Genomic DNA, 113,604 nt, shown 5'->3' with positions numbered 1-113,604 from the left:
TACGACCAGAAGAAGTTCGACACGCCCTACCTGCGCGACTTCTTCATGGACCACGGAGGCGCGGCCGACGTCTCCGAGACCGCCGCGCCCTGGTCGAAGCTGCGCGCCGTGTCGTCGCGCGTCTACGCCGCCGCCAACCAGGCCTTCGACCAGATCGGCGTGCAGGGCTGGATCATGGGGCACCTGTCGCACTCGTACCACTCGGGCGCCTGCCTCTACTTCACGTTCGCCTTCGAGCACGGCGAGCAGGCCGAGGCGGAGTACGACGTCGTGAAGCACGCCATCCAGCAGGCGTTCATCGACACCGGCGCGACCGTGTCGCACCACCACGGCGTCGGCCTGGAGCACCAGCCTTGGCTGGCCCAGGACGTCTCGCCCGAGGGCGTCGCCGTCATGCAGGGGCTGTTCGACTCGGCCGACCCGGGGCGCGTGTTCAACCCGGGCAAGGTCACCGGCGCATAGGCCCGCCGCTCGACCTCGGCGCCCCGTCGCACCTCGTGTGCGGCGGGGCGCCGCGCTGTCGCGCCGCGCCGCGTCGCGCGGCTGCGCCGTGCGTCGCGCACTCGCGTGGCGCGGCTGCGCCGTGCCTCGCGCACTCGTGTCGAGGACTCAGGCGCGGGCGTCGTCAGGGACGCCGCGTCCTCGGCGGGCCGGGCCGCGCCTCTTCCGTCTCCTGATCCGTCGACGCGTCGACTGCCCGCTGAGCTGCCGCGTGGACGGACTGCCCGGTCCCACGTGTCGTGGGTCCGCCGCTGGGCGTCATCTGGGGCGACGGCGCAGGTCCGCTGCCTACACTGAGGTCTGTTCGTACGTACCGACCCACCTCACGGAAGAGACGCGCATGACCGGCATCCACGACGACATCACCTCCGCCTTCGGCGACACGCCCCTCGTGCGCCTCAACCGCCTGGCGGTGCCCGGAGGTGCCGAGGTCGTCGTGAAGCTCGAGTTCTACAACCCGGGCGCCAGCGTCAAGGACCGTCTCGGCGTCGCCATCGTCGACGCGGCGGAGGCGTCGGGCCAGCTGGAGCCCGGCGGCACGATCGTCGAGGGGTCGAGCGGCAACACCGGGATCGCCCTCGCCCTCGTGGGCGCCGCCCGTGGCTACCGCGTCGTGATCACGATGCCCGAGACGATGAGCGTCGAGCGCCGCACCCTGATCAAGGCCTACGGCGCCGAGGTCGTCCTGACCCCGGGCAGCGAGGGCATGCGCGGCGCCGTCGAGCGCGCGAGGCAGATCGTCGACGAGACCGAGGGCGCCGTCTGGGCCCAGCAGTTCGAGACGCTGGCGAACGCCGAGATCCACCGCCGCACGACGGCGCGCGAGATCATCCGGGACACCGACGGCGCCGTCGACTTCTTCGTCGCGGGCGTCGGCACCGGCGGCACGATCACGGGCGTCGGCCAAGTGCTGCACGAGGAGGTGCCGGGCGTGAAGGTCGTCGCCGTGGAGCCCGCCGACTCGCCCCTGCTCAGCGAGGGCAAGGCCGGACCGCACAAGATCCAGGGCATCGGCGCGAACTTCGTGCCGGAGGTGCTCGACCGGTCACAGATCGACGAGGTCTTCCCCGTGCAGCTGGACGACGCCCTGCGCGTCGCGCGGGACCTCGGCACGAAGGAGGGCATCCTCTCCGGGATCTCGTCGGGAGCCATCGTGCACGCCGCCCTCGAGATCGCCGCCCGTCCCGAGAACGCCGGCAAGCGCATCGTCGCGATCGTCTGCGACACGGGCGAGCGCTACCTCTCGACGGTGCTGTTCCAGGACCTCGCGGACGCCTAGCGTGCGGCTGGTCGCGCGGCTCCGCGAGGACCTCGCCACCGTCCGGCGACGCGATCCCGCGGCCCGCGGACGGCTCGAGACGGCACTCGTCTACTCGGGGCTGCACGCGGTCTGGGTGCACCGCCTGACCAGCAGGCTGTGGCGTGCGGGAGGCGCGCCGCGCCTCCTCGGCTCGCGGTTCGTCGCCCGGGTGCTGTCGCAGGTCGCGCGGACGGCGACCGGCGTCGAGATCCACCCCGGCGCCGTGCTCGGGCGCAGGCTCTTCATCGACCACGGGATGGGGACCGTCGTCGGCGAGACGGCGGTCGTCGGCGACGACTGCACGTTGTTCCACGGGGTGACCCTCGGGGGCAAGGGCGGCCGTGGCGTCACCGGGCGTCGGCACCCGACGCTCGAGCGCGGCGTCACGATCGGCGCGGGCGCGGCCGTGCTCGGCGGGGTCGTCGTCGGGGCCGACAGCGTCGTCGGCGCGGGCGCGGTCGTCACGCACGACGTGCCGCCTGGGTCGGTCGCGGTCGGCGTGCCCGCCGTCGCGCGGCCGCGACGCGGCTAGCGCGCCCCCGCCCCCGCTGCATCCGTAGCCCGCCGCTGCCATCGCTCGTGCGCCTCCCTGTTCGCGCGTCGACGAATCAGGTGTCGGCGTCGACGCTGGACTCGGCGCCGGGCTGGGCGGCGCAGGTCGTCGTCGTCGCCTGAGTCCTCGACGCCGTCGACGCCGTCGACACCACGAACGACGGCCCCGCCTCGCCGCGCGGGCGGCCGACTACGCCAGCGGGCGACGCGACTTCGGCATGCCCGCGACCACGCGGTCGTACGAGTTGCCCACGAGGTCCTCGACCATGGTCGCGGGCAGGTCGCCCGACAGGTCGAGCGTGATCCAGTGCCGCTTGTTCAGGTGCCACCCCGGAGTGATCTCGGGGTGCTCGGCGCGTAGCTGCTCGGCGTGCTCCGGCACCGCCTTGAGCGAGACGGACGGCGTCTCGGCGTCGACGGGCACCAGGGCGAAGATCTTGCCGCGCACCTTGTACACGGCGATCTCGAGCCCGAACGGGAACGTCAGCTCGGCAGAGGGCTGCTCGGCGCAGATCGCCTGCACCTGCTCGGTCGTCGTCGCCATCGGCCCAGGATGCCACGCTCCGCAGGTCGTGACGAGGAGGCGTCGGCCAGGTCTCGACACCCTCGCCGCCGACCGCACGGCCGGGTGGTCGCGACGCCGCGCGACCGCCTACCGTCGTCGACATGATCAGGGAACTCCTCCTCGTCCGCCACGGCGAGAGCACCGCGAACGTCGCCGCCACGGCCGCCGAGGCAGCCGGCTCCGAGACGATCGACGTCGACGAGCGCGACGCCGACGTCCCCCTCAGCGAGAAGGGGATCGAACAGGCGCGCGCGCTCGCCTCATGGCTCGACGGCCTCGACCTGGGTGCGGTCGCAGGGGGCGACGGAGGCAGCGGCACCGCCTTCTGGTGCTCGCCCTACCTGCGTGCCCGACAGACCATCGGGACGGCGGTGGAGGAGGCCGGTCTCGAGCCCACGATCCGCGTGGACGAGCGACTCCGCGACCGCGAGCTCGGGGTGCTCGACCTGCTGACCCGTCGCGGGGTCGAGGCACGGCACCCCGAGGAGGCGGCACGCCGTCACCGACTCGGCAAGTTCTACCACCGTCCGCCCGGCGGCGAGTCCTGGTCCGACGTGGCCCTCCGAGTCCGCTCGGTGCTCCGCGACCTCGACGACCTGGCCGGCGAGACCGGCACCCAGCGCGTCGTGCTCACCGCGCACGATGCCGTCATCATGCTCGTCGTCTACGTCTGCACCGGGCTGAGCGAGGACGACCTGCTCGAGTTCGCCCGCGGCAACACCGTCACGAACGCCTCCGTGACCACCCTGCGCCGCGAGGCGGGTGCCTCCTGGTGGACCCTCGACCGCTTCGCGGACGTCGACCACCTGGCCGAGGAGGACGCACCCGTCACCGTCCACGAAGGAGACCGCGATGTCCGACCGCACTGAGCACGTCATCACGCCCGAGCTGCTGCGCGCCTGGCCCCTCCCGACCGCCGGCGACGGCAAGTACTCGCGCGGGCAGGTCGTCGTCGTGGGCGGAGCCGCGCGCACGCCCGGTGCAGCGATGCTAGGCGCGCTCGCAGCGCTGCGCGTCGGCGCGGGTCGTCTCACGCTCGCCGTCGCCGGCTCGGTCGCCCCGCACGTCGCGGTGGCCCTGCCGGAGGCGGGCGTCGTTCCCCTGGGCGAGACCCCGGAGGGGCATGTGGTCGGCTCGTCGCTGGGGGCGGCGGCCGACGACCTCCAGGGCGCCGACGCCGTGCTCGCCGGGTCGGGGCTCGACGACGCCGACGAGGCCGAGGCCTTGGTGCGCCTCCTGCCTGACCTCGTGGGGGACGAGACGGTGGTCGTCCTCGACGCGTTCGCCCTCGGGGTGCTGCCGCGCTGCGGCGGTGCGGTCGACCGGCTGCGCGGCCGACTCGTCATGACCCCGAACACGAGCGAGGCTGGCCGGTTGCTCGACCGAGACGTGGACGACCTGCCGAGCGACCTGCTCGAGATCGCAGCCCGGTGGGAGGCGGTGGTCGCCTGCCAGAGCCTGGTCGCGTCGCCGGACGGGCGACTCCGGCGCTCGGGTGCGGGCCACGTCGGCCTCGGCACCTCGGGCAGCGGAGACGTCCTCGCAGGGGCCGTGGCCGGGCTCGCCGCCCGCGGGGCCACGCCGGCACAGGCCGCGACGTGGGCGACCCACGCCCACTCGTCGGCGGGCGACCGGCTGGCCGTCGGAGTGGGTCCCCTCGGGTTCCTCGCGAGCGAGCTGCTCACGGAGCTGCCGCGCGTGCTCGTCGAGGTCGGCTCCTAGGCCGAGGAACGCACGTCAGGCCACGCCAGGTCGCGTGACGTCGTACCCGGCGCCGCGTCGTGTGGCGGCTGGATGAGGAGCGGACACGACGGCCGCGGCCGCCGTCGTGTTCGCGACCGTCAGGCGTTCGTCAGCTCGCGCTCTGCCGGTGTCGTGCTCCGCGCCTCCTTGGCGGACGTGCCGAGGCGGTCCTTGAGACGAAGGGCCGGCCCCTCGACGAAGCGGTGCGAGAGGTACGCCGTGACGACGGACGCGGCGATCACAGCCACGACGCCGAGCGCACCGGGGACGACGGGGGTGATGAGGGCGATGAAGACGACGTGCCAGAGGTAGATCGGGTACGAGAGCGCCCGGCCGAACCAGGCGACGGGGCTGAGCGAGAGCACCCGGGCGGGGAGCGACGGCCGGGAGACCAGGCCGCCGATCAGCAGTGCCGACGCGATCGCGACGCCGGGCAGCATCACCGTGAAGGTGGTGACGTTCTGCTGCCAGCCGCTGCCGATCGCCGCCAGCGATCCGACGACGCCGGCGAGACCGACCCAGGTGGCGACGCTGCCGAGGCGGCCGCGGAACAGCGCCTGCCCCTTCTCGGAGCCCATCACGAGCGCCAGTCCGCAGCCGAGCAACAGCGGGGCCACGTTCAGCACCGGGCTGAAGTAGATGTCGGGCGTCGACCCGCCCCCGGGCGCCTCGAAGAGGAAGCCCGACGCCACCACGGAGGCCACGACGAGCGCGCCGAGCACGGCCACCATGACCCGGCGGGTGGCGACGACAGCGATGAGGAGCATGAGGAGGGGCGGCCAGACGATGTAGAACTGCTCCTCCATCGAGAGGCTCCACATGGGCGAGAACACGCCCTGCGACTCGCCGAGGAACGAGCGGGCGACGTTGCCCGTGTAGGTGAGCGCGACCGCCGCAGCGCCGAGGGCGCTCATGGTCGAGCCCTGGTAGTCGCCGATCAGCCACCACAGGGCGACGCCGACGACCACGACGGCGAGCAGGGTCGGGTACAGGCGCAGGATCCGCCTCACCCAGAAGCGGCCCAGGCGGATGCGGCCCGTGCGGGCGTGCTCGCCGAGCAGCAGCGTCGTGATGAGGTAGCCGGAGAGCACGAAGAAGACGTTGACGCCCACGAATCCGCTGCCGAAGCCGGGCACGTGCAGGTGGTAGAGCACCACGAAGGCGATGGCGACCGTGCGCAGGCCGTCGAGCGGCAGGACGCGGTCGCGGCGCGTCGATGTCGTCGGAGAGGCGAGGGGCATCGGGCCAGTCTGCCTGGCGGACCTCCGATCTGCCCGGGTGCGGTCACCCCGAGGCGGCGGGGTGGGCTGGGCGGACAGGTGCGTCAGGCGCGTGGAGGGGGCAGGCACGTCGAGCGCGGCGAGCGTGTCGAGCGTGTCGAGCGCGTCGAGCGTGTCGACGAGTCAGGAGGCGGTGGCGAGAGCGACCGCGGAGCCTGCGGGGACGACGACAGGGCGTCGACGACTCCTGAGTCGTCGACGCCCTGCGTGGCCCGCGTGCCGAGGCGAGGCGAGGGGAGGTGCGGTGCGCGCGCGGCGCGTCAGGCCGTGGGGGCCCCGGCGTGCTTGCCCGAGCCGCCGTGGCTGCCCGCTCTCGGACCTGCGTCTGCTCCGGAGGCGGCGTCTCCTCCGGCTCCGGATCCGGCGCCCGAGGGGCGGCCGTGGCCGACCCGGCGCGGCAGGGCGAACACCAGCGCGAAGGCGACGAGCGCGAACGCCGCGCTGACGCCCATGGCCGCGGCGGAGGCGTCGGTGAAGCCCGCGGCACGGCCTGCCGCCGTCGCCAGCTCGCGGCCGCCGGGCAGCGACCCGAAGAGCACGCTGCCGATGATGGCGATGCCCACCGCCGAGCCGATGCGCTGGATGGCGGAGATCACGGCGCTGGCCGAGCCGGCGTCCTGCGGGTCGACCGTGGCCACGATGAACTGCACATTCGGGGCGATGAAGAAGCCGTTCCCGAGGCCGGCCACCAGCAGCGGGACCAGCAGGATCCAGTTGGTGAGATCGGCCGGCTCGACGACGAGGAGGATGATCCACATCGCCCCGAGCCCGATCGTGACGAGGGCCGTCCCGAGCACCAGCACGTTGCGGCCGAGCTTCTGGGCGAGCTGGTTGCTCTGCGACGACGAGATGATGCTGCCGACCGCGAACGGGATGGCGACGGCGCCGGAGGCGAGGGCGCTGTTCCCGAGGCCCGACTGCCAGAGCAGCGAGATCGTGAAGAAGATGCTGGTGAAGGCCGCGAAGTACACGAGGGCCAGGACGACGCCGCCCGTGAACTGCGGGTGGGAGAACAGCTTGGGGGGCACCAGAGGCGTGCGTCCTCGGCGGGTGTAGGCCACCTCCCACAGCCCGAACAGCGCGAGCAGCACGAGGCCGCCGGCGATGCTCAGGTAGGTCCAGAGGGGCCAGCCCTCGTCCTGCCCCTGGATCAGCGGGACGAGCAGCGCGACGAACGCCGCCGACACGAGCAGCAGGCCGAACCAGTCGAGCCCGCGGTCGGGGCGAGGCACGGACTCGTCGCGACGGGGGAGCAGCACGGCGGCCGCGATCAGCGTGATGATGCCGAAGGGCAGGTTCACGAAGAACACGAGACGCCAGCCGTGCTCGTCGCCGAACGCCTGGATGAGCAGTCCGCCGATGATCGGCCCGAGGGCCGACGAGACGCCGATGACCGCTCCCATGATGGCGAAGGCCTTGCCGCGCGACCGCCCCGGGAACAGCAGCTGGATGAACGCCGTCACGGCCGGCACGAAGATGCCGCCCGCGAGCCCCTGCACGACGCGGAACACGACGAGCTGGTGGTCGCTCGTGGCCACGCCGCAGGCGAGGCTGGCCAGCGTGAACAGCAGCACGCCCGAGAAGTAGACCCACTTGTGCCCGATGCGGTCGCCGATGCGGCCGGCCGGGATGAGCGTCAGGCCGAACGCCAGCGCGTAGCCCGAGATGATCCACGACAGCGTCGACTCGGAGGCGTCGAGGTTCGTCCTGATCGTCGGCAGAGCGACGTTGACGATCGTCGTGTCCAGCAGGGCGATGAACATGCCGAGCAGCAGCGCCGACAGGGCGAGCCACGACTGGCGGGGGATGGCGGGCGCCGGGGCGGCTGCCCGGGCGGTGGCGTCGGTCATGGAGGTGCCTTTCAGGGGGCAGGGTCGGGTGCCCGGCGGGTGGCCGGAAGAGGGAGACGGGAGTCGAGGAGGCGGTCGCTACCGACCGGGGGAGCCGGGAGTCAGTGCGTGCCTGGCACCCGCCTCCTCGTCGGCGACGATCTCGGGGAGCGCGTCGACGAGCGTGTCGTGCCAGTCGAGCTCGGCGCGGAGCCGGTGTTCTCGGTGCGCCATCGCGTGCTTCTCGGCGACGGAGAGCCAGGGGCTGGCGCGACGGTGGTGCTCGATCTCGTCGTCGAGGAGACGACGGACCGCCCGACGACGTTCGTGGACCGTGCCGACCAGGTCGTCGATGGCGTCGGGGTCGACGCGGGTCAGCGCGAGGTCGAAGGGGTCGGGCCGCAGCACGACGGTCTCGAGCGCGTGCCGGCGGGAGTCGGCGAGGGCCGCGCGGCCGGCGTCGGTGATCGCCCAGACCTGGCGCTCGGGGAAGTTGCCCTCGCGCTCGGTGCGGACGGGGGTGAGCAGGCCCTCGGCGGCGAGGCGCTTGAGGGCGCCGTACAGCCCGCCGACCGAGATGTCGGTCCACTGGTGGACGTGTTCCTGCTCGGCCTGGAGCTTGAGCTGGTGCCCGTGCATCTCGCCGTGGCGCGCGAACGAGTCGAGCACGAAGAGGCGGATGGAGGACACCGAGGTACTCTCGCACGAGTAGTTGTTCGCGTCAAATATCGTGCAGTGCGCGCAGCCTCGGTTTCACCGCGGGCACACCCGGCGTCGAGCAGGCCGGACGCGTCGCAGGGCGAACTTCGGGCGCTTGACCCCGGGCCGCCGCCACCGCCGCCGCAGCCGCAGCCGGGGCCGCGGCGAGCGGAGCCGCTGACGCTGACGCCGCCGCGCTGTCGACGACTCAGGCGCGGGACGCGGCGAGCTCGGCGACGTCGCGCATCACGGGCGCGAGCGACGGCGACTCCTGATCGCTCAACAGCAGTGCGGCCCGCTCAGGAGCGAGCCCCGCGAAGCACTCGCCGATGGTGACGCCGTGCTCGGGGCGCGAGACGACCCGGAGGTCGTCGCCCGCGGAGATCTCGCCGCTGACGACCACCTTGAGGTACGCGCCGGGCCTGCCCTCCTCCTGGAACCGCCGCACCCAGCCCCGTTCGCCGAGTCGACGCGCGAACGTGGCGCACGGAGTCCGCGGCATGGTCACCTCGAGGACGAGACGCTCGCCGACGGCCCACCGCTCGCCGATGACGGCGCCGGTGACGTCGAGGCCCGACGTGCGGAGGTTCTCGCCGAACGAACCGGGGAGCACCTCACGGCCGAGGAGGTCGGCGAAGTGGTCGGCGTCCTCGTCCGCGAAGGCGTACACGGCCTTGTCCTCGCCGCCGTGGTGGGCACGACTGGCCTGGACGTCACCCCTCAGGCCGAGCTTGCGGACGGGCACCGACCCCTCGACCGGTCGCTTGTCGATCGCGGTCACGCCGACGCTGCCGGAGTCGTCGAGCAGGGCGTGGACGCGGCAGATCGCGGTGACGTGGGGCATGGGGCCATCGTGCCCGAGACCACGACCCTCGACAAGGCGGACAGCGAACGGCGGGCGCTCGAGACACGGTGCGGCGGTGACGGCGCGCGTCGAGGCTGCGAGCGTGTCAGCGCTCGTCAGCGTCGTCAGCGCGTGACTGCCTCGCGGGCGTGAAGCAGCCCCAGCTCGGGCCGTCGGGGCAGGCCCTCCCAGTCCCCGGCCGCCAGGCAGACGAACGCCCCGACCGTCGCGGCGGTCTGCAGGCGGGTCGGTGCGTCGCTCCCGGCCGCGAGCTCGGCGAGGTAGCCCGCGACGAACGCGTCCCCGGCCCCGACCGTGTCGTGGGCGACGATCGGCACGGCCACCTGCGTGACGAGCTGGCCGTCGACCATCGCCACGGCACCGGCCGCACCGCACTTGACGACGGCCTGCCGCGGACCGAGCTCGGCGAGGCCGCATGCCAGTGCTGCGGCTGCGGCAGCGGCATCGGAGGGGGAACCGGCGGCGGCGGCGTCGGTGGCGAACGACGCCGAGGCGGCCGGCCCGAGCAGCATCGCGGCTTCGTCCTCTCCGGCGAACAGCACGTCGCAGCCGGCTGCGAACTCCCGGCAGAACGTCGCGGCGTCACCCGTCGACCACAGGGCACGCCGGTAGTTGACGTCGAACGACACCAGGACACCCGCCTCGCGGGCGACGTCGGCGGCTCGGCGGACCGCCTGCGCAGCCGAGTCGGAGAGAGCCGGCGTGATGCCGGTCACGTGCAGCACGTCCGCCGAGGCGATGGCCGACTCGTCGAGATCGTCGGCCGACAGACGCGATCCGGCACTCCCGGCCCGGTAGTAGGTGACGTTCTGCGAGGTCGAGGTCCGACGCTCCTTGATCATCAGGCCGGTCGCCGCACCGTCGTCGATCGTGACCCGGGCGTCGACGCCCTCGGCGCGGATCTCGCGAGCGACGAGACGGCCGACGGAGTCGTCGCCCACTCGGCCGAACCAGGTCACGTCCACACCGAGCCTGCTCAGGCCGATGGCGACGTTGGACTCCGAGCCGCCGATGCCGAGCTGCATCGTGCTCGCGTGCGCGAGCGGCCCCGGCTGCGCGTTGGAGAGCAGCCCCATGGTCTCGCCGAGCGTGACGACCCGTGGTCGCCTGGTCGAGCTGGAGGAGGCGGCGGTCGCGTCCGTCACCGTGCCTCCCCGGCTTCACGGGCCAGCCCGACGACGCGGCGTGCGCGCTCCTCGAGGGCGCTCGCAGCGCCTCCGGCGAAGGCGTCACGCAGGAGCGGACCGCCGAGGCTCACCGCGAGCGAGCCCGCGCGGATCCACGCCGGGACGTCGTCGAGCTCGATGCCGCCTGACGGCACGACCTCCAGGTCGGGGAAGGGGCCGCGCAGCTGCCCCAGGTAGCCGGGCCCCACCGTCGAGGCGGGGAAGAGCTTGACCGCTGTGGCGCCCGATGACCAGCTCGACCAGAGCTCGGTCGGGGTCAGGCCGCCGGGGTAGAAGGGCACACCACGACTCGTGACCGCGGCAGCGATGGCCGACGACGTGATGGGCGTGACGACGTAGGCGGCGCCGTGGTCGACGGCGGACAGGCCCTGCTCGACCGTGGTGACCGTCCCCAGGCCGATCTCGGCGGCGTCGGCGAAGCGACGGGCGAGATCGGGCAGCACGGCCAGGACACCGGGCGTCGTGAGCGTCAGCTCGATGCTCTGGATGCCTCCGCGGACGAGGGCCTCGACCACGGGCTCGAGCTCCCCGACCGTGGGCGCTCGGAGCACGGCGATGACGCGCGATCCTCGCAGAGCAGCCGAGGCAGGCGTCCGGCCGCCTGGTCCGGTCGGGGCCTGAGCGGCCGTGGACGTGCTGCTGACGGTCATCGTGAGTCCTTCGCGCCGGTGCGGTGGTCATGACCAGTATGACCCGAGGCGGAGGAGAGGGCTGACCCGCGTGCGGCCCGGGCCTGTGCTCGGTGCCGCTGGGCGAGCTCACGGCGGCGGGACCAGCTGTGATGCGCCTCGTCGGGCCGACGACGTGGCAGACGCCACCGTCGGCCAGGTCGCGAGCGTCCGTGCGTCGACCGTCGTCCGGTCGCCTCGTCCCGCCCTCGGCCCGGACCTGGGGTCCGTCCGGTCGGCAGGTCGTCGCGGACGCGCGTGCGGCTCCGCGGCACGGGCCCGGCAGCCGTCCCGTCACGGTGCATCAGGACCGCCGCCTCGATCGCGGCCAGGACGACGTCCCAGTGCTCCGTGATCAGGTCGTAGCTGAGGTGCACGGGGATACGCCGACGGATCAAGGTCGCCATGTCCTTGCTGACGTCGGCGTCGAACCGGTCTGCGTGCCACTTGCGCCCGTCCGTCTCGACTCCGAGCACGCCGTTCACGACCAGGTCGGTGTGGCGGCCGAAGCCGACGGGCACCTGCGAGGTGACGTGGAAGCCCGCCCTCCGGAGCCGCGTGCGCACGACGCTCTCGAGGATGCTCTCGCTGTCGGCGTCGACCCAGTCGGCGATGCCGCGGGCGTCGGCGGGCAGACGGGCGAGGACCCCGCAGAACTCGGCGTCCGACAGGCGTTCCTGGTGGAGGGCCCAGTCGCAGAGCGCGACCGCGATCTCGAAGTCCTCCTCGAGGACTGCTCGGACGAGGGCGTCCGCGATCGAGACGACGGCCACACCGCCCCGCTCCCGGACGCCGACCGGATCCCACACGACCCGTGACCGTCGACACCGGCGGAGCCGCGCTGCGTGGGGCGGGACGGAGACGCAGACCGAGTCGGGACGATCCCACATCCAGCCGCCGAGGTGGAACAGGGCGGAGGCGCCCGTCAGCCGCCCGCCGACCCGGACCGCCGTGACGCGGTCGTCGTCGAGGGGCAGGTTGCTGTACCAGCCGAGGCGTGGCCGGTGGAGGTCGCCCGACCGCACGGCCCTGGTGAGGTCGCGATCCGTCGCGCCGGCCCGACGGAGCTGCTGACGGGTGGCGAAGCCCCCGGCGTCGCCGACGATGTCGGTGAGGGTGCTGGTGTGCATGCCGACACTGTCGCGCGGCGTCCGGTCTCGCCGACGAGGGGCGGAGGGTCGCTGGGGACGGCCGTGGCGCGTCGCCGGGCTGAGGAGGGATCGCCGGCCCGACATCGCGGCGCGGCCGTGCAGTCGATCATTCAGGTCCTGGCGCCCGTCTGACCCGGCTCGGCGCGTCGCGACGCGGTGACCGACGGCGTGTCCTGATCCGTCGACCGCGCCCCCGCGGCGATGGCGTACGAGGGGCGCTCACGCGCTCGGGGCCCCTCGGCGCCCTTGACTCCCCGTCGAGCCGGTTCTTAGGGTGGAAGAGCGCGGTCACGGGAGACCAGCGGCCGTCGCGCACGATCGACACGTCGAGGAGGACGCATGCAGATCGACCGCAGGGGGCTGCTCGCCGGGGCGGCGGGACTGGCAGGAGTCGCGGCGCTCGCGGGCTGCGCACCCCGCGCCGAGCGGACCGAGATCGGCGACTGGCCGACGGAGGTCGGCGACGAGCCCGTCACGATCGACTGGTGGAGCGCCAACATCGCCACCAACGAGGGCGGCGACCTCCGCCCCCGCCTGATCGAGGAGTTCAACAAGCAGTACCCGAACGTGCGGATCAACCTCGTCGCGGCGCCTGCCGACACCGACACGAACCGCACGACCCTGACCACCCAGATCGCGGCCGGCTCGCAGAGCCCCGACGTCATCCACGGCGACATCGCCTGGCCCGGCCAGTTCGCCGAGAACTCCCTCGCCACGCCCCTCAGCACCCTCGTCCCGGACGACTTCTGGGACCAGTACCCCGAGGGCCTCCGCTCCGCCGCGAGCGTCGACGGCGAGTACTACATGTTCCCCGTCTACATCGACAACTCGTTCCTGGTCTACCGGCAGGACCTCCTCGACAAGCACGGCTTCCAGGTGCCGGGGTCGTGGGAGGAGGTGGTCGAGACGAGCAAGGCGCTGATCGACACGGGGGACGTCGACTACGGCTTCGTCTTCCAGGGCAACGTCTACGAGGGCATGACGTGCAACGCGGTCGAGTTCGTGGCCGACGCCGGCGGCCGCTTCACCGACGAGGACGTGACCGAGTCCACGGCGACGAGTTCGGAGGCGCGACGCGGGCTGGAGTTCATGGCCTCGCTGGTCTCCGAGGGCGTGACGCCCCGCGCCTCCTTGACGTACATCGAGCAGGCGAGCCTGGACGCCTTCACGACGGGGCGGGCGGCGTTCCTCCGCAACTGGTCGTACGCGTACGACACCGCGAACAGCCCCGACGCCTCGAGCGTCGCAGGCAAGATCGGCATCCGGTCCCGCCCCGGGTTCGACGGCACGGACGAGACGCACACGACGATCGGCGGCTGGGGCAGCTACATCAACCCGCACACCGCGAAGCCGGCCGTGGCCCTGGCGTGGGCGCGGTGGCTGGCCGACGAGGACGCGCAGCAGCTCATCGTGCGCGAGGGCGGCGTGATCCCGGCGCGGACGGCGTCGCTGACGAGCCCCGACGCGAAGGCCGCCGCCAAGCCGCAGTACGAGATCGCGGCCGACTACACGCTCGTGCCGAGGCCGACCGCGACCGCCTTCTACCCGAAGGTCTCGCAGGGCATCTACGTCAACGCGAACTCGATCGCCGCGGGGCAGTCGGCCGTCGAGACGGGAACCAGCCGCATGCAGCGGCAGATGGACGTGGCACTCGCCGGGCAGGCCCTGTGATGAGCGTTCAGGAAGAGACGACGACGCCCCGCCAGGACACCGCGCTCTCGACGACCACGGGGCCGCCGACGCCTGAACGCTCAGCGCGCACCTCGCTCGCGCGCACCCGCAACCGCGCCGCGTGGCTCTTCGCCAGCCCGGCCCTGCTCGTCATCCTGCTGGTGACCGTGTTCCCGGTGATCTACTCGGTCTTGCTCAGCTTCGCGCGGGTCACCATCGACTACGACGGGTTCCAGGTCGAGGAGTACACGCTCGCCAACTACGGCGCGCTGCTGCAGAGCCAGGACTGGTACCGGGCCCTCGGCTTCACGATCCTCTACACCGTCGTCACGGTGACGACCGAGCTCGTGCTCGGCATGCTCTCGGCGCTCGTGCTCGAGCGGCTCGGCGTGACCCGGGGCTGGATGCTCGCGCTGCTGCTGATCCCGTGGTCGCTCGTCACCATCGTCTCCGCGCAGCTCTGGAAGTACATCTACGACTCGACCTACGGCATCGCCACGTGGGGGATCGCCCTGTTCACGGACAGCCCGCCCGTGATCCTCGGCGAACCGGTCAGCGCCGCGGCCGCCCTCATGGTCGCCGACATCTGGAAGACCACGCCGTTCGTCGCGATCATCCTGCTCGCGGGCCTCGTGATGATCCCCGACGAACAGTACGAGGCCGCCGAGCTCGACGGCTCGAGCGCGTGGTCGACCTTCTGGCGCGTCGTGATGCCGCAGCTGCTGCCGACGTTCACGATCGCGGTCCTGTTCCGGGTGCTGCAGGCGTTCGGCGTCTTCGACCTGCCGTTCGTCCTCACCCAGGGAGGCCCCGGCACCTCGACCCAGACCCTCGCGATCATGGGCTACAAGGTGCTCTTCCAGGACATCAACATCGGCCCGGGAGCCGCGATCGCCACGTCGACCGCCCTGATCGTCGGCCTCGGCTGCCTGCTGTTCCTCCGAGCGTTCCGCAACCAGGCGAAGGGAGGCGACTGATGGCCCGCACCAAGATCCGCCGCGGCTGGCGCCGCTGGGTCAACGTGGTCAACATCGGCGGCGTGCTCATCGCCCTCGTGACGGCGATCCCGCTCTACTGGCTCGTGGTGTCGTCGTTCAAGACGGCTCCCGAGGTCGCGGCGTCGCCTCCCACGGTCGTTCCCCAGACCTGGACGCTCGAGAACTACGTCACCGCGTTCGTCTCGAACGACCTCGCGGTCTACATGCTCAACAGCGTGATCGTGGCCGTCAGCACCACGGTGCTCGTCCTGGGGCTCGCGCTCTTCGCGGGCTACGCGCTCACCGGCCGCAAGCTCAAGGGCGGCACCACCATCATGACGACGCTCCTGATGCTGTCCGTGTTCCCCGCGATCGCCGTCCTGACGCCGATCTACCTGATCGAGCGGCAGCTCGGCCTGCTCAACAGCTATCCCGGCCTGATCATCCCGTACGTCGCGTTCAACCTGCCGTTCGCGATATGGATCATGCGCAACTACCTCGCCGGCATCCCCACCACCATCGAGGAGGCGAGCGAGATCGACGGCGCCTCGCCCCTCCGCACCGTGTTCTCCGTCATCCTGCCCATGTCGAAGCCGGGCCTCTTCACGGTCGGCGTCTTCACCTTCACCGCCTCGTGGAGCGAGTTCCTCATGGCGCTCACCTTCAACAGCGAGACGTCGTTCCGCACGATCCCGGTCGGCATCGCGCTCTTCGGCACGCAGTTCACCGTGCCGTACGGGGCGATCTTCGCGGCGTCGGTCTCGGCGACCGTGCCCATCGTGATCCTGGTGCTGATCTTCCGCCGCTCGATCGTCTCCGGGCTGACCTCGGGGGCGGTCAAGGGCTGAGACGAGGAGGTGCGGGCCCGGTCGCGTCGAGGACTCAGGCACCCGAGGCGGTCGCCGCCGTGGCGCGGGCCCGGCGGCCGGCACCGGACAGGTCTCGCCTGAGTCCTCGACGGGGGCGGGCTCACGCCAGCGGCCTCACGCCAGCGCGGGCACGTCGCCGCGGCGTCGATAGGTTGGGCCGATGACAGACATCGCCGTGACCGTCCTCCCCGTCCCCGACTCGTCCGGAGTGGGCGGCGACGTCTGGGGCGTCGGCCCCGCGACGCGCGCCGTCGAGGCCACCGGCGCCAGGGCGGTCGAGCTCGGCGACGAGACGCAGATGATCGTGGTCGGCGGCCGCGTCGACCAGGCCGAGCTGCGCCGGGCGATCGACGAGCACCCCGCCGTCTCGGTCGTGCAGCTGCCGAGCGCCGGTGTGGACTCGTACGTCGAGACGATGAGGGCCACCCGCCGTGACGGGCTCGTCTTCACCAGCGCGAAGGGGGCCTACAGCGCGCCGGTGGCCGAGCACGCGCTCGCCCTGACCCTGGCGACGCTGCGTTCGCTGCCCCTCCGAGCCCGTGCGGACTCCTGGGAGCAGGAGCAGCGCGGCATCTCGCTGAACGGGTCGCGTGTGCTGATCATCGGCGCGGGCGGCATCGGCACCGAGCTGCTGCGGCTCCTGGGGGTGTTCGACGTCGAGGTGACGATGGTCGTGCGGACGCCCCGCGAGGTCCCGGGTGCCGTGCGCACGATCACCGCCGAGGGTCTCGCGGAGGTGCTGCCCGACATGGACGTCGTCGTGGTCGCGGCCGCCCTCACCGACGGCACGGCCAAGATCGTGGGCCGGGCCGAGCTCGAGGCGATGAAGCCGACAGCCGTGCTCGTGAACATCGCCCGAGGGCCCCTCGTCGACACCGACGCGCTCGTGGCGGCGCTCGCCGCGGGGTCGATCGGCGGAGCCGGCCTCGACGTGGTCGACCCCGAGCCGCTGCCCGACGGGCACCCTCTCTGGGACGAGCCGCTGGCGCTGATCACCCCGCACCAGGCGAACACGAACGCGATGACCGAGCCGCTGTTCCAGGCCCGGGTCGAGGAGAACATCCGGGCGCTCGCCGACGGCGGACAGCCCGTCGGCGTCGTGGACGTCGACGCCGGGTACTGACGCCTTCTCGCAGGGCCGTGGGCCCGCAGGCCTGCCGCCCCGCCGGGAGCGACCCTGTCGAGGGCTCAGGAGGCGGGCACGTCCACGGCGTCGGCGTGCAGGTGAGCACGGCCGTCCGGCCCCCGCCGCCTGAATCCTCGACGCCTAGGTCCGCGTACCGTCGCCCCCATGCGCCGTCCCCGTCCCGTTCTGCCCGCTCTCGGCCGGCACCGCCCTCCGCGCGCCCCTGACGACCGTTTCCGCGGCCGCATCGCGGGCTTCGGCACGGCCTCCGGGACCCGTGTCGTCATCGGCATGTGGGACGAGTCGCCGCTCGGCCGCTTCGCCGACGTGATGATCGAGGACGCGGCGGGCCACCGCCTCCTGCTCGCACCCTCGCCCGAGGTCGCGGACTACGTCTCGTCGACCTACTCGTTCGACGAGGTGCGGGTCGTCCCGGTCGCCCGCCGCAGGGTCGACGGCGGCATCGCCGTGACGGCGGGCGACCTCGAGGTGACGCTCGCCGTCGGGCCGATCTCGTGGCTCGGCGTGTTGCTGCGGCTGGTCCCGCGCGGCCTCGCAACCCGGCCGGCGTGGCTCACCCTCGTCGATCCTGTCGCCCGCGTGCTCGTCCACGGCGCCCGCACGGCCGGCACCGCGGGCGGAGGCCGCCGCGAGTACTACGGCGTCACCCTCGTGCGCGACCTCGCCGCCGTCACGGCCGTCCGCGACGGCGTCGACCTCGGCTCGATCGCGCCGCTGTCGCCGCCCGTGCGATTCGGGTTCGGCTCGGCGCCCGCACGGCCCAGCCTGGTCGACGTCGTCAGCACGATCCGCCGCCCCGCCTGAGCCGAGGAGGCGCGCGGCAGCCCCGCGACGACGCGCGTTGCCTGGATGGAGGAGGCGCGCGGCACCCCCAACGACGACGCGCGGGGTGAGGGTCGGCGCGCGTCTCGCAGCGGTCCTCGGGAATATCCCGCGCCTCCGGCAGGTCTCCCTTCGTGCACGTGCATGACGCGTCACCTACCCGCGTCGGAGCCCGCTGCACCCACCGCACCACTTCAGCAAGGAGACCCCATGACCACCGTCCTCGTCCTCGTCGGCAGCCTGCGCGCCGGATCCACCAACAAGCAGATCGCCGAGACCGCGGTGCTGAACGCCCCCGAGGGCGTCACCCTGAGCGTCTACGACGGCATCGCGCACCTGCCGTTCTACAACGAGGACATCGACGTGGACGGCGCCCGTCCGGAGGCGGCCGTCGCGTTCCGCAGCGCGCTCAGCGGCGCCGACGCCGTGCTCGTCGTCACGCCCGAGCACAACGGCACCATCCCGGCCGTCCTCAAGAACGCGATCGACTGGGCGTCGCGCCCCTACGGCGAGAGCCAGATCTCGGGCAAGCCGGTCGCCGTCATCGGCAGCGCGTTCGGCCAGTTCGGCGGCGTGTGGGCGCAGGACGAGACCCGCAAGTCGTTCGGCATCGCCGGCGCGAAGGTCCTCGAGGACGTGACCCTGGCCATCCCCGGCTCGGTCGTCCGCTTCGCCGAGGTGCACCCCAAGGACGACGCCGAGGTCGTCGCGAAGCTCGCCGAGGTCGTGTCCGCGGTCGTGGCGTCGACGCGCAGCGACGCCGCGTAGGCGACTCCTCGGGAGCGTCGTCGCAGGCGCGACGAGCCAGCAGGAGGCGGGCGAGACCGTGTCGGTCTCGCCCGCTTTCCCACGCGGTCGCCCGACACCGCGGATTCGGCGTCCCGAAGTTGTCTGATCAGGGCTTTTCTGGCGTCACGGCCGCCTCCGGCATGCCAAGATCGACAGGTTCCGGGGCGACGACGCCCGCCGTCGCCGCCACCGAAAGGACCCGTCGTGAGCTTCTGGGCCCTCCTCTTCATCGCCCTCGGCGTCTCTGCCGACGCCTTCGCCGTCGCGCTGGGCAAGGGCTTGCACATGCGCCAGTTCTCGGTGCGCGGGGCCACGGTCATCGCCGTGACGTTCGGTCTCTTCCAGGCGGCGATGCCCCTCGCGGGCTGGCTGCTCGGCACCGCCTTCGCCAGCTACATCGCCGACTTCGACCACTGGATCGCCTTCGGGCTCCTCGCCCTCATCGGCGCGAAGATGCTCTGGGAGGCCTTCACGAAGGGCGCGGACGACGACGAGGACGTCGACCGGATCTCCACCCGCGAGCTGCTGCTGCTCGCGGTGGCGACCAGCATCGACGCCCTCGCCGTCGGCGTGACGCTCGCGTTCCTGCCGGTGTCCATCGGCGGGGCCGTGCTCTTGATCGGCGTGACGACGACCGTCCTGACCTTCGTCGGCGTGCTCGTCGGCCACCGGGTCGGGGCGCGCTTCGGCAAGCCGGCCGAGATCGCGGGCGGCGTCGTCCTGATCCTCATCGGCACGAGCATCCTGCTCGAGCACCTCGGAGTGCTTGCCTAGCCAGGCACCGGAGCGCAGGCCAGCGGGCCGTTGCCCGGAACGCGGCTCACGGGCCGAGGTCCCGGAGCAGCAGGCTGCAGATCGCGACGTCGGGGACGACGAAAGGAGGCGCGGTGCTCGTCGCACCGCGCCTCCTCGTGTCCTGCAGCCTGAGTCAGCGGCGGCCGAGCCGACGCTCTCCGCCGGCGCCCAGCGCGTAGGGGAGGCCGTAGTGGGCGAAGACGTCCGCCTCCTGCGAGGCCTCGAGCTCGCCGTCGGTGTCGATGGACGGGGCGTCCTTGACGAGCTTCTTGTCGAACTGGACCTTGAGGTGCTTCGGGGCGACGACCGCGCCGTCGAGGGGCACGAAGATGAGCTTCTTGCCCACGAGGCCGGTCTGGACCGTCGCGAAGGACGGGGTGTCCGACGACGTGTCGAAGTAGACGCTCTCGAGCTGTCCGATCTTGTCGCCGCTCGGGTCGACGACCGGCAGGCCGATCCAGTCGCGCAGGTTCTCCGCTTCGAACATGACATCCCTCTCTGCTGCACGGATCAGGGCCGGCACGCGTGTGGTCGACGGTAGTAGCCCGGCGTGCGCGCGGGCCGGGCAGTGCGCGCGGGCCGGGCAGCGCGCGCGGGCCGGGCAGTGCGCTCGGCCCGGGCAGTCCGCGCGGGCTGGGCCGCGCGCAGGCGCGCCGTGCCGATCCGGGCGGTTCCGGTCCGCCCCGTGCCGTCGAGGACTCAGGCGTGCGCGTCGCGACCGGCCCCGCCGGCAGGCGCCTGGCACGATGGCGGCATGTCCGACCTGAGTCCTCGACGCGACCCTGCGTCGACGCCCGTCCTGCTCGTCGTCGACGTCGCCGACGGCGGTCGCGACGACCCCGCCTTCGAGGCCGAGCTGCAGCGCCTCACGGCCAGCGTCGTCGCGGCGGCGACCGACGTGGGCTTCACCGTCGACCGCGTGCCGGCGGCGCAGACGCCCCCGGCCGAGCTCGACGAGCGCCTGTCGGCGGCGGACGCGGTCATCGTGACCGGGGGAGAGGACGTCGACCCGTCCCTCTACGGCGGCGACCCGGGCGAGCCGCACCTCGGCCAGACGTTCCCGGCGGCGGACCGGGCCCAGGTCGCGATCGTCCGTCGCGCCGTCGAGGAACGCACCCCGCTCGTCGGCATCTGCCGGGGCATGCAGCTCGTGAACGTCGCCCTCGGCGGCGACCTGGTGCAGCACCTCCACGACGGCGGACACGTCGGAGGCGACACCGCCGACAGCATGGTCGACCACCGCGTGCTCGTCGAGCCCGGCAGCGAGCTGGCGAAGGCGCTCGGCGCGACGGAGCTCGACGTGCGGAGCTCCCACCACCAGGCCGTCGGACGTGTCGCCGCGGGGCTCAGGGTCGTCGCCCGCGCCGACGACGGCACGATCGAGGCGGTCGAGCACGAGGAGGCGCCCGTCTGGTGCGTCCAGTGGCACCCGGAGGACGCGGGGTCGCGCGGCACCGTGCTCACCGACCTGCTGGAGGCGGCGCTGGCCGCTCGCCGCGCCTCCTGAGGCCGTCACAGCGGGGCGGCGACCTGTCGACCAGGGCGGCGACGGCACTGCGCAGGCCGCAAAACCGAATGTCGTTCTGGATCTTGCGGAGGGCCCGGGGGGCCGTGCAACACTGGATGGACGCCCTCGTCGTGGAGTGGCCCATCCCCGAACGCCCGCCCCTCCGCCGCGACGTGCGCGCTCCGCCTCCCGACACCGCCCGCGTCGTCACGCCGGGTCTTGTCGGCTGAGTGGTCCCTCGACGAGCCGATCGTCGTGCGCGCCCGGCCGGCCCGTCCAGGAAGGCCTGACCGTGCCCCAGAACTCCCCGCGTCCCGACGACACCCGCACCGGCTCCGTGGCCCTCGCCCCCGAGCCCGACACGCAGGGCCCGACCTCGACCCCGTCCTCGACCTACACGGGGTCCATGCGGGTCAGCGGCATCGACACCCCGGCCCCCCGTCCGACCCACGGCCACGACGGCACGCCGCACGTCCTCACCCCGTCGGCGATCGTCGGCATCGCCGTGCTCGGGCTGGCCACGTTCTTCGCGATCACCACCGAGCTGATGCCCGTCGGGCTCCTCTCGACGATGAGCGAGGACCTCGGGGTCACCGAGTCCCGCATGGGCGTCGTCATCACGGTCTACGCCCTCGCGGTCGCCCTGCTCGCGCTGCCGCTGACGTGGGCGACGGCGCGCGTGCCGCGGAAGGCCGTCCTCGTCGCGACCCTCGGCGGCTACACCGCGTCGAACCTGATCGTGGCGCTCGCCCCGAACTTCGAGACGGTCTGCGTGGGACGCGTCGTGGGCGGCATCGCCCACGCCCTCTTCTTCTCGGTGGCCTCGGCGTACGCCACGCGCATCGTCCCGCCCCGGCTCGCGGGCCGCGCCATCGCGTTCGTCTACTCAGGCAGCTCGCTCGGCTTCGTGCTCGGCGTGCCCCTGGCCACGGCGGTCGGCGACCACCTCGGCTGGCGCTCCGCGGTCTTCGCCGTGGCGGTCGCCTCCGCCGTCCTCGCCGTCGTGGCGCTGGCGTTCCTGCCCGCGGTCCGGGGCGAGTCGTCGCCGCACCTCGGCTCGGTCGCGGCCTGGGCTCGTTCGGGCCTGCTCGCCGTCGTCGTCGCCGACCTCCTCCTGTTCGCCGGGCACTACGTCGTCTACACCTACGTCGGCCCGTACCTGATGACGGCCGGACTGGGCGACGACGCGGTCGCACCGGCCCTCCTCGTGCTCGGCGTCACGGGCATCGTGGGACTGCTCACCGCCGGGGCCTTCGTCGACCGGGCGCCGCGACAGACGCTCATCGCCGCCGTGGCCGTCATGGCGCTGGCACTCGCCGCCCTGCCCCTCGTGCACGGCTCGCTCGTCGGCACCTTCGTGGTAGCAGGGCTCTGGGTCGCGGCGAACGGCACCACCGGGACCTTGTTCATGGCGGCGGCCATCCGCACCGGAGGCGTCAGCCCCGACATCGCCGGAGCTCTCGTCAACGCAGGCTCCAACGTCGGCATCGCGGCTGGGGCCGCGCTCGGCGCACAGGTGTTCGGCACGGCCGGGCTCGGCCTCGGCGCGCTGCCGTTCGTCGCGGCGGTCGTGGTCGGGGCGAGCCTCGTGGTCGTCGTCCTCGGCCGCCGGGGCTTCCCGGTCTCGGGACACACGCAGTCGACCCTGTCGACGTCGAGCCTCCGCACCATCACCTCGTCCGTGTCGGTCGTGACGGCGTCGATCGCGACCGTGCAGGCGGCCCGCACGGGCTCGGTGCCGACCGGACCCGCAGTGCGCGGCGGGCGTCGGAGCAGCTAGCCCCGGTCGGGGTCCGTCGGAACGGGTGCCCGCGCCTCCCGTGCCCGGCACCACCGCGGCACGGTGCCGTGTCGAGGACTCAGGCAGCGGCGCCGTCGAGGGCGCCCGATCGGCGGCGTGCACGGCGCGCACGGCGCCGTCTCCTGAAGGGTCGACGCGGTCGACGCGGTCGAGCGGGGCGGCCCCCGTGTTGAGCGAGCGACCCTCGTGTCGAGGACTCAGGCGTCGGCGTCCTCGACGGGCTCCGACCGGCGGCACGAGCGTCATCGGCGTCGTCGCCTCCTGATCGCTCGACACGGTCGAGCGCGAAGGCCGCCCGCGGCGCGGGATCAGCCCCCGGCGAGCCCGTTCTCGTAGGCGAAGATCACCGCGTGCACCCGGTCGCGCGCGTCGAGCTTGGCCAGCACGCGTCCGACGTGCGTCTTGACGGTCGACTCCGAGAGAAAGAGCTCCCGGGCGATCTCCGAGTTGCTGAGCCCACGCCCGATCGCGACGAGCACCTCTCGCTCGCGCTCGGAGAGCAGGTCGATCGAGGAGGCGCGACGCACGCCCGCAGGATCGGGCAGGCGCCCCCGGTACAGGTCGATCATCGCGCGGGTCACGCGCGGCGACACGATGGCGTCGCCCGCCGCCACGGTGCGGATAGCGGCGACCAGCTCGGCCGGGGGAGCGTCCTTGAGGAGGAAGCCGCTCGCGCCCGCGTTCAGGCCCCCGAAGGCGTACTCGTCGAGGTCGAACGTCGTCAGCACGAGCACGCGCGCCTCCGGGCGCGCGGCGACGATGCGGCGGGTGGCCTCGATCCCGTCGAGGGCGGGCATGCGGACGTCCATCAGGACGACGTCCGGCCGCAGTTCCGCGTCGCGCTCGACCGCGGAGAGGCCGTCCGCGGCCTCGCCCACGATCCGGAGGCCCGGCTGGGCCCCGAGCACCATCGCCATGCCGGCGCGCAGCAGGTCCTGGTCGTCGACGAGCATGACGGTGATGTCGGTCACGGTGCCTCCTCGGGCAGCTGGTCGGCGTCGGTCGGCGTCGGGGCAGAGGTCGCGCTCGCGGCGGGCTGGGCGTCCCGCCCGGGGAGGGGCTGAGCGCTCGCCCCGGTCACCGGCTGAGCGCCGGCGCCGTCGCCGTGACCCGGCAGGGCGAGCCGCAGCCGCCACCCGCGCCCGCCCAGGTCCGTGCGCGGGCCGGCCTCGAGGGTGCCCCCGTACAGTGCTGCGCGCTCGCGGAGCCCGACGAGCCCGCGCTCCGTCCCGACCGAGGCGGCGGGGACGGTGCCCGCGCCGTCGTCGACGACCTCGACGGTGACCCCGCCGAGCGCGGGCCCGAGCCCGAGCGCGTCGACATCGCCGCTGCCGCTGCCGCTGCCGCTGCCGCTGCCGACGCCCCGACCCTCGGCACCGCGCAGGACCACTGCGACCCGCGTCGGCCGCTCGGCGTACCTCAGGGAGTTCGTCAGCCCCTCCTGCACTGTCCGGTAGAGGACCACCTGCAGAGCAGGAGCCGTCGGCAGCTCGCCCACGCGGGTGAGCGCGACGGGCAGGCCGGCCGAGCGGTAGGTCTCGACGAGGTCGTCGAGCTCGTCGAGCCCCGGCTGGGGAGCGAGCGCCGCGTCGTCGTCGTCGTCGTGCAGCACGCCGAGCAGGCGGCGCATGTCGGCCAGCGCCTCCCGTCCGACGACGCCGATCTGCCGCACGGCGTCGCGGCTGCGCGCCGGGTCGACCTCGGCGACCGCGTCGGCCCCGTCGGAGAGGCTGATCATCACGGACATGCCGTGGGCGACGACGTCGTGGAGCTCGCGGGCGATCCGCGCGCGCTCCGCGCCCGCGGCGAGACGCGCCTCCTGGTCCCGGTCGCGCTCGAGCTGTGCGGCCCGGTCGATGAGGGCGGCGAGGTACTGGCGCCGGCTGCGCACGTTGAGCCCGACGAGCACGACCACGACGATGCCGAAGGCCGCCACCAGCGGCGACTCCAGCTGCGGGACCAGCGTCGCCGACAGGGCCCAGAGCAGGCCCACGACCGCCGCGGAGCAGGCCCAGGCCCAGCGGGCGCCGCGGTGGGCCGCGACCGAGTAGAGGGCGATGAGCAAGGCCCAGGGCAGGTCGGTCGCGTCGAGCGCGGCCTGGCCGACGAGGGCGGCGAAGGCGACCGCCGCCACGACGACGGGTAGCCTGCGGCGCAGCAGAAGTGCGCCGGAGGCGAGGGCCCAGAGCACGTACCAGGGCCAGGGAGCGGGGAAGACGACGACCCACGGGGCGATCTTCGAGACGCCTCCCAGGATCCCGAACGCCCCGGCCGCGAGGGCGACGACGACGTCCGTCGCGACGGGGTGCGCCGCGATGCGTCGGCGGATCGCCCCGGGCGGCCGGGGCACGGCGCCCACACCGGCGCCCACGCCGGGGACCGGCACCGGTACCGGCGCGGCGCCGGGCCCCGGCGCGGGGCCGGGCCTCGGCGCGGTGTCGGGACCCGACGACGAGGAGGCGCGGCGGACGCGCATCTCAGACGTCGCGTCGCGCGGTGGCCCACGCCGCGGCGGCGGTCGGCACGACGAGCCAGGCGGCGAGCACGCCCAGGTCGCGGCCCAGGTCGGCGACGGGCTCGGTGCCGGAGGAGAGCTGGCTCATGGTCGTCTCAGCGTACGTGAGGAGCAGGACGGACCAGTCGGATCCCTGGCTGGCGGTCAGCAGGATCACGGCGACGGGCAGCACGAGCAGCACCCCGAGGACGATGGCGATCGCCCCGGCCGAGCTCCGGACGAGGGTGGCGACCATCACGGTGAACACGGTGAGCACGGCCAGCCACGCCGCCGCGGCGCCGACGGCCTGGAGCACGGCGGCGTCGACGAGCGAGGTCCGCAGGCCCGTGCTCCACAGCACCGCGCTCGACGCCGCCCACGCCGCGACCGACGAGGCCGCCGAGAGCACGACGGCGGCGCCCGCCGCGACGAGGGCCTTCGCCGCGAGCACGGGCAGCCGCCGGGGCACGGCGGAGTAGGTGGTCCGCTTCTGGCCGGTCGCGAACTCCTGCGTGACGAAGAGCACGACGAGCACAGCGACGAAGAGCTCACCGACCGTCGTCGCCGGCGCCATCGTGCGGAGGGTGGTCGCCACCCCGCCCGCCAGTGCGCCGGCAGGGTCGGAGGCGTCGGTGAGGGCGACGGCGGCGCTCGCCGCGGCGGACAGGACGACGGTCAGCGCCGCGATCAGCCAGGTCGAGCGGACGCTCGTCAGCTTGGTCCGCTCCGACCAGGCGACGCGGGCGAAGGTCAGGCGCGGTGCGCGCTCGAGCGGGCTGAGCAGGGGTGCGGTGGTCACGAGGTGTCTCCGATCGGGAGGAAGTGCGGGGAGGGAAGAAGAGAAGGAGGGGAGGAGGAGAGAGCGCGGAGGAGCAGGCGCGGAGCAGTGGTCGGAGGTCGGAGCAGCGCGGCTGCGGTGCTCAGTCCGGTCGAGGACTCAGGAGGCGCCGGTCACGGGGGCCCGGCGGCGCCCGTCCTCGAGGCGCCCCCGTCGATCACGCCTGAGTCCTCGACCCGGACCGGTACTCGACCGAGTCGTCGGTCAGGCCGAAGAAGGCGTCCTCGAGCGACGTCTGCGTGGGCGTCAGTTCGAACAGCAGCACGCCGGCGGGAGCGGCCGCGCGGGCGATCTCCTCCCCCGAGAGGCCCGCGACCTCGAGGCGATCCGCGGCGAGGTGCGTGACCGTGCCGCCGAGCGGGCGCAGCAGCGCCTCGAGGCGCTCGGTCGAGTCGGTCCTGACGGCGACCGTGCCTCCTCCCTGGCCGGCGAGCACGTCGGCGACGGAGGCGTCGGCGATGACCCGGCCCCGGCCGAGGACGACGAGGCGGTCGGCCGTCTGGGCCATCTCGCTCATCAGGTGGCTGGAGAGCAGCACGGCCCGCCCCTCGGCGGCGAGGGAGCGGCAGAGCTGCCGCACCCAGATGACGCCCTCCGGGTCGAGCCCGTTGACGGGCTCGTCGAGCACGAGCGTGTCGGGGTCGCCGAGCAGGGCCGTGGCGATGCCGAGGCGCTGTCCCATGCCGAGGGAGAAGGTGCCGGCACGGCGACGTGCGACCGACTCGAGGCCGGTGAGCCCGATGACCTCGTCGACGCGGCGGTCGGGGATGCCGTGCGTCCGGGCGACGGTGCGGAGGTGGTCGCGGGCCGTGCGCCCGGGGTGGACGGCACCCGCGTCGAGCAGGACCCCCACCTCCTGCAGGGGAGCCGGGCTGTCGGCGTAGCGGTTCCCGTTCACGGTGACCGTGCCCGACGTCGGCCGGTCGAGCCCGACGATCATGCGCATGGTGGTCGACTTGCCGGCGCCGTTCGGCCCGAGGAACCCGGTGACGGACCCCGGAGCGACGGTGAACGAGACGTCGTCGACGGCGAGGGAGGCGCCGTGGCGCTTGGTGAGGTGGCTGGCTTCGATCATGGTCACGACGCTACGGAGAGCGGTGACCGCCCTCGTCGGAGCAGGGTGCCGGCGTGGTGGTACCGCGGTACCACGCGTCGCGGGGCGTCACGGGCCCGGCCCGCGCCTCCGGCCTGTGGCAGTGTCGACCGGGTGACCGACGAGACCGCCCCGACGCCCGAGACCGCCCCGACGACCGCACCCGCGCCCGACGCCTCAGCTGCGCGCACCGCGCCCGACGCGAAGAAGAAGCTGATCCTCAACCTCTTCGAGATGAACTGCGTCGGCCACATCACGCACGGCCTCTGGCGGCTCCCCGGCAACCACCGTCGCGAGTACACCGACATCCGCTACTGGACCGAGCTCGCGCGGCTGGCCGAGCAGGGCGGCTTCGACGCCGTGTTCCTCGCCGACGTGCTCGGCACCTACGACGTCTACCGCGACAGCCCGGCGCCGGCCCTGCTCGAGGGGATACAGGCGCCCGCGAACGACCCGATGCTCGTCGTGCCGGCGATGGCCGCGGTGACCGAGCACCTCGGCTTCGGCGTCACCGCGTCGACGAGCTACGAGCCTCCCTTCGCGTTCGCGCGACGCATGTCGACGCTCGACCACCTGACGGGGGGCCGCGTCGGCTGGAACGTCGTCACCTCGTACCTGCCCTCGGCCGCGCGCAACTTCGGGCTCGACGACCAGATCCCGAAGGAGGAGCGCTACGCCCGGGCGGCCGAGTACCTGGACGTGCTCTACAAGCTCTGGGAGGGCTCGTGGGAGGACGACGCCGTCGTCGCCGACCCGATCGCCGACGGACTCGCGCCCGGCTCAGGCGTGTACACCGACCCGTCGAAGGTGCACACGATCGACCACGACGGCCGCTTCTACAAGGTCGTCGGGCCGCACCTCAGCGAGCCGTCGCCGCAGCGCACCCCGGTGCTCTTCCTCGCGACTGCGTCGCCGACCGGCGTGGAGCAGGCCGCCCGCAACGCCGAGGTCGTCTTCACCGGCGGACGTGCGGTGGCCCGCGTGGCGGAGGCCACCAGGGCCGCAGCCGTCGAGGCGGGCCGGGCTGCCGACGACGTCCGCTTCATCGTGCAGGCCGGCGTGATCACGGCCGAGACCGAGGAGGCGGTGGCCGAGAAGCTGGCCCTCTACGAGTCGTTCGCCAGCGAGCAAGGCGCGCTCGTGCACCGCAGCGTCCCCTTCGACGCGCCGTCGCACGACCCCGCGACGACCGTCCGCGAGGCCCTCGTGGCCGAGGGGCGCCTCGAGCACCCGGGGGCCGCCTCCCTGCCTCTCGACATCACGGTCGGCGAGCTGATCGCGAGCGTGGACGAGGCCTGGGGCGGCGCGTTCTTCGTCGCCGGGACGCCGACGGTCGTCGCCGACGAGATCGAGCGGTGGCTCGACGAGGAGGGGATCGACGGCATCAACCTGCGGCAGTACCACTCGTACGACACGCTGCGCGACTTCGTCGAGCTGGTCGTGCCCGAGCTGCGCCGTCGCGGCCGTGTGCGCGAGGCGTACGTGCCGGGCGAGACGCTGCGCGAGCGGTACACGGGGGGCGGGCCGCGCCTCCCGGCGTCGCACCCGGCGGCGGCGTACCGGCGCTGAGGCGCTGACGCGCTGACGCGCGCCGGGGCGACACGACGCGGCTAGGCGGCGCGACGGACGCGGTAGCGCGCGGGCACCGACGGCACGCGCAGCCAGGTGGTGCGGCGGACGCCGTCCGACGAGGTCCACTCGACGAAGACGGTGCCGAGCTCGGCGAGGGCGCCGATCTCGGTCGGCGTCGCGACGCCCATCGCCGAGCGGCGACGGAGGGCGTCGGAGCGGCGGGCGACGCCGCCGGGCAGCTCGACGACGACGTCGCGGGGGGTCTGGCCGCCGACGCGGCGGAGCACGAGGCAGGCACCGAGCGGCAGGGCCGGGTCGCTGCCGTCGTTCGGGACGTCGAGCCAGGTGAGGAAGAACGACGGCGCACGGCGCAGTCGGACGACGCGCTCGGGGCGGACCCGGCGGTCGTGGCGGGGCTGCTGCGGAGCGGAGGCGCGGACGGCGTCGGTGCCGTGTGCGGTCGAGTCCATCGTGGTGTTCCCCTGGGTCGTGGTCGGTCGGCGGCGGTCTCCCGGGGCCTGTACCCAGCGAACCGCGTCCTGGCCCGGGGGACAACGGGGGACGCGGCCCCGGTCCGGGGGGTCGGCGGTCCCCAGTGAGGGGGACACGAGCACCGGCACGGGCTCGGCCCGCGCCGAGTGAGCGCTCACTAGACTGGACGCCGCCACCGAGTCGAAGGAGTCTCATGCACAACTGGGCCGAGAACGTCGAGTACACGACGACCGACCTCCGCACCCCCACCTCGGTCGACGAGCTGCGCGACGTGGTCGCGTCCAGCCGTCGCGTGAAGGCGATCGGCTCGCGGCACTCGTTCAACCGGGTGGCGGACACCGACGGGGTGCTGGTCTCGACCGAGGCGCTCGGGCTGCCGATCGAGCTCGACCAGGCCGCGGGCACCGTCCGCGTCGGGGCCGGCACCACGCACGCCGTCCTCGCCCGCGAGCTGCAGGCCCGCGGCCGTGCCCTGCCGAACCTCGCCTCGCTGCCGCACATCAGCGTGGCTGGCGCCGTGCAGACGGGCACCCACGGCTCCGGGGTGCGCAACCCCGCGCTCTCGGCGAGCGTCGCCGCGGTCGAGATCGTGCGGGCCGACGGCTCGCTCGACGTCGTCCGCCGGGGCGACGAGGCGTTCGGCGCCTCCGTCGTCGGCCTCGGCGCCCTCGGGATCGTCACGGCGCTCGTGCTCGACACCGTGCCGACCTTCGACGTCGTGCAGACCGTGCACCACGACCTCCCGTGGGAGGCGGCCCTCGAGGACTTCGGCGCCCTGATGGCGCACGCCTACAGCGTCAGCCTCTTCACGAGGTACACGGGCGACGTCGTCGGCCAGGTCTGGGCGAAGGCGCGGGTGGGCGACGCCCCGCTCGCGACGCCGCTCGACCTCGTCGCGCTCGGTGCCCGCCCCGCCTCCGAGGCCGTGCACATGCTGCCCGACACGGCGGCCGACGCCGTCACCCCGCAGCTCGGCGTCCCCGGCCCGTGGCTCGACCGGCTGCCGCACTTCCGCGCCGAGTTCACGCCGAGCGCGGGGGAGGAGATCCAGAGCGAGTACCTCGTCCCCGCCGAGCACGCCCCGGCCGCCGTCGAGGCTCTCCGAGCGATCGGCGAGAGCCTGGCCGACGTGATCTTCGTCAGCGAGATCCGCAGCGTCGCCGCCGACGACGCCTGGCTCAGCCCGAGCGGCGGCCGCGACAGCATCGCGTTCCACTTCACCTGGCGTCGCGACACGGAGGCGGTGCTCGCGGTGCTCCCGAGCGTCGAGGAGGCGCTGGCCCCGTTCGACGCCCGCCCCCACTGGGGCAAGGTGGCCGGCCTCGACCACGGGGTGCTGCGTCGTCGCTACCCTCGACTCGACGACTTCGCGGCCCACGCCGCCGCCGTCGACCCCGAGGGCCGGTTCCGAAACGCGCACCTCGACCACACCGTCTTCGGAGGAGCCGCCCGTGCCTGAGACCACCACCGCCGTCACCGACCCGGCGACGCCTGCCGCCGTCCCCGTCAGCGGCGTGCCCACCGTGCTCGAGCACGGCCCGTACCGGGCCGAGATCGCCGGGGTCGGTGCCACGCTGCGTACACTGACGCACGACGGTCGCGACCTCGTCGTCCCGTTCGGCCTCGACGAGGTGCGTCCGCTGTACCGCGGCGCGCTGCTCGCCCCGTGGCCCAACCGGGTCGTCGACGGCTCGTGGGACGACGACGGGGCCGAGCGCCAGCTGCCCCTCAACGAGGTCGAGCGGGGTCACGCGCTGCACGGTCTGGTGCAGTGGGCGGACTGGGCGTCCGACCCGGCCGACGAGGCCGACGCGCACCGCGCCTCCCTCGTGACCCGGCTCGCACCGAGCGACGGCTACCCCTACCGCCTCGAGCTCCGGGCCGTGTACGAACTCGGCGACGCCGGCCTCGTCACCACGGTCACGGCGACGAACGTCGGGCAGGGCACGGCTCCGTACGGCGTCGCGCCACACCCGTACCTCGTCGCCGGCGAGGGCCGGGTCGACGACTGGTCGCTGCTGCTCCCGGCGGCGAGCTACCTCGAGGTCACCGAGGAGCGCCTCGTCCCCACCGGCGTGCACGGCGTCACCGAGCGCGACGGCTTCGACTTCCGCGAGGCCCGCCCCGTCGGCGACCTGTTCGTCGACCACGCCTTCACCGAGATCGACGCGGACGCCGAGGGCCGCGCCACGGTCGAGGTCGTCGCCCGCGACGGCCGCGGCGTCGCGATGTCGTGGGCCGTCTCCGAGCTGCCCTGGGTCCAGGTGCACACGGGCGACCGCCCCGAGCCCGAGCTCGACCGCCTCGGCCTCGCCGTGGAGCCGATGACCTGCCCGCCGGACGCCTTCACGAGCGGCGTCGACCTCGTCCGGCTCGCGTCGGGGGAGTCGCACACCGTGTCGTGGACGATCGCCGCGATCGCCTGACCCGGCCAGGCCGGGGCGCCTACGCGCCGATCGGCTCCGCGTCGAGTCGCTCCGCCTGCCAGGTGACCGCCGAGACGGCGCCGAGCGACCAGCGGTCCAGCACTCCGTCGAGGGCGCGCCGGGTGCGGCGGGCGGCGAGCTCGTCCCGCACCACGACGTCGAAGCGCAGCATCTCGGGCAGCTCGGTGAGCAGCACGGTCCCGGCGTCGGCGAGCTGCACGAGGTACTGCCCTTCGTCGACGCGTGCCGTCGTGTGCTCAGCCAGGAGCCGCCGCGACAGCCAGAACAACCCGGCGCTGTCGTGCGCGGTGTGGACGGTGGCCGTGACGGTGATCATGCGCACATCGTGCCCCGCGTTCCGCTCAGGCCCGTGAACGGCGTGTATCCGGCGTGTGAACCCTGGCCCCCGAGCGCGCGACTTGACATCGGTCGCGGCCTGCCTCATAGTTGCCCCGGACCACAGATGTGAGCGCTCACATGAAACGGTCACATCCGCTATGCCGGGTCGGCACAGCAGCCGCACCGGTGACGCACGGCCCCGACATCGGAGCCGCCCAGCACCACCTGTCACACCCCCCCCCGCACCGTCCCGCGCACCAGCGACACACCACCTGACGAAGAGGTCACCTGTGAACCGCACCGCTCGCACCACCCCCGCCGCCTCGGCCCCGCCCCAGGCCGCAGCTGGCTCCTCGGCCGCTCGCGCCGCTTCGTCGGCAGCGCCGACCGCTCGCGTCGCCGCCGCCTCCTCGGCCCTCCGCGCCTCCGCCCCCGCCTAGGCCCCTCTGCTCCGGCGCGCCTCCCCGTGCGCCGGCCGGCTCGCCGTGACCCCGGTCGCGACCCGCCGCCCCCCGGCCCGGTCCCGCGACGTCCCGCCGCTCGCCCCCGCCGATCCCTGCACCACCCACGCAGCACACCATCCGTCATCGACGACGCCGTCGAGATGACACGGACACGAAGGAATCCCCGTGAACAACAAGAAGCTCATGGTCGGCATCGTCGCCGCCGGACTCGCCATCTCGCTCGCCGGCTGCGCCGGCGGCGGTCGTGGCGGCGACAGCGGCAGCGGCGACAGCGGCGGAGACAACTCGGGCGCCCTCATCGGCGTCGCGATGCCCACGAAGGTCTCCGAGCGCTGGATCAAGGACGGCGACGCCGTCAAGAGCGCCCTCGAGAAGAAGGGCTACAAGGTCGACCTCGAGTACGCCGACAACAAGATCCCGCAGCAGGTCCAGCAGGTCAGCAACATGATCACCAAGGGCGCGAAGGTCCTCATCGTCGCCTCGATCGACGGCGGCTCGCTCAGCGACCAGCTCGACTCGGCCGCCAAGGCCGGCATCGACGTCATCTCGTACGACCGCCTCCTGACGGGCAACGAGAACGTCGACTACTACGTCTCGTTCGACAACTACAAGGTCGGCGTCGACCAGGGCACCAGCCTCCTCACCGGTCTCGGCCTCGCCGACGCCGACGGCAAGAAGATCGACGGCGCCGAGCCGAAGAACATCGAGGTCTTCGCCGGCAGCCCCGACGACAACAACGCGACCTTCTTCTTCAACGGCGCGATGGACACCCTCAAGCCCTACATCGAGGACGGCTCGCTCACCATCGGCTCCGGCCAGGCCGAGTTCACGCAGGCCGCCACGCTGCAGTGGGACCCTGCCACCGCCAAGGCGCGCATGCAGAACCTGATCGCGTCGACCTACTCGGGCGGCACCAAGCTCGACGGCGTGCTCTCGCCCTACGACGGCATCTCGATCGGCATCATCTCCGCCCTCGAGGGCGCCGGCTACAGCTCGGACGCGCTGCCGATCGTGACCGGCCAGGACGCCGAGGCCGCCTCGGTCAAGTCGATCATCGCCGGTCAGCAGTACTCGACCATCTACAAGGACACCCGTCAGCTCGCTGACCAGTCCGTCGTGATGGCCGACGACATCCTCAACGGCAAGACGCCCGAGACGAACGACGACAAGACGTACGACAACGGCGAGAAGGTCGTCCCGACGTACCTCTTCCAGCCGACCATCGTCACGAAGGACAACTACAAAGAGGTCCTCGTCGACAGCGGCTACTACACCGAGGCCGACCTCAAGTAGGTCTCCCCTCCCCGGGGCGCAGGAGGTGCGGTGCACCCGCTCCGCACCTCCTGCGCCCCACAGCTCCGCCCCACCCCATGCACGAAAGAAGGAACACGTGGCGAACACGATCCTCGAGATGCGCGACATCACGAAGACGTTCCCCGGCGTCAAGGCCCTGCAGGACGTCACGCTGGAGGTCGAGCGCGGCCAGGTCCACGCGATCTGCGGCGAGAACGGCGCCGGCAAGTCGACGCTGATGAAGGTGCTGTCGGGGGTCTACCCGTCCGGCTCGTTCGACGGCCAGATCCTGCTCGACGGCCAGCCCGTCGACTTCAAGAACATCAACGACTCCGAGGCCGCGGGCGTCGTCATCATCCACCAGGAGCTGGCCCTCAGCCCCTTCCTGTCGATCGCCGAGAACATCTTCCTCGGCAACGAGCAGTCCAAGGGCGGCTTCATCGACTGGAACAAGACCAACCTCGACGCCGCCGGCCTGCTGGCCCGCGTCGGGCTGCGCGACAACCCGGTGACCAAGGTGACCGACATCGGCGTCGGCAAGCAGCAGCTCGTCGAGATCGCCAAGGCCCTCTCGAAGCGCGTGAAGCTGCTCATCCTCGACGAGCCGACCGCGGCGCTGAACGACGACGACTCCGCCCACCTGCTCGACCTCATCAAGAGCCTGCAGGGGCAGGGCATCACGTCGATCATCATCAGCCACAAGCTGAACGAGATCAAGGCGATCGCCGACAAGGTGACGATCATCCGCGACGGCAAGACGATCGAGACGCTCGACATGCACGCCGGCGAGGTCACCGAGGACAGGATCATCAAGGGCATGGTCGGCCGCGACCTCGAGAGCCGGTACCCGGCGCACGAGTCGAAGGTCGGCGAGGAGCTGCTCCGCATCGAGGACTGGACCGTCCACCACCCGCTCGACGCGACCCGCGAGATCATCCACCAGGCCAACCTGAACGTGAAGGCCGGCGAGATCGTCGGCATCGCGGGCCTGATGGGGGCCGGGCGCACCGAGCTCGCGATGAGCGTCTTCGGCAAGAGCTACGGCACGGGCATCTCGGGCACCGTCTACAAGCGCGGCGAGAAGATCGACACGGGCACGGTGAGCAAGGCCATCGACGCCGGCATCGCGTACGCGACCGAGGACCGCAAGAAGTACGGCCTGAACCTGATCGACGACATCACCCGCAACGTCTCGGGCTCGGCGCTCCGCAAGCTGGCCAAGGCCGGCTTCGTGAACAGCTCGGAAGAGAGCACGGTCGCCGAGCGGTACCGCAAGAGCATGAACATCAAGGCGCCCAACGTGGCCGCCCTGACGGGCAAGCTCTCGGGCGGCAACCAGCAGAAGGTCGTGCTCTCGAAGTGGATGTACACCGACCCTGACGTGCTCATCCTCGACGAGCCCACCCGCGGCATCGACGTCGGCGCGAAGTACGAGATCTACACGATCATCAACCAGCTCGCGGACGCCGGCAAGGGCGTGATCGTCATCTCGAGCGAGCTGCCGGAGCTGCTCGGCATCTGCGACCGCATCTACACCCTCTCGGAGGGGCGCATCACGGCCGACGTGCCGATCGCCGAGGCGACCCCCGAGTTCCTCCTGAAGTACATGACCCTCGAACGAGAGAGCCCCGTCAATGAGCGCGCCTAGCCCCACCCAGGCCACCGACCCGAAGCCCACGGGCGGGTCGCCCACCTCCCGTCAGCCGCAGAGCGGCTCCGGCGGCAACCCCCTCGTCGGTGCGGTCTCGTACCTCGGCGGGCAGCTGCGCCAGATCGGCCTCTTCATCGCGCTGATCGTGATCGTGCTGTTCTTCCAGATCACGACGAACGGCATCACGCTGGCGCCGATCAACGTGTCGAACCTGGTGGTGCAGAACAGCTACATCCTGATCCTCGCCATCGGCATGGTGATGGTCATCATCGCCGGCCACATCGACCTGTCGGTCGGCTCCATCGTCGCCTTCACGGGCGCCATGGCCGGCGTGATGATCACGCAGTGGGGCCTGCCCTGGCCCGTCGCGGTCGTCCTCTGCCTCGTGCTCGGCGGCCTGGTCGGCGCCTGGCAGGGCTTCTGGATCGCCTACTTCGGCATCCCGGCGTTCATCGTCACCTTGGCGGGCATGCTGGCCTTCCGCGGCGCGGCGCAGATCGCCCTGCAGAACCAGCAGATCTCGCCCTTCCCCCAGGGGTTCCGCGACATCGGCTCGGGCTTCCTGCCCGCATTCGGCTCGACCGGCTACGAGCCGCTGACCCTGGTGCTCGGTGCCATCGCCGCCCTCGCGCTGATCGGCACGGGCCTCCGCGGCCGTGCCACGCGTCGCAAGTACCAGCTCGAGGACGAGCCGTTCCTGTGGTTCATCACGAAGATGGTGTTCACGGTCGCCCTCGTCATGTACATCGGGTTCCTCCTCGCCAGCTACTCGGGCACCCCGATCGTCCTGGTCGTGCTCGCCGTGCTCGTCGTCGTGTACTCGACCGTCATGAAGAACTCGGTCTTCGGCCGCCACGTCTACGCCATCGGCGGCAACCTGCACGCCGCCGAGCTGTCGGGCATCAAGACCAAGCGCGTCACCTTCCTGCTCTTCGTGAACATGGGCGTCATCTCGGCCCTCGCCGGCCTGGTCTTCACCGGCCAGCTGAACCTCGCCAGCCCCAGCGCCGGCAACGGGTTCGAGCTCGACGCCATCGCGGCCGTCTTCATCGGCGGCGCGGCGGTCACGGGCGGCATCGGCACGGTCACCGGCGCCATCGTCGGAGGCCTGATCATCGGCATCCTGAACAACGGCATGTCGATCCTCGGCGTCGGCACCGAGTACCAGTCCCTCATCAAGGGGCTCGTGCTGCTCGCCGCGGTCGCGTTCGACGTCTTCAACAAGCGTCGCGCCGCCTCGAGCGGCAAGTAGCGGCGAGCAGCGAGCGAGCGAGCACCAGCTCAGCTCGGCTCGGCGAGACTCGTCGACCGGTCGGTCGGTCGACGGATCAGGAGGCGCGGCCCAGGGGGGACCGCGCCTCCGTCGTCCCCGGGGGGTGGCGACGCCGGTGCCTGAGTCCTCGACGAGGCCCGGTGACCTGGCCACCCGGCCATCCGGCCACCCGGCTGGGTCCGGCACCACCGGCCCGAGCAGAAACCGAACGACCTTTAGGATCAGACAGTGGCAACCCTCTTCGACGTCGCGGCCGAGGCCGGCGTCTCGCACCAGACGGTGTCGCGCGTCGTCAACGGCGACCCCACCGTGCGCCCGACGACCAAGGCCAAGGTCGACGCCGCCGTCGAGAAGCTGAACTACCGGCCGAGCCTCACCGCGCGGGCGCTCGCCAGCCGCAAGACCCGGTCGATCGGGCTGATCAGCACCGGGTTCCCCTTCTACGGGCCGTCGAGCACGATGCACGGCTTCAACGGCGCGGCTCGCCGAGCCGGCTACCAGGTGTCGATGGCCACCCTCGACGGCGACGACGCCCGGGCCGTCCAGCAGGCCGTCGACGCGTTCGTCGGCCAGGCGGTGGCCGCCATCGTGCTGATCGCGCCGGACGCCGAGGCTCTCGACGTGCTGCGCTCCTCCCGGGTGGCGGTTCCCCTGGTCACCGCCGACAGCGTCGCCGAGGACGGCCACCACGCCGTGTCGATCGACCAGGCCGCCGGCGCCGAGCTCGCCGTCGAGCACCTCGCCTCGCTCGGCCACCGTTCCGTCGCCCACGTGGCGGGGCCCGAGGCCTGGATGGACGGGCGCGACCGCGAGCGCGGCTGGCGCGACGCGTGCGATCGGCTCGGCCTCGACGCGGGGCCGCTGCTGCGGGGTGACTGGACGCCCGCCTCCGGGCACAGGCTGGGCCTCGAGCTCGCCGAGCGCGGAGACGTCACCGCGGTGTTCTGCGCCAACGACCAGATGGCCCTGGGCGCCATGCACGCGTTCTGCGACGCCGGCCTCGAGGTGCCCCGGGACGTGAGCATCGTCGGCTTCGACGACGTGCCGGAGGCGGCGCACTTCCTGCCCCCGCTCACGACCGTCAGGCAGGACTTCGAGGCGCTCGGCCGCCGCATCATGGACACGGTCGAGGCCGTGCTCGCGGGCGACGACGAGACCGTCGACGCCGTGCTGCCCGAGCTGGTCGTCCGGCGCTCGACGGCGTCGCCCCGGCGCTGACCCGTCGTCGAGCCCGCGCTGAGCCGTCCCCGGACCGGCGTCGAGCCGACACTGAGCCGGCCTCAACGGCTCCTCTCCGGGGCCCCCTCCGCGTTGCACGCACGACCCGCGGCGTGTGAGAATGTGAGCGCTCACTTTCGCGTGGGCCCCCCACCAGACCCGCCCCTCCGGGGCTCGCACCACCAGGACAAGGACGTTCCATGGCAGACACCACCGCCGCGCCCGACGCACACGTCGTCGGCGTCGACTTCGGCACGCTGAGCGGACGGGCGGTCGTCGTCCGCGTGTCCGACGGGGCCGAGCTCGGCACCGCCACCCACGACTACGCGCATGCCGTGGTCGACCGGACCCTGCCCGTCGGCGGGGCTCGACTGCCCGCCGACTGGGCACTGCAGGTGCCGAGCGACTACGTCGACGTGCTCAAGCAGGCCGTGCCCCGTGCCCTCGCCGAGTCCGGCATCGACCCGGCCTCCGTCATCGGCATCGGCACCGACTTCACCGCCTGCACGATGGTCCCCACGACGGCTGACGGCACGCCCCTCAACGAGCTCGAGCAGTTCGCCGACCGGCCGCACGCCTACGTCAAGCTGTGGCGTCACCACGCCGCCCAGGGCCAGGCCGACCGCATCAACGAGCTCGCCCGCGAACGCGGCGAGTCGTGGCTGCCGCGCTACGGCGGGCTCATCTCGAGCGAGTGGGAGTTCGCCAAGGGGCTCCAGCTGCTCGAGGAGGACCCCGAGGTCTACGCCGCGACCGAGCACTGGGTCGAGGCGGCCGACTGGATCATCTGGCAGCTCAGCGGCCGCTACGTCCGCAACGCCTGCACGGCCGGCTACAAGGGCATCCTGCAGGACGGCGAGTACCCGAGCGCCGAGTTCCTCGCCGCGCTCAACCCCGACTTCGCCGACTTCGCCGAGACGAAGGTCGTGCACGAGATCGGCGCCCTCGGCGACGCCGCCGGCACGCTGACCGCGGAGGCGGCCGGCTGGACCGGCCTGCCCGAGGGCATCGCCGTCGCGGTCGGCAACGTCGACGCCCACGTCACGGCCCCCGCCGCCAAGGCCACGCAGCCAGGCCAGATGGTCGCGATCATGGGCACGAGCACCTGCCACGTCATGAACGGCGCCGAGCTGGCCGAGGTCCCCGGCATGTGCGGAGTCGTCGACGGCGGCATCACCGAGGGCTTCTGGGGCTACGAGGCCGGCCAGTCGGGCGTCGGCGACATCTTCGCCTGGTACGTCCGCAACCAGGTGCCGCAGTCGTCGGTCGACGCGGCGGAGGCGGCCGGCACCAGCGTGCACCAGTACCTGACCGACCTCGCCTACGAGCAGCCCGTCGGCGCCCACGGCCTCGTCGCGCTCGACTGGCACAGCGGCAACCGCTCGGTGCTCGTCGACCACGAGCTGAGCGGCGTGATCGTCGGCCAGACGCTCGGCACCGCCCCCGAGGACGGCTACCGGGCGCTGCTCGAGGCCACGGCGTTCGGCACGCGACGCATCGTCGAGGCCTTCAACGACTCCGGCGTCCCCGTCACCGAGTTCATCGCCGCCGGCGGCCTGCTCAAGAACCGTCACCTCATGCAGACCTACAGCGACGTGCTCCGCATGCCGATCTCGACGATCCGCAGCGAGCAGGGCCCCGCGCTCGGCTCCGCGATCCACGCCGCCGTCGCCGCAGGTGCCTACCCGGACACCCGCGTGGCCAGCGACGCGATGGGCAGCCTGGACCGCGCCTCCTACACGCCCGACCCCGCCGCCGCCGACGCGTACGACGCGCTCTACGCCGAGTACCTGCTGCTGCACGACTGGTTCGGACGCGGCGGCAACGACGTGATGCACCGCCTCAAGGCGATCAGCAGGGAGGCGCGGGGCGGCTCGCACGCACCGGTCGCCGAGCCCGAGGCGCCCGCCGCCTCCGGCGGCTCGGCCGCCGCCGACACCGCCGCGGAGGTGACCCCGTGAGCTTCATCGACCGCGCGACCGAGACCGCCATCGACGAGACGCGTCGCGCCGTGTGCGACCTGCACGCCGAGCTGACCCGGTACGGCCTCGTGGTCTGGACGGGCGGCAACGTCTCGCAGCGCGTGCCCGGCACGAACCTGTTCGTGATCAAGCCGAGCGGCGTCGACTACGACGACCTGACGCCCGAGAACCAGATCCTCTGCCACCTCGACGGCACGGTCGTCGAGGGCAGCCCGGGCAGCGAGCGGAGCCCGTCGAGCGACACCGCGGCGCACGCCTACGTCTACCGCCACATGCCGAAGGTCGGGGGAGTCGTGCACACGCACTCCACGTACGCCACGGCCTGGGCCGCCCGCGGCGAGTCGATCCCGTGCGTGATCACCGCGATGGCCGACGAGTTCGGCGGCGAGATCCCGATCGGCCCGTTCGCGATCATCGGCGACGAGTCGATCGGCGAGGGCATCGTCGGCACGCTGGACGGCCACCGCAGCCGCGCCGTCCTGATGCAGAACCACGGCGTCTTCACCATCGGGAAGGACGCCCGCGACGCCGTCAAGGCCGCCGTCATGACGGAGGACGTCGCCCGCACGATCCACCTCAGCCGCCAGCTCGGCGAGCCGATCCCCATCCCGGCCGAGAGCATCGACGCTCTCTTCGACCGCTACCAGAACGTCTACGGCCAGAAGCCCTCAGGAGCACTCGCATGAGCATCGACACCACCAGCACCACGCCCTCCCACGTCGTCGACCCCGAGGCCTTCCTCGCCTCGAAGCAGGTCTGGTTCCTCACCGGCAGCCAGGGCCTCTACGGCGAGGAGACGCTGCGCCAGGTCGCCGAGCAATCGAGGGCCATCGCCGACGAGCTCGCCGAAGCCTCGGGCGTGCCCGTCGAGCTGGTCTGGAAGCCCGTCCTCACCGACGCCGAGACGATCAAGCGCACCATGCTCGAGGCGAACCTCGACGACTCCGTGATCGGCGTCACCGCCTGGATGCACACGTTCAGCCCCGCCAAGATGTGGATCGGCGGCATCGACGCCCTCCGCAAGCCCCTGCTGCACCTGCACACGCAGGCGAACGTCGAGCTGCCCTGGGCCGAGATCGACTTCGACTTCATGAACCTGAACCAGGCTGCGCACGGCGACCGCGAGTTCGGCTACGTCCAGACCCGCCTCGGCGCCCCGCGCAAGACGGTCGTCGGGCACGTCAGCGACCCCCGCGTGCAGCAGCAGGTCGGCACCTGGATGCGTGCCGCAGCCGGCGCCGCCGCCATGCGCTCGCTGAAGCTCGCCCGCTTCGGCGACAACATGCGCTTCGTCGCCGTCACCGAGGGCGACAAGACCGAGGCCGAGCTCGCGTTCGGCGTGCAGGTCAACACCTGGGGCGTCAACGAGCTGGCGGAGGCGGTGGCCGCGGCCCCCGAGTCCGCGGTCGACGACCTCGTCGCCCTGTACGAGCGCGAGTACGACGTCGTCCCCGAGCTGCGCGCCGGGGGCGAGCGCCACCAGTCGCTGCGCGACGGCGCGGCGATCGAGATCGGGCTGCGCTCGTTCCTCGAGGCCGGCGGCTTCGGGGCCTTCACGACCAACTTCGAGGACCTGGGGGCGCTGAAGCAGCTCCCCGGCCTCGCCGTGCAGCGCCTGATGGCCGAGGGCTACGGCTTCGGCGCCGAGGGCGACTGGAAGACCGCGGTGCTCGTGCGTGCTGCCGCCGTGATGGGCGCCGGCCTGCCGGGGGGCGCCTCCTTGATGGAGGACTACACCTACCACCTCGTGCCCGGCGCCGAGAAGATCCTCGGCGCGCACATGCTCGAGGTCAGCCCGTCGCTGAGCTCGGCCCGCGCGTCGCTCGAGGTGCACGAGCTCGGCATCGGCGGCAAGGACGACCCGGTCCGGCTGGTCTTCACGGCCGACCCCGGCGAGGCCGTCGTCGTCGCGATGAGCGACGTCCGCGACCGCTTCCGCCTCACGGTCAACGTCGTCGACGTGGTCGAGCCCGACGCCGACCTGCCGAACCTGCCCGTCGGCCGTGCCGTCTGGGAGCCCCGCCCGTCGTTCGCCGTCTCGGCCGAGGCCTGGCTCACGGCCGGCGCCGCCCACCACACCGTGATGTCGACGGCCGTCGGCCTCGAGGCCTTCGAGGACCTGGCGCGCATCCTCGAGACCGAGCTGCTGATCATCGACGAGCACACCACCATGCGCGAGTTCACGCGCGAGGTGCGCTGGAACGCGGCGTACCACCGCCTGGCGCGCGGCCTGTAGCCGCGGGCAGAGCCAGCCGAGGAGGCGGTCCGCGCGGTCCTGAGGGACGGCGCGGGCCGCCTCCTCGTTCGTCTGCGCAGCACGTGCGGGAACACCACCCGTGCCTCCGTGGTTGCAGCCTGCATGACCGTTCCCCTCTCGATCCTGGACCTCGCCCCCATCGCACCCGGAGAGACGGCGCGCGACAGCTTCGCGGCGTCGGTCGCCCTCGCGCAGCAGGCCGAGAAGAGCGGGTACCGACGCGTCTGGTACGCCGAGCACCACAACATGGCGACGATCGCGTCGAGCGCGACGTCGGTGCTGATCGCCCACGTGGCGAGCCAGACGTCGACGATCCGGCTCGGCTCGGGCGGCGTGATGTTGCCGAACCACTCGCCGCTGACCATCGCCGAGCAGTTCGGCACCCTCGAGACCCTGCACCCGGGGCGCATCGACCTCGGCCTCGGCCGCGCGCCCGGCAGCGACCAGGCGACGTTCCGCGCGCTGCGCCGCGACCCGGCGTCGTCCGAGCGGTTCCCGCAGGACGTCGTCGAGCTGCAGGCGTTCCTCGCCGGGCAGTCGCGCATCCCCGGCGTCAGCGCCACGCCCGGGGCCGGGACGAACGTGCCGCTGTACATCCTCGGCTCGTCGACCTTCGGGGCGCAGCTCGCCGCCGCGCTCGGCTTGCCGTTCGCGTTCGCGTCGCACTTCGCGCCGGACATGCTGCACGACGCCGTGGCGATCTACCGCCGCGAGTTCCAGCCGTCGACCCAGCTCGACGCCCCGTACGTGATCGCCGGCGTCAACGCCATCGCCTCCGACGACTCGGACGAGGCTCACCGGCAGCTCGCCGACGTGAAGCGCGCCCGCCTGCTCATGCTGCTCCGCCAGAGCGGGCAGATCACGGTCGACCGGACCTTCGGCGACGACGAGCTCGACCACCTGCTCCGCACGCCCGTCGGCGCGCACGTCGCCAGCATGACGACCTTCACGGGCGTCGGCACGGGCGAGGAGGTGGCGGACTACGTCGCCGAGTTCGCCCGCAGCGCCGACGCCGACGAGGTCATCGTCGCGCACTCGTCGCTCGCCACGTCGGCACGCCTGCGCTCGGTCGAGCTGCTGGCCGACGCGCACGCCCGCGTCGCCGCGTAGGCCGCGGCAGGCCGACGCGCCCGACAGCCCGACGCCGCCGGGTGTCGACGAGTCAGGAGACGACGTCGTTCGCGGTCCCGTCGGAGGGCGCCGAGCCGGGGCCGCGACGACGTGACCTGATCCGTCGACGGGACGGGTCGAGGCGGACCTCCGCAGGGACCGGGACGTGAAGGAGGCGCGGGCCCTGTCGGACCCGCGCCTCACGTCGACCTCCCGCCGGGGCTACAGCCCCGAGTGGTCGATCAGGGTGCGGCGTCGCCGACGTGCCACGAGCACCGTGCCGGCGCCCGCGAGCAGCAGGGCGAGCACGAGCGCGGGGAGCGCGTCCGAGCCGGTGAAGGCGAGCGGACCGGAGCCCGCCGCGGTGCCGGAGCCCGAGCCGCCCGCGCCTGACCCGGCGCCGCCCGCCCCGCCGGTGGCGGGAGCGGAGGGCGACGGCGAGGCGACCGGGTCGGCCACGACCGAGACCGCGGCGCTCCGCACGGTGCCCGTCTGCACGCCCGTGACCGTGACCGTCCGGTCGCCCAGCGTGGCCGGTGCCGTCACCGTGAACGTCGCGACGCCGTCGATGACGTCGACCGTGCCGAGGCTGGCTCCGTCGAACGTGCCCGACGCCTGGCGGTCGCCGTCGAGGCCGGAGACGACCACGTCGAAGGTCGCGCCCGGCGCGACCTGCGTCGGCGCGGCGATCGTCGCGTCGGCGCTCAGCGAGACCAGGTCGCGGTCGAGCTGCAGCGCGTTCGCGATGGTGAAGAAGTTGTCGGTCTGGTCGATCAGGCCGACGACGTTCGCGGCTCCCGGGCCGTAGCCGGCGACGCGCAGCTGCGTGCCGGTGTGCTGCTGCGACCCGCCCGCCGCGGCGGTGCCGTAGGCGATCTTCATCGTGCTGCCGTCGACGGTGGTCAGCGCGGTGCTGAGCGTGGCCGGGGGAGTCGAGTCGACGATCTGGCTGGTGTGGGCGTGGTCGGCCGTCACGATGACGAGCGTCTCGCCGTCGGCCTCGGCGAAGTCGAGGGCCGAGCGGACCGCCTCGTCGAGGTCGAGCACCTCGCCGATCTGGCCGCACGCGTCGGCGCTGTGGTCGCGCTTGTCGATGGAGGCGCCCTCGACCTGCAGGAAGAAGCCGTCGTCGCCGTCGAGCAGGTCGATCGACTTCTCGGTCAGCGAGGCGAGCGACAGGTCGGTGCTGAGGCGTGCCGGGTTCGGCTGGCAGGTCTGCGGTGCGAGGTCGGCGCCTCCCACGGTCGCGGTCGTCGAGGCGAAGCGCGTGGGGAAGTTGCCGTCCGCGAAGGTGCCGAGCACCGGTGCGGTCTGGTCGGCGGCCGTCAGGGCGTCGAGGCCGGCCTGGTCGGTGACGCGCTGGTAGCCGCGGTCGGTCGCCTGGGCGTCGAGGGTCTGGCCGGTCCACTGGCCGGCGCGCGCCGTCTGGCGGAACGACGCCGCGCCTCCTCCGAGGGTGAGGTCGGCACGGGTGCCGATGATCTGCTCGCTGATCGAGCCGAGGCCGCCCTGGTCGAGGGCGTCGGCACCGCACTGCGTGACCGAGTCGGGGCCGTAGCAGCTGCGTGCTGCGACATGGGCCGCCTGCACGGCCGGGGTCGCGTCCTGCAGCTCGGCGGTCGACACGTTGCCGGTCTTGAGGCCGTTGGCCTTGGCGATCTCGACGAGGGTGTCCTGCGGGGTGCCCGCGATGTCGACCGAGATCGCGTTGTCGTAGGTCTTCGTGCCGGTGGCCCAGGCCGAGCCGGTCGCGGCGGAATCGGGCACGTAGTCGGGCTTGCCGTCCTTGCCGAGCGAGTAGGTCGTGTACTGGCCGGTGAGGGGCAGGGCGTCGATGCCGGGCAGGGTCCCGCCGGCGCCGTAGGCGTAGTTGCGGGCCGACGTGATCTCGCTGTCGCCCATGCCGTCGCCGATCAGCAGGATGACGTTCTTCGCCGGTCCGGCCTTCACCGACTCGAGCAGGGCGGCGGTGCTGTCGTCGGCGCTGCGGGCGGCCCCGCCGTTGTCGGCGACGTCGGCCGGCGTCGCCGCGAGGGCGACGGCCGGGCTGAGGACGAGGGCGAAGGAGGCGAGGGTCGCCGCCGCCCCCGTGGCCAGTGCCGCGCGGCGGCGGCGGGTGTTCGTGGGGGTCACGTGTCTGCTCCAGTGATCGTGGTCGCGGGCGGGCGTGCACTCCCTGCACGTCCGAGCCCAGCAGAACCCGCGGTCGTGTCCGCCCGGTGAACGGACGCGGTGCGGCAGGTGAACACCCCCGGACGGGGCGCGTGAGGCGACTGCGGCTACGGCGTGACCACGCTGCGGCTACGGCGCGCCCGCGCTGCAGCTACGGCGCGACGTACAGCCAGAGCAGCACGACCGCGACCGGCTGCAGCACGATCCCGCCGACGAGCAGCGTCCGGCGGACGACGGGCCGCTCGGAGACGGCCGGCGCGCCGAGCAGCGGCGTCAGCGGCAGCAGCAGCCGGAACAGGCTCTGCTGCGGCAGGAACACCGCCACGAGGTAGAGCGCGAAGCTCGCCGTGAACGCGACGGTCTCTTGGCCGAGGCGCAGCGTCGACCGGCGGGTGAACCACACGGCGGCGAGCACGAGCAGCGCGACGACGAGGGCGATGCCCGCGATGCCGAGCCACCGCCCGGCGAGCAGGAACCACGGCGTCAGCGGCACGAAGGCAGGGCGGCCGACGTAGTCGACCCACCAGGCCATCTCGGTCTGCAGGTAGGCGTCGTGCTGACCGGTGGCGAGGTGCGCGACGACGGGCCAGGCGAGCCCGGCCGCGGCGACGGCCGCTCCTGCCGTCACGATCTGCACGAGGTCGCGCCGGGGCAGCACCTGCCACGGCCAGGGCCCCAGCCTCGCCCACAGCTTCGGCGACGCCGACGACGCCGACCCGGCAGCAGGCTCGTGACCCGACGACGGGCCCGCAGCCCGCTCCGTCCGCCACCGCACCACCAGGTGCACGGCGAGCGCCAGTGCCAGCGCCAGCGCTCCCGGGCGCGTGAACGCCGCGACCACGCCGCACGCGAGCACGAGCCCGTACCGCCGCTGCTGCATGGCGAGCACGCCGCCGAAGAGGAGGAACAGCATCAGCCCCTCCGCGTACCCGACGGAGAACAGGAACCCCATCGGCCCGAAGCACAGCAGCAGCACGGCCCAGATCGCGCCCCGGTGTCCGACGGCCGAGTCGACGAGCCGGTACAGCACGAGCGCGGCGCCCGCGCCGAAGGCGGTCGACAGCAGCAGGGCGGCACCGCTGAACGGCATGCCCGTCGCCACCATCAGCAGGTGGCAGAGCGTCGGGAACACCGGCAGGAACGCCCACTCGTTCGGCAGCACGTTCCCCGCCGCGTCGGTCGGCAGCACGGTCGGGTAGCCCTGCAGGGCGATCGTCCGGTAGCGGTCGGCGTCCCACGACGTGGTGAAGTCGAGCAGCGAGAGCTCGGCGCCCGGCGTGCGGAACTCGACGCCGGCGAGGCGCGCGGCCTCCCACACCACGGCGAGCAGCACCAGGGAGAAGACGCGCGACACCAGGTAGACGGTCAGCACCGTCGACCAGCGGGCGGGCAGCCACGACGCGAGGTCCGGCGACCGGCGCCGACGGACGTCGGGGCGCAGCGAGGAGGCGGTGGTCGCCCCGTCGCTCACGGAGCGTCCCCGAAGCTGGTCATCCGGAAGACGTTACCCCGCGACGGCCGGCGGGGCGGCCCCGGGGCACGCCGGGGTCGCCCAGGGGCCAGCCGGGCCTGCCGGGTCGCCATGGGACGCCCCGGCAGGGCACGATGGCCAGATGACCCTGCCCTCCCTCGCCGCGCTCGGCATCGACCCGGTCACCGCCGCGGTCTACGAGTTCGTGCTCACCTGCGGCGACACCGTCGACGTCGCCGCCATCGCCTCGGCCCGCGAGCTGGACGACGCCGTCGTCGTCACCGCCCTCGAGCAGCTGCGCAACATCGGCCTCGTGCACCGCACCGCCGAGGGCCACGGCCGACAGGCCCCCGGCTACGGGGCCGTCGACCCCCGCGTCGCGGTGTCCGCCCTCGTCGCCGCCCACGACGAGCAGCTCGCCGACGCCCGCACCGCGGTCTCGGGCCTCGGCGCCCTCTTCGACGACGGCCGCCGGGTGGCCGACCCGTCGGGCACGACGACGGTGCTGACCGGCCACGCAGCGGTGGGCGACTGGTACTCCCGGCTGCAGCACCGGGCGAGGGGCGAGTTCCTCGCGTTCGACCGGCCGCCGTACGTGGTCGCCACCAACGAGTCCGTCGAGCGCGGTGCGCTCAACCGCGGCGTGCACTGGCGCGCGATCTACACGGTCGCGAGCTTCACGGTCGACGGCAGCCTGCAGGGCGTCCACCGCCTCGGGGCGGACGGCGAGGAGGCGCGGGTCACCCACGACCTGCCGGTCAAGCTCGCGATCGCCGACCGCCAGGTCGCGCTCGTGTCGGTCGGACCGCTCGACGACCCGACGGCCGCCCCCGAGGCCCTCCTCACGGAGTCGCCCGCGCTGATCGCCGCCCTCTGCGACCTGTTCGAGTCGCGCTGGCGGACGGCCGTCCCCGTGCCCGCCCTGGCCGAGACGGTCGACGCCTCGGGCGAGGGGGCAGGCGCCGCCGTCGACTGGTCCGAGGTCGCGGCCCGGCTCGCCGCGGCCACGCAGGGCTCGGGCCCCGGCGTCCCCTCCGACGTAGTGGGAGCGGCGGGCGGGCGTGTCTCCGCCGACGGCCCGCCCGACCCCACGACCGGCCTCCGCGCGCCGACCGTCGACGAGCGCGACCTGCTCGCGTTCGTGGCCGCGGGCGCCACCGACGACGTCATCGCCCGCCAGCTCGGGATCTCGCCCCGCACCCTGCGCCGTCGCCTGCACGACCTGTTCGACGAGCTCGGCGCGAGCAACCGCTTCCACGCGGGGGTCGAGGCGGCGCGACGCGGCTGGGTCTGACACCCGCGCTGACCGGCCGACCCGCGCCTCCTCGGTCCGTACCCCGTCGAGGAGGCGCGGGTCGGCGGGCGGCCTCGTCCAGTGGGCATCGTGGGGGACCGGGCGTACCCCGTTCGGCTGCGTCCGTGTAAATTCCGTGGCCGATCGAGGACAGTGGCCGGGTTCGGCCATGGCCCCCGGTTGAGGGTCGTCGCATTCTCAGGTAATTCTTACGGATCGACCGTGCCCGACCGGGTGCGGCACCCGGAAGGCACCCTGTGATCACATCGTCCGGCCGACGACGGCCGAAGGCTCCACTCTCCGCACTGCTCATCTCGGGACTCGTCGCCGCCGGCGTCGTCGCGCTGCCGGCCACCTCGGCCCTGGCGGCCGACGGTCCCGCCGTGGTCGGCGACTCCCAGTTCGCGAGCGGGTCGTACATCGTCACCCTGCGCGAGCCCGCGGCCGCGACCTACGAGGGCGGCAAGGCCGGCTTCGCCGCCACGGCCGCCCCCGAGGGCGCGCGCCTCGACGCGCAGGCTGCACCGGTGCAGGAGTGGTCCGAGCACCTCGAGCAGACCCAGGCAGAGGTGGCCGACGCGGTCGGCGCCACCGTCGACGCGCACTTCTCGGTGACGACGAACGCTTTCGCCGCCGACCTCAGCGCCGACCAGGCGCGGGCCCTCGCCGCCGACCCGTCGGTCGCGGCCGTGTCGAAGAACGAGCTGCTGAAGCTCCAGGCGACGCCCTCGACCGAGTTCCTCGGGCTCGGCGACGCCGAGGGGAACGGCGGCGTGTGGGACGAGATCGGCGGCCGCGACGCCGCGGGCGACGGCGTCGTGGTCGGGATCATCGACTCGGGCATCGCCGCGGGCAACGCCTCGTTCGCGGGCGACTCGCTCGGCGAGCAGGACAGCGCCGAGCCGCACCTCGAGGGCGACTCGATCGTCTACGACAAGAGCGACGGCGGCACCTTCACCGGCGTGTGCCAGACGGGCGTCCAGTTCACCGCCTCCGACTGCAACACGAAGCTGGTCGGCGCGCGCTACTTCGTCGACGGCTTCGGCGTCGACAACATCGGCACGGAGGAGCAGGGCGAGTACCTCTCGCCCCGTGACGGCAACGGCCACGGCTCGCACACGGCCTCGACCGCGGCGGGCAACGCCGACGTCGAGGTGACCATCGGCGACCGCGACTTCGGCACCATCTCCGGGGTGGCACCGGCCGCGAAGATCGCGGCCTACAAGGTCTGCTGGGACGGCCCCGACCGGGTCGCCACCGACGACGACGGCTGCGCCACGCTCGACCTCGTCGCGGCGATCGAGGCCGCGGTGACCGACGGCGTCGACGTCATCAACTACTCCATCGGCGGAGGCGGCGCGACGAGCACCTTCTCGGCCACCGACCAGGCGTTCCTCGGCGCGGCCTCGGCGGGCGTCTTCGTCGCGGCCTCGGCCGGCAACGACGGCCCCACGCCGACGACCGCGGACAACGCGGCGCCCTGGATAACCACCGTCGCCGCGAGCACGGTCCCGAGCTACGCGGCCACGGCCCTGACCGGCGACGGCGCCTCGTACCTCGGCGGCTCGATCACGGTGCCGACCGGCACCGAGGGCGTCAGCGGCTCCCTCGTCGACGCGGCGACCCTCGCGGCCGACGGGGCGACGGCGGCCGACGCGGCCCTGTGCCGTCCCGACTCGCTCGACGCCGACGCGGCCGCCGCCTCCGGCGCGATCGTGCTCTGCGACCGCGGCGTCTATGACCGCACGGCCAAGAGCGCCGAGGTCGAGCGCATCGGCGGCGTCGGCATGCTGCTCGTGAACCCCGCGCCCAGCTCGGTCGACCTCGACGAGCACGTCGTCCCCACGGTCCACGTCGACGCGGCGTCCTACGACGCCCTGCACGCCTATGCGGCCACCGAGGGCGCGACGGTCACCCTCGTCGACGGCAACCCCGCCGGCCTGCCCGAGCCCGCCACGCCCCAGATCGCCGGCTTCTCGTCGCGTGGCCCGGTGACGGCCGACGGCGGCAACCTGCTGAAGCCCGACATCTCCGCGCCCGGCGTCGCGATCCTCGCCGACGGCGCCAACGCCGCCGGCGAGCCCGGCAGCTACGAGTTCCTCTCGGGCACGTCGATGTCGTCGCCGCACGTCGCGGGCCTCGCGGCGCTCTACCTGTCGCGCACCGTGCACCCCGACTGGACCCCGGCCGAGGTGAAGTCGGCGATGATGACCACCGCCTACGACCTCGTCGGAGCCGACGGCGCGCCGACCCAGGACGTCTTCGCGCAGGGCGCCGGCCACGTCGACCCCACGGCGTTCCTCGACCCGGGTCTGCTCTACCGCAGCGGGACGGCCGACTGGCAGGCGTACGTCGACTCGATCGACACCGTCGAGGGCACCGACTCGTCGCTGAACCTGCCGTCGATCAGCGTCGGCTCGCTCGCGGGCACGACGACGGTCACCCGGTCGGTCACCGCGACGGGCCCCGGCAGCTGGACGGCCGAGCCGGTCACCCTGGCCGGCGTCACGGCCGAGGTCTCGCCCTCGACGCTGACCTTCGCGGAGGCAGGCGAGACGCAGGACTACACGGTCGCCTTCACCCGCACCACGGCCGCGCTCGACGAGTTCGCCACCGGCTACCTGACGTGGACCGACGGCACCCGTGACGCGCGCAGCCCGCTCGCGGTGCGGCCCGTCCAGCTGGACGTCGCCGCGGAGTTCGCGGGCGAGGGCGTGACGGGCGAGGCGACGATCGACGTGACCGCCGGCGACGCCCTGTCGCTGCCGCTCGCCGCCGAGGGCCTCGCCCTCGGCCAGGTCGCGACGGGCTCCGGCACCGCCGGCGCCGACGCCGCCCAGGTGCCGCTCACGGTCGCCGAGGGCACGACGCACGCCCGCTTCGTGCTCGACTCGGCCGAGGACACCGCCGACCTCGACCTGCTGCTCTACACGGCCGACGCGTCGGGCCAGCCCGACGAGCTGGTCGGGGCCGCGGCCACCGGCTCGGCCGACGAGCAGCTCGACGTGGAGACGCCGGCGGCAGGCCAGTACGTGCTGCTCGTCGACTTCTACTCGGGCGCGGGCGACCTCGGCTGGACGCTGACGTCGTACCTGCTCGACCCGGCTGCGGCCCAGGGCGGCCTCGTCGTCGACCCAGCCGTGCTCGAGGCCGGGCTCGGCGAGACCACGACGGTCACCGCCTCCTGGTCCGAGCTCGCGTACGAGAGCAGCTACCTCGGCCGCGTCGTCTACGGCGACACGGGCACGGCGAGCTACCTCACCGTCACGACCGGCGAGGAGCCCGAGACGCCGGTCGACCCGGGCCCCGGCCCGGGGGAGCCCGGCGGTCCCGGCCACGGCGGCCCGGGGCACGGCGGCTTCGACCTGCCCGGCCTGATCGGCTGGATCTGGGGCGCCATCGGCGACCTGTTCCACCACTGGTTCCCGGGGCTGCCCTGGCGCTGAGCCGAGGCTGACGCCGTCGCGGGCTGTCGCGATCGCGGGCTGATCGCGCAGGAGGCGGTCCGCACCTTCCCCCCGGAGGGTGCGGACCGCCTCCTCGCCCGTCGGCCACGACGCGCCGGGTGGCCGCTGAGCGCGACCCTGCGACTGCCCGGAACACGAAGGGACTAGGTTCGTCACTCGTGACTGGACAGAGCGGCAACACCATGCGCGTGGTGAGCTACAACCTGCGCGAGCACACGGCCAAGGGCGAGATCCGGGCCCTCGCAGAGGACCACAGCGCCGACGTGCTGTGCCTGCAGGAGGCCGACACGAAGGACATCCCCGACGAGTTCGGCGAGTTCTCGCTCGCCGCGTCGACCCGGAACAACCGTCTCGGCCTCGCGGCGTACTACCGCCGCTCCCGCTTCGAGCTCCTGGGCACGAACGTCTACGCGCTGAAGAAGAGCATGCACGACCGCGTCATGTCGCCCGCGCACGAGCGCCTGCTGGCGATGCACCTGCACGACCGCATCTCGGGCGCGGACGTGCTGATCGGCTCGTTCCACGCCGCGCCGCTCACCGCCACGAACGGGCTGCGCAAGAAGCAGGTCGAGTCGGCTCACCAGCTGATGCGGGCGCTCGCGCCCGGCGTGCCGATGCTCATGGTCGGCGACTTCAACTACCCGTGGTTCCACGGCGGGCTCAAGAAGCGCATCGAGCGCGACGGCTTCGTCCTGACCCGCAGCAGCACGCCGACCTACCTCGGCTACAAGTACGTCAAGGGCCACTTCGACTTCGCGACGAGCTACGACCTCACCATCGAGGACGTCGTCACGCTGCCCGCCGGCATCAGCGACCACCGGCCGATCCTCGTGCGCGCCACCGGGCTCGCCACGGCGTAGCGGCGCTGCCGACGACGAGACCACGACGAGAGGCCCCGGTGCACGTGCACCGGGGCCTCTCGTCTGTCGTGCCGTCGCGCCGTCGACGCGCAGGGCGCGACGGGCGTCGAGGAGGCGGGTCGCGCCTCCTCGGGACCGCCTAGGCGGCGAGCGCGAGCGCGTGGGCGCTCACGGCGTAGGCCTGCACGATGGTGCGGCTGGGCTCGCGGCGCCAGCTGCGGCCGGGGATGACCCAGCCCTGGGCGCCCTCGACGGTGACGGTGGCGCCGACCCGGACGTCGTCGGTGACGACGTCGCTCCAGGCGCGGACGACGAACTCGGCGCCGGAGGCGTCGACGACGACGAACTCGGCGAGGCGGGCGGTGGACAGGACGGGCTCGGTGGTGACCGTGCCGCTCAGGGTGGTGATGTTCTCGTTCATGCGTGTTCTCTTCTTCGATGTGTGCTGTGTTGCTCAGCGTCGTGGCACGCAGCGCGGGGCATGCGTGGACCGCCGTTCTCGGCAGTGGGGCGGACGGGTGTCCTCAGGCTCGGGGAGCCTGGTCGGGCCTCGTCTCGGGCGACGACCGGTGAGTAGGCGAGCGGGTGAGGCTCGGACCGGGGTTCTCGAGATGCGCAGACAGGATCTGCAGGCTGTTCGACTCGGCCTGCGTGTGGACGACAGGGCCGTGAGTCGGGAACGATCTGAGAGGATCGTTGCCAAGCGACCCGCAACGGTAACACGGTCGGGCCGGATGCACCAGGGCTGATCCGTGACGTCGCTGAGAACGCCGCAGGAGGCGGTGGTTCGATGGGGGCATGACATCGATCCCCACCATCACCCTGAACAACGGCGTCGAGATCCCCCAGCTCGGCTTCGGCGTCTACCAGGTCGAGCCCGACCAGACGAAGGACGCGACGCTCACCGCCCTCGAGGTGGGCTACCGCCACATCGACACGGCGCAGATGTACGGCAACGAGGCAGGCGTCGGCGAGGCGCTGCGCGAGTCGGGCATCGACCGCTCCGAGATCTTCGTCACCTCCAAGCTGAACAACGGCTTCCACCGTCGCGACGACGCGCTCAAGGCGTTCGACGGCACGCTCGACGCTCTGAAGGCCGACTTCGTCGACCTGTTCCTCATCCACTGGCCGCTGCCGACCACGGACGTCGACTACCTCGAGACCTGGAAGGCGCTCGAGGAGATCTACGCCACGGGGCGTGCCAAGGCCATCGGCGTCTCGAACTTCCAGCAGGCCCACCTCCAGCGCCTGCTGGACGAGGCCGACGTCGTGCCCGCCGTCAACCAGATCGAGGTGCACCCCTACCTCGCCAACGACTCGCTGCGCCTCTTCGGCGTCGAGCACGGCATCCACACCGAGGCGTGGTCGCCCATCGCCCAGGGCAAGGTCCTCGAGGACCCGACCCTCGTCGAGATCGCGGAGCGCGTCGGCAAGTCGACCGCCCAGGTGACCCTGCGCTGGCACGTGCAGCGCGGCGACATCGTGTTCCCCAAGTCGGTCACGCGCTCGCGCGTCGAGGAGAACTTCGCGCTCTTCGACTTCGAGCTGTCCGACGTCGACGTCGCGGCCATCACGGACCTCGACAAGGGCGAGCGAACGGGCCCCGACCCCGACACGTTCGACTACATCCCCAGCTGAGCTGAGCTGAGATGAGTTGCGGTCTGGTCAGGTCCGGCGACTGATCTGACCCGTCCGGCCCGCGGGCCGGACCCGGCTGTGCCGACGGGCCGGTCTCCCCGCAGGGGGAGACCGGCCCGTCCTAGTAGGGTCGTCGTCTGCACGGGAGGCCTACCCGAGGCGTCCCCGCGCTACCAGGAGCGAGTGAACAGGGTGCGAACAGTCGTCGGCGTGCTGCGCCTCGTCGTCGCCGCCGTGGGCACGGCCGCCCTCGTGTCGTACTTCTTCTACACGCTCGGCTTCTCGACCTTCTCGACGGTCAACTACTTCGCGTACTTCACGCAGCAGAGCAACATGGCGAACGTGCTCGTCCTCGCCGTGTCGGGGGCGCTCTCGCTCCGGGGCCGACCCGAGGGCCGCGCCTTCGCCGCGGTGCACGCCCTGGTGACGACCTACGTCGTCGTGTCGGGCATCGTCTACGGCATCATCCTGATCGAGTCGCTGAGCAACGACTTCGCGATCGGCGTTCCCTGGTCGACCCAGGTGCTGCACTTCTGGATCCCGGGGTTCCTCGTCGTCGACTGGGTGCTCGCCCCCGGGCGCACCCGCGTCAGCTGGGCGATGCTGTCGGTCGTGCTCGTGTTCCCGGTCGTCTGGGGCATCGCGACGATCGTGCGCGGCGCGGACGTCGGCTGGTACCCGTACTTCTTCCTCGACCCCGCGCAGGTGCGCTGGCCGGACGAGTTCGTGATGTACAACGCGATCGCCCTGGCCGTCATCGCGGGGGTGATGTCGGCCCTGATCGCCCTCAGTCACCTCCGGCCCGGGCCGCGGCCGGGCGTGCTGCTGCGGCGCGGCCAGCGCGCCGAGGTCGTGGGGGCTGAGGGCGGCGGCGCCCAGGTCGGTGGCGCAGAGGTCGGCGGCGCGGAGGTGTGCGGCTCCGGCGGGGATCAGCCGGCCGGCGCCTCCGACGAGTCCGGGCCCGCGTCGGGGTCGGACGTGGACTCGGGTGCTGCTTCCGGCACGAGGTCGAAGTAGGGCGCGAGGCCGGCCAGCGCGTCGGCGACGGCCTCGTCGTCGCCGAGCTCGAGGCTCGCGACCGCGTCGTCCCCGCCCGCCAGCGCGACGAGCACCGGCTCGCCCGTCGAGGGCATCAGGTTGACGAAGACGCGGAAGCCCGACGAACCGTCGACCGTGGTCAGCACCGTCGCCTCCGTGCTCCAGGCGCGCTCGTCGAAGCGCAGCCAGAGCACCTCCTGCTGGGCCACGCCGAGCGTCTCGATCGCCGCCGTGTGCGTGGTCGGCAGCTCCGGGGCGAACTCGGTCGTCCCCTCCTTCAGGACGCCCAGCGGCAGGGTGACCACGACGCGGTCGACCGACAGGCTCTCGCCGGTGGCGAGGCGGAGGCCGACGCCGCGGTCGCCGTACTGGATCCGGGCCACCGTGCTTCCCCGCAGCACGTCGAGGCCGTCGAGCTGCGCCTCGACGAACGCGGACAGGTCGCCGGTGACGAACGGCTCGCCGAGCGGGAACAGGCTGCCGAGGTCGGCGGCGACGAGCTCGCCGACGTCGCCCGGGTCCTGTCGCTCGGCGAGGTCGTCCGGCCCGGCACCCCAGCGGACGGGCAGCGCCTCGTCGAGCACGAACTGGAGGCGGGCGGCGTCGGACACGCCCGTGGCGTCGGGCTCGAGCGACTGCTGCTCGGGCCCCGCGCCGGCGCCGGCGACGGCCTGCGCGACCGTCACGGAGGCCGCCTGGTCGTCGGCCCACCCGGCGGCCGACGCGAGGGAACGCTCGGGGACGCCGACGAGCGAGGTCGCCTGCCCGCCGGAGGACCGCACCTCGAGCACCCCGCCGAGGCGCACGGTGTCGACCCGGCCGAGGGCGAGCGCGGCGACGAGGGCGGCGGCCGCCTCGCCGTCGAGGGAGGCGGCGCCCAGCTGGACGGGGAACGGCCAGTCGCCCCCGGTGTACGAGGCGACCCGGCCGCCCACGCGGTCGCGGGCCTCGACGACGACGACGTCGTAGCCGCGCGCCGCGAGGCTCCTGGCTGCGGTGGCGCCGGACATCCCGGCGCCGACGACGGCGATGCGCTCGCCCTGCTCGGCGACCCCGGCGACGGCGTCCGCGACGTCGAAGCCGCTGGCGCGGGCCCCGCCCAGGGTGCCCGGCGCCGTGCTCGCGGTGGCCTCGCCGGCGAAGAAGACCCGGTCGTCGACCGGCTGGCGGAGCGCCGCGCGGTCGTCGTCGGACGACGACGTGGTCAGGTAGCTGCCCGAGCCCCGCGCGAACGGGTCGTCGGCCCAGCCGCTGCGGCGGAACGCGGACGGCGTCGGCCCGGCCGAGGGCGTCGCGGTCGGGGTCGGGGTGGGCGTCGGCGTGCTGCTCGGGGCCGTCGGCGCGGGGGAGGGGCCGTCGGTCGTGCAGGCCGCGAGCAGCAGCACGGCGGCCCCGGAGGCCGACCCCGTCAGGAACGCTCGACGACTGATGCCCATGGTGCGTCCATCATCGCAGGGCGGGGGCCCGCGCGGCGACGCGCACCGCGAGGTGCGCGGAGGGGCGCACCACCAGGTGCGCGGCGGGGCGGGCCGCGACGCGGTCGCGCCTCAGGCGTCGACGGCCTCGAGCCAGGTGCGCAGCAGGTCGGTGACCTGGTCGACGGGCATCAGCGACGACGCGTGGTCCTGCCCGACGAGCTCGAAGAACGCCGCGGTCGGCATGCGGCGGGCGGCGTCCTGCGACTCGCGGTGCCGTGCCTCGTCGCGGGTGCCCGCGATCAGCAGGGTGGGCACCGACACGTCGTCGAGCTGCTGTGCCGTGAGCCCGCCGCCCGTCTCGGCCGCCCGGAAGAACGCCGCGAGGGCCAGGGGATCGTCGTTCATGAAGGCCAGGCGGGTCGCCGGGTCGAGGCGGCGGCCCATGGTGTCCTCCCAGCGCCCGATGAAGGCGGGCATGCCCCCAGTCAGGAGCGCCTCCTCCCAGTCGTGCGCGAAGGTGGCGCCGATGTTGCCGTTCATCGGTGCCCAGCTGCCGCCGATCGTGGTCAGGGTGCGGAGCAGCTCGGGCTCGTGCGCGGCGATCGACAGGCCGACGCGGGCGCCGAACGAGTAGCCGACGAAGTGGACCGGCGCGAGGCCCGTCGTGGCGAGGACGGCGGCGACGTCGCCGCGGTGCAGGGCCATGTCGTACGAGGCGGCGTCGTGCGGCGCGCCGCTCCGGCCGTGGCCGCGCAGGTCGAGGGCGACGACGGTGAAGTCGCGCTCGAGGTCACGCAGGTAGCCGAGACCGCGCCACGCGCCGCGCGACAGGCCGGAGCCGTGGACGAGCAGCAGGGGCGGGCCCTCGCCCGCCACCTCGTACGCGATCTCGGTGCCGTCGACGGGGTTCTGGACGTGGTCGCGCATCGGACCAGTCTGGCAGCGCGGCGACCCGTCGACGATCCAGGCGTCCTCGTCGCCAGGTCGCTCGGCAACGGCGCGGCTCGTGCCCGCCGGCCCGCGCCTCCTGAGTCCTCGACGCGTCCCGCGCACCCCGCCGCCGCTGCGGTGATCCGCCGCCGCATCCGTCGAGGGCGGGTGTTCAGGCTCGAGGGCGGGTAGCCCGCAACCCGCCCTCGACCCGGAACGCCCGCCGCCGGCGCGGTCGGGTCGGCGGGGCGGCCGGGCGGCTGGGCGGGCGGCGTGGGCGGCGCGCGGGCACGATGGAGCGATGATCGACGGGTGGACTGCCGCACAGGTGAAGGCGGCCGAGCAGCCGCACCTCGACGCGGGCGAGCCGCTGATGCAGCGGGCGAGCGCAGGGCTCGCGCACGAGGTGGAGGGGCTGCTGCGGGCCCGGGACCGGTGGCCCGCGCCCGTCGTGCTGCTCGTCGGCAGCGGCAGCAACGGCGGCGACGCGCTCCTCGCGGGTGCCGCACTGGCCGACGCGGGATGCGCCGTCACGGTCGTCCCGACCGGCAGCCGGCTGCACGAGGAGGCGCTGGTCGCGGCCCGCGCCTCCGGTGCCGTCGTCGACGACGCGGCCCGGTGGTCGACCGTCGAGGAGGCGGGCGCCCGGCTCCGGGAGTCGGGCGCGGCCGTCCTCCTCGACGGCGTGCTCGGCACCGGCACGAGCACCGACCCGGCCCTGCGAGGCACGGCTCGTGACGTCGTCGCGGCGCTGCTGCCCTGGGTCACGACCGCGGACGGCCCGCCCGTCGTCGCGGTCGACGTGCCGAGCGGCATCGGCCCCGACGACGGTGCCGTGCCCGACCCGACCGTGCTGCCCGCGGCCCTGACCGTCACCTTCGGCGCCCACAAGGCCGGGCTCCTGATCGAGCCCGCCGCCGCGCTCGCCGGCGACGTGGTGCTCGTCGACATCGGCCTGCTGCCCGACCTCGCGGCGGTGCCGCCCGTGATCAGCGTGCCGGAGCCCGCCCCCTGACGGCGGTGTCCTGACGGCCCGTGTCCGAGGGCGCGGCCCGGCAGGTCAGGTCTCGCCCGCTACGACTTCCCGGTGCCGCCGCCCTTGCCCGGCGGCACGACCGACAGCGGGCTCGTGATCGACTCGAGCGACTTCCGCTCGGCCGACACCCCGAAGACGAACGCGACCACGCCTCCCACGAGCATGATGCCCGCGCCGAGGAAGTACCCCGCCGTCAGCGGCCCGCGGTCGGTGCCGTCGCCGATCAGCGAGCCGTAGAGCGTCGGGGCGACCGCGCCGGCGATCTGGCCGAGGGCGAAGAAGTAGCCGATCACCTGGCCGCGCAGCTCGAGCGGGAAGATCTCGCTAACCGTGAGGTAGGCCGAGGAGGCGCCCGCCGACGCGAAGAAGAACGACACGCACCAGAACACGGTCTGGGTCGTCGCGCTCAGGACGTCCATGTGGAACAGCACGGCCGACACGGCGAGGACGACCGCCGAGACCCCGTAGGTCAGGAAGATCATCTGGCGGCGGCCCCACGTGTCGAAGAGGTGGCCGAGCAGCAGTGGCCCGAGCAGGTTGCCGATGGCGAACGGGAAGAAGAAGTACTGCGTCGACGCCGGGTCGGTGCCGTAGAAGTTCTGCAGCACCAGCGCGTAGGTGAAGAAGATCGCGTTGTAGAGGAACGACTGCGTGATCATCATCGTCGCAGCGACGAGGGTGCGCTTCGGGTAGTCCTTGACCAGGGTGCGGAAGATGACGCTGAAGGGGATGCGGCCCTGGTCGGTCACCTCGAGCGCCTGGTCGTCGCTGACCGGCTCCAGGGTGCGGCCCTCCGCCTCGACGCGGTGCTCGATGTCGGTGACCGTCGCCTCCGCCTCCTCCTCGCGGCCGTGGGTCATCAGCCAGCGGGGGCTCTCGGGGATGTGCCGGCGCAGGTAGATGATGATCAGGCCGAGCACCGGGCCGATGAAGAAGCCGATCCGCCAGCCGACGTTCTCGGCGAAGTAGTCGGTGTTCAGCAGGAAGAGGTTGGCGGCCGAGCCGAGGGCGGCGCCGCCCCAGTAGGTGCCGTTGATCGCGATGTCGACGCGTCCGCGGTAGCGCGAGGGGATGATCTCGTCGATGGCCGAGTTGATCGCGGCGTACTCGCCGCCGATGCCCATCCCGGCGATGAACCGGAACACCGCCAGGAACGCGAAGTTCGGTGACAGCCCGGCCAGGCCGCTGGCGACGAGGTAGATGGCCAGCGTGAGGATGAAGAGCTTCTTGCGGCCGAGCGTGTCGCTCAGCCGGCCGAAGACCAGGGCGCCCGCCACCTGCCCGAGCAGGTAGATCGTGCCGAGGTAGCCGACCTGCGCGGCGGTCAGGCCGAGGTCGGCCTGGAACCCGGCGGAGGCGACGATCTGGATCTCGAGGCCGTCCAGCACCCACGAGAAGCCGAGCCCGACGACGATCGTCCAGTGGAACTTGGTCCACGGGAGGCGGTCCATGCGGGCCGGGACCAGGCTGCGGACGCTGCCGCCGCCTCCTCGGGCCGTGGTCGACGACGAGCTGCTCATGGTGGTCTCCCCTGTGCGCGATGTGCATCCGTGCAGAGGGTGCATGAACACCGGCGACGGTACTCCCGGCGCCGGACGCACGACCGCCCTCCCCGGTGGTCGGGGAGGGCGGTCGTGGGGGAGGTGCGGCTAGTGCGCCACGATCGGCTCGGCGCCCTCGGTCACCGGGGGACGACGGACGAAGAACGCCCCGACCACGGCGAAGAGCGAGATGATCGCGCCCACCAGGAACGCGGCACGGACGCCGGCGCTCGCGGCGGCGATGTCGCCGGCCCCGCCGCTCGCCGCGGACACGGTGGCCAGCGTCATGACGGTCACGAACACGGCGGTGCCGGCGGCGCCCGCGACCTGCTGCACCGTGCCGACGATCGCCGAGCCGTGCGAGTAGAGACGGCCGGGCAGCGAGCCGAGGCCCGACGTGAAGAGCGGCGTGAACATCAGCGCGAGGCCGACGCTGAGGGCGACGTGCGCGCCGAGCACCATCGGGATGGGCGTCGACTCGGACACCGTCGAGAGGAACCACAGCACCGCGCTGACGAGCATCGTGCCGGGCACGAGCAGCACGGTCGGGCCGTGCTTGTCGAAGATCCGGCCGACGATCGGCGAGAGCACGCCCTGCAGCAGGCCGCCGGGCAGCAGGAGCAGTCCGGTCGCCAGCGGGTCGAGGCCGTGGACGTTCTGCAGGTAGATCGGCAGCACGATCAAGGTGCCGAAGAGGGCGATCATGCCGACGCCGAGCACGAGGACCGACGTGGTGAAGGTGCGCGACAGGAAGGTGCGGAGGTCGAGCAGCGCCTTGTCGTCACGCTGGAGCGCGCGCTGGCGCAGGACGAACGCGAGCAGGGCGACGACCCCGACGCCGATCGGCAGCCACGCCGGAACGGCCGCCTCGGCGCCCTCACCGATCGAGCTGAGCCCGAACACGATGCCGCCGAACGCGAAGGCGGACAGGATCACCGAGAAGACGTCGAGCGGCACCGCGCGGGGGGTGGTGACGTTCTTGACGCGCGCGGCGCCGAGGGCGAGGGCGCCCAGCGCGATGGGCAGCACGAGGATGAACATGAAGCGCCACTCGAAGACGCTGAGGATGAGGCCCGAGATGGTCGGCCCGATGGCCGGGGCCACCGAGATGACGATCGAGATGTTGCCCATGGTGCGGCCGCGGGTCGCCGCGGGCACGAGCGTGAGCACGGTGGTCATCAGCAGCGGCATCATGATCGCCGTGCCGGACGCCTGCACGACACGGCCGAGCAGCAGCACGCCGAAGCCGGGCGCGATCGCCGAGATGGCGGTGCCGAGGCTGAACAGGCTCATCGCGGTGATGAAGACCGGGCGCGTGTTGAACCGCTGCAGCAGGAACCCGGTGATCGGGATGACGACCGCCATCGTCAGCATGAAGCCGGTCGTCAGCCACTGGCCGGCGGTCACGGTGATGTCGAGGTCACGGGTGAGGCTCGGCAGGGCCACGCCCATGATCGTCTCGTTGAGGATGACGACGAAGGCGCTGACGAGCAGCAGGCCGATGACGAGCTTGTTGCGAGCCGCGAGGCCTGCGTCGTCCCCGTCGGGGGTCGCGCCGACCGAGCCGGTGTCGGCGGCGGTGGACGCGGCGGTGTCGCTCGTCATGTGATCTCCCTGGGGGGCTGGCGGGTCGCGGGGGCGGTGTCTCGCCGTCGAGACACCGGTGCAGCGCGCGACAGGCGTCGTTCATTCCCGATCTGAGGTGAACGGCAGGGGCCGGACGGCAGAGCAGCCGGCCGAGCAGCCGGCCGAACTGACGACAGGCGGGCACGAGGCGAGGGGCCGACGCGACCGGGTGGTCGCGTCGGCCCCTGCCGTCGAGGAGGCGCGGCTGCGGACTAGACGTCGCGTCGCTTCACGAGGGCGAGCGCGATCGCGAACAGCACCACGACCCAGCCGACCAGCACGAGCAGCGCCTGCCACGGCTCGAGCACGAGCGAGCCGTCGAGGCCCGGCAGCGCGGTGAGCGACTGCCCGTCGACCGGGTAGTCGTAGACGCGCGTCGCGGCCTGCGGCGGGATGAACTCGTAGAGCGAGTAGATCCACGACTTCGCGATCAGCGCCTGGCCGATCGAGAAGATGATCGGCAGCACGAAGACGATGCCGATCGCCGAGGCGATCGCGCCGGCCCCGTTGCGGATGATCGCGCCGAGACCGAAGGCGATCATGGCGATGAAGCCGATGGTCGCGGCGCCGCCGAGCATCGACAGCCAGATGCGACCGTCGGCGAGGTCGGTGTCGACGCCCGAGCTCGAGAGCAGCGGCGTGGACACGAGCAGCGCGACGGCCAGCGCGAGGGCCGACACGACGAAGGTCGTGACGCCGATGAGCAGGACCTTGGCGACGAGCGCCGCCGTGCGGCGGGGGACGGCCGCGAAGGTGGAGCGGACCATGCCTGTGCCGTACTCGCCGGTGATGACGAGGGCGCCGAGCACCGCGGCGACGAGCTGTGCGAACGGCACGCCGATCGTGGCGACGCTGACGGCGAGCGACTGCTGCTGCTCGTCGGTGGCCGGTGCCCCCTCGAAGCCGGACGCGAAGGCGCCGAACAGCAGGGCGAAGCCGATCAGCAGCACCACGATCACCGCGAAGCACCAGGCGGTCGAGCGGAGGCTGCGGAGCTTGATCCACTCCGAGCGGAGCACGTGGGCGAACGAGACCCCCGAGCCCGCCGTGTGGGCGTGGGCCGTCGGGCGGGGCGTGGTGGTCGTGGTCATCGCGTCGCTCCCGACGTCGTGGCGGATGCGGCGTCGGCGGCCGCGGGGGCGCCTCCTGCGTGGGCTGTGCCTCCTGCGTGGTACTCGACCGAGTCCTGGGTGAGGGTCATGTAGGCCTCCTCCAGCGATCGGACCAGCGGGGTGAGCTCGTGCAGCACGATGCCCTGGGCGGCTGCTGCCTCGCCGACCTGAGCGGCGGTGACGCCCCGGAGGTCGAGCGCGCCGTCCTCGGTCGTCGTCACGACGACCTCGGTGCGGCTGCGGAGCAGGTCGGACAGCTGGGCGAGGTGCGGGCTGCGCACGCGCACGCCGTCGCCCGAGGCCTGGGCGATGACGCTGCTGACGGGGGCGTCGGCCAGGACACGGCCGCGGCCGAGGACGATGAGGTGGTCGGCGGTCTGCGCCATCTCGCTCATCAGGTGCGACGAGAGGAAGACGGTGCGGCCCTCGCTGGCGAGGTGGCGGGCGAGCGTCCGCACCCACACCACGCCCTCGGGGTCGAGGCCGTTGACGGGCTCGTCGAAGATCAGGGTCGCCGGGTCGCCGAGCAACGCGGCGGCGATGCCGAGGCGCTGGCCCATGCCGAGCGAGAAGCCGCCGACGCGCTTCTTCGCGACGGACTCGAGGCCGGTCAGGGCGATGACCTCGCGGACGCGGGCCTTGCCGATGCCGTGCGTGGCGGCCATCGCGAGGAGGTGGTCGTGGGCGCTGCGACCGCTGTGGACGGCCTTCGCGTCGAGCAGCACGCCGACCTCGCGGAGCGGCGCGCGGTGGTCGGCGTAGGGGCGGCCGTTGACCTTCACCGAGCCCGAGGTTGGCCGGTCGAGCCCGACGATCATGCGCATGGTGGTCGACTTGCCCGCGCCGTTGGGGCCGAGGAACCCCGTGACGACGCCGGGTCGCACGGTGAAGCTGACGTCGTCGAGCGCCACCTTCGAGCCGTATCTCTTCGTGAGTGATCGAGCTTCGATCATGGGGGTGCCTCTCGTCGTCGTGCGGGTGTCGTCGCCCCGGGCACGCATCGTCGCGTGCGGGGGCTGCCGACCTGCGTCGAGACTAGGAGAGGGTCACCGCCGCCGACATCCGCCGACCGGACGACACCCGGCGACCCCGGCCTGCGACCACCGGGGGAGGAGGCACCCCCGAGCGCGCTGTCGTTACACTCGCCCGGTGACGACAGCCACCCTCCTCGCCTCCCTGCCCCTCGCCTCCGGCGGCTTCCTGCTCTTCGACCCCGAGGCGCTGCTGCCGGCGCTCGGCCCCTGGGCGCTCGCGGGCATCTCGCTGATGGTGTTCATCGAGTCGGGCGTGCTGTTCCCGTTCCTGCCGGGCGACTCGTTGCTGTTCACGGCCGGGCTGCTGCACGAGGCCCTCGAGCTGCCGGTCTGGCTGATCGCCCTCTGCGCCTTCGCCGCCGCGTTCCTCGGCGACCAGGTGGGGTACTTCCTCGGCAACCGCTTCGGCCGGCGCTGGTTCACACCCGACGCGCGTGTGCTGAAGACGGCCCACCTCGCCAAGGCCGAGGCGTTCTTCGCCAAGTACGGCGGCCTCTCGCTCATCCTCGGCCGCTTCGTGCCCATCGTGCGCACCTACGTGCCGCTCGCCGCGGGCACGGCGGGCTACCGCTACCCGGCGTTCCTCGCCTTCAACGTCATCGGCGCGTTCCTCTGGGCCGTGGGCCTCACGGTGCTCGGCTCGCTCCTCGGCGGGGTGCCGATCATCGCCGACCACATCGACGTCTGGGCGATCGTGATCGTGCTCGTCTCGGTGCTGCCCATCCTCATCACGGTGCTCCGCAAGGCGATCTCGGCGCGGCGCGCGACGCCCACGCCCGGCGCCTGAGCCGAGCTCGCCGGTCGTGACGTCGCCAGCCGACGTGCCAGCCCCGGGTCCTGAGCCGCTCGGCGTGGACGACGCCGTCGCGAGCCTCGTCGGCCTCCGGGCCCGGACGGGCCGTCGCGTCGTGGTCGGACTCGCGGGCGAGCCGGGCAGCGGCAAGAGCACGACCGCGACGCTGCTCGTCGATGTGCTGGTCGCGGCGGGCACCCCGGCCGTCGTCGTCCCGATGGACGGCTTCCACCTCGCCGGCGCGACCCTCGCCCGCCTGGGCCGGCTCGATCGCAAGGGCGCGATCGACACGTTCGACGGCACGGGCTGGCTCGCCCTCCTCCGTCGCATCCGACGGGTCGAGCTCGGCGAGACGGTCTGGGCGCCCGACTACGTCAGGGGCCTCGAGGAGGCGGTGGCCGGTTCGATCGAGGTCGCCCCCGACGTCGAGGTCGTCGTCGTGGAGGGCAACTACCTGCTCGTCGACGACGAGCCGTGGCGGAGCGCCCGCGCCGAGCTCGACCTCGTCTGGTGGGTGGAAGTGCCGCAGCCCGAGAGGCTGCGGCGGCTCGTCGCGCGGCACGTGCGGCACGGCATGGCCGACGAGGCGGCGCTCGCCTGGGCGACCGGGCCCGACGAGCGCTCGGCCGCGCTCGTGCGGGCCACCCGCCCCCGTGCCGACGGCGTGCTCGCAGGCTGACCCCTGGCCCTGGCCCTGGTCGGTGTCCATGGCGTCGGTGGCCGTCCGTAGGGTGGTGAGCCATGCGCCTCTACCTCATCAGACACGGTCAGACCCCCGACAACATCCGCGGCGAGCTCGGCACGACCGTGCCCGGCCCGGGCCTCACCGACCTCGGCCTCGAGCAGGCCGCCGCGCTGCCCGAGGCGCTCGCAGCGGCGGGCATCGGCGCGATGTCGACCAGCACCATGCTGCGGACGCAGCTGACCGCCGCGCCGCTCGCCGCCTCCCTCGGCCTCGTGCCGACCGTCCGTGACGGCCTCCGCGAGGTCGAGGCGGGCGAGCTCGAGCTCCGCTCCGACCAGGAGGCCGTGTCGACCTACCTCGGCACCGTGCTGCGCTGGGTCGACGGCGACCTCGACGCCCGCGTCCCCGGCGCCGAGGACGGCCACGCGTTCTTCGCCCGCTTCGACGGCGCGGTCGACGAGGCCTGCGCCGCTGGCCACGACGTGGTCGGCGTCGTCAGCCACGGGGCCGCCATCCGCGGCTGGGCGGGGCGACGTGCCTCCAACGCCGACGCCGCGTTCGTGCGCGCCCACCAGCTCGCGAACACCGGCGTGGTCGTGCTCGAGGGGTCGCTCGACGAGGGGTGGGCGCTCGTCGAGTGGGCCGGCGAGCCCGTCGGCGGCGCCCTGCTCGACGACCCGGCCGCGAGCGACCCGACCGGTGAGGCCGTCTGACCTGCGATCCGCGCGACGGGTCGACCGGCTGACCGGCCACGCTCGCTGCGCCCGGATCGGGGGACAGATCACGGGGTCGATGTGACTCGTGTGACTCGAGTGAAGTCGTGTGGCCCCAGCTCTGGGGGTCGTCGGGTGACACCTGAACCTTCTACCTCGGGTTTACCCTCGCCCTCTTCCGCCGTAGGGTGGTCACGCATCCGACCTCGGTGACGAGCTGCCGACAGGCAGCTCGACGCAGGTCGCCCCCTCGAGTCAGGACACGACCACGTGAGTTCTCCGCTGCCTGCACCGCTCCTGCCGGCCCTGCGTTCGCGCAGCGCGTTCGCCGTCGTCTCGACGTTGCTCCTCGCGCTCGTCTTCGTGGTCGCCGGTGTCGTGGTCGGGGGCTCGCCCGCACGCGCGGCGACCTACCCGACCTGGGACGACGTCAAGGCTGCCCAGGCGAACGAGTCGTCCAAACAGGCACAGATCTCCGAGCTGCAGGGCCTGCTCGACCAGCTGCAGTCCGACGCGGTGAACGCGCAGGCCGAGGCCGAGCGCCTGGGCGCAGCGTTCCAGGCCGCTCAGGACCTCGCCGACCAGGGCGCCGCGAAGCTCGCCGAGCTGCAGGCGCAGGTCGACGAGAAGAACGCGATCGCGGACGAGAGCGAGAAGCGAGCCGGCCAGGTCTCGGCCCAGCTCGCCCGCACCGGCGGCGGCGACGTCTCGACGCAGCTGGTCGGCGACGGCGAGGCCGCCGACGACCTGCTCTACCGCCTCGGCGCCATGAGCAAGATCACCGAGCAGGCCGACGGCATCCGTGAGCAGGCCGTCTCCGACCGCAACGTGGCCCAGTCGCTCGGCGACCAGGCCGCGGTCGCGAAGCAGGCGCTGGTCGGCCTCCGTGACACGGCGCAGGTCTCGATGGACGAGGCGCAGGCCGCGGCCGACGCCGCCACGGCCGCGGTGACCGCTCAGCAGGAGAACGAGTCGCGCCTCCAGGCCCAGCTGACCGTGCTGCAGGACACGACCGCACAGACGCAGGAACAGTACGAGGCCGGTGTCGAGGCGGAGCGTCAGCGCGTCGCCGCCGAGCAGGCCGCCCGAGCCGCCGAGGCCGCCCGCCAGGCGGAGGAGCTGCGTCAGCAGCGTGCCGCCGCCGCGGCCGCGGCTGCTGCGGCGGCCGCCGCGCGTCCTGCCCCGAGCGCCGGCGCCCCTGCCCCTGCTCCGGCGGCGCCCCCGGTGTCGTCCGGCGGAGGCGGCGGGTCGGGATCCGGCTCCGGCTGGGTCCGCCCCAGCGGCGGCGGCATCTCGAGCGGCTACGGCTACCGCGTCAACCCCGTTTCGGGCCAGTGGAAGCTGCACGACGGCGTCGACCTCGCGCCCGGCTGCTCCACGCCGATCTACGCGGCGGCCTCCGGCACGGTCAACTACGCCGGTGCCTACGGCGGCTACGGCAACTACGTGCGGATCGCCCACAGCGGCGGCCTCAGCACGGCCTACGGCCACATCGTCAACGGCGGCATCAAGGTGCGCAACGGCCAGTCCGTCGTCGCCGGCCAGCTCATCGCCCTCGTCGGCTCCACCGGCAACTCGACCGGCTGCCACCTGCACTTCGAGACGCGCGTCAACGGCGCCTCGACCGACCCGGTGCCGTTCATGGCCGCCCGGGGCGTCAGCCTGCGGTAGCGGGCCCCGGCTCACAGGCCCAGGCTGACCAGCCCCGGCTCCGGCGCGACGTGCACAGCGTGCAGGGAGCGTCCGGGCAGGGATGGCAGGATGTCGCGGTGACGAACACCGCTCCTCCTGCCCAGGTCTCTCCTCGACACCCACCCCTCGAGCCATGCGTCCCCGCCGCCTCGTCCGGGGCGGCGCTGCACGTGCAGCACGTCGCGTGGGACGACCCCCGGGCCCTCGAGCTCCGGGCACGCATGGACGCCGAGATGAACGAGCGCTACTCCGACCCCGGCGTCGTGGAGGACCCGGCGGTCACGGCCGCTCGCGACGACGCCCTGCGCGTGCACCCCGAGCAGGTCCACGCGACCGTGCTCGTCACCGACGACGTCGGCCGTGCCGTGGCGCACGCCGTGCTGCGCGACCTCGACGGGGAGTGGGAGGTCAAGCGCGTCATCGTCGACTCGACCGAGCGCGGCCGTGGCCTCGGCCGGGTGCTGATGGCCGAGGTCGAGGCCGTCGCCCGGGCCGCCGGGGCGCCGCGGCTCATCCTGCAGACGGGCGACCGCCAGCCTGAGGCCGTCCGCCTCTACGAGCGTGTCGGCTACCGGCCGATCCCGACCTACGAGCCCTACGTCGAGGCGCTCCCGAACTCGATCTGCTTCGAGAAGGTGCTGGTCGCCCTCTAGGCTGGGCGCGATGATCACGCGACGAGACGCTGCCCTGCAGCTCGACATCCCGCTCGAGATGGCGGTGCGGCACGGCATCCCCGCGAGGCTGACGCTCGACGAGCTGCTCGCGCTCGAGAAGTCACCGCCCGCGTGGCTGCTGCAGTCCCGGGCCAACCGCACGGGCAAGCCCGTCTGGGTCGATCTCGCCTGCGTCGTGTGCGGCTACCACGAGGCCGCCCGGCCGAAGAAGTGGTGGCCCTCGTGGACGCACCTCAGCTGCGACGACCACGGTGTCGACGAGCTGCCCGAGCCCGAACAGGGCACGGCGCGCAGCGAGGTGACCGGCGTGGGCAGCCGCTTCGTCGCCATCGTCGACTGGCGGCCGTAGACCCCGTCCCCGTGCCCGGCAGGTCTGTCCCGAGCGTGTCTCGAGCCCCCCCGGCCGGTCAGCCGCCGTAGCCCACCGACGCCGGCGCGTCGAGTCCGGTCAGCAGGTGCACGAGCGCCTGCCGGGCGTCGTCGGCGAGCATCTGCCGCTGGATGTGCTGGTCGTGCCAGTGGACCAGGTCGGCCGGGACGACGTCGGCCGGCCCCTCGGCCGGACCGGTCTCGACTTCGCCTACCACGACGTAGCGGAACGCCCAGGGGCCGCCCTCGTCGGCGAGCGTGGTCCGGTGCCCGAGCAGGCGGTCCGTCGAGACGTCGACGAGGACCTCGTGGCCGGGGTCGCCGGGGTCGGGCAGGCGGACGTCGACCCGTCCGTGACCGGACTCCGTGTCGGGCCCGGCGACGCGGGTGCCGAGGACCGCCGTGCCGGTCGTGTGCCCGGTGGCGCCGTCCGGATCGTTGACGACGTCGTCGTCCGCCGGCGTCGAGGTGGATCGAGGAGGTGCGCTCCGGTCGAGCCCCGACACGACGTCGTCGACCACCCGGGTCACCGCGACCTCGATCGCATCGCTCTCGGTCGCGAGGCGTCGCGCCGCATCGCGGAGCCACCCCTCGAGGACGACCAGGTCGTCGGACGAGAAGGGCTCCGGCTCGAGCGAGTGCACCGAGAAGTCGGCAGCCTCGACGGACCACTCCCACGACAGCACGACGCGCACCATCGCGGTGCTGCGGGGGAGCAGCGCCAGCACGCCTCGTCGCAGGCCGGGCGACCAGTGGAGCTCGGGGTCGTCGAGCAGGGGGCGGACGAGGTCGGCCGACGCCCTCGCGTCGTCCGGCACGTCGAACTCCGCCACCACGTCGCGCCAAGGGGTCGCCCGCTCCGGAACGACGTCGTGCTCGCGCCGGACGGTCAGGACCGTCGCGGGATCGTCGGCGAGTGGTCGTGGGCCCCGGGCGTCGGGGGCGTCACGGGCGGCAGGGTCGGCAGGCACGAGGACGGATCCTGCCACGCCGACCTCCGGCCGAGCCGAGTCGACCGGTCCGGGCCCGGCCGAACCGGGCCGAGACCCGACCCGACCCGGCGTGCCCCGCTAGAACGTCAGTTGGTCGGGCGAGTCGAGCGGCACCCACCCCTCGGGGAGCCCCGAGGGCGGCCGGACCGTCGGGACGACCTGCAGGGAGTCGGCCTCGGCCAGCTGCGCGAGCTCGAGCCCGGTCAGCGCGGCGATGTCGCGCACCGGCACCTGGAAGGTGCGGTACGGCCCGAGCGGGGGCAGCTCGCCCTCGTCGCCGGCCCGTGCGGTCGCCCGCCCGAGGTCGGCGTCGTCCAGCTGGGGCGACTGGTCGAGCAGGTAGCCGGAGGTCCGCAGCGCGGAGCCGTCGCGTGTCGCCCAGGCCGCGATCTTCCAGAAGCGGAGCGGCAGCTGGACGCCCCGGTAGGTCGGGTCGTCGGGGTGCAGCACCGGACCGGTCAGCACGCTGAGGCGCTGCTGGTGCACGGCCGCGTACTCGAGGACCAGGTCTTCCAGGCCGAGCCAGAGCTCGGACGACTGGTTGAAGTCGCCCGCCTGCGGGGCCGCGTTCGTGTAGGTGAACGTGTCGAGGTTCGCGCGCGACGCGACCGCCGGCGTGCCCCAGACCGGGTCACGGCGTCGCACGAGGTGGCCGCGGTCGAGGTCGTTGCGGGCGTAGACCTCGGGCCCGCACTGCTCGTCAGCGGCGACGCGCTCGTCGAGGTGCCAGTCGTCGCCCCGTTCGAGGTCGACGAGCGAGGACCCGTCGACGTTCACCGCGGTCAGGGACGCGAGGCGCCGGCGCGGGTCGAGCAGCACGGTGAAGTGCGCGTAGGGCAGCTCGCGCACGGCACGCGGGCCGGGGCGGGGCAGCGGCACCTGCACGGCGAGGAACCCGGGGTCGTACCCGAGGGCGGCCGACGCCTCCGGCTGGTCGTCTGCGATCGTCATCCGCGCCTCCTGGTGCTCGGTCGGTGGTCTGGGTCCATCGTGCACCGCACCTCCGACACCGGTCCGTGCCCCCGAGCCGCCTCGGCTCAGGCGCGGGCGACGAGCGCCGTCTCGCAGAGCCGGCTCAGCTCGGCGGGGCCGCCGCGCCGCACGGCCGCCCGCTGCCGCTCGGCGCCCGTGCCGTCGGTCGTGACGCGGTCGAGCAGGGCACGTGTCCGCTCGTGGTCGCCCGACGCGTCGAGCGCGTCGCCGACGTGCACGAGGAGGCGGTGCAGCACCTCGCGGGATCCGCGAAGCTCCCCGGCGACGGGGTCGAGCAGCTCGCCGCCGAGCCCGTCGCGCGCGGCGTGCCAGAGGCCCGCGTCGAGCAGCTCGGGCTCGACCTCGAGCGGGGCGACGTCCGCCTCGGCCTCCTCGCGGGCCGTGTCGACGAGGGCGCGCACCAGGGTCGCGGCGAGCAGGGCCCCGCCCGTGTCGAGCTGGGCGTCGGCGACCCTGACCTCGACGGTGGGGTGGTCCTCGGCGAGCCGGGCGTTCCACCAGATCGTGCGCGTGTCGTAGGTGCCGCCGACGCCGACGAGCCGACGGATCCGCCGGTCGTAGTCGGCCGCGTCCTCGAAGGGAGGCGGGCAGCCGCCGGTCGACCAGCGCCGCATGTGCATCGCGCGCCAGCTCGCGAAGCCGGTGTCGGCGCCGTGCCAGTACGGCGAGTTGCCGGTGAGGGCGAGCAGCGTCGGCAGCCAGGTGCGCACCCGGTTCAGCACGGCCACGCCGACGTCCCGCGACGGCACGCCGACGTGGACGTGCGTCCCGTTGATGAGGTGGTCGGTGACGAGGCCGCGGAACTCCTCCTCGACACGGTGGTACCGCTCGGTGTCGGTCACCGCCGGCCAGCCGCTGCACATGAAGGGCGTGCCGACCGCGGCCGCGACGACGCCGCGCCTGCGGGCCTGGGCGGCGAGCCGCGTGCGGAAGGTCATGAGGTCCGCCTCGGCCTGGTCCATCTGCGTGAAGACGGGGCTCGACCGCTCGATCTGCGACGCCAGGAACTCGTGGCTGACGAACTTCGACTCGTGGGCCGAGCCGAGCAGCTCGGCGTGCACGGAGGCGGCGACGTCGGTCGGCGTCAGGGTCACGGGGTCGACCAGGATGAACTCCTCCTCGATGCCGAACGTCGTCATGCGGCCCCCTGTCGTCGGGGGGATGCTAGCGACCCGGCCGGGGAGCGCCCGCCGATCGGCCGAGAGGTGACCGTGACGACGGGGTACGCGCCTGGCGTGTGCGGGACGGGCGAGACACGCGGGCCGGGCGCCGAGCCGTCGCGGCCGGGCACGCGAAGGAGGCGCGGTGCAGGCGTGCCTGCACCGCGCCTCCTGGACGGGACCCGTCAGACGTCAGTCGGCGAGGATCGCGTAGAGCGCGCGCCGCGTCTCGTCGAGCTTGGCGGTGGCCGCCGCGCGCTGCGCGTCAGTCACGCCCGAGCGGAACTGCTGCACGACGCCGAAGAGCTTGCCGAGGCTCTCGCGGAACTCGTCCGAGGCCTCGTCCCCGGTCGTGGCGGCCCAGGCCGCCTCGACGGCGTCCGCGTGCTCGGCCACGTAGGTGCGGCCGGCCTCGGTGAGCGAGTACTCGCCCTTGGCGGCCTCGTCGCCCGCGACGATGAGCTCTTCGTCGACGAGCTGCTGCAGCGTGGGGTAGACCGAGCCAGGGCTCGGCTTCCAGACGCCGTCGGTGCGCTCGGCTATGGCCTTGATCAGGCCGTAGCCGTTCGACGGGGCGTCGGCGAGCAACGACAGGACCGCGAGGCGGACGTCGCCCTTGCGGGCTCGGCCGCGGCCGCCGCGGTGGCCGCCGGGGCCGAAGCCGGGGAACCCGGGGAAGCCGCCGAAGGGGCCGGGGCCCCCGGGGCCGAAGCCGGCGCCGCCGGGTCGGCCGCCGCGGGCGAAGGGGCGGCCGAAGCGGCCGCCGCCGGCGAAGCGGTCGTGCTGGTCGCGGTGGTCCGAGTGGTCAGGGTGGTCGGGATTCAGGTGGTGGTGTGCGTTGCCCATGGGGAACGTCCTCTCGATTTCAAGTCTGTGTCGCGGTGGTTGTCGCGATGTGTCAAAGATATGTCGCTGACTATCGCTTGTCAAGAGTCGGCGAAAAGAAGGAGGCGCACCCGGTGGGGGTGCGCCTCCTCGGCCCTGCTCTCGACCAGTCGGCCGGTCGGGCGGTTAGCTGGCCGGTGCGACGCCGAACGCCGTGGCGAGCTTCTCGATCTTCTGCGCGCGGCCGAGACGGGGCAGGTCGCTGCCGTCGCGGATGACGCGGCCGCGGCCCTCGAAGTCGGCCAGGAAGTCCTGGGCCCAGGCGACGTCGGACGGCGTGGGGCTGATGACCTCGTTGATGACGGGCAGCTGCTCGACGTCGAGGCAGAGCTTGCCCGTCAGGCCGAGGGCGACGGCGACGCCCGCCTGCTCACGGAGCACGGGGTGGCTGCTGCCGACGGTGGGGCCGTCGATCGGGCCGGGCAGGCCGCCGATGCGGCTCGCGACGACCAGGCGGGAGCGGGGGTAGGCCATGGCGAGGTCGTCGGCGCTGGTGCCCGTGTCGCGGCGGTAGTCGCCGCTGCCGAAGGCCAGGCGGAACGCGCCGCGCGCCTTGGCGATCGAGGGGCTCTCCTCGATGCCCAGCGCGGACTCGACCAGTGCGAGGACCCGCACCGCGCCTCCCAGCCGGTCGAACGTCTCGGTGACGTGCTCGGGCGCCTCGGTCTTGGCGAGCATGACGCCCTGGAGGCCCGGCAGGCCGAGGAGGGCGTCGACGTCGTCCGACCAGAAGTCGGTCGAGCGGTCGTTGATCCTGACCCAGGCGCTGCCGCCGGCCGTGAGCCAGGCGACCACGTCGTCGCGGGCGGCGGGCTTGCGGGCCGGGTCGACGGCGTCCTCGATGTCGAGCACGATCTGGTCGGCGCGGGAGCGCGCGGCCTGGTCGAAGCGCTCGGGGGCCGTGCCGGGCACGAGCAGCCACGAGCGGGCGATGTCGGCCGGCGGCTTCGAGCGGCCGGTCGCGGTCGAGCCGGTCGTGGTCGCGCCCGTGGCGGCGGAGCCGGACGGGGCGGCGTCGGGGGCGCCGGCGGTGGTGGCTGTGTCGGTCATGGGACGTCCTCGTCTGTCTCGTCGTCGCGTCTCGCCGGGTCCGCTCGTCGCGGGCGGCGTGCCCCACCACGCTACCGGCCCGTCCGGAGCACGCGGTCGACGGCGCGCAGCGACGCGCGGCCACGGGTCTCCGCTCGGCAGGCGAGGGGTCCAGCCCTGACGCGGCTGTCGGGCGTACCGTTCAGGAAGACCACAGGCGACACCCGGGGTCACGGAGCACCGGCGACGTGCCCCTGGGGCGTCGCGAGGCCACGATCACGAGGAGCTGCCATGACCGACGCGAACACCCCGAGAGACCGCGCCGACGAGGGCGACGCCCGCGACCGCGCCCCGCGCGAGCCCGCCCGCGACCCGCTCGACGACGCACCGCTGACCCGCGACGACCACGACTCGGACGCCGACACCGACGATCGCCGTGCCGCCGACGGCCCCGCCGTCGACTTCGGCGCCCCGGCCGCCGATCGACCCGCCGTCGACTTCGGCTCGCCCGCCGCGTCCGACGGACCCGCCGAGCCTGCCGTCGCACCCGAGGACCGTGTCGAGGACTCAGGTGCCGACGACCGCGACGACGCCGCCGGCCGTCGTGCCGACGACACGTCGACCACGTCTCCTGACTCGTCGACGGACCCGGCCGCGCCGCCTGCCGTCGCGTTCGGCGACGCCCCCGCTGGCCGGTCGAGCGACACGGACTCGGCCGACGTCGACCGTTCAGGCGACGACGACGACATCCGTGCCGGCGACGGCGCGTTCGCGGCACCGGCCGCGACGACGACGCCTGAGTCCTCGACCGGCGACGAGCACCTCTCGACCTCCGACGAGCGTGCGTCGTCCGACCACGCCGACACCGAGGTCCTCCACGACCGCGTCGAGCCCGCACCCCGCGACGACGCCGACACCACCACCGCCCGTGCGGACGACCCGGACGGTCGTGACGACGAGGCCCGCGTCGTCCCGCCCGTCGTCGCCCCGACGCCCCCCGCGTCGCGTGCCTGGTCCGCCTCGCCCCAGGACGACTCGGGCCGTCCCCTCCACGACGACGACGCCCTCCGCGCCGCCGAGGCCCACCGTGCGCCGGGCGAGGACGGCTCGCGCGTCGACGGCGACGCCGCGGACGACGGCGACCGACGCGACGACTCGCCGACCGTGGTCGCCCCCGTGGCGGCACCCGGCCGCGGCGACGGCGCCCCCACCTCCTCCTGGCGCACCGACGACGGCCGTGTGGCCGGTCGTCCGGGGGGCGCCGGTCCGGCCACCGGCTCGCAGGCGTACCCGTTGGTGGCCGAGACCGCGGACCCCGTGGCCCTGCGCCGCGAGCTGCTCACGGAGCAGAAGCAGGAGTTCTCCGGCATCCGCCCCGGCGCCGGCCTCCTCGGCTGGTTGGCCGCGACGGGCTTCGGGGTCTCCGTGTTCGTCGTCTTCGCCGCGATCGCGTCCGCCGTCGTCGCCGCGTCGTCCGGCTCCAGCTCGGGGGGCTTCCGCGGCTACCTGGGCGAGAACGCCGAGGTCCTCTCGATCACGACCGGGATCGTCGTCCTCGTGATCGTCTTCGCCGGGTACTTCGTCGGCGGGTTCACGGCCTCACGCGTCGCCCGGTTCTCCGGCTTCAAGCAGGGCCTGGCCACCTGGCTGTGGGGCCTCGTCATCACGATCGTCGTCGGGGTGGTCGGCGCCGTCGTCGGCGTCCAGGCCGGCGACCAGTCCGCGCCGAACCCGATGATCCCCTCCATGGACGACATGTCGTCGACCTCGGTCGAGTCGTTCGTGTTCCTGGGCCTCCTCGTGGTGCTGAGCTTCGTCGGGGCCGTCCTCGGCGGCCTCCTCGGACAGCGTTGGCACCGCAAGGTCGACCGCTTCGTGCCCGACCACCAGGTCTGATTCCCTCGGGTCCCGACGGCGGCAGGTCGCCGTCGGGCCCCGCCGTGAGCGGGTCCGGCAATCCGGCAGGGCCCCCGAGCCGAAGCACCGACGCACCGAACCACCGACGCACCGAACCACCGACGCACCGAACCACCGACACCGGCCCGCGACGCCGCGCAGCAGCGACGACACGGGCAGCGACACGCAAAGGACCCTCATGCACCTCCTCGACCGCTCCTCCCTCGTCCGCAGCACCCTCGCCGTCGTCGCCGCGGGCACCCTCGTGCTCGGCCTCGCGGCCTGCTCGTCCACCTCCGACTCGGAGAGCAACAACACCGCGCCGACGCACCCCGTCAACGCGACCGAGCCGGCCGAGGAGTCGACGGAGGAGCCCCTGGCGACGATCCCCGCGCTCACGGGCGGCGTGGACACCCAGGTCGCCGTCGACGCCTCCTTCGTCGACGCGCTCGGCACCCTCGGCCTCACCCCCGGGGTCGTCGGCGACGCGACGTTCACCGACGGCACGTTCTCGTTCCCCATCACGGGCGGCAACGTGACCTACTACGACCCCGAGGGCGACGTGCGTCCCTACGTGCAGGGCAACATCGACCACGACGACTCGGGCCTGTCGCTCACCGCCGCCGACGGCACGGTCGTCGAGCTGAGCGACTTCCGCATCGACCCGGGCGAGAGCAAGCTCTACGGCACCGTCACCGCGAACGGGACGATCGCGGCGCAGGACGCCTACCTCTTCACGCTCTGGGGCGGCACGCTCGAGCCCCTGAAGACCGAGGGGACGAACGCCGTCCTCGAGGGCACGACCGTGCACGTCAGCCCCGACGCCGCCGCCCTGCTGAACACCACGTTCGACACCGACGCGGTCCAGGACCAGATGCTCGTCGGCGTCGCGAAGATCACCGTCGCCACCCAGTAGTCGAGCAGGGACACCGGCGTCGTCACCTCGGCGTCGGGACGGGAGCCCCGTGCCGCGTCTGCGGGACGGGGCTCCTCGCGTTCCCCTGCCCCCGCCTCCTCCGCGCCCCCCTCGGCGGGAGACCGGACACGTGCCTTTCGCGGTGCAGCAAGTGAAAGTTCGGCAAGCCGAAATCTGTGTAGGGTCGAGGCATGGCGACGACACGACCCCCCGGCTCCGCGGCGCAGGAGGCGCCTGGCCGTCGACCGGCACTGCGCCCGCACCCGAGGCCGCGCGGCACCCTGCTCGGCCCGGCGTTCGTCGCCGCGATCGCCTACGTCGACCCGGGCAACGTCGCGGCGAACCTGACCGCCGGCGCCCAGTTCCAGTACCTGCTGCTGTGGGTGCTCGTCGCCGCGAACGCGATCGCGGTGCTCGTGCAGTACCTGTCGGCCAAGCTCGGCGTCGTCACGGGGCAGTCGCTGCCCGAGGTGATGGGCCGCCGGCTCCCTCGCCCGGCCCGGCTGGCGTACTGGGGCCAGGCCGAGGTCGTCGCGGCGGCCACCGACGTCGCCGAGATCATCGGCGGCGCGCTCGCCCTGCAGCTGCTCTTCGGCGTCCCGCTCGTCGTCGGCGGCCTCATCACGGGCGTCCTGTCGCTGGGGCTGCTGATGCTCACGCAGTACCGCGGGGGCCACGTCTTCCAGTCGGTCATCATCGGCATGCTGGCGATCCTCACCGTCGGCTTCTGCGCCGGCCTGTTCTTCTCGCCTCCGTCGGGCCCTGGCATGCTCGAGGGCCTGGTGCCGCGGTTCGAGGGCGCGCAGTCGGTGCTGCTCGCCGCCTCCATGCTGGGCGCGACCGTCATGCCGCACGCCGTCTACCTGCACTCCGCCCTCGTGCGCGACCACCACGGCGCCGTCGCCGAGGGCGACGACCGTCGTCGGGTGCTGCGGGCCACGCGGTGGGACGTCGTGCTGGCGCTCGTCGTCGCCGGCGGGGTCAACATCTCGATGCTCGTGCTGGCCGCCTCGACGCTGCCCGGCCGCACGGGCACCGACACCATCCCGGGTGCTCACGACGCCATCCGCGACGCCCTCGGGCCGGTCGTGGGCGTGCTCTTCGCCGTGGGGCTGCTCGCGTCGGGCCTCGCCTCGACCTCGATCGGCTCGATGGCCGGCGCCGAGATCATGCACGGGCTGCTGAAGGTGCGGGTGCCCCTGTTCGTGCGCCGCGTCGTCACGCTCGTGCCTGCCCTGGTGCTGCTCGCGACGGGCGTCAGCCCGACCTGGCTGCTGGTGCTGAGCCAGGTGGTGCTGAGCTTCGGGATCGCGTTCGCCCTCGTCCCGCTCGTCGTGGTGACGAGCGACGCCCGCCTGATGGGCACGGGGCGGAACGCGACCGGTACGCGCGTCACCGCATGGGCGGCGATCGCCGTCGTCATCGCGCTGAACGTCGCGCTGATCGTCCTGACGGTGACGGGCGGGGGCTAGGGGCCGCGAGCCTGGGAGCAGCGAGCCTAGGAGGCGGTGGTCCGGCCGTCCCGCTCGGTGCGTCCGGTGCGGCTGGCGTCGTCGTCGCCGTCGGCCCGCGCCTCCTCGTCCGACTGCGCCTCCTCCGACTGCTCGTCGGCGCGGCGTCGCTCGGCGCGGTCGTGGGCGGCGAGCATCGCCTCCGCGTGCTCGGACTTGGCCTCGCCGACGGCGGCGTCGTCGCCGCGGGCGATGGCGACGCCTTCGCGGACGGTGGCCAGCACCGCTTTGGCTGCCTCCTCCGGGGTGAAGTCGAACTCGCCCCGCTCGCTGCCGTCGCCGGCGTCCGCGTAGTGCTGCAGCTCGTCGCCCTCGCCGGGCCGCGGGGGCTGCTCGGCGTGCTCGACGCAGAGCCGCGCCACCTCCTCCGCGTGGGCGTGCATGACGGAGTGGGCCGCGCCGGGCATCTCCCAGAGCCGCGACGACGGCACGAGCCGTCCGATCTGCTCGACCCAGCTGCGCGGCGCGACCGCGTCGTGCTCGCCGCGGATGACGAGCGTGTGGGCGCGCACCTTCGGCAGCTGCTGCTCGATCGGGTAGGTCATCATCTTCGGCAGCACCTGCGAGAACCAGTGCACCCCGCAGACGAGGTAGGCCCGCAGGGCGAGCACCTTGACCCGGCCGGGCTCGTGCCAGGCGGCCTGCAGGAACCGCCGCGCGGCGACCGTCACGCGCCGCTCGGCGGGGTTCACGACGGGGCCGATCAAGACGAGCGTCGACAGCTCGGGGCGGCGGGCCGCGAGGTCGGTGACGATCTGGGTGCCCATGGAGTGCCCGACCACGATCGGGTCCTTGAGCCCGAGGTCGTCGATGGCGGCCCCGACGAGGTCGGCGAACTGGCGGATCGTGAGGGCCTTGCGCGGGTGCGTGACGCCCGCGAAGCCCGGCAGGTCGAGGGCGTGCACGGGGCCGAACGAGTTGAGGTTCGGGGCCAGCCGCTCGAAGTAGTCGGACGAGACCCCGATGCCGGGGACGAGCACGAACGGGCGCTCGCCGGTCGTGCCGATGGTGCTCACGCGCACCCAGAGGTCGCCGCGCTCGACCCGGCTGACGCGCACGCGGGTGCTGGACTCGTCGCGGCCTCGCCTGCGCGTGTGCCCGCGTGTGCCTGTGACGGCCATGCGCCTCCTCGTCGGTGTCCGTTCGCAGCGCTGCCGGGGCAGGAGGTGCGGGACGGTGGGCGACCAGTCTCGCACCCCGCGGGAGGCGTCGGTCTGGCAGGATCGGCACCACCGTCCCGCGCCCCCGAGGAGGCTCTCGTGCCCCGAGCAGACATCACCAGGAGCATCACCGTCGCCGCGCCTCCTGAGGTCGTGTTCGAGGCGGTCACGACGGGGTCGGCCGGCTGGTTGTGGCCCGTCGACGTCGAGCCCCGGGTCGGCGGGGCAGCGGGGCCGGGCGTCGTCACCGTGTGGGATCCGCCGAGCCGGTGGGCGAACCGGATGGAGCAGGGCGACTGGTGGAACGAGCTCGAGCACGTGATCGACGAGCTCGACGGGGCGACGCGGCTGCGGTACCGGCACAGCAGCGTCTTCGCGGACGACGGCCAGCTCGACGGCGCCGAGACGCACACCGACTTCTACCTGCACACCCTGGCCGAGTACGTCGCGTGGTTCCCGGGGCGGCCAGCGACGTGGATCTCGGCCGAGGCTCCGGCGACGTCGCGCGAGCCGGGGTCGTTCGACCGCGTCGTCGAGGCGCTCGGTCTGACCGCCGGCCACGAGGTCGGCGATGCGCTCGTGATCGACCTGCCGGGCGTCGGCGCGGTCATGTCGGGCATCGACTGGCGCTCAGGGTCGTTCCTCGGGCTGCGGACCGCGGACGCCCTGTACCGCGTCTTCGGACGGGAGCGCTGGGGCGGCGGGGTCGCCGTCACCGTGCACCACTTCGCGGATGACGTGGACGCCGCTGCCGTGGCCGCGGCCTGGGAGCAGCGGCTGCGCGAGGTCTTCGCCTGAGGCAGGCAGGCAGGCAGCGCCTCCGTGTCGGGAGGCGTCGGCTCAGCGGCGCAGGACGGGGTCGAGGGCGCGGAGGTTGCGGCGCAGCAGGAGGCGCAGCGCGAGCCCGGACGCCGGGCCCGCCAGGCGCATCCACCAGGCTCCAGGGCGCCAGACGACGCGGATGTCGAGGGTGACGCGGTCGTCGGGGTGGTGCGTGGCGAGGTAGCTCTCCCAGCCGCGCTGCGGGTGGCCGACCAGGGCCGCGTGCAGGAACCCCGTAGAGCGGGGGAGCGCTGGCGCGCCGCCGAGCCGCCCTGGTCCGGCTGCGTCGGCGGGACCGTCCACAGCCTCGCCGACGGGCTCGTCGTCGAGCACCCGGACGACCTTGCAGGCGACCCTCGGTCGCAGCGGCCCGAACGGGATCGCCCAGGAGCTGACCGCGCCGGCCAGCACCCGGTCGGGCACCTGCAGAGCGACGAAGCCGGAGCCGCGGTGCACCTGCCAGCCGAGGACGGCGTCCCCGGCGGTCCGCGCGTCGTCCGCCCCGTGGCCGACGAGTCGCGAGACAGCCGTCACGTGGAAGCCCTCCGGGACGGGGCCCGACAGCGTGGGCTCGCCCTCGAACGCCCACGCGTCGACGAACCCGGGCGGGACGCTCTGTGACGACATGGGTCGAGCCTGGCACGTCCGTCGGCGCCGCTCGGGCAGGATCGGCGGATGACGACGAGCGCGCCCGGGTTCCTGCTGCTGCACGGCTGGCAGAACAGGCGTCCCGCCGACCACTGGCAGCACCTCCTCGCCGACGAGCTGCGGGGGCGTGGCCTCGCCGTGCGCTACCCGCAGCTGCCCTCGCCGGACGAGCCCGACCTCGCAGAGTGGGAGGCGGCGGTCCGGTCGGAGCACGCTGCCCTCGGCCCCGGCCCGGTGACGGTCGTCTGCCACAGCCTCTCGACCCTGCTCTGGCTGCGGATCCAGGCCGGGGCCCGCCCGCTCGCGGCCGACCGGGTCGCGCTCGTGTCGCCTCCGTCGCCCGAGCTCATCGCCGGGCAGGACGCCGTGCACGCGTTCGTCGACGGCGGCGCGGCCCTCGGCACGGCTAGCGGTGAGGCCGGTGGTGAGGCCGCCGGCGCAGAGTCGCGGGACACGCTGCTGTTCGACGGCCGTCTCCTGGGGACGGGGGCCGTCGGCGACTCGGTCGTCGTGGCCGGCGACGACGACCCGTGGCTCCCGCTCGGCCTCGGCGACACGTGGCGCGGCCGCCTCGACGGCCGCCAGGTCGTGGTGCGCGGCGGCGGGCACCTCACCCCCGACTCCGGCTTCGGGGCGTGGCCGGCGATGACCGCCTGGGCCCTCGGTCAGCGAGGCGAGGTCGCGCTCGGCTGACGTGCGAGTCGGCTGGCGGCCGCCGGCTCGCAGCTGGCGGCCGCGTGGCTGCGCCGGCAAGGCGGGCGGGTTCGTCCTGCACGGGCGCACGTGACGGACCGCTGACGACGGACCCGCCCGCCCCGCGAGCACGAGCCCCTAGGAGGCGGGGGCCAGGAACGCGGCGGCGGCAGCCGACAGGGAGGCCGGGTCGTCGACGCCGCAGAGCTCGCGCGCCGAGTGCATGCCGAGCAGGGGGACGCCGACGTCGATCGTGCGGATGCCGAGGCGGGTCGCCGTGATCGGCCCGATGGTCGAGCCGCACGGCACGCTGTTGCTCGAGACGAACTCCTGGAACGGCACGCCGGCCTGCTCGCACGCCCGCACCCACTCGGCCGCGCCGAGACCGTCGGTGGCGTACCGCTGGTTCGCGTTGATCTTGAGCAGCGGCCCGCCGTTGACGACGGGCTGGTTCGCGGGGTCGTGCCGCTCGGGGTAGTTCGGGTGGACGGCGTGCCCGGCGTCGGCGCTGAGGCACCACGAGGCCGCGAGCGCGCGCCGGTGGTCGGTCGCGTCGGCGCCGAGGCCCGCCGAGACGCGGGCGAGGACGTCCTCGAGGAACGGCCCGGCGGCCCCGGAGGGAGTGGCCGAACCGACCTCTTCGTGGTCGAACGCAGCGAACACGGCGACGTGGTCGAGCTCGGCGTCGGCCGTCGCGAGGAGGGCCGCGAGCCCCGCGTGGGTCGACGAGAGGTTGTCCATCCGCCCGGCCGCGAAGAGCTCGCCCGAGAGGCCGAGCACGGCAGGGGCGGCGGTGTCGGCGACGACCACGTCGTAGCCGACCACGTCCGAGCCCGAGAGGCCGGCGAGGCCCGCGAGGTGGCCCAGCACGTCGGCCTGGTCGAGCGGGCCGGCGCCGACCACCGGGGCGAGGTGGCGCTGGGGGTCGAGCTTGAGCCCCTCGGCGTTGACGCCCCGGTCGAGGTGAACCGCGAGCTGCGGGATGCGGAGGAGGGGCCCGGTGCGCACGAGGGGGGTCTCGCCCGAGCGGGTCACGAGCCGCCCGGCGAACTCGAGGTCGCGGTCCAGCCAGGAGTTGAACAGCGGGCCGCCGTAGACCTCGACGCCCGCCTGCACCCAGCCCCGCGTGCCCGTCGTGGGCTTCGGCTTGAGCTTGAAGCCGGGGGAGTCGGTGTGCGCCCCCACGACCCGGAACGGAGTGGTCGACGAGGCGCCGCCCGGCTCGACCCACGCGATCACGGCGCCGTCACGGACGACGTAGCGCCGTCCGGGACCGGTCGGCCACACGGCCGTCTCGTCGAGGGCCGTGAAGCCGGCCGCCTCGAGCCGACGAGCGGCCTCGGCCGCGGCGTGGAAGGAAGAGGGGGACGCCTGGATGAAGGAAGCGAAGTCGTCGAGGTGCGCGCGCGAGGAAGTCATCCCCACCAGCTTGCACCATGCCGGCGACGGGTCGGCGTCAACAGCGGGGCGTCGGTGCCCGGTCTGCCGCGCGACGTCGTCAGCGCACGGTCGTCAGCGCCTGGCCGACTGCACCCGGTCGTCAGCGACCGCCGCTGCCGGTGACCTGGGCGCCGGGCTCGGCCTCGCTCTCGCCGCGGCCGTCCTCGTCGTCGGCGGTCAGCCCGTCCGTCCGGTTCCCGGAGACACCCGCGGGGTCCACGGCGACGTAGCCGTCCTCGCCCGACAGCGGGCCGCCGAGGCGCTCGGTGACGTCGCCCTCGGGAGTCGCGTCCCCGCTCCCGGCGGGGCGGCCCTGGGTGTCGGTGTCCCCGTCGGCTGGGTGCCCGGCGGAGGTCGTGGCGGCGTCGTCGTCGTGGGAGGCGAGCGCGGCCTCCTCGAGGCGCTCCTCGAGGGCGCTTCCCTCGGTGGCGTGGCTCTCGGTCGCGGCGTCGTGGGGCTCGTGGTCGTGGCTGGTGCTCATGGATCGTCCTCTCGTGGGCGGAACTCGTCCGACAGTAGGCGTGGTGCGGGAGGCAGGTCAGGGGACGGTCGGCAGGGCGTGCGACCACAGGTGGAAGAGGGCGTAGGCGCGCCACGGGGCCCAGGGCGCGGACGCGACCTCGGCCTGCTTCGTGGTCACGCCGCCGAGCGCCCGCCTGAGCACGAGGTCGCCCGCGGGGTACGCGTCCCGGTCGCCCAGGGCCCGGACCGACAGGTAGTCGACCGTCCACGGACCGATGCCGGGCAGGGCCAGCAGCGACGCACGGACGGCTGCGACGTCGCGGTCGGGCGCGATGACGAGACCGCCGGCCACGGCCTCGGCGACGGCGTGCAGCGTCCGGCCCCGGGCGCCGGTGACCCCGACGGCGGCCCGGAGCTCGTCGACCGGCAGGGCCGCGACGACGTCGGCGCGGGGGAACCTGCGGAGTCCCGTCCCGGCCACGTCGGTGCCGAGCGCGGCGACGAGCCGTCCCGCGAAGGTGCGGGCCGCGGCGAGCGAGACCTGCTGGCCCAGCACGGTGGTGACCGCCGCCTCCCACCCGTCGGGGCTGCCGGTGATGCGGATGCCGGGCCGAGCGCGGACGAGCGGGCCGAGCACGGGGTCGTCGCCGAGCGCGGCGAGCACGCCGGAGGAGTCGGCGTCGAGGTCGAGCCACCGACGGACGAGACGCTCGACCCGGTCGCGGTCGTCCGGCGAGGGGGCGAGCCCCGGGGAGGCGGTGGCCACGACGTCGACGCCGCTCGGCTCGAGGCGCAGGTCGAGCCGCAGCACGCGCGACGGCTCATCGGCCGCTGCCACGTCGACGAGGCGGGAGTGCGTGCCGGCCGTGACGTCGGTCAGCTCCGCCCCCGGCACGCTGTGCGCCGCGAGGAGGCCGATCGCGTGTGCGGCGTCGTACAGGCCGTCGGTCTCGAGGCGCAGCTCGAGCGGGGCGAGGACGAGGTCGGTCACCGTGCCGCCTCCCACACGCCCGACGACCCTCGTCGGTGGCTGTCGACCAGGTGGGTGTCGACGATCCCGGTGGCCTCCATCAGCGCGTGCATCGTCGTCGGGCCGACGAAGGCGAAGCCGACGGCCTTGAGCGACTTCGAGAGCGCGACCGACTCGGGGGAGGTCGTGGGGACGTCGGCGAGCTCGACGGGACGAGGGGTCTCGGCGGGCCGGTGAGACCACACGAGGTCGACGAGCCCGCCGCGCTCGCGGAGGGCCACCGTCGCGCGGGCGTTCGTGATCGTCGCGTCGATCTTGAGCCGGTTCCGCACGATGCCCGCGTCGGCGAGCAGGCGCTCGCGGTCGGCGTCGTCGAAGCCGGCCACCACGTCGGGGTCGAAGTCGCGGAACGCGGAGCGGAACGCCTCGCGCTTGCGGAGGATGGTGGCCCACGACAGGCCCGACTGGAAGGCCTCGAGGCTCAGCCGCTCGAAGAGCCCGCGCTCGTCGCGGACGGGCATGCCCCACTCGGTGTCGTAGTACTCGCGCATCAGCGGGTCGACCGCAGCCCAGGGTGGTCGGGCCAGGCCGTCGTCACCGATCACCACGCCGCTCACGAGCGCGCTCCGGCCGAGAGCTGCGACTCGAGCCCGAGCAGGACCGCCTTCGCGGCCTCGCCGCCGCGGTAACGACCCGGGGTGCCGTCGCTGCGGACCACGCGGTGGCAGGGCACCACGACCGGCAGGGGGTTCGTCGCGCAGGCCGTGCCGACGGCTCGGACGGCCCTCGGGCTGCCGCTCGCGGTGGCGACGCGGGCGTAGCTCGCCGTCTCGCCGTAGGGGATCTCGGGCAGGTGCTCGAGCACGGTCCGCTGGAAGCCCCGGGACAGCCTGCGGTCGAGCACGAGGTCGAAGTCCCGGCGCCGCCCGGCGAAGTACTGGTCGATCTCGACCGCCACCTCGTCGAGCTGCCGGCCGGACCGCAGCACCCGGGAGCCGACCTGCTCGGCGACGCGGTCGAGCACGGCGTCGTGGTCCTCGACCTCGAACGCCACGCGCACGAGACCGACGTCTGTGGAGCAGAGCAGCAGCAGCCCCACAGGGGAGGGGACGGTACGCCAGAAGACGTCGACGGTGCCGACGACCGCAGCCTGGTCCGCGAGTCGGCCGCGGAGGAGGTCGAGGTGTGCGTCGAGGCCGGGGCCAGGCTCGGTGTCGGTCGCCTCGACGAGGCGGTGCTGCACCGCAGCGTCGACGTCGGGTGCGGTGTCGTTCACGGGCGTGCTCCTTCTCGGGGTCTCGTACGTCGGGGCGCCTCGGGTCGGGGCGCCTCGGGTCGGATCGCCGTCGAGCCGGTCGAGCCGGTCGGGGCGGTCGGGCGGGTCGGGAGGGCGGGGGTGGAGCCTCTCTCGTCGCGCTCGCCCAGCACGTTGCGCAGGGCGGCGACGCCGTCGGCCGCCGAGCGTCGACACGCGGCGTGGCTGCGGCCGGTCAGCTCGGCGACCTCGAGGTGGCTCAGCCCGGCGAGGTGGTGCAGCACGACCGCGTCGCGTTGCCCCTCGGGCAGGGACCGGACCGCGCGGAGCAGGGCGTCGTCGCGGGCGAGGACCTCGTCGAAGGCCGCCGACGACGACTCGCCGTCTGGCCCGGGCTCCGGCAGGTGCTCGACGGGCTGGGGCCGACGGTCCCTGGCTCGGATGACGTCGAGGGCCTTGCGACGGGCGACGGTCACGAGCCACGCCTCGACGTTGACGTCGGACGGGAGGTCCGGCCAGGCGACCAGGGCGGCCAGGAACGTCTCCGACCAGGCGTCGTCGGCGTCGGTCGGCTCGAGCAGGGCACGACAGACCCGGAGGACGGTGGTGCCGTGCAGCTCGACGACGCGATCGAAGGGCGGCATCTCAGAAGAGCCGACCGGAGCCGGCCGACGCCGGTGCCTCGTGGTCGAGCAGGAACCGCTTGCGGACCAGCCCGCCGGCGTACCCGGTGAGCGAACCGGCGGAGCCGACGACTCGATGGCACGGCAGGAGGATGCTCAGCGGGTTGGCCCCGTTGGCGGTGCCGACGGCTCGGGCGAGCCTGACGTCGCCGAGGGCGGCCGCGAGCTGCCCGTAGGTGCGGGTCTCGCCCCAGGGGATGGTCGCGAGCTGCTGCCACACGCGCTGCCGGAAGTCCGTGCCGACCGGCGCGAGGGGCAGGTCGAAGGCACGACGCTCGCCGGCGAACCACGCGGCGAGCTGGCTCTCGACCTCGACGAAGTCGGACAGGCCGGTGCCGACCGACGATCGGGCGCCGAAGCTGGCAGGGTCGGGCAGACGACGGTGGTCGGAGAAGAACAACCCCGTGACGCCGTCCTGGCCGCCGACGAGCGTCAACTCGCCCACGGGGCTGTCGATCGTCGTGTGGACGACGGAGATCGTGCTCATCGGGGCTCCTGTCTCGGCTGATCGTACTCATCATGGAGACGCGCGCCGCGCTTCCTGTGTGAGGTGAGGCGCGGGAACCTGCGGAGGGTGCACGGATCAGAACATGAGCCGCGAGTCTCAGCAGACGCCCCGGCGCGGCCTGGTACTACTGAGGGCGCGCCCTTCGCGGGCGCCACCGGCCCGGTCCGGGGACTCCACGCTGTCGGGTGCGTGCGAGCACCCGGGCCGGGTCCTCCTCGTCCAGGGCCTCGTAGGTCGGCGACGCCTCAGCGCCGCGTCTCGAAGCCGCCCTCGCCGGTGGGGGCGAGCTCCTCCACCTCGACGCGCGACACGTCGGCGCCGGCGGGGCCCTCCTCGAGCCAGGCCAGCAGTCGGCCGACAGCCTCGGGCTCGCCCTCGACCTCCACCTCGACGGTGCCGTCGGAGCGGTTGCGCACGAAGCCGTCGACGCCGAGGCGGTCCGCCTCGCCCTCGGTCGAGAAGCGGTACCCGACGCCCTGCACGGTGCCGTGCACGAGGGCGCGTCGTCTGATCACGTCGTCCATCGGTCGACCGTACCCGCGCCTCCCCGTCCCCGGACGCGTCGAGGGCGGGCCTCCCGGGCCGAGGACGGGTCGAGACCGACCTGCCCGCGCGCTGGGAGACCCGCCCTCGAGGACCGTGCTCAGCGGTCGATGGTCGACATGTCCGAGTAGCGGTCGCCCTTCGGCGCGGCGACGTCGTCGAGCTGGTGCACCTGCTCCTCGGTGAGCTCGATCACGTCGGCGGCGACGTTCTCGTCGAGGTACGTGCGGCGCTTCGTGCCCGGGATCGGCACGATGCCCTCGCCCTTGGCGAGCAGCCAGGCGAGCGCGACCTGGCCGGGCTTCGCGCCGACCTGGCGGGCGACCTCGTCGACCTGCTCGACGATCCGCACGTTGGCCTTGAGGTTGTCGCCCTCGAACCGCGGGTTGAACCGGCGGAAGTCGTCGTCGGCGAGCTCGTCGACCGAGCGCAGGGTGCCCGTCAGGAACCCGCGGCCGAGCGGCGAGTACGGCACGAAGCCGATGCCGAGCTCGCGGACGGTCGGCAGCACCTCGGCCTCGGCCTCGCGGCTCCACAGCGACCACTCCGTCTGCAGCGCCGTGATCGGGTGGGTGGCGTGCGCGCGGCGGATCGTCTCGGGCGACGCCTCCGAGAGACCGAGGAACCGCACCTTGCCGGCCTCGACCAGCTCGCCCATGGCCCCGACGGTGTCCTCGATCGGCACCAGGGGGTCGACGCGGTGCTGGTAGTAGAGGTCGACGTGGTCGATCCCGAGTCGCTTCAGCGAGCCGTCGATCGAGGTGCGCACGTACTCCGGGCGACCGTCGATCGTGCGCTCGGCCCGCGCCTCCGGATCGGTGACGTTGCCGAACTTGGTCGCGACGACGGCGTCGTCGCGACGGCCCTTGAGCGCCCGGCCGAGCAGCTGCTCGTTGGTGTGCGGGCCGTACATGTCGGCCGTGTCGAGCAGGGTGACGCCGTGGCCGAGCGCGGCGTGGATCACGCGCACCGACTCGTCGTCGTCGGTCCCGCTGCCGGTGTAGAAGGCGGACATTCCCATGAGGCCGAGGCCGATGCGGCCCACGTCGAGTCCGCCGTCGACGCTGCCGAGTGTGGTGTTCTTCATGGCGTCAGGCAACACCCGTGCGCTGTGCGGCGACCGAAGGAGGCGCGGTGCCGGTCGGAGGGACCGCAGGAGGTGCGGTGCAGGTCGTCCCTGCACCGCACCTCCTCGTTCGCCTCGCGCCCCGAGGGGCCGGGGCCTACGCCGTCGTCAGCTCGACCTTGAGCCAGCCCGGCTCACGCCGGTCGAACGCTTCGTACGCGGCGATCGCGTCGCCGACGGGCTCGCGCTCGGTGATGAGCGCAGTCGGTTCGAACAGCCCGGCGGCGACGCGCTCGATCAGCGGGGGAGTCACCGAGTGGTGGTCGCAGTTGCCCATCCGGATCGTGAGGTTCTTGAGCATGGCCGCCCCGATCGGGTACGACTCGACGGTGGGCGAGTAGACGCCGATGATGCCGATCCGGCCGTACTTCGCGACGATCTCGACGGCCCAGCGCGCCGCCTGCGACGGCGCGCTGCCGGGCACCCACAGGTCGCCCTGCGGAGCGGCGCCGGGCGCGACCTGCGCGACCTCCTGCTCGAAGCTGCTCTTCTCCTCGTCGGAGGGAGCGGCAGGGCCCGAGACGGGGTGCTGCGCGTCGACCCCGACGGCGTCGATGACGGCGTCGACGCCGACGCCTCCCGTGAGGTCCTTCACGGCCTGGACCGGGTCCTCGCGGTTGAAGTCGACCACCTCGGCGTTCTGGGCCAGCGCCTGGGCCAGGCGGTCCTCGAGGCCGTCGATCGCGATTACGCGGGAGGCGCCCTGCTGGAACGCGGACGCGATCGCGAACTGCCCCACGATGCCCGCCCCGAGCACGGCGACGACGTCGCCGCGACGGACGCCGGCGAGCTCCGCCCCGAACCAGCCGGTGGGGTAGATGTCGCTGAGCAGGATCGCCTGCTCGTCGCTGACCGTGTCGGGCAGCGGGTGCAGCGTGTTGCGCGCCCACGGGACGCGCACGTACTCGGCCTGGAGGCCGTCGATCGGCCCGGTCGACGCCGGCCCGCCGAAGAAGGCGGTGCCCGCGTCCGGTCCGTTCGCGTTCGCGACGTCGCACTGCGCGGTGTGGCCCTCGCGGCAGTACCGGCAGGCGCCGCACGACACGGTGCTGTTGATCACGACGCGGTCGCCAGGGCTGAAGCCGCGCACCGCGTCGCCGACCTGCTCGACGACGCCGACGGCCTCGTGCCCGAGGACGGTGCCTTCCTCCATCGGCGCCATCGTGCCGCGCACGAAGTGCAGATCGGTGCCGCAGATCGCGCTGCGGGTGATGCGGACGATCGCGTCGTTCGCATCCTGGATGGTGGGCTTGTCGACCTCGTCGAGACGGATGTCCCCGATGCCGTGCCAGACGACTGCCTTCATGTGTGCCTCCTCGATCGGTGCGGCTGCGCCCACGGGAGTCCGCCGGGCACGGCGTGCACGGTAGGCCCGGGCGGCCGGCGGCACCCGCCGAGTCGCCTCCGCGTCCGGGGTACAGACGTGGCTCGTCGGGCGTGCGGGCCCAGGCCGAGACGCGACGACGCCCCCGACCCAGAGGAGGTCGAGGGCGTCTCGCGCTCGTTCCCGAGCCGGTCAGCGCAGGCGGGTCGTCGAGTCCCACAGGTCCTTGCACGGACCCGTCGCCGTCTCGGCCGCCTTGCCGGCGCCCTTGAGGACGCTGCCCCAGTTCTTCTTGATGACGCCTCCGGCCACGGTCAGCAGCGCGCCGCCCATGCCGTGGTTGCACTCCAGCATGAGCGTCCTCTCCTTCTGGGTCAGGTCGGGGGTGTTGACGAAGATGCGGTCGCCGGTGACCGGGTCGACGGCGCAGCCGACGGAGGGCGCGCAGTAGTCGGCGGGGGCGGCCGTGGCGGCCTGCGCCTGGGCTGCGGTGCCGGCGCCGGTGAACAGGGCGACGGCCAGGACGGTGGTGCCGATGGAGTGACGCTTCTTCACGGGGACCTCCTCAGGTCGAGGCGGCGCCGGGCGGCGTCGCCGATCGTGCGTCCTGGACGCTACCGATCCCGCGGCGGCCGGCGGAAGGCCCCTTGACATCCGACTCGTTCGGTGGGTGGTGGCACAGCGGCGTCCCGATCCCCACGGCGGCGCGGAAGTCCGGACGCGTCAGGGGCGTCCGGACCTGCGCGCAGACCGTTCTGTTCGGAGGTCATTCCCAGGTCCGAGCCGAGGAGGCGCGAGTCAGCCCCGCGAGGAGCGGGCCTCCGCCGCTGTGGCCAGCGCTGTGCGACGACGCCGCAACGCGGCCCCACCGGCCACGAGACCCAGCCCTGCGGCGAGCAGCCCGCCCGCGAGCAGGAGCGGCTGGTCGACGTCGCTGCCGGTGAAGGCGAGGGGCCCGCGACCGCCGGCCGTGCCGGTGCTCGTGCCGGCGCCGTTCCCGCCGGTGCCTGCGCCGCCTGCGGGGGGCGTGCTCGGCGTTCCCGCACCGGGGTCGGTGACCGGCGGCTCGACCGGGGGCACCTCGGCGGCGAGCAGGGCGAAGGTGCCTAGGGTGCGGTCGACGTACGCGACGAACTCGGTCGGGTCTCCTGCGCCCGTCACCGCGAGGCGGTACGTGGTCCCGGGCGTCAGGTCGGCGAACACGAAGCGGCCGGCTGCGTCGGTGGTGGCGGTCGCCACGGGCACGTCGCTGCCGACCGGGAGGACGCTCACCACGACGCCGGGGGCGAGTGCACCGGCCGAGTCGACGACCGTGCCGTCCACGGCGACGGCCGCGGCCGTGGGCACGACGAGGACGAAGGGCGCGGGCGTCTCGCCCAGCTCGGGCGCCGTGAACGGGATGGGGTGCTCGGCGTCGTCCCCGACGACGACCACGTAGTCGGCGCCGGGCGTGAGCCCGTCGGCCTCGAAGCTGCCGTCGGGACCGGTCACGACCGACACGTCGGGGCCAGTCGGCTGCGCGGTGCCCTCGTCGGGCACCGGGATGAAGTCGAGCGTCTCGTTCGCCGCGGGCGTGCCGTCGGCGTTCGCGACCGTGCCGGTGACGTCGACCGTCTCGGGGGCCAAGGGGACGACGTAGCCGGTGATGTCCTCCGGGGCCGTGAAGTCGGTGGCGCCTCCCGTCGCGACATCGATGAGCGCGTACCGCTTGGCGGGGTCGAGCCCGTCGAAGGCGAAGGTCCCGTCTGCGGCGCTGGTCGTCGAGGCGAGCGGCACGTCGTCGCCCTCGGCGACGATCTGCACCTCACGGCCGCCGACCGGCGCGCCCGCGCCGTCGACGACGGCACCGACGGCCGAGACGGTGGCCGGCGGCACGATGTCTGCGGGGAAGACGAAGTCGACGCCCGTGGCGTCGGCGGTCACGAGGGAGAACGCGGTCGGCTCGACCGTGTCCGTGCCGCGAGGCGTGATCGTGGCCGTGTAGCCGGCGGCGGCGACCAAGGCGGGCACCGACCAGCGGCCCTCGGCGTCCGTCTCCGTCGTCCCGACGACGTCGCCCGCGGCGTTCGTCACGGTCACCGTGGCGCCGGAGTACGGCGTCGCCGTCTCGCCCGTGTCCACGGTCGCCGTCCCCGCGGCGCTGAACGTCTTGGTTGCGAACCAGGTCTGGTACACGGGGAACCCGCTGCGCTGCTGGTACGTGATGGTCAGCGTCTCGAGCGGCACGCTCGGGCTGAACCAGCCGGCCGCGCCCTCGGTGTCGGCGGCGGAGGGGTTGCCGACCAGGGTCGCCGTGGCGGCGTCCCAGCGCGGCTGGTCGCCGGTGCCGGCGCTGTCGCACGACGGGGTGCCCGTGCCGGCGCAGTAGTTGTAGGTGCCCTGGAAGCCGAGCTGCGCCGCCGTCACGACCGCGCCTCCGACGCCCGTGGCGGTGATCGTCGCCTGGTCGGCGTCGATGTCGCCGAGCACGAACGACCAGCCGGACGACGGCGTGGCCGACTCGAACGAGTAGGTGGTCACGGCGGCGCCGGCCGCGGTCGGCGAGTCCTGTGAGGGCCGCTGGTTCAGGTACGGCAGCCCGCGGCTGGTGCCGTACTGGGCGCCGGGCGGAGTCGAGGCCGCCTGCCACGTGCTCGAGCCGCTCGGGACCGTCGCCTGCCGTGAGGTCGAGGTGAAGGTGGTGACGGGGAACCCGCCCGCCAGCGTCATCGTCCCGGTGTAGGCGCGTGCCGAGCCGGAGACCTGGAACTCGCCCCAGGACGAGCCCTGGGCGGCGGAGGCGCCGGTCGCGCCCCCGAGGGCGAGGGCCAGCGCGACGACGCCGGTGGTGGTCGCGGCGGCGAGGCCGCGGAGCGAGGCTCGACGCGGCAGCCGCGAGGGCCGGCCAGAACGGGCAGTGGAACGGTCGAGCATGCGGGCCTCCCAGACGGGGGCCGTGGTGCCCCCGGCTGAGGTTATTTCACGAAGGGCCCGCTTGTCACCCGCTGGCCGGATCGCGAGCACGAGAGGCCCCTGCGGTCAGGGGGATCACGTCGCCGTGACGTCCCCCGACCGGCGGTCTAGCGCTTCTTGACGTTCGAGACCGCGTCCTCGGAGTGCGACGCGGTGCCGCTCTTGGCCTTCTTGTCCGCGCGCTTCCCCTTGAGGCTGCGGACGGCGACCTTCGCGGTGGTCTTCTTCGCTGATTTCTCTGCCATGGTGGTGCCTCCGTCTCGGACCGAGCTGGTCCGGTGCGCGGAGCCTACGGGCACATCGTCCCCGCCCCGTCCTCGCCGGGCACTCTCACGGCTCGTACACTGCGGGCATGGTCCGCGCCTCCTCGATCGGCCGTCAGACTCGACCGGTCTCCACGGCGCACCTGCGCGAGGTCGCCGTCGCCCGGACCGCAGCCCAGCGCATCTCCGTCGCGGGCGAGCCGACGGTCGCGGCGACGACGCGGGCGATGCTCGGCAGCGGAGGCGGTGGTCGCGGCCCTCGCCGAGCACGGCGAGCTCTCGAGGCCCGACCTCCTCGGGGCCGTCGCCCGTCACGGCGTCGACACCGCCGGCGAGCGCGGCTCGCACCTGCTGCGCTGGCTGAGCGCCCGGTGCGTGATCGTGTTCGCGGCGCCCCGGGGCACGCAGCAGCGCTTCGCCCTGTTCGAGGAGTGGATCCCCGGCTCCCGCCGCATTGACGACCGGGAGGAGGCGCTCGCCGAGTACGTCCGCCGGTGGCTGGCACGGTGCGGTCCGGCGACGGTGCGCGACCTCGCGTGGTGGGGCGGGCTGACGCTGACCGAGGCGCGGCACGCGGTCTCCCTCGTCGACGACGTGGAAGCCACCGTGCTCGACGGCGAGACCTGGATCGAGCGGACGGAAGGGGAGGCGGTGTCGGGGCGTCCCGCACGAGGCGACCTGCGCCTCCTGCCGCCGTTCGACGAGCTGCTGCTCGGCTACGGGGCCCGGGAGGCGTCGCTCGACCCGGCCGACGCCTCCCGTCTCGTGCCGTCCTCGAACGGGCTGTTCCTGCCGGCCGTCACGGTCGACGGGCGGGTGGTCGGCACCTGGCGACGCACGGTCGCGATCGAGGTCGATCCCTGGGTAGCGTGGACCGAACGTCGACGCGCCCAGGTGCGACGCCGGGCCGAGCAGTACGCGCAGCACCTCGGCCTCGCGCTCGCCGAGGGCCCCGCGTCGGCGCCCACGTCGCCCTGACCCTGCGTCGTGCCGTCCTCAGCACAGGAACCTCGATGACCGACGACGTCGCGACCCCCACGCCCGGCACGCCCGGGCCTCCCACCCGCACCGAGCGGCTCGACGAGCTGCCGTTCACCCGCAAGCACGGGCGCCTGCTCGTCGGGTCGGGCCTCGGCTGGGCCCTCGACGCGCTCGACGTCGGGCTGCTGTCGTTCGTCATCGCCCAGCTCGCGGTCGTGTGGAGCAGCGACAAGGGGGCCCTCGCGTTCGTCGCCTCGGCCGGCTTCGCGGGCATGGCGATCGGCGCGGCCGTCGGCGGGTCGCTCTCCGACCGGCTCGGCCGCAAGACGGTCTTCGCCCTGACCTTGCTCGTCTACGGCCTCGCGACGGGCCTCAGCGCCCTCAGCTGGTCGGTCGGGGCGCTGCTCGTGCTCCGCTTCGTGGTCGGGCTCGGCCTCGGCGCCGAGCTGCCGGTGGCCTCGACCCTCGTGTCGGAGTTCTCGCCCCGCCGCATCCGCGGCCGTGTCGTCGTGCTGCTCGAGGCGTTCTGGGCCCTCGGCTCGATCGCCGCCGCGCTGGTCGGCTGGCTGGTGATCCCCCTGAGCGACGACGGCTGGCGCTGGGCGCTCCTGATCGGCGCGCTGCCGGCCCTCTACGCCGTGTTCGTGCGGCTGCGGATGCCCGAGTCGGTGCGGTTCCTCGAGGCGAGGGGGCGGCACGACGAGGCCGAGCGGACGGTGCGCGCGTTCGAGGAGGCGGCGGGCACGGCCCAGCCCGCGGCGGCACCGCGAGCGGCTGCCGACCCGAGGCCGGCCGACCCGAGCCGGGCTGAGACCCGCCCGGCCGCCGCGCCCCGCGCCTCCGCCGCCTCGTTGCTCCGTGACGGCCTCCGGCGTCGCACCGTCGCGATCTGGGTCGTCTGGTTCATGACCAACTTCTCGTACTACGGGGCCTTCGTCTGGCTGCCGACCCTGCTGGTCGAGGCGGGCTTCCCGCTCGTGAAGTCGTTCGAGTACACGCTGCTGATCACGCTCGCGCAGCTGCCCGGCTACGCCGCGTCGGCCTGGCTGATCGAGCGGTGGGGGCGTCGCGGCACGCTCGCCGTGTTCCTGCTCGGGTCGGCCCTCGCGGCGACCGCCTTCGGCTTCGGCGCGGTCAGTGGCAGCGCGACGCAGATCGTCGTGTCGGGCATGTTCCTGTCGTTCTTCAACCTCGGCGCGTGGGGCGCGCTGTACGCCGTCACCCCCGAGCTCTACCCGACCCGGCTGCGCGGCACGGGGGCGGGCTGGGCGGCCGGAGTGGGGCGGATCGCGTCGATCGCGGCCCCGCTGACGGTGCCGCCCCTCCTCGTGCTCGGCGGGACGCCGGTGCTCTTCGCGGTGTTCGGCGGCGTGTTCGTCGTCGCGGCCGTGGCGGCGCTGGCCCTGCCCGAGCTGCGCGGCACGAGGCTGGCCGAGTGAGCCGCTCGACCGCGGCACAGCGTCGCCGCAGCCGTCCTCGCGCCCGGACCCGGGGCGCAGATCGCCGTGCCCTCATCGGCCTCGCCGTGGTGCTGGTCGGGGCCGTCGTCGTCATCGCGTTCCCGCAGCTGCTCGACGGCGGGGCGACCGGCGGCTCGTCGGGCGGCTCGTCCGACGGGACCGTCCGGCCCCCCTCGGCCGACGCCTCCGTCCCGTCGAGCGTCCCTGCCTCGGCCGTGCCGGCGACCGTCGAGCGCGTCGTCGACGGCGACACGGTCGTGGTGGTCGCCGCCGACGGCGCTCGCGAGCGCCTCCGCCTGATCGGCGTCGACACCCCTGAGACCGTCAAGCCCGACGCCCCCGTCGACTGCTTCGGCCCCGAGGCGAGCGCGTTCACGACCGACGCCCTGCCCGTCGGGTCGACCGTCTGGCTCGAGGACGACGCCTCGCAGGGCGACGCCGACCGCTACGACCGGCTGCTCCGCTACGTCTGGACCGAGGGAGGCGGCCTGCTGAACCAGCAGCTGGTCGCGTCCGGCCTCGGCGAGGAGGACACCTACGACCAGCCGTACCGCTACCGGGACGCGTTCGTCGCGGCCGAGGCCGCCGCCCGCGACTCCGGCGCCGGCCTCTGGGGCGCCTGCCGCTGACCTGACCCGCCCGGCCGGACTCCGCCCCGGCGCCCCGGCGCCCCGGCGCCCTGGGCGCCGAGCCGTCACGACGTGCTCTCGCCGGCCGTCGGGGGAGCACTTCCCGCCGGCTCGTCCCGGCCGGGAGGTGCGAGAGGCCTCAGATCGACGTCTCGAGGGGCTCGGAGGTCGATCCGCGGGCTCTCGACGGACCTCGCCGGCTCGGCCACCAGAACGCCTCGCCCGTGAGGAACACCAGCGCCGGGACGAGCACGGTCCGGACGACGAGCGTGTCGAGAAGCACCCCGATGCAGACGATGACGCCGACCTGCGTCAGCGCGACGACCGGCAGCACCCCGAGCACCGCGAACACGGCGGCGAGCAGCACTCCGGCGCTCGTGATGACCCCTCCCGTCGACGACAGGGCGCGCACCATGCCCTCGCGCGTGCCGTGCCGCAGCCGCTCCTCCTTCGCCCGCGTCGTGAGGAAGATGTTGTAGTCGACCCCGAGCGCGACGAGGAAGAGGAACGCGTAGAGCGTGACGCTCGTGTCGAGGGCCGGGAACCCGAGGAGGTGCGTGAACAGCCACGTCGCGGCGCCGAGGCTCGCCGCGAAGGTGGCGAGCACCGACGCGATGAGCAGCACCGGCGCGACGAGCGAGCGCAGCAGCACGGCGAGGATCGCGAAGACGATCGCGAGGATGACCGGGGCGATCAGCCCGAGGTCGTGGGAGGCGGCGGTGCGCTCGTCGTACGCGGTCGCGTCGGTGCCGCCGACGAGGGCGTCGGCCACCGGGCCCCCGTCGTCGTGCAGGGCGTCGCGCAGGTCCTGCACGGTCGCGGACGCCTCGTCGCTCTCGGGCTCGGCGTCGAGCCGGACGTCGACGCGGGTCAGCCCGTCGGCCTGCTCGCCGGGCGTGGCGCTGGCGACGCCGTCGACGCCCTCGACGACCCGCACGACGTCGTCGGTCGCCGCGGTCGGGGCGAGCACGATCGTCTGGCTCGTGAGCCCCGCCGAGAACGAGTCGTCGACGATCCGCTGGGCCGTCACGGAGTCGGGGTCGCCGAGCAGCTGGTCGGTCTGCGAGAGGCCGACGGCGTAGCCGCCGAGGCCGAGGCAGAGCACGCCGAGGCCGGCGACCGCGGCGACGGCGACGCGGCCGGGCCGGCGCTGGACGCCGCGGCCGAGGCGTTCCCAGAAGCCCTGGCGGGGGCGGGCGTGGCCGGCGTTCGCCCCGTGCGTCGAGGCCGCCGCCGACCCGTCAGCCGAGGGCGAGGCGGAGGAGGCGCGGGGCACGAACGGCCAGAACAGCCCGCGTCCGCAGACCACGAGCGCCGCCGGCAGCACCACGAGGGCGAACGCGATCGCCACGACCACGCCGATCGCGCAGGCGGCCCCGAGTGCGCGGTTGCCCGAGAGCTCGGCGAGCATCAGGGTCGCGAGGCTGAGAGCGACGGTGCCGCCGCTCGCGGCGATCGCCGGGCCGGCGCTCCGCACGGCCGTCCGCATCGCCTCGTGCCGGTCGGGCCGGACGAGCAGCTCCTCCCGGTAGCGGGCCACCAGCAGCAGGGCGTAGTTCGTGCCGGCGCCGAAGACGAGCACCGAGAGGATGCCCGAGATCGACGCGTCGACGGTGACGCCGAGGGGCTCGGCGAGGGCGGCGACCACCCGGCCGGCGAGGAAGTCGGCGAACCCGACGACGACGAGGGGCACGATCCAGAGGACGGGGCTGCGGTAGGTCACGATCAGCAGCACGGCCACCACGAGCACGGTGACGAGCAGGAGGCGGAAGTCGGCCCCCGCGAAGGCGTTCGAGACGTCGTCCTGGAACCCCACCGGCCCGGTCAGGTACGCACGGAGCCCGTCGGGCAGCCCGGCGGAGGCGGCGTCGCGGAGGCTCGTCGCCGTGCCGCTCACGTCGGCCTCGACGTCGGCGGCCGAGAGCGGCACCGCGACGAGGGCGGCGGCGCCGTCGTCGCTCACCTGCGGGCGGACGGCCTGCGGCGTGGTCGACTGCTCCGCGAGAGCGGACGCGGCCGTGTCGACGGCCGCGAGGTCGGCGCTCGACAGCTCTGCGCCTCCTCTGCTCCAGACCAGGATCCCCACGGTGGCGTCGGCCGACGGGAACTCGTCGAGCAGCGCGGTGACCTGCGCGGCCTCGCTCGAGTCGGGCAGGCCGGACGGCGGGAACGCCTCGTCGTCGCCCGAGGGCAGCAGGGCGAGCAGCAGCGCGACGACGACGAGCGTGCCGCCGAGCACCGCCCAGGCGGTGCGGTGTCCGCTGACGAGTCGGGCGAGTACGAGCACGGGGCCCTCCGAGGATGATCGAGCAGGATGAGGTGATTCGCTGACAAAGAGTCTTAGCAAGTAAGACTATGGCACACCGGGCGCCGTGCGTCCGGGAGAATCAGACGAGGAGGCGCGATGACCGACACGACGACGACGCCCGGCCCGCGAGGCGGCGGCACCGCAGCCGACGGCGAGCACGGCGGTGCGCACACGGGCGCGCACGACGACCCCGTCCGCCGCGACGTCGTCGCCTCGATGCAGCGCCTGACGACCGAGTCGCAGCGCGTCGCCCAGGCGTTCGCCGGCCAGCAGGGACTCGGCCACATCGACCTCGAGGCGCTGCTGCACGTGATGCAGGCCGAGCAGCGCGGCGACCCCGTGACGTCGGGGCGGCTCGGCGACCTGCTCGGGGTCACCTCGGGCGCCGCGACCGGGGTCATCGACCGTCTCGAGCGCGCCGGCCACGTGCACCGCAGCCGCGACGACGCCGACCGGCGCCGCGTGCTCGTGCACTACTCGGAGGCCGCCCGCGCGGTCGCCGGCCAGTTCTTCGGACCGCTCGGCCGGCTCAGCGCGACGGTGATGGACCAGTTCGACGCCGCCGAGCTGCGCACCGTCCAGCGGTTCCTCGCCGACATGTCCGTCGCGATGGCCGAGCACGCCCGCAGCACCGGCGACCGCACGGCGGCCGCCTCCGCCGCGGGCGCCTCCGCGCCGACACCCGACTCCCCGACAGCACCAGGAGCAGCACGATGACCGACTACGTCTCCGGCCTCGACCTCTTCTCGATCGGCATCGGCCCGTCGAGCTCGCACACCGTGGGCCCGATGCGCGCCGCCCGCCTGTTCCTCGAGACGGTCCGCGACGCAGGCCGCCTGGGCGACGTCGCCCGGGTCGAGGTCGTGCTCTACGGCTCCCTCGCCGCCACCGGCCTCGGGCACGGCACCCCGTCGGCAGTGCTCGCGGGCCTCGCGGGCCTCGCGCCCGAGACGGGCGACCCGGCGACGATCTCGCGCATGCAGGAGGCGGTGGAGGCGGGCGGCGGCATCCGCCTGCTGGGCACGCACCAGATCGCCTTCGCCCGGGGCGACCTGCGGATGGCGCCGCTGACGCGCATCCCGCGGCACCCGAACGCGATGGGCCTCGAGGCGCTCGACGCCGGCGGGCAGAGCATCGCGCGCGACACGTTCTTCTCGATCGGCGGCGGCTTCGTCGTGCGCGACGGCGACGACGAGCACGCCGTGCCCGCCCGCGAGGCGCCGCTCGCCTTCCGCGACGCCGACGACCTGCTCCGGCTCTGCGACGCCGAGGGCATCGGCATCGCCGAGCTGGCCTGGCGCAACGAGGTCGCCCTGCACGGTGAAGAGACGGCGCAGGACGGCCTCGACGCCCGCTGGGCCGCGATGGAGGCGTGCATCGACACCGGCCTCGCCGCCTCCGGCGTCCTGCCCGGCTGGATGAAGGTGCCTCGCCGCGCCCGCCAGGTCGCCGAGCGGCTGCGCCTGCAGGAGGAGCGGGCCGAGCGGTACGCCCTCTCCGGCACCGCGATCGAGCAGGGCCAGGCCTCGTCGCTGCTCACCTCCGACCTGCCCGCCCAGTGGCTGCAGGCCTACGCGATGGCCGTCAACGAGGAGAACGCGGGCGGCGGACGCGTCGTCACCGCGCCGACGAACGGCGCCGCGGGCATCGTGCCGGCCGTGGGCTACTACGCGATGCGGTTCCACGGGGCGAGCCGCGCCTCCTTGGCTCGCGACTACCTGCTGACCGCCGCCGCGATCGGCTCCCTCTACAAGCGCAACGCCTCGATCTCGGGCGCCGAGGCCGGCTGCCAGGGCGAGGTCGGCTCGGCCTCGTCGATGGCCGCGGGGGCGCTCACCGGCCTGCTGGGCGGCACGCCGCGCCAGGTCGAGAACGCCGCCGAGATCGCGATGGAGCACCACCTCGGCCTCACGTGCGACCCGGTCGGCGGCTTCGTCCAGGTGCCCTGCATCGAGCGGAACGCCATCGCCGCCGGCACCGCCGTGGCCGCCGCGCGCATGGCCCTGCTGGGCGACGGCAGCCACGTCGTCAGCCTCGACACCGTGATCGAGACGATGCGCCAGACCGGGCGCGACATGGCCGACAGCTACAAGGAGACGAGCCGGGCGGGCCTCGCGGTCAACGTCGTCGAGTGCTGACGGAGGCGCGGGGCCGGCTCGAGACCGGGGCCGCCGAGGAGGCGCGGGCGCTGTCGGACCCCGCCGCTACCGTGGTCGCATGACCCCGCCGCGCCGCCCCTCGTCCCGTTCCGTCGCCAGCGTGAGCGGCGGCACCGACGCCCCGCGGCTCGACCCGCTCGACCCGCAGGGCCTCGTCGACATGGGCGCCGACCTGCTGGGGTCGCGCGACCACCGCGAGCTCGAGCGCTTCGTCGACGCCGACCTGGCCGGCCGCGATCTCGAGGGCTCGTCGTTCTCCGAGTGCGTGTTCGAGTCACCTCGGCTCGACGGCGCCCGGCTGCGCGGCACCCGCATCGTCGAGTCGGTCGTCTCCGACTCCTTCGCCCCCGAGCTCTCGTCGGCCCGGGCGACCTGGCGCGATGTCCGCGTCGAGCGGCCGCGCTGGGGCTCGGCCGAGCTGTTCGACGCCTCGTGGCAGTCGGTGCGGATCGTCGGCGGCAAGATCGACTACCTCAACCTCCGGGGCGCCCGGCTGACCGACGTCGTGCTCGAGGGCTGCGTCGTCGGCGAGCTCGACCTGCAGGGGGCCGAGGCCCTGCGCGTGGCGTTCGTCGACTGCCGTGTCGGCACGCTCGACCTGACCGGCGCCTCCCTCGCCCACACCGACCTGCGCACCACCGACCTCGACCGGGTCGACGGGCTCGACGGCCTCCGCGGCGCGACGATCGACCACCTCCAGCTCGCGTCGATGGCGGGCGTGTTCGCCGCGCACCTCGGCGTCGTCGTCGACTGAGCGGACATCTCGCCGGGCGGGCGCCTGCACCCCCGAACGTGCACCGCACCCCTGAATCAAGGGGTGCATTGCACGTTCGGGGGTGTGGCGCATGAGGCACGCGTCCGTGGACGAGCGTCCGGCGTCCTCGTCGGACGCGGTGCTAGGGTCGCCGTGAGCAACGCGCTCCGGGGTCAGTGCAAATCTGAACCGGCGGTCACAGCCCGCGACCCGGCACGACGCCCTTCGGGGAGTCGTCCGGTTGAACCGGTGGAACTCCGGTGCCGACGGTCACAGTCCGGATGAGAGGAAGCGCGGGCCGGGCGTCGTCTCGTGAGAGCGCGCCCAGCTGAGCGATCCTGCGTCGTCCCCCGGAGCCGCCCCTTCCGGACGGAGACCGACATGACCTCGCTGCACCGCACCTCCTCGTGCGCCCCTGACTCCACGCCACGGGCTGCCGCCTCCGTGACGGCCTCCGTGGCCGCTGCCTCGACCATGACGGCGGGCCGCTGATGTTCACCGGGCTCGTGGAGGAGGTCGGCGAGGTCGTCCGGATCGACGACGTCGGCGACAGCGTCCGGCTCACCGTCCGCGGACCGCTCGTCGTCGACGACGCGGGGCACGGCGACTCGATCTCGGTCAGCGGCGTGTGCCTCACCGTCGTCGACCGCAGCGAGGGCGCGTTCACCGCCGACGTGATGAAGCAGACGCTGAGGGTCAGCACCCTCGCCGGGCTCGGCGCCGGGTCGCCGGTCAACCTCGAGCGCGCCGCGCGGGTCGGAGACCGCCTCGGCGGGCACATCGTCCAGGGCCACGTCGACGGCACGGCGTCCGTCGTCGAGATCGAGCCGGGCGAGGCCTGGCGCCGTGTCCGGCTGACGCTCGACGACGAGTTGTCGCCGCTGCTGGTCGACAAGGGCTCGGTCACCCTCGACGGGGTCAGCCTCACGGTGAGCGCGATCAGCGAGCCGCACGAGCAGCCCGGCTGGTTCGAGGTCAGCCTCATCCCCGAGACGCTCGCCGCAACGACCCTCGGCGGCGCGGTCGCCGGCAGCCGGGTCAACGTCGAGACCGACGTGGTCGCGCGGCACGTGCGCCGCATGCTCGCCCTCAGGGCGGGGGCGACGTCGTGACCGGCGCGGCAGGCGTGGCCGGCGCGGCAGGAGCAGGCGACGCGGCAGGAGCCGGCGACGCGGCCGGCGTGCCTCCCGTCACCGACCCGGGTGCCGCGGCCGACACGGCCGAGGCGACGGGTGCCTCCTCGATCGAGGCCGCGCTCGACCACCTGCGCCAGGGGCGTCCCGTCATCGTGGCCGACGACGCGTCGCGCGAGGACGAGGGCGACGTGGTGCTCTCGGCCGAGCTGGCCACGCCCGAGTGGCTCGCCTGGACCGTCCGGGTCTCGTCCGGCTTCGTCTGCGCGCCGATGGCGGCGGAGATCGCCGACGCGCTCGACCTGCCGCCGATGGTCGCCCACAACGAAGACGCGCGGGGCACCGCCTACACGGTCAGCGTCGATGCGTCGGCGGGCGTGACGACGGGCATCAGTGCCTCCGACCGGGCGACGACGCTGCGGGTCCTCGCCGACCCCGCGTCCGTCCGCGACGACCTGCGTCGCCCGGGGCACGTGCTGCCCCTGCGCGCCCGCCCCGGCGGCGTCCGCGAGCGGAACGGGCACACGGAGGCGGCGGTCGACCTGATGCGTGCGGCCGGCCTCCGTCCCGTCGCCGCCATCAGCGAGATCGTCGCCGACGACGGCGAGATGATGCGCTGGCCCGGGCTCGTCGCCCTCGGCGCCCGCGACGGCGTGCCCGTCGTGTCGATCGCTCAGCTCGTGGTCTGGCTCGACGAGCGCGACCGCCAGGGCTGAGCCCGACGGCCTGACGGCCTGACGGCAGTCACAGTCACAGTCGCTGCCGACCCGTCACTGCCGGTCCGTCGTCCACCTACCCCACCCGTACCACACCACCCGAGGAGACACACATGAGCGTCGAGGGCGCCCCCACCGAGATCGACGTCGACGGGACCGGCGTGCGCGTCGCGATCGTCGCCGGGACCTGGCACGAGACCATCACCGACGGCCTGCTCGCCGGGGCGCTGGCCACCGTCGAGCGCCTCGGCGCGACCGCCGAGGTGCTGCGCGTGCCCGGTAGCTTCGAGCTGCCCGTGGTCGCGAAGGCCGCCCTCGAGGCGGGCGCCGACGCGGCCGTGGCGCTCGGCGTGATCATCCGGGGCGGCACGCCGCACTTCGAGTACGTCTCGGACGCGGCCACGTCGGGCCTGCTGCGCGTCTCGCTCGACACAGGCAAGCCCGTCGGGTTCGGCGTGCTCACCCTCGACGACGAGCAGCAGGGGCTCGACCGGGCCGGTCTGCCCGGCTCGAAGGAGGACAAGGGCGCCGAGGCCGCCCACGCCGCCGTCGCGACGGCCGTCCAGCTCCGTGCGATCGCCGCGGGCGGCTCGGCCCGAGCCGGCTCCGCCGCCTGACGGTCGGCCCTGGTCCTGGTCCTGGTCCTGGCCCTCTCGCCCCGGCCGCCGGCCCCCGGCCCGCGGCCCGCGCCTCCGGCCCGCGCCTCCGGCCCGCGCCCCCGGCCCCCGGCGGGCGTCAGAGCGCGAACGGGACGTCTCGACGTGGGGCCCACGGCTGAGACGTCCCTTTCCCGGCAGGTCGTGTCCTCCGCGGCTGCCGCGGGAGGCTCGGCAGGTCGCGCCTAGAGCACCTCGTCGAAGAAGGCGCGCATCTGGGCCCACGAGCGCCGGTCGGCGACGGCCTGGTACTGGGCGCCGTGCTCGGGGGAGTCGGTGCCGGGCACCGCGAAGGCGTGCATCGCGTCGCTGTAGCTGACGACCTGCCAGTCCGTGGCGCCGGCGGCGCGGAGCTCGTCCTCGAAGGCGACGACGGCGTCGTCGGGGACGACCGGGTCGGCCGTGCCCGTCATCACGAGCAGCGGCGCCGTCACGGCGCCCTCCTCGGCGGGCAGCTGCGTGCCGAGACCGCCGTGGAACGACGCGACCGCTGCCACGTCGGCGCCCGAGCGGGCGAGCTCGAGGGCGCCCGAGCCGCCGAAGCAGTAGCCCATCACGGCGATGCGCGCGGGGTCGACGCCGGGCTCGGCCCGCAGCCGCTCCAGGTTGGCGGCGAGGCGTGCGCGGAACGCGGGGACGTCGCCGTACCAGGCACCGGCCTGGGCGCCCGCCTCCTCGGGCCCCGGGCGGACCCCCTGGCCGTAGACGTCCCCGGCGAGGGCGACGTAGCCGAGGCGGGCGAGCATCACCGCTCGCACCTTGACGTGGTCGACGACGCCGAACCAGTCGTGCAGCACGAGCACCGCGGGACGCAGCTCGTCGGGTTCGGCCGAGGCGGCGGTGTCCGGGGTCGCGAGCCAGCCCTCGAGGGGCGTCCCGTCGTCGTCCCAGACGACGTCGCCGCCCTGGACGGTGCCGGTGTCGGGCACCGTGTCGAGCACGGTGCGGAGTTCGGGGGAGAGGTCGGGCAGCAGCTCTGTCGTGGTCACGAGCGCGACGCTACTCCCGGCCCGTGAGGCGAGGACGTGCGCAGGCGAGGAGGCGACGACACGACGACCCGAGGAGGCGCGGGTCAGCCGACCAGGCGCCTCACGGCCTCCTCCACGACGTCGCAGCGCCGCTCGTGCGGGCCGCCGTGCAGGTTCGTCGCGGACGGCGTGACGAACCAGCCGAGGACGACCCCGAACACCATGGTCAACAGCTCGTCGGCGTTCCAGCCGGGCGCGATGTGGCCGGTCTCCTGCGCCTCCTGCACCGCGGCGCGACGCGCCTCGAGCTGGGCGTGGTCGACCACCCCGGGGCTCGGCAGCGAGGCGCCCTCGATCTGGCCCCAGAGCAGCATGCGCGCGTCGTCGGGGTGCAGGGCCAGGTGGTCGTAGAGGCGCCGGGCCCAGCCGGGAAGGTCGTGGGCGTCGAACGGGATGGCCTGCACCCACCGGTCGATGCTCTCGCCGAGGACGGCGTCGAAGAGGTCGCGCTTCGTCGAGAAGTGGGCGTAGAGCCGTTCCTTGCTCGCCTCGGCCTCGCGCGCGATCGCGTCGATCCGGGCACCGGCCAGGCCGGTGGCGGCGAACTCGCCCCTCGCGGCGGCGAGGATGCGCTCACGGGGCGGGGTCGCACGGCGTTCCATGGCCCGAGTGTAGGGCCGGGCGCGACCGGACGCGACGGTCCGGTCGCCGATCGGCCAGGGCGGCCGCCGCGGCCCAGTGGTCTAGTCGTGCGTCGCGGACGACACGGCCTCGGGCGGCGTCGCCGCCCGCGACATCGGCACGTGCGGGATGCCGTCCTCGAGGAACCCGGGGCCGTCGACGACGAACCCGAAGCGCGCGTACCAGCCCTCGAGGTGCGCCTGCGCGTCGAGCCGCACGAGCCGCCCCTCGGCGCGGTCGAGCGCGAGGCGCATCAGGTCGGCGGCGAGGCCGCGTCCCCGTGCGGCGGGCGTAGTGGCGACCCGCCCGATCCGCAGGGCGTCGGCAGCGGCAGCGGCGCCGGTGTCGTCGGCGTGGTCCACGAGCAGCCGCACGGTGGCGAGCACCTGCTCGTCCTCCTCGGCCCAGAGCATCACCGCGTCGGGCTCGACGTCGCGGCCGTCGAGCTCGGGGTAGGCGCACTCCTGCTCGACGACGAAGACGTCGACGCGCAGCCGCAGCAGGTCGTAGAGGCGAAGGGGGTCGATCAGGGCGACGGAGGAGATGCGGAACTGGACGGTCACCTCACCAGGCTAGGGCCCGAGGCACGCGGTCGCGGCACCGGCGGGTGCATGCAGCGCTCCGTCAGCGCGCCGGGACGGCCCGCACGCCGATCGTCTGGACGCGGGGCGTGCTCTCCGGCGTCAGCCGGATCTCGATCCGCAGCGATCCCCGCCGGGCAGGCAGCTGCCAGACCCGGTGCGAGGGCACGGCCGAGGAGGCGGCTGGCACGTCGGGCTCGTCGCGCACGATCGAGGAGGCGCCGGTCGAGGTCGCCTGCGCGTCCACGAGACCGCCGAGCGAGCCCACCGCCTCGGCCCAGAGCCGACGTCGCCGCTCGAGCGGCACGTCCAGCTCGACGTTCTCGCTGAGCAGGCCCGCGGGCACCTCGCCGCCGCGCACGACGGCCTCGACTGCGGCCGCCGCCGCGAGCGTCTCGGGCCAGGGCTCCACGACGACCCGCGCCTCCTCGGTGTCGGCCATCATGCCGTCGAGCGCGAGCCCCACGGGCACGGACACCTGGGCGTACGTCGCGTTCTCGAACCCGACGACGCCGAGCCCGGTGGCGGTCTGCCAGCGCATGTGGGCCGAGAACCCCGGGTAGCCGCCGCTGTGCGAGACGACCGTGCCGAGGTCGGGGTAGTGCTCGACGACGAGGCCGAAGCCGTAGCCGGCGGGATGCGCCCCGAGGCCGGGCACGAAGCGCTGCAGCTGCTGCATCTCGCGCCGGGAGGCGCGGCTCAGGACGCCGTCGACGTCGCCGCGGCCCTCGTCGTCGAACGCCGATGCGAGCCAGCGGGCCCAGCGGGCGAGGTCGGTGGTGGTGCCGAACAGGCCGCCGATCGGAGAGAAGGCACCGGGGCCGGAGAAGGGGAGGGGCTCCCAGCCGTCGTCGCCGCGGCGGTGGCCCACGGCGAGGCCGCCCGAGGCGTCGACGTCGCTCGTGAAGCCCGTCGACCTGAGGCCGAGCGGCTCGAGGACCGTCTGCTCGACGACCTCGCGGTACGGGCGACCCGTGACCGAGGACACGACGCGGCCGAGCAGGGCCCAGCCGAGGTTGGAGTAGGCGAAGGCCGTGCCCGGCACGCTGTCGAAGCGGAGGCCGCCGCGCAGCAGGTCGTCGAGCTCGTCGTCGGTGATCGACTCCTGTCGGTCGCCCCACGGGTCGTCGGTGGGCAGGCCGCCCGACATGGTCATCAGCATGCGCACCGTCGGCACGGGGGAGTCGGCGGTCGGCAGCGCGACGTCGGCGAAGGCGGGCACGAAGTCCGTGACCGGTGCGTCGAGCACGAGCCGCCCCTCGTCGCGGAGCGCCAGCAGTGCGACGGCGGTGAAGCTCTTCGTGCACGAGGCGATGCGGTACGCCGTGTGGGGCCCGGGCACGGCACCGCCCGGGGAGCCGTCGAGCGTGCCGCGGCTGCCGTGGTGCGTGACGCCGTCGTGGTCGAAGGTCGCGAAGACCGAGCTCGGCGCCTTCTCGTCGGACTGGCGGGCGTCGAACACGGCGTCCACGCCGGAGGTGCGGGGCGAGCTGGTCATCGTGTCTCTCGTCGGGAGGCGGGGCGCGTCAGGCAGGAAGCGTCAGGCAGCGGGCGGCGGGGTGCGCCGCATCTTCTCGTAGGCGTCGAGCGCCTCGCGTCGGGACTGCTTCAGGTCGACCATCGGCTCGGGGTAGGCGTCGTCGTCGACCTCGGGCACCCACTCGCGCACGTAGCCGCGGTGCCCGTCGAACTTGCTGGCCTGCAGCTCGGGGTTGAAGACCCGGAAGTACGGTGCCGCGTCGGCGCCCGAGCCGGCCGTCCACTGCCAGTTGGCGGGGTTGTTCGCCTCGTCGGCGTCGACGAGGGTGTCCCAGAACCACGCCTCGCCCACGCGCCAGTCGACGAGCAGGTTCTTGACCAGGAAGCTCGCGGTCACCATGCGCACGCGGTTGTGCATCCAGCCCGTCGTCCAGAGCTGGCGCATGCCTGCGTCGACGAGCGGGACGCCGGTCGTGCCCCGCCGCCACCGGTCGAGGTCGGCCTCGGGGAGGTCCTCCCACGGGAACGCGTCGAACTCGGGCCGGTAGTTCTTCGTCGCGAGGTGCGGGTTCGCGAACAGCACGGTGTGGTTGAACTCGCGCCAGACCAGCTCGCGGAGGAACCCCTGCGCCTGTTCGCGGGAGGCGGCGGGCAGGTCGGCCTGCATGCGGTGCCAGACCTGGAACGGGCTGACCTCGCCCCAGCGGAGGCGGGGCGAGAGACGGCTGGTCGCCTCCTGCGAGGGGAAGTCCCGCTGCTCGTAGTCGGCGAGGTGCCCGGTCGCGAACTCCTCGAGGACGTCGAGGGCGGCGGACTCGCCCGGCGTCCACGTCTCGCGGAGGCCCGCGGCCCAGTCGGGCTGCGTGGGCAGCAGCTGCCAGGAGTCGAGGTCGTCGCTGGCGGGGAGCGCGTCGGGCGCCGTGAGCCGCTCGGGCGCGGCGAGCGGCTCCCGCGGCTCGGGCCGGCTGAGGCACGCGCGCCAGAACGGGGTGAAGACCTTGAACGGCTCGCCTGAGCCGGTCTGCACCGTCCACGGCTCGAACATCAACGAGCCCTGGAAGCTGTGGGCGTCGACGCCGTCGTCGTGCAGCGCTGACTTGAGGGCCGCGTCGACCTCGCGGGCGGCGAGGCCGTAGCGGCGGTTCCAGGACACGGCGCCGGCGCCGGTCTCGGCGACGAGCGCGGGCACCTCCGTGGCCGCCGCGCCCCGGCGCAGCGTCAGCGAGGCGCCGAGCTCGCGGAGGTCGTGGTCGAGCGAGGCGAGGCTGTGGTGCAGCCACCAGCGAGCGGCGCCGCCGAGCGCCCTGATGCCCGGCGACTGCTCGTCGAGCAGGTAGAGCACGACCACGGGGCCGCCGCGAGTGACCGCCGCGTCGAGCGCGGGGTTGTCCGCGATCCTGAGGTCGTCGCGCAGCCAGACGATCGTCGGGCTGGTGGTCGAGGAGGCGGTGCTCACGCGGTGCCGTCCGTCCCGGGCGCCGACACGGCGCCCTCGTCGGTTTCCGGGTCGCCGCCGGACGACCCGGCGCGCAGTCGGGTGCAGAGGTCGGTGAGGGCCACGAGCTCGTCGTGGTCGAGGCTGCCGCCGACCCGCTCGGCGATCGCGGCGGCGTGGCTGACCGCGGTGCGACGGTAGAGCGCCGACCCCTCGTCGGTCATCGACACGATGATGCCGCGGCCGTCGCCCGGGTCGCTGTGCTTCGCGACGATCCCGCGCGAGGCGAGACGGTCGACGAGCCGGCTGATGCTCGGCTGCGTGAGCAGGAGGTGACGCGTGAGGTCACGGATGCGCGCGCTGCGGCCCGGCTGGTTCGACAGGTTGAACAGCACGTCGTACTCGTTGAACGAGATCTCGTCGGTGGGGAAGCGCGCGTTCAGCTCGCGCATCACCGTGACCTGTGCCCGGAAGAGCGACTCCCAGGCCCCGACGGCCACCGCTGTGTCGCTCATGCTGCTCCTCGTGCTCGCGGTCCTCTCGAGAGTCTAGGGAAGACGGCCGACACGGGGCCGACGAGGGGCCGGTGGCCGCGCACGCGTCCGGGAACGACAGAAGGCCGGTCGCTGAGCGACCGGCCTTCATTCCCTTGCACCAGAGTTGTCCTGCAATCACATCCTGCCTCGGCCGCCACAGCAAACGACCTCGACCCGCTCACGATATAACGGCCAGGTAACGGTCGTCTAGTTATCGAAACGTTATTTTCCTGGGAACTCTCCGCGAGCGCCCACCACACGGTCGTCCCCCCGCCGCGTACCCCGATCGGACGACCGTGCTGGGGTCCTAGAAGAGGTCGGGCGAGGGGGTCGACGCGCGGCGGATCGAGACGTCGGCGTGCCGGTCGAAGCGGTAGCCAGCGCCGCGCACGGTGCGGACGACGTCCTCGAACGCGCCGAGCTTCGCGCGGAGGCGACGCACGTGGACGTCGATCGTGCGCTCGTTCGGCACCTCGTCGTCGCCGTCGGCCCAGAGCCCCCCGATCAGTTCGGAGCGCTCGATCGTACGGCCCTCGCGGAGCACGAGGTACTGCAGCAGCTCGAACTCCTTGTAGGTGAGGTTCGCGGCCTCGCCGTCGAGCAGCACGCGCTTGCGCGAGATGTCGACGACCACGCCGCCGCGGGCGCCGGGCTCCTCGGCCACCTCGGCGGCCTGGCGACGGGCGGCGACGGCCGACGGGTCCTGCAGGGCGAGGCGGACGACGTCGACGTCCCGGCCGCCGGCGCCGGTGGGGGCGATCGCGACCGCGGCGTGCGTCTCGGCGGCCGGGGCGATCTGGGCGACGAGCGCCTTGATCTGCGCCACGATGTCGCCGAGCTCGGTGCCGGTCTGGGCGGCGGTGACCTCGTCGATGCCGACGTAGAGGGCGAAGCCGCGGGCCTCGGTGCCCTCCGGCAGGGCGCGGGGTCGGGGAGCAGCCGGCTCCGCGGGTGAGGCCTCAGTGGCGGCGGCGGCGGCAGCTGCGGTCCGGTTCAGCGGAGCAGCGGTCGAGGAGGTGCGGGCCGGCGAGACGGTGCGGGCTGCGGTGACGGGGCGGTCGAGGATGAGGGACATGACAGGCGGGGTCCTTGCGGGAGGGCGGCAGGACGACTCCGTGCCGGGCGGCGGCCAGGGGCAGGAGCGTCGTGCTCGATGTGTGTCGGTGCTCGATCCCGCCGGCGATGGTGCCGTGCGTCACGAGCAGTCGGTGCGGTGCACCGTCCAGACGCGCGTCGGGTGACGACGCGGATCGTCCGGGAGTCGATGACTCGACGTCCGGGTGGGGACGTGAGCTCAGCTGGCGGTGTCAGCAGCTGCGACTCGGCGAGGTGTGTGGCCGGGTCAGGCACACATTCGACACATGACCGCGTGCATCGGCATCATGATGCCGGCGCTCCCGAAGGCCTCGAGGGAGGTCGGAGCGAACACGTGGGAAGTCATGGAGCGATTCTCGGCCAGGGGCCGGACGCGTGTCAAGGCGACACGACGGAGCGCCCGATCCGTGCGCACGCCGCGAGGGCGTGGCCGGATCGGGCGCTCGGGTCGTGCAGGAGCTGGGTCGCTCAGGCGAGGCCGTAGAGGCGGTCGCCCGCGTCGCCCAGCCCGGGCACGATGTAGCCGTTCTCGTCGAGCTTCTCGTCGACGGCGCCGAGGACGACGTGCACGTCGCGTCCCTCCATCGCGGCCTCGACGGCCGCGAGGCCCTCGGGGGCGGCGAGGATGCAGACGGCGGTGACGTCGACCGCGCCGCGGTCGAGCAGGTAGTCGATGGCGGCGATGAGCGAGCCGCCCGTCGCGAGCATCGGGTCGAGCACGAAGCACTGGCGGTTCGAGAGGTCGTCGGGCAGGCGCTCGGCGTAGGTCGTCGGCTGCAGCGTCTCCTCGTCGCGGACCATGCCGAGGAACCCGACCTCGGCGGTCGGGACGAGCTTCGTCATGCCCTCGAGCATGCCGAGGCCGGCGCGCAGGATCGGCACGACCAGCGGGCGCGGCTGGCTGATCTCGAGGCCGGTGGCCGGGCCGACCGGCGTCTCGATCTCGACGGGGGAGGTCCGCACGTCGCGCGTCGCCTCGTAGGCGAGCAGCGTGACGAGCTCCTCCGTCAGGGCCCGGAAGGTCGGCGACGGCGTGTTCTTGTCGCGGAGCACGGTCAGCTTGTGGGTGATGAGGGGGTGGTCCGCTACGTGCACTCGCATAGGCTCCACGGTAGCGGAGTCGACCGGCCCGCGAGTCCCGTCCCTGGAGCGTCGCCGTGCCCCTCGTCCCGTCGCAGCTCGAGGCGTGGATGGGCGACGCGCTCGCCCAGGCCGAGGGCTGCCGGGCGTCCGACGACGTGCCCGTGGGCGCGGTCGTGCTGGACGCCTCCGGCGAGGTGATCGGCACGGGCCGCAACGAGCGGGAGCTGCTGCAGGACCCGACGGCGCACGCCGAGGTCCTCGCCCTGCGGGCCGCGGCCCGGCACACGGGCGACTGGCACCTGACCGGCACGACGCTCGTCGTCACGCTCGAGCCGTGCCCTATGTGCGCCGGTGCGATCCTCGCGGCGCGTGTGCCGCGGGTGGTCTACGGCGCGTGGGACGAGAAGGCAGGAGGCGCGGGCAGCGTCTACGACATCCTCCGCGACCGCAGGCTGCCGCACCGCGCCGAGGTGTTCGCCGGCGTGCGCGAGGCCGAGTGCCGGGCCCAGCTCGACGCGTTCTTCGCCGAGCGCCGCTAGTCCGCGGTGCCGACCCGCCCACGCCCACGCCCCCGCCGGTGCAGGTGCAGTCGCGGGTGCGGCCGCTAGTCGGCGGCCTTGATCACGATCGCGTCGGTGGGCGGGTCGACCCGGTCCGGCTCGTGCCAGACGTCGGGCTCGACGTAGATGACCCGCGCGATCGGCACGGCCTCGCGCACGCGTGCCTCGATCGCGTCGATGGTCGACGACACGTCGCGCAGCGCCGTGCGGCCGTCCATGGCGACCTTGACGGCGACGAGCAGCTCGTCGGGGCCGAGGTAGAGGGTCTTCATGTGCACGATCTGCTCGACCTCGGGGCCGGCGGTGATCGCGGTGCGGATGGCCTCGACGTCGCCGGCGGAGGCGCCCTCGCCCACCAGCAGGCTCTTCGTCTCGATGCCCAGCACGACCGCGACGGCGACGAGCAGCAGGCCGATCGCGAGCGTCCCGATCGCGTCGAAGACGCCGTTCCCGGTGATCCAGGTGAGGACGACGCCGATCATGGCGAAGCTGAGGCCGAGCAGCGCGGCGGCGTCCTCGAGCAGCACCACCGGCAGCTCGGGCGCCTTGGCCCGGCGGATGAAGGCGGGCCAGCTCTGTGCGCCCTTGGCGGGGCGCGCCTCCTTGATCGCGGTGCGCAGCGAGAAGCTCTCGAGGCCCAGCGAGATCGCGAGCACGAGGACGGGCAGCCAGGGCACGTCGAGGGGGTGCGGCTCGCGGAGCTTCTCGACGCCCTCGTAGAGCGAGAAGACGCCGCCGACGCTGAACAGGATGATCGAGACGACGAAGGCGTAGACGTAGCGCTCGCGGCCGTAGCCGAAGGGGTGCTCGGCATCGGCGGCCTTGCGGGCCTGCTTGCCGCCGAGCAGCAGCAGCAGCTGGTTCCCCGAGTCGGCCAGGGAGTGCACGCCCTCGGCGAGCATGGACGACGACCCCGAGAAGAACCAGGCGACGAACTTCGTCACCGCGATCCCGAGGTTGGCGCCGAGCGCCGCGAAGATCGCCTTGTTGCCGCCGGACGTGCTCATGTGGAGGTCCCCTCGTGTCTGCGTCGATCTTAGGATGGCCCGATGGTCACGACTCTCCCCGCCACCGCAGTTCTCGGAGCCGGCTCGATGGGCGGTGCCGTGCTCGCGGGCCTGCTCGGCCCGGACGTCGTCGTCGAGGGAGGCATCCGCGTCACGAACCGCACCGAGGCCAAGGCGGGTCCGCTCCGGCAGCAGGGCGTCACCTCCCTGGCCACCGAGACCGACCCCGGCGCCAACACGGCTGCGGTCGAGGGCGCCCGCCTGGTGCTGATCGGCGTGAAGCCGCACATGGTCGTCGACCTGCTGACCGAGATCGCCCCGGCCCTCGAGCCCGACGCCGTCGTCGTGAGCCTCGCGGCGGGCGTCACC

Annotated in this window: 107 protein-coding genes, 1 pseudogene and 1 riboswitch (2 of these 109 running past the window's edge); of the genes and pseudogenes, 54 read left to right on the top strand and 54 right to left on the bottom strand. The window is 73.6% G+C overall.

Annotated elements, in window-relative coordinates; genetic code table 11:
* The 3 genes from EDF18_RS06075 to epsC form a co-directional block, all read left to right on the top strand.
* Positions 1-462 carry the 3' portion of an FAD-binding oxidoreductase gene (locus EDF18_RS06075; RefSeq protein WP_369878173.1) on the top strand. Its footprint begins 1,245 nt before the window's first position, so only the last 462 of its 1,707 coding nucleotides appear in the window; the start codon falls outside the window, past its left edge; the stop codon is at positions 460-462.
* Positions 463-841: 379 nt separating this feature from the next.
* On the top strand, positions 842-1,780 hold the full coding sequence (cysK, locus tag EDF18_RS06070) for a cysteine synthase A (protein WP_123546819.1): 939 nt from the start codon (positions 842-844) through the stop codon (positions 1,778-1,780).
* A 1-nt stretch (position 1,781) separates the two neighbouring features.
* Positions 1,782-2,333 carry a serine O-acetyltransferase EpsC gene (gene epsC / locus EDF18_RS16585; protein WP_123546818.1) on the top strand — a complete coding sequence of 184 codons (552 nt, stop codon included), beginning with the start codon at positions 1,782-1,784 and terminating at the stop codon, positions 2,331-2,333.
* A gap of 210 nt (positions 2,334-2,543) precedes the next feature.
* Here the strand turns inward: epsC and EDF18_RS06060 are convergent, their stop codons facing one another.
* Positions 2,544-2,897, bottom strand: a complete 354-nt coding sequence (locus EDF18_RS06060) for an MmcQ/YjbR family DNA-binding protein (protein WP_123546817.1) — start codon at positions 2,895-2,897, stop codon at positions 2,544-2,546.
* Positions 2,898-3,019: 122 nt separating this feature from the next.
* Here EDF18_RS06060 and EDF18_RS06055 point away from each other — a divergent pair, with 122 nt between their 5' ends.
* Both EDF18_RS06055 and EDF18_RS06050 read left to right on the top strand, forming a co-directional pair.
* Positions 3,020-3,787 (top strand): histidine phosphatase family protein, encoded by a 768-nt coding sequence (locus tag EDF18_RS06055; RefSeq protein WP_123546816.1) that lies wholly within the window; start codon positions 3,020-3,022, stop codon positions 3,785-3,787.
* A complete protein-coding gene (locus tag EDF18_RS06050; protein WP_123546815.1) occupies positions 3,771-4,640 on the top strand; it encodes an NAD(P)H-hydrate dehydratase in 870 nt (289 codons plus the stop codon). Before EDF18_RS06055 ends, EDF18_RS06050 begins: the two co-directional genes overlap by 17 nt.
* A 119-nt stretch (positions 4,641-4,759) precedes the next feature.
* On the opposite strand, the gene EDF18_RS06045 is transcribed toward EDF18_RS06050, so the two are convergent.
* From EDF18_RS06045 to EDF18_RS06015, 7 genes are all read right to left on the bottom strand, one after another.
* Positions 4,760-5,902, bottom strand: coding sequence for an acyltransferase (locus EDF18_RS06045; RefSeq protein ID WP_123546814.1), 1,143 nt, complete (start codon positions 5,900-5,902; stop codon positions 4,760-4,762).
* Between the two features lie 299 nt (positions 5,903-6,201).
* A complete protein-coding gene (locus tag EDF18_RS06040; protein ID WP_123546813.1) occupies positions 6,202-7,791 on the bottom strand; it encodes an MFS transporter in 1,590 nt (529 codons plus the stop codon).
* Between the two features lie 78 nt (positions 7,792-7,869).
* Positions 7,870-8,460, bottom strand: coding sequence for a PadR family transcriptional regulator (locus EDF18_RS06035; RefSeq protein ID WP_199732335.1), 591 nt, complete (start codon positions 8,458-8,460; stop codon positions 7,870-7,872).
* 217 nt (positions 8,461-8,677) lie between these two features.
* Positions 8,678-9,313 carry an MOSC domain-containing protein gene (locus EDF18_RS06030; RefSeq protein WP_123546812.1) on the bottom strand — a complete coding sequence of 212 codons (636 nt, stop codon included), beginning with the start codon at positions 9,311-9,313 and terminating at the stop codon, positions 8,678-8,680.
* Positions 9,314-9,438: 125 nt separating this feature from the next.
* On the bottom strand, positions 9,439-10,479 hold the full coding sequence (locus tag EDF18_RS06025; RefSeq protein WP_233568998.1) for a sugar kinase: 1,041 nt from the start codon (positions 10,477-10,479) through the stop codon (positions 9,439-9,441).
* A complete protein-coding gene (locus EDF18_RS06020; RefSeq protein ID WP_123546811.1) occupies positions 10,476-11,171 on the bottom strand; it encodes a bifunctional 4-hydroxy-2-oxoglutarate aldolase/2-dehydro-3-deoxy-phosphogluconate aldolase in 696 nt (231 codons plus the stop codon). The genes EDF18_RS06025 and EDF18_RS06020 overlap by 4 nt, the downstream gene beginning before the upstream one ends.
* Positions 11,168-12,319, bottom strand: coding sequence for a type IV toxin-antitoxin system AbiEi family antitoxin domain-containing protein (locus EDF18_RS06015; RefSeq protein WP_123546810.1), 1,152 nt, complete (start codon positions 12,317-12,319; stop codon positions 11,168-11,170). The genes EDF18_RS06020 and EDF18_RS06015 overlap by 4 nt, the downstream gene beginning before the upstream one ends.
* 360 nt (positions 12,320-12,679) lie before the next feature.
* Here EDF18_RS06015 and EDF18_RS06010 point away from each other — a divergent pair, with 360 nt between their 5' ends.
* From EDF18_RS06010 to EDF18_RS05980, 7 genes are all read left to right on the top strand, one after another.
* The gene (locus tag EDF18_RS06010) at positions 12,680-14,011 is read left to right on the top strand and encodes an extracellular solute-binding protein (protein WP_123546809.1); all 1,332 of its coding nucleotides are present in this window, start codon (positions 12,680-12,682) and stop codon (positions 14,009-14,011) included.
* Positions 14,011-14,988: a carbohydrate ABC transporter permease gene (locus EDF18_RS06005; protein WP_123546808.1), complete on the top strand. Its 978-nt coding sequence runs from the start codon at positions 14,011-14,013 to the stop codon at positions 14,986-14,988. Before EDF18_RS06010 ends, EDF18_RS06005 begins: the two co-directional genes overlap by 1 nt.
* A complete protein-coding gene (locus tag EDF18_RS06000) occupies positions 14,988-15,836 on the top strand; it encodes a carbohydrate ABC transporter permease (protein WP_123546807.1) in 849 nt (282 codons plus the stop codon). The genes EDF18_RS06005 and EDF18_RS06000 overlap by 1 nt, the downstream gene beginning before the upstream one ends.
* A 181-nt stretch (positions 15,837-16,017) precedes the next feature.
* Complete coding sequence (locus EDF18_RS05995; RefSeq protein WP_123546806.1) at positions 16,018-16,980, top strand: D-isomer specific 2-hydroxyacid dehydrogenase family protein; 963 nt, start codon at positions 16,018-16,020, stop codon at positions 16,978-16,980.
* 168 nt (positions 16,981-17,148) lie between these two features.
* Complete coding sequence (locus tag EDF18_RS05990) at positions 17,149-17,808, top strand: hypothetical protein (RefSeq protein WP_233568997.1); 660 nt, start codon at positions 17,149-17,151, stop codon at positions 17,806-17,808.
* A 228-nt stretch (positions 17,809-18,036) separates the two neighbouring features.
* Positions 18,037-18,594: an NADPH-dependent FMN reductase gene (locus EDF18_RS05985; protein WP_123546805.1), complete on the top strand. Its 558-nt coding sequence runs from the start codon at positions 18,037-18,039 to the stop codon at positions 18,592-18,594.
* Between the two features lie 225 nt (positions 18,595-18,819).
* Positions 18,820-19,389 carry a manganese efflux pump MntP family protein gene (locus EDF18_RS05980; protein WP_123546804.1) on the top strand — a complete coding sequence of 190 codons (570 nt, stop codon included), beginning with the start codon at positions 18,820-18,822 and terminating at the stop codon, positions 19,387-19,389.
* A 154-nt stretch (positions 19,390-19,543) separates the two neighbouring features.
* On the opposite strand, the gene EDF18_RS05975 is transcribed toward EDF18_RS05980, so the two are convergent.
* Entirely contained in the window at positions 19,544-19,897 is a 354-nt protein-coding gene (locus EDF18_RS05975; protein ID WP_123546803.1) for a PRC-barrel domain-containing protein, read from the bottom strand.
* A gap of 267 nt (positions 19,898-20,164) precedes the next feature.
* Here EDF18_RS05975 and EDF18_RS05970 point away from each other — a divergent pair, with 267 nt between their 5' ends.
* Entirely contained in the window at positions 20,165-20,917 is a 753-nt protein-coding gene (locus EDF18_RS05970; RefSeq protein ID WP_123546802.1) for a gamma-glutamyl-gamma-aminobutyrate hydrolase family protein, read from the top strand.
* A 292-nt stretch (positions 20,918-21,209) separates the two neighbouring features.
* Positions 21,210-22,697, top strand: coding sequence for an MFS transporter (locus EDF18_RS05965; RefSeq protein WP_123546801.1), 1,488 nt, complete (start codon positions 21,210-21,212; stop codon positions 22,695-22,697).
* Positions 22,698-23,026: 329 nt separating this feature from the next.
* Here the strand turns inward: EDF18_RS05965 and EDF18_RS05960 are convergent, their stop codons facing one another.
* The 4 genes from EDF18_RS05960 to EDF18_RS05945 form a co-directional block, all read right to left on the bottom strand.
* On the bottom strand, positions 23,027-23,689 hold the full coding sequence (locus EDF18_RS05960) for a response regulator transcription factor (protein ID WP_233568996.1): 663 nt from the start codon (positions 23,687-23,689) through the stop codon (positions 23,027-23,029).
* A complete protein-coding gene (locus EDF18_RS05955) occupies positions 23,686-25,089 on the bottom strand; it encodes a sensor histidine kinase (protein WP_158614625.1) in 1,404 nt (467 codons plus the stop codon). Before EDF18_RS05955 ends, EDF18_RS05960 begins: the two co-directional genes overlap by 4 nt.
* A gap of 106 nt (positions 25,090-25,195) precedes the next feature.
* Entirely contained in the window at positions 25,196-26,011 is an 816-nt protein-coding gene (locus EDF18_RS16285; protein ID WP_158614624.1) for a hypothetical protein, read from the bottom strand.
* A 196-nt stretch (positions 26,012-26,207) separates the two neighbouring features.
* Positions 26,208-27,125: an ABC transporter ATP-binding protein gene (locus tag EDF18_RS05945; protein ID WP_123547331.1), complete on the bottom strand. Its 918-nt coding sequence runs from the start codon at positions 27,123-27,125 to the stop codon at positions 26,208-26,210.
* A 132-nt stretch (positions 27,126-27,257) separates the two neighbouring features.
* Between EDF18_RS05945 and EDF18_RS05940 the strand changes: the two genes are divergently transcribed.
* Positions 27,258-28,712, top strand: coding sequence for an NtaA/DmoA family FMN-dependent monooxygenase (locus EDF18_RS05940; protein ID WP_233568995.1), 1,455 nt, complete (start codon positions 27,258-27,260; stop codon positions 28,710-28,712).
* 41 nt (positions 28,713-28,753) lie between these two features.
* Here EDF18_RS05940 and EDF18_RS05935 read toward each other — a convergent pair whose 3' ends face one another.
* Positions 28,754-29,185, bottom strand: a complete 432-nt coding sequence (locus EDF18_RS05935) for a hypothetical protein (RefSeq protein ID WP_123546799.1) — start codon at positions 29,183-29,185, stop codon at positions 28,754-28,756.
* 215 nt (positions 29,186-29,400) lie between these two features.
* Between EDF18_RS05935 and EDF18_RS05930 the strand changes: the two genes are divergently transcribed.
* On the top strand, positions 29,401-30,666 hold the full coding sequence (locus EDF18_RS05930; RefSeq protein ID WP_123546798.1) for an FAD-binding protein: 1,266 nt from the start codon (positions 29,401-29,403) through the stop codon (positions 30,664-30,666).
* Positions 30,659-31,633 (top strand): aldose 1-epimerase family protein, encoded by a 975-nt coding sequence (locus EDF18_RS05925; RefSeq protein ID WP_233568994.1) that lies wholly within the window; start codon positions 30,659-30,661, stop codon positions 31,631-31,633. The genes EDF18_RS05930 and EDF18_RS05925 overlap by 8 nt, the downstream gene beginning before the upstream one ends.
* Before the next feature lie 19 nt (positions 31,634-31,652).
* Here EDF18_RS05925 and EDF18_RS05920 read toward each other — a convergent pair whose 3' ends face one another.
* Positions 31,653-31,970 (bottom strand): hypothetical protein, encoded by a 318-nt coding sequence (locus EDF18_RS05920; protein WP_123546797.1) that lies wholly within the window; start codon positions 31,968-31,970, stop codon positions 31,653-31,655.
* A 292-nt stretch (positions 31,971-32,262) separates the two neighbouring features.
* On the opposite strand from EDF18_RS05920, the gene EDF18_RS16280 reads away from it, so the two are divergent.
* From EDF18_RS16280 to EDF18_RS05875, 9 genes are all read left to right on the top strand, one after another.
* On the top strand, positions 32,263-32,412 hold the full coding sequence (locus EDF18_RS16280; RefSeq protein ID WP_158614623.1) for a hypothetical protein: 150 nt from the start codon (positions 32,263-32,265) through the stop codon (positions 32,410-32,412).
* A 189-nt stretch (positions 32,413-32,601) separates the two neighbouring features.
* The gene (chvE, locus tag EDF18_RS05910) at positions 32,602-33,729 is read left to right on the top strand and encodes a multiple monosaccharide ABC transporter substrate-binding protein (RefSeq protein WP_233568993.1); all 1,128 of its coding nucleotides are present in this window, start codon (positions 32,602-32,604) and stop codon (positions 33,727-33,729) included.
* A gap of 97 nt (positions 33,730-33,826) precedes the next feature.
* Positions 33,827-35,377, top strand: a complete 1,551-nt coding sequence (mmsA, locus tag EDF18_RS05905) for a multiple monosaccharide ABC transporter ATP-binding protein (RefSeq protein ID WP_123546795.1) — start codon at positions 33,827-33,829, stop codon at positions 35,375-35,377.
* Positions 35,364-36,632, top strand: coding sequence for a multiple monosaccharide ABC transporter permease (gene mmsB / locus EDF18_RS05900; RefSeq protein ID WP_123546794.1), 1,269 nt, complete (start codon positions 35,364-35,366; stop codon positions 36,630-36,632). Before mmsA ends, mmsB begins: the two co-directional genes overlap by 14 nt.
* Before the next feature lie 249 nt (positions 36,633-36,881).
* Positions 36,882-37,871, top strand: a complete 990-nt coding sequence (locus tag EDF18_RS05895) for a LacI family DNA-binding transcriptional regulator (RefSeq protein ID WP_123546793.1) — start codon at positions 36,882-36,884, stop codon at positions 37,869-37,871.
* Between the two features lie 200 nt (positions 37,872-38,071).
* Positions 38,072-39,832 carry a ribulokinase gene (araB, locus tag EDF18_RS05890; protein WP_123546792.1) on the top strand — a complete coding sequence of 587 codons (1,761 nt, stop codon included), beginning with the start codon at positions 38,072-38,074 and terminating at the stop codon, positions 39,830-39,832.
* A complete protein-coding gene (locus EDF18_RS05885) occupies positions 39,829-40,539 on the top strand; it encodes an L-ribulose-5-phosphate 4-epimerase (protein ID WP_123546791.1) in 711 nt (236 codons plus the stop codon). The genes araB and EDF18_RS05885 overlap by 4 nt, the downstream gene beginning before the upstream one ends.
* Entirely contained in the window at positions 40,536-42,089 is a 1,554-nt protein-coding gene (gene araA, locus EDF18_RS05880; RefSeq protein ID WP_123546790.1) for an L-arabinose isomerase, read from the top strand. Before EDF18_RS05885 ends, araA begins: the two co-directional genes overlap by 4 nt.
* 123 nt (positions 42,090-42,212) lie before the next feature.
* Positions 42,213-43,220: an LLM class flavin-dependent oxidoreductase gene (locus EDF18_RS05875; protein ID WP_123546789.1), complete on the top strand. Its 1,008-nt coding sequence runs from the start codon at positions 42,213-42,215 to the stop codon at positions 43,218-43,220.
* A gap of 222 nt (positions 43,221-43,442) precedes the next feature.
* Here EDF18_RS05875 and phoA read toward each other — a convergent pair whose 3' ends face one another.
* Together phoA and EDF18_RS05865 are read right to left on the bottom strand one after the other, a co-directional pair.
* Positions 43,443-45,353, bottom strand: a complete 1,911-nt coding sequence (phoA, locus tag EDF18_RS05870; protein ID WP_233568992.1) for an alkaline phosphatase — start codon at positions 45,351-45,353, stop codon at positions 43,443-43,445.
* A gap of 190 nt (positions 45,354-45,543) precedes the next feature.
* Entirely contained in the window at positions 45,544-46,863 is a 1,320-nt protein-coding gene (locus EDF18_RS05865; RefSeq protein ID WP_123546788.1) for a hypothetical protein, read from the bottom strand.
* Between the two features lie 142 nt (positions 46,864-47,005).
* Between EDF18_RS05865 and EDF18_RS16275 the strand changes: the two genes are divergently transcribed.
* The 3 genes from EDF18_RS16275 to EDF18_RS05850 all read left to right on the top strand — a co-directional run bounded on the left by EDF18_RS16275 (position 47,006) and on the right by EDF18_RS05850 (position 52,484).
* Positions 47,006-48,157 carry a helix-turn-helix transcriptional regulator gene (locus tag EDF18_RS16275; protein WP_158614622.1) on the top strand — a complete coding sequence of 384 codons (1,152 nt, stop codon included), beginning with the start codon at positions 47,006-47,008 and terminating at the stop codon, positions 48,155-48,157.
* Between the two features lie 257 nt (positions 48,158-48,414).
* Entirely contained in the window at positions 48,415-51,603 is a 3,189-nt protein-coding gene (locus EDF18_RS05855; protein WP_123546787.1) for a S8 family peptidase, read from the top strand.
* Positions 51,604-51,782: 179 nt separating this feature from the next.
* Positions 51,783-52,484 carry an endonuclease/exonuclease/phosphatase family protein gene (locus EDF18_RS05850; protein ID WP_314103501.1) on the top strand — a complete coding sequence of 234 codons (702 nt, stop codon included), beginning with the start codon at positions 51,783-51,785 and terminating at the stop codon, positions 52,482-52,484.
* Positions 52,485-52,623: 139 nt separating this feature from the next.
* Here the strand turns inward: EDF18_RS05850 and EDF18_RS05845 are convergent, their stop codons facing one another.
* Positions 52,624-52,905, bottom strand: coding sequence for a hypothetical protein (locus EDF18_RS05845; protein ID WP_123546785.1), 282 nt, complete (start codon positions 52,903-52,905; stop codon positions 52,624-52,626).
* A gap of 377 nt (positions 52,906-53,282) precedes the next feature.
* On the opposite strand from EDF18_RS05845, the gene EDF18_RS05840 reads away from it, so the two are divergent.
* Both EDF18_RS05840 and EDF18_RS05835 read left to right on the top strand, forming a co-directional pair.
* A complete protein-coding gene (locus tag EDF18_RS05840; RefSeq protein WP_123546784.1) occupies positions 53,283-54,122 on the top strand; it encodes an aldo/keto reductase in 840 nt (279 codons plus the stop codon).
* Between the two features lie 192 nt (positions 54,123-54,314).
* Positions 54,315-55,139 carry a Pr6Pr family membrane protein gene (locus tag EDF18_RS05835; RefSeq protein ID WP_148050049.1) on the top strand — a complete coding sequence of 275 codons (825 nt, stop codon included), beginning with the start codon at positions 54,315-54,317 and terminating at the stop codon, positions 55,137-55,139.
* On the opposite strand, the gene EDF18_RS16270 is transcribed toward EDF18_RS05835, so the two are convergent.
* A complete protein-coding gene (locus EDF18_RS16270) occupies positions 55,052-56,596 on the bottom strand; it encodes an FAD-dependent oxidoreductase (RefSeq protein ID WP_158614621.1) in 1,545 nt (514 codons plus the stop codon). The genes EDF18_RS05835 and EDF18_RS16270 overlap by 88 nt on opposite strands.
* 111 nt (positions 56,597-56,707) lie before the next feature.
* Entirely contained in the window at positions 56,708-57,505 is a 798-nt protein-coding gene (locus EDF18_RS05820; protein ID WP_123546782.1) for an alpha/beta fold hydrolase, read from the bottom strand.
* Positions 57,506-57,809: 304 nt separating this feature from the next.
* Between EDF18_RS05820 and EDF18_RS05815 the strand changes: the two genes are divergently transcribed.
* The gene (locus EDF18_RS05815; RefSeq protein ID WP_123546781.1) at positions 57,810-58,523 is read left to right on the top strand and encodes an NAD(P)H-hydrate epimerase; all 714 of its coding nucleotides are present in this window, start codon (positions 57,810-57,812) and stop codon (positions 58,521-58,523) included.
* Positions 58,524-58,582: 59 nt separating this feature from the next.
* Here the strand turns inward: EDF18_RS05815 and EDF18_RS05810 are convergent, their stop codons facing one another.
* The 4 genes from EDF18_RS05810 to EDF18_RS05795 form a co-directional block, all read right to left on the bottom strand.
* A complete protein-coding gene (locus EDF18_RS05810; protein WP_199732389.1) occupies positions 58,583-59,995 on the bottom strand; it encodes an MFS transporter in 1,413 nt (470 codons plus the stop codon).
* Positions 59,996-60,193: 198 nt separating this feature from the next.
* Complete coding sequence (locus tag EDF18_RS05805) at positions 60,194-61,690, bottom strand: DHA2 family efflux MFS transporter permease subunit (protein WP_123546779.1); 1,497 nt, start codon at positions 61,688-61,690, stop codon at positions 60,194-60,196.
* Positions 61,691-61,923: 233 nt separating this feature from the next.
* On the bottom strand, positions 61,924-62,802 hold the full coding sequence (locus EDF18_RS05800; protein WP_123546778.1) for an ABC transporter permease subunit: 879 nt from the start codon (positions 62,800-62,802) through the stop codon (positions 61,924-61,926).
* A complete protein-coding gene (locus EDF18_RS05795; RefSeq protein ID WP_123547325.1) occupies positions 62,799-63,776 on the bottom strand; it encodes an ABC transporter ATP-binding protein in 978 nt (325 codons plus the stop codon). Before EDF18_RS05795 ends, EDF18_RS05800 begins: the two co-directional genes overlap by 4 nt.
* 196 nt (positions 63,777-63,972) lie before the next feature.
* Here EDF18_RS05795 and EDF18_RS05790 point away from each other — a divergent pair, with 196 nt between their 5' ends.
* The 6 genes from EDF18_RS05790 (at position 63,973) to EDF18_RS05765 (ending at position 68,763) form a co-directional block, all read left to right on the top strand.
* The gene (locus EDF18_RS05790; protein ID WP_123546777.1) at positions 63,973-64,644 is read left to right on the top strand and encodes a DedA family protein; all 672 of its coding nucleotides are present in this window, start codon (positions 63,973-63,975) and stop codon (positions 64,642-64,644) included.
* A 64-nt stretch (positions 64,645-64,708) separates the two neighbouring features.
* Positions 64,709-65,329: a nucleoside/nucleotide kinase family protein gene (locus EDF18_RS05785; protein WP_123546776.1), complete on the top strand. Its 621-nt coding sequence runs from the start codon at positions 64,709-64,711 to the stop codon at positions 65,327-65,329.
* 62 nt (positions 65,330-65,391) lie between these two features.
* Positions 65,392-66,048 (top strand): histidine phosphatase family protein, encoded by a 657-nt coding sequence (locus EDF18_RS05780; RefSeq protein WP_123546775.1) that lies wholly within the window; start codon positions 65,392-65,394, stop codon positions 66,046-66,048.
* Between the two features lie 270 nt (positions 66,049-66,318).
* Positions 66,319-67,719 carry a peptidoglycan DD-metalloendopeptidase family protein gene (locus tag EDF18_RS05775; protein WP_158614620.1) on the top strand — a complete coding sequence of 467 codons (1,401 nt, stop codon included), beginning with the start codon at positions 66,319-66,321 and terminating at the stop codon, positions 67,717-67,719.
* Positions 67,720-67,817: 98 nt separating this feature from the next.
* On the top strand, positions 67,818-68,393 hold the full coding sequence (locus EDF18_RS05770) for a GNAT family N-acetyltransferase (RefSeq protein WP_233568991.1): 576 nt from the start codon (positions 67,818-67,820) through the stop codon (positions 68,391-68,393).
* Between the two features lie 10 nt (positions 68,394-68,403).
* On the top strand, positions 68,404-68,763 hold the full coding sequence (locus tag EDF18_RS05765; RefSeq protein WP_123546773.1) for a hypothetical protein: 360 nt from the start codon (positions 68,404-68,406) through the stop codon (positions 68,761-68,763).
* Between the two features lie 58 nt (positions 68,764-68,821).
* Here the strand turns inward: EDF18_RS05765 and EDF18_RS05760 are convergent, their stop codons facing one another.
* The 5 genes from EDF18_RS05760 to EDF18_RS05740 form a co-directional block, all read right to left on the bottom strand.
* Entirely contained in the window at positions 68,822-69,772 is a 951-nt protein-coding gene (locus EDF18_RS05760; RefSeq protein WP_123546772.1) for a hypothetical protein, read from the bottom strand.
* A gap of 81 nt (positions 69,773-69,853) precedes the next feature.
* On the bottom strand, positions 69,854-70,726 hold the full coding sequence (locus tag EDF18_RS05755) for a DNA/RNA non-specific endonuclease (RefSeq protein ID WP_123546771.1): 873 nt from the start codon (positions 70,724-70,726) through the stop codon (positions 69,854-69,856).
* A gap of 86 nt (positions 70,727-70,812) precedes the next feature.
* Positions 70,813-71,907: a glutamate--cysteine ligase gene (locus tag EDF18_RS05750; protein ID WP_123546770.1), complete on the bottom strand. Its 1,095-nt coding sequence runs from the start codon at positions 71,905-71,907 to the stop codon at positions 70,813-70,815.
* A gap of 213 nt (positions 71,908-72,120) precedes the next feature.
* A complete protein-coding gene (locus EDF18_RS05745; RefSeq protein ID WP_123546769.1) occupies positions 72,121-72,774 on the bottom strand; it encodes a PadR family transcriptional regulator in 654 nt (217 codons plus the stop codon).
* A gap of 165 nt (positions 72,775-72,939) precedes the next feature.
* Complete coding sequence (locus EDF18_RS05740) at positions 72,940-73,863, bottom strand: CoA ester lyase (protein WP_123546768.1); 924 nt, start codon at positions 73,861-73,863, stop codon at positions 72,940-72,942.
* A gap of 270 nt (positions 73,864-74,133) precedes the next feature.
* Here EDF18_RS05740 and EDF18_RS05735 point away from each other — a divergent pair, with 270 nt between their 5' ends.
* From EDF18_RS05735 to EDF18_RS05725, 3 genes are all read left to right on the top strand, one after another.
* Complete coding sequence (locus EDF18_RS05735; RefSeq protein ID WP_123546767.1) at positions 74,134-75,738, top strand: hypothetical protein; 1,605 nt, start codon at positions 74,134-74,136, stop codon at positions 75,736-75,738.
* Between the two features lie 199 nt (positions 75,739-75,937).
* Positions 75,938-76,654 carry a hypothetical protein gene (locus tag EDF18_RS05730; protein WP_123546766.1) on the top strand — a complete coding sequence of 239 codons (717 nt, stop codon included), beginning with the start codon at positions 75,938-75,940 and terminating at the stop codon, positions 76,652-76,654.
* A gap of 191 nt (positions 76,655-76,845) precedes the next feature.
* Positions 76,846-78,126 carry an Nramp family divalent metal transporter gene (locus tag EDF18_RS05725; protein ID WP_123546765.1) on the top strand — a complete coding sequence of 427 codons (1,281 nt, stop codon included), beginning with the start codon at positions 76,846-76,848 and terminating at the stop codon, positions 78,124-78,126.
* A gap of 26 nt (positions 78,127-78,152) precedes the next feature.
* Here EDF18_RS05725 and EDF18_RS05720 read toward each other — a convergent pair whose 3' ends face one another.
* The gene (locus EDF18_RS05720) at positions 78,153-79,286 is read right to left on the bottom strand and encodes an alpha/beta fold hydrolase (RefSeq protein ID WP_123546764.1); all 1,134 of its coding nucleotides are present in this window, start codon (positions 79,284-79,286) and stop codon (positions 78,153-78,155) included.
* Between the two features lie 138 nt (positions 79,287-79,424).
* Here EDF18_RS05720 and EDF18_RS05715 point away from each other — a divergent pair, with 138 nt between their 5' ends.
* Positions 79,425-80,123, top strand: coding sequence for an SRPBCC domain-containing protein (locus EDF18_RS05715; RefSeq protein ID WP_123546763.1), 699 nt, complete (start codon positions 79,425-79,427; stop codon positions 80,121-80,123).
* Between the two features lie 42 nt (positions 80,124-80,165).
* Here the strand turns inward: EDF18_RS05715 and EDF18_RS05710 are convergent, their stop codons facing one another.
* Positions 80,166-80,774 (bottom strand): DUF1990 family protein, encoded by a 609-nt coding sequence (locus EDF18_RS05710; protein ID WP_123546762.1) that lies wholly within the window; start codon positions 80,772-80,774, stop codon positions 80,166-80,168.
* 48 nt (positions 80,775-80,822) lie between these two features.
* On the opposite strand from EDF18_RS05710, the gene EDF18_RS05705 reads away from it, so the two are divergent.
* The gene (locus EDF18_RS05705; protein WP_123546761.1) at positions 80,823-81,488 is read left to right on the top strand and encodes an alpha/beta hydrolase; all 666 of its coding nucleotides are present in this window, start codon (positions 80,823-80,825) and stop codon (positions 81,486-81,488) included.
* A gap of 138 nt (positions 81,489-81,626) precedes the next feature.
* Here the strand turns inward: EDF18_RS05705 and EDF18_RS05700 are convergent, their stop codons facing one another.
* The 13 genes from EDF18_RS05700 to EDF18_RS16265 all read right to left on the bottom strand — a co-directional run bounded on the left by EDF18_RS05700 (position 81,627) and on the right by EDF18_RS16265 (position 92,996).
* A complete protein-coding gene (locus EDF18_RS05700) occupies positions 81,627-82,907 on the bottom strand; it encodes a M18 family aminopeptidase (RefSeq protein WP_123546760.1) in 1,281 nt (426 codons plus the stop codon).
* A 121-nt stretch (positions 82,908-83,028) separates the two neighbouring features.
* Positions 83,029-83,409: a hypothetical protein gene (locus EDF18_RS05695; protein WP_123546759.1), complete on the bottom strand. Its 381-nt coding sequence runs from the start codon at positions 83,407-83,409 to the stop codon at positions 83,029-83,031.
* A 57-nt stretch (positions 83,410-83,466) separates the two neighbouring features.
* Positions 83,467-84,381, bottom strand: coding sequence for an AlkA N-terminal domain-containing protein (locus tag EDF18_RS05690; protein WP_233568990.1), 915 nt, complete (start codon positions 84,379-84,381; stop codon positions 83,467-83,469).
* Positions 84,378-84,977 carry a DNA-3-methyladenine glycosylase I gene (locus EDF18_RS05685; RefSeq protein WP_123546758.1) on the bottom strand — a complete coding sequence of 200 codons (600 nt, stop codon included), beginning with the start codon at positions 84,975-84,977 and terminating at the stop codon, positions 84,378-84,380. Before EDF18_RS05685 ends, EDF18_RS05690 begins: the two co-directional genes overlap by 4 nt.
* Positions 84,974-85,636, bottom strand: a complete 663-nt coding sequence (locus EDF18_RS05680; RefSeq protein WP_233568989.1) for a methylated-DNA--[protein]-cysteine S-methyltransferase — start codon at positions 85,634-85,636, stop codon at positions 84,974-84,976. The genes EDF18_RS05685 and EDF18_RS05680 overlap by 4 nt, the downstream gene beginning before the upstream one ends.
* Positions 85,633-86,259 (bottom strand): RNA polymerase sigma factor, encoded by a 627-nt coding sequence (locus EDF18_RS05675; protein WP_123546757.1) that lies wholly within the window; start codon positions 86,257-86,259, stop codon positions 85,633-85,635. The genes EDF18_RS05680 and EDF18_RS05675 overlap by 4 nt, the downstream gene beginning before the upstream one ends.
* Position 86,260: 1 nt before the next feature.
* Positions 86,261-86,785, bottom strand: a complete 525-nt coding sequence (locus EDF18_RS05670; protein WP_199732333.1) for a methylated-DNA--[protein]-cysteine S-methyltransferase — start codon at positions 86,783-86,785, stop codon at positions 86,261-86,263.
* A gap of 266 nt (positions 86,786-87,051) precedes the next feature.
* Positions 87,052-87,330 (bottom strand): acylphosphatase, encoded by a 279-nt coding sequence (locus EDF18_RS05665; RefSeq protein WP_123546756.1) that lies wholly within the window; start codon positions 87,328-87,330, stop codon positions 87,052-87,054.
* A gap of 119 nt (positions 87,331-87,449) precedes the next feature.
* Positions 87,450-88,436: an aldo/keto reductase gene (locus EDF18_RS05660; protein ID WP_123546755.1), complete on the bottom strand. Its 987-nt coding sequence runs from the start codon at positions 88,434-88,436 to the stop codon at positions 87,450-87,452.
* A 136-nt stretch (positions 88,437-88,572) separates the two neighbouring features.
* Positions 88,573-89,781, bottom strand: a complete 1,209-nt coding sequence (locus tag EDF18_RS05655; RefSeq protein WP_123546754.1) for an alcohol dehydrogenase catalytic domain-containing protein — start codon at positions 89,779-89,781, stop codon at positions 88,573-88,575.
* 210 nt (positions 89,782-89,991) lie between these two features.
* Positions 89,992-90,354, bottom strand: coding sequence for a hypothetical protein (locus tag EDF18_RS05650; protein WP_123546753.1), 363 nt, complete (start codon positions 90,352-90,354; stop codon positions 89,992-89,994).
* Positions 90,355-90,597: 243 nt separating this feature from the next.
* The gene (locus tag EDF18_RS05645) at positions 90,598-92,712 is read right to left on the bottom strand and encodes a carboxypeptidase-like regulatory domain-containing protein (protein WP_123546752.1); all 2,115 of its coding nucleotides are present in this window, start codon (positions 92,710-92,712) and stop codon (positions 90,598-90,600) included.
* 146 nt (positions 92,713-92,858) lie between these two features.
* Positions 92,859-92,996 (bottom strand): hypothetical protein, encoded by a 138-nt coding sequence (locus EDF18_RS16265; protein WP_158614619.1) that lies wholly within the window; start codon positions 92,994-92,996, stop codon positions 92,859-92,861.
* Between the two features lie 33 nt (positions 92,997-93,029).
* Here EDF18_RS16265 and EDF18_RS05640 point away from each other — a divergent pair, with 33 nt between their 5' ends.
* Genes EDF18_RS05640 through EDF18_RS05630 form a run of 3 tightly spaced genes read left to right on the top strand, consistent with a single transcriptional unit; the run spans position 93,030 to position 96,084 of the window.
* The gene (locus EDF18_RS05640) at positions 93,030-93,992 is read left to right on the top strand and encodes a winged helix DNA-binding domain-containing protein (RefSeq protein WP_123546751.1); all 963 of its coding nucleotides are present in this window, start codon (positions 93,030-93,032) and stop codon (positions 93,990-93,992) included.
* Positions 93,993-94,027: 35 nt separating this feature from the next.
* On the top strand, positions 94,028-95,434 hold the full coding sequence (locus tag EDF18_RS05635; RefSeq protein WP_123546750.1) for an MFS transporter: 1,407 nt from the start codon (positions 94,028-94,030) through the stop codon (positions 95,432-95,434).
* Positions 95,431-96,084, top strand: coding sequence for a thermonuclease family protein (locus EDF18_RS05630; RefSeq protein ID WP_123546749.1), 654 nt, complete (start codon positions 95,431-95,433; stop codon positions 96,082-96,084). The genes EDF18_RS05635 and EDF18_RS05630 overlap by 4 nt, the downstream gene beginning before the upstream one ends.
* A gap of 139 nt (positions 96,085-96,223) precedes the next feature.
* Here the strand turns inward: EDF18_RS05630 and EDF18_RS05625 are convergent, their stop codons facing one another.
* Positions 96,224-98,371: an MMPL family transporter gene (locus EDF18_RS05625; protein WP_123546748.1), complete on the bottom strand. Its 2,148-nt coding sequence runs from the start codon at positions 98,369-98,371 to the stop codon at positions 96,224-96,226.
* Positions 98,372-98,488: 117 nt separating this feature from the next.
* On the opposite strand from EDF18_RS05625, the gene EDF18_RS05620 reads away from it, so the two are divergent.
* The 6 genes and pseudogenes from EDF18_RS05620 (at position 98,489) to ribH (ending at position 103,771) form a co-directional block, all read left to right on the top strand.
* Positions 98,489-99,109 carry a MarR family winged helix-turn-helix transcriptional regulator gene (locus tag EDF18_RS05620; protein WP_123546747.1) on the top strand — a complete coding sequence of 207 codons (621 nt, stop codon included), beginning with the start codon at positions 98,489-98,491 and terminating at the stop codon, positions 99,107-99,109.
* On the top strand, positions 99,106-100,530 hold the full coding sequence (locus tag EDF18_RS05615) for an L-serine ammonia-lyase (RefSeq protein WP_123546746.1): 1,425 nt from the start codon (positions 99,106-99,108) through the stop codon (positions 100,528-100,530). Before EDF18_RS05620 ends, EDF18_RS05615 begins: the two co-directional genes overlap by 4 nt.
* Positions 100,531-100,609: 79 nt before the next feature.
* Positions 100,610-101,305 carry a pentapeptide repeat-containing protein gene (locus EDF18_RS05610; protein ID WP_123546745.1) on the top strand — a complete coding sequence of 232 codons (696 nt, stop codon included), beginning with the start codon at positions 100,610-100,612 and terminating at the stop codon, positions 101,303-101,305.
* Positions 101,306-101,465: 160 nt separating this feature from the next.
* Positions 101,466-101,602, top strand: a riboswitch (FMN riboswitch).
* 194 nt (positions 101,603-101,796) lie between these two features.
* A complete protein-coding gene (locus tag EDF18_RS05605) occupies positions 101,797-102,417 on the top strand; it encodes a riboflavin synthase (RefSeq protein ID WP_123546744.1) in 621 nt (206 codons plus the stop codon).
* Positions 102,418-102,485: 68 nt separating this feature from the next.
* Positions 102,486-103,142: pseudogene (gene ribB, locus EDF18_RS05600) on the top strand (3,4-dihydroxy-2-butanone-4-phosphate synthase); the annotation flags it as partial.
* Positions 103,143-103,267: 125 nt separating this feature from the next.
* Positions 103,268-103,771, top strand: coding sequence for a 6,7-dimethyl-8-ribityllumazine synthase (gene ribH / locus EDF18_RS05595; protein ID WP_123546743.1), 504 nt, complete (start codon positions 103,268-103,270; stop codon positions 103,769-103,771).
* 224 nt (positions 103,772-103,995) lie between these two features.
* On the opposite strand, the gene EDF18_RS05590 is transcribed toward ribH, so the two are convergent.
* The 8 genes from EDF18_RS05590 to upp form a co-directional block, all read right to left on the bottom strand.
* Complete coding sequence (locus EDF18_RS05590) at positions 103,996-104,799, bottom strand: dienelactone hydrolase family protein (RefSeq protein WP_123546742.1); 804 nt, start codon at positions 104,797-104,799, stop codon at positions 103,996-103,998.
* 83 nt (positions 104,800-104,882) lie between these two features.
* Complete coding sequence (locus EDF18_RS05585) at positions 104,883-105,440, bottom strand: TetR family transcriptional regulator (protein ID WP_123546741.1); 558 nt, start codon at positions 105,438-105,440, stop codon at positions 104,883-104,885.
* Between the two features lie 81 nt (positions 105,441-105,521).
* Positions 105,522-106,022: a GNAT family N-acetyltransferase gene (locus EDF18_RS05580; protein WP_123546740.1), complete on the bottom strand. Its 501-nt coding sequence runs from the start codon at positions 106,020-106,022 to the stop codon at positions 105,522-105,524.
* A 61-nt stretch (positions 106,023-106,083) separates the two neighbouring features.
* Positions 106,084-107,538 (bottom strand): serine hydrolase, encoded by a 1,455-nt coding sequence (locus EDF18_RS05575; protein WP_123546739.1) that lies wholly within the window; start codon positions 107,536-107,538, stop codon positions 106,084-106,086.
* Between the two features lie 42 nt (positions 107,539-107,580).
* Entirely contained in the window at positions 107,581-108,975 is a 1,395-nt protein-coding gene (locus tag EDF18_RS05570; RefSeq protein WP_123546738.1) for a deoxyribodipyrimidine photo-lyase, read from the bottom strand.
* Complete coding sequence (locus EDF18_RS05565; protein ID WP_123546737.1) at positions 108,972-109,469, bottom strand: MarR family winged helix-turn-helix transcriptional regulator; 498 nt, start codon at positions 109,467-109,469, stop codon at positions 108,972-108,974. The genes EDF18_RS05570 and EDF18_RS05565 overlap by 4 nt, the downstream gene beginning before the upstream one ends.
* Positions 109,470-109,797: 328 nt before the next feature.
* A complete protein-coding gene (locus tag EDF18_RS05560; protein WP_123546736.1) occupies positions 109,798-110,565 on the bottom strand; it encodes a winged helix-turn-helix domain-containing protein in 768 nt (255 codons plus the stop codon).
* 488 nt (positions 110,566-111,053) lie between these two features.
* On the bottom strand, positions 111,054-111,686 hold the full coding sequence (gene upp / locus EDF18_RS05555; protein WP_123546735.1) for a uracil phosphoribosyltransferase: 633 nt from the start codon (positions 111,684-111,686) through the stop codon (positions 111,054-111,056).
* 56 nt (positions 111,687-111,742) lie between these two features.
* On the opposite strand from upp, the gene EDF18_RS05550 reads away from it, so the two are divergent.
* On the top strand, positions 111,743-112,207 hold the full coding sequence (locus EDF18_RS05550) for a nucleoside deaminase (protein ID WP_255416175.1): 465 nt from the start codon (positions 111,743-111,745) through the stop codon (positions 112,205-112,207).
* 65 nt (positions 112,208-112,272) lie between these two features.
* Here EDF18_RS05550 and EDF18_RS05545 read toward each other — a convergent pair whose 3' ends face one another.
* Positions 112,273-113,235 carry a cation diffusion facilitator family transporter gene (locus tag EDF18_RS05545; protein ID WP_123546734.1) on the bottom strand — a complete coding sequence of 321 codons (963 nt, stop codon included), beginning with the start codon at positions 113,233-113,235 and terminating at the stop codon, positions 112,273-112,275.
* A 42-nt stretch (positions 113,236-113,277) separates the two neighbouring features.
* Between EDF18_RS05545 and proC the strand changes: the two genes are divergently transcribed.
* Positions 113,278-113,604: the 5' end (the start) of a pyrroline-5-carboxylate reductase gene (gene proC / locus EDF18_RS05540; RefSeq protein ID WP_123546733.1), read on the top strand. The gene runs 525 nt beyond the window's last position; 327 of the gene's 852 nt are visible here — the first part of the coding sequence; the start codon lies at positions 113,278-113,280; the stop codon falls past the right edge of the window.

The organism is Frigoribacterium sp. PhB107, assembly GCF_003751515.1.
Lineage (GTDB): Bacteria > Actinomycetota > Actinomycetes > Actinomycetales > Microbacteriaceae > Frigoribacterium.
This window is presented reverse-complemented; position numbering and strand designations above follow the sequence as displayed.

Bases quoted from the DNA above. Each gene is read 5' to 3' on its own strand.
- EDF18_RS05740 (WP_123546768.1), bottom strand. From the start codon at position 73,863: ATGACCGACACAGCCACCACCGCCGGCGCCCCCGACGCCGCCCCGTCC.
- EDF18_RS05755 (WP_123546771.1), bottom strand. From the start codon at position 70,726: ATGACGATCGCAGACGACCAGCCGGAGGCGTCGGCCGCCCTCGGGTAC.
- EDF18_RS06045 (WP_123546814.1), bottom strand. From the start codon at position 5,902: ATGCCCCTCGCCTCTCCGACGACATCGACGCGCCGCGACCGCGTCCTG.
- EDF18_RS05655 (WP_123546754.1), bottom strand. From the start codon at position 89,781: ATGAAGGCAGTCGTCTGGCACGGCATCGGGGACATCCGTCTCGACGAG.
- EDF18_RS05665 (WP_123546756.1), bottom strand. From the start codon at position 87,330: ATGGACGACGTGATCAGACGACGCGCCCTCGTGCACGGCACCGTGCAG.
- EDF18_RS05930 (WP_123546798.1), top strand. From the start codon at position 29,401: ATGCACAACTGGGCCGAGAACGTCGAGTACACGACGACCGACCTCCGC.
- EDF18_RS05750 (WP_123546770.1), bottom strand. From the start codon at position 71,907: ATGACGACGTTCGGCATCGAGGAGGAGTTCATCCTGGTCGACCCCGTG.
- EDF18_RS05970 (WP_123546802.1), top strand. From the start codon at position 20,165: ATGTCCGACCTGAGTCCTCGACGCGACCCTGCGTCGACGCCCGTCCTG.
- EDF18_RS05730 (WP_123546766.1), top strand. From the start codon at position 75,938: ATGCACCTCCTCGACCGCTCCTCCCTCGTCCGCAGCACCCTCGCCGTC.
- EDF18_RS06055 (WP_123546816.1), top strand. From the start codon at position 3,020: ATGATCAGGGAACTCCTCCTCGTCCGCCACGGCGAGAGCACCGCGAAC.
- cysK (WP_123546819.1), top strand. From the start codon at position 842: ATGACCGGCATCCACGACGACATCACCTCCGCCTTCGGCGACACGCCC.
- EDF18_RS05745 (WP_123546769.1), bottom strand. From the start codon at position 72,774: ATGGGCAACGCACACCACCACCTGAATCCCGACCACCCTGACCACTCG.
- EDF18_RS05735 (WP_123546767.1), top strand. From the start codon at position 74,134: ATGACCGACGCGAACACCCCGAGAGACCGCGCCGACGAGGGCGACGCC.
- EDF18_RS06000 (WP_123546807.1), top strand. From the start codon at position 14,988: ATGGCCCGCACCAAGATCCGCCGCGGCTGGCGCCGCTGGGTCAACGTG.
- upp (WP_123546735.1), bottom strand. From the start codon at position 111,686: ATGCGAGTGCACGTAGCGGACCACCCCCTCATCACCCACAAGCTGACC.
- EDF18_RS05990 (WP_233568997.1), top strand. From the start codon at position 17,149: ATGCGCCGTCCCCGTCCCGTTCTGCCCGCTCTCGGCCGGCACCGCCCT.
- EDF18_RS05765 (WP_123546773.1), top strand. From the start codon at position 68,404: ATGATCACGCGACGAGACGCTGCCCTGCAGCTCGACATCCCGCTCGAG.
- mmsB (WP_123546794.1), top strand. From the start codon at position 35,364: ATGAGCGCGCCTAGCCCCACCCAGGCCACCGACCCGAAGCCCACGGGC.
- EDF18_RS06030 (WP_123546812.1), bottom strand. From the start codon at position 9,313: ATGCCCCACGTCACCGCGATCTGCCGCGTCCACGCCCTGCTCGACGAC.
- EDF18_RS06060 (WP_123546817.1), bottom strand. From the start codon at position 2,897: ATGGCGACGACGACCGAGCAGGTGCAGGCGATCTGCGCCGAGCAGCCC.
- EDF18_RS16265 (WP_158614619.1), bottom strand. From the start codon at position 92,996: ATGGCAGAGAAATCAGCGAAGAAGACCACCGCGAAGGTCGCCGTCCGC.
- EDF18_RS16270 (WP_158614621.1), bottom strand. From the start codon at position 56,596: ATGGGCATCAGTCGTCGAGCGTTCCTGACGGGGTCGGCCTCCGGGGCC.
- ribH (WP_123546743.1), top strand. From the start codon at position 103,268: ATGAGCGTCGAGGGCGCCCCCACCGAGATCGACGTCGACGGGACCGGC.
- EDF18_RS05620 (WP_123546747.1), top strand. From the start codon at position 98,489: ATGACCGACACGACGACGACGCCCGGCCCGCGAGGCGGCGGCACCGCA.
- EDF18_RS05985 (WP_123546805.1), top strand. From the start codon at position 18,037: ATGACCACCGTCCTCGTCCTCGTCGGCAGCCTGCGCGCCGGATCCACC.
- EDF18_RS06050 (WP_123546815.1), top strand. From the start codon at position 3,771: ATGTCCGACCGCACTGAGCACGTCATCACGCCCGAGCTGCTGCGCGCC.
- EDF18_RS05820 (WP_123546782.1), bottom strand. From the start codon at position 57,505: ATGCGCGACCACGTCCAGAACCCCGTCGACGGCACCGAGATCGCGTAC.
- EDF18_RS05565 (WP_123546737.1), bottom strand. From the start codon at position 109,469: ATGAGCGACACAGCGGTGGCCGTCGGGGCCTGGGAGTCGCTCTTCCGG.
- EDF18_RS05695 (WP_123546759.1), bottom strand. From the start codon at position 83,409: ATGAGCACCAGCCACGACCACGAGCCCCACGACGCCGCGACCGAGAGC.
- EDF18_RS05815 (WP_123546781.1), top strand. From the start codon at position 57,810: ATGATCGACGGGTGGACTGCCGCACAGGTGAAGGCGGCCGAGCAGCCG.
- EDF18_RS05945 (WP_123547331.1), bottom strand. From the start codon at position 27,125: ATGATCGAAGCCAGCCACCTCACCAAGCGCCACGGCGCCTCCCTCGCC.
- EDF18_RS05605 (WP_123546744.1), top strand. From the start codon at position 101,797: ATGTTCACCGGGCTCGTGGAGGAGGTCGGCGAGGTCGTCCGGATCGAC.
- EDF18_RS06040 (WP_123546813.1), bottom strand. From the start codon at position 7,791: ATGACCGACGCCACCGCCCGGGCAGCCGCCCCGGCGCCCGCCATCCCC.
- EDF18_RS05810 (WP_199732389.1), bottom strand. From the start codon at position 59,995: ATGGACCGCCTCCCGTGGACCAAGTTCCACTGGACGATCGTCGTCGGG.
- EDF18_RS05795 (WP_123547325.1), bottom strand. From the start codon at position 63,776: ATGATCGAAGCTCGATCACTCACGAAGAGATACGGCTCGAAGGTGGCG.
- EDF18_RS05670 (WP_199732333.1), bottom strand. From the start codon at position 86,785: ATGAGCACGATCTCCGTCGTCCACACGACGATCGACAGCCCCGTGGGC.
- EDF18_RS05575 (WP_123546739.1), bottom strand. From the start codon at position 107,538: ATGACCAGCTCGCCCCGCACCTCCGGCGTGGACGCCGTGTTCGACGCC.
- EDF18_RS05840 (WP_123546784.1), top strand. From the start codon at position 53,283: ATGACATCGATCCCCACCATCACCCTGAACAACGGCGTCGAGATCCCC.
- EDF18_RS05710 (WP_123546762.1), bottom strand. From the start codon at position 80,774: ATGTCGTCACAGAGCGTCCCGCCCGGGTTCGTCGACGCGTGGGCGTTC.
- EDF18_RS05615 (WP_123546746.1), top strand. From the start codon at position 99,106: ATGACCGACTACGTCTCCGGCCTCGACCTCTTCTCGATCGGCATCGGC.
- EDF18_RS05645 (WP_123546752.1), bottom strand. From the start codon at position 92,712: ATGCTCGACCGTTCCACTGCCCGTTCTGGCCGGCCCTCGCGGCTGCCG.
- EDF18_RS06015 (WP_123546810.1), bottom strand. From the start codon at position 12,319: ATGCACACCAGCACCCTCACCGACATCGTCGGCGACGCCGGGGGCTTC.
- EDF18_RS16275 (WP_158614622.1), top strand. From the start codon at position 47,006: ATGACCCTGCCCTCCCTCGCCGCGCTCGGCATCGACCCGGTCACCGCC.
- EDF18_RS05995 (WP_123546806.1), top strand. From the start codon at position 16,018: ATGACAGACATCGCCGTGACCGTCCTCCCCGTCCCCGACTCGTCCGGA.
- EDF18_RS05805 (WP_123546779.1), bottom strand. From the start codon at position 61,690: ATGACGAGCGACACCGCCGCGTCCACCGCCGCCGACACCGGCTCGGTC.
- EDF18_RS05700 (WP_123546760.1), bottom strand. From the start codon at position 82,907: ATGACTTCCTCGCGCGCGCACCTCGACGACTTCGCTTCCTTCATCCAG.
- EDF18_RS05560 (WP_123546736.1), bottom strand. From the start codon at position 110,565: ATGTCCCTCATCCTCGACCGCCCCGTCACCGCAGCCCGCACCGTCTCG.
- EDF18_RS05875 (WP_123546789.1), top strand. From the start codon at position 42,213: ATGACCGTTCCCCTCTCGATCCTGGACCTCGCCCCCATCGCACCCGGA.
- araA (WP_123546790.1), top strand. From the start codon at position 40,536: ATGAGCATCGACACCACCAGCACCACGCCCTCCCACGTCGTCGACCCC.
- EDF18_RS05705 (WP_123546761.1), top strand. From the start codon at position 80,823: ATGACGACGAGCGCGCCCGGGTTCCTGCTGCTGCACGGCTGGCAGAAC.
- EDF18_RS05545 (WP_123546734.1), bottom strand. From the start codon at position 113,235: ATGAGCACGTCCGGCGGCAACAAGGCGATCTTCGCGGCGCTCGGCGCC.
- EDF18_RS05780 (WP_123546775.1), top strand. From the start codon at position 65,392: ATGCGCCTCTACCTCATCAGACACGGTCAGACCCCCGACAACATCCGC.
- EDF18_RS05720 (WP_123546764.1), bottom strand. From the start codon at position 79,286: ATGGCCGTCACAGGCACACGCGGGCACACGCGCAGGCGAGGCCGCGAC.
- araB (WP_123546792.1), top strand. From the start codon at position 38,072: ATGGCAGACACCACCGCCGCGCCCGACGCACACGTCGTCGGCGTCGAC.
- EDF18_RS05920 (WP_123546797.1), bottom strand. From the start codon at position 31,970: ATGATCACCGTCACGGCCACCGTCCACACCGCGCACGACAGCGCCGGG.
- EDF18_RS05725 (WP_123546765.1), top strand. From the start codon at position 76,846: ATGGCGACGACACGACCCCCCGGCTCCGCGGCGCAGGAGGCGCCTGGC.
- EDF18_RS06020 (WP_123546811.1), bottom strand. From the start codon at position 11,171: ATGACCGTCAGCAGCACGTCCACGGCCGCTCAGGCCCCGACCGGACCA.
- EDF18_RS05675 (WP_123546757.1), bottom strand. From the start codon at position 86,259: ATGCCGCCCTTCGATCGCGTCGTCGAGCTGCACGGCACCACCGTCCTC.
- EDF18_RS05635 (WP_123546750.1), top strand. From the start codon at position 94,028: ATGACCGACGACGTCGCGACCCCCACGCCCGGCACGCCCGGGCCTCCC.
- EDF18_RS05585 (WP_123546741.1), bottom strand. From the start codon at position 105,440: ATGGAACGCCGTGCGACCCCGCCCCGTGAGCGCATCCTCGCCGCCGCG.
- EDF18_RS05845 (WP_123546785.1), bottom strand. From the start codon at position 52,905: ATGAACGAGAACATCACCACCCTGAGCGGCACGGTCACCACCGAGCCC.
- EDF18_RS06005 (WP_123546808.1), top strand. From the start codon at position 14,011: ATGAGCGTTCAGGAAGAGACGACGACGCCCCGCCAGGACACCGCGCTC.
- EDF18_RS05660 (WP_123546755.1), bottom strand. From the start codon at position 88,436: ATGAAGAACACCACACTCGGCAGCGTCGACGGCGGACTCGACGTGGGC.
- EDF18_RS05610 (WP_123546745.1), top strand. From the start codon at position 100,610: ATGACCCCGCCGCGCCGCCCCTCGTCCCGTTCCGTCGCCAGCGTGAGC.
- EDF18_RS05975 (WP_123546803.1), bottom strand. From the start codon at position 19,897: ATGTTCGAAGCGGAGAACCTGCGCGACTGGATCGGCCTGCCGGTCGTC.
- EDF18_RS05800 (WP_123546778.1), bottom strand. From the start codon at position 62,802: ATGACCACGACCACCACGCCCCGCCCGACGGCCCACGCCCACACGGCG.
- EDF18_RS06010 (WP_123546809.1), top strand. From the start codon at position 12,680: ATGCAGATCGACCGCAGGGGGCTGCTCGCCGGGGCGGCGGGACTGGCA.
- EDF18_RS05935 (WP_123546799.1), bottom strand. From the start codon at position 29,185: ATGGACTCGACCGCACACGGCACCGACGCCGTCCGCGCCTCCGCTCCG.